Source organism: Mucilaginibacter conchicola (assembly GCF_003432115.1).
Classification (GTDB): Bacteria; Bacteroidota; Bacteroidia; order Sphingobacteriales; family Sphingobacteriaceae; genus Mucilaginibacter; species Mucilaginibacter conchicola.
The window spans coordinates 692058-807400 of the sequence record NZ_QWDC01000002.1 but is presented as its reverse complement, the minus strand read 5'-3'; the positions used below and the strand labels follow the sequence as shown (position 1 = coordinate 807400).

Annotated in this window: 100 protein-coding genes and 1 tRNA gene (2 of these 101 cut by a window edge); 37 read left to right on the top strand and 64 right to left on the bottom strand. The window is 45.0% G+C overall.

Going from position 1 to position 115343, the window contains the following annotated elements; all coding sequences use genetic code 11:
• The 5 genes from D0C36_RS13250 to D0C36_RS13230 all read right to left on the bottom strand — a co-directional run.
• Positions 1-1028: the beginning of a Tex family protein gene (locus tag D0C36_RS13250; RefSeq protein ID WP_117392751.1), read on the bottom strand. It extends 1243 nt beyond the left edge of the window; only the first 1028 of its 2271 coding nucleotides appear in the window; the start codon lies at positions 1026-1028; the stop codon falls past the left edge of the window.
• A 349-nt stretch (positions 1029-1377) separates the two neighbouring features.
• The gene (gene polA / locus D0C36_RS13245) at positions 1378-4188 is read right to left on the bottom strand and encodes a DNA polymerase I (protein ID WP_117392101.1); all 2811 of its coding nucleotides are present in this window, start codon (positions 4186-4188) and stop codon (positions 1378-1380) included.
• 233 nt (positions 4189-4421) lie between these two features.
• Positions 4422-4994 carry a DNA-3-methyladenine glycosylase I gene (locus tag D0C36_RS13240; protein WP_117392100.1) on the bottom strand — a complete coding sequence of 191 codons (573 nt, stop codon included), beginning with the start codon at positions 4992-4994 and terminating at the stop codon, positions 4422-4424.
• A 1-nt stretch (position 4995) separates the two neighbouring features.
• Positions 4996-5358: a four helix bundle protein gene (locus tag D0C36_RS13235; RefSeq protein WP_117392099.1), complete on the bottom strand. Its 363-nt coding sequence runs from the start codon at positions 5356-5358 to the stop codon at positions 4996-4998.
• A 55-nt stretch (positions 5359-5413) separates the two neighbouring features.
• Positions 5414-5767, bottom strand: a complete 354-nt coding sequence (locus tag D0C36_RS13230; protein WP_117392098.1) for a carboxymuconolactone decarboxylase family protein — start codon at positions 5765-5767, stop codon at positions 5414-5416.
• Between the two features lie 134 nt (positions 5768-5901).
• Between D0C36_RS13230 and D0C36_RS13225 the strand changes: the two genes are divergently transcribed.
• The 3 genes from D0C36_RS13225 to D0C36_RS13215 are packed head-to-tail and all read left to right on the top strand — an operon-like array spanning position 5902 to position 7070.
• Positions 5902-6282, top strand: coding sequence for a VOC family protein (locus D0C36_RS13225; protein ID WP_117392097.1), 381 nt, complete (start codon positions 5902-5904; stop codon positions 6280-6282).
• The gene (locus tag D0C36_RS13220; RefSeq protein ID WP_117392096.1) at positions 6282-6644 is read left to right on the top strand and encodes a VOC family protein; all 363 of its coding nucleotides are present in this window, start codon (positions 6282-6284) and stop codon (positions 6642-6644) included. The genes D0C36_RS13225 and D0C36_RS13220 overlap by 1 nt, the downstream gene beginning before the upstream one ends.
• A gap of 54 nt (positions 6645-6698) precedes the next feature.
• Positions 6699-7070, top strand: a complete 372-nt coding sequence (locus D0C36_RS13215) for a hypothetical protein (protein WP_117392095.1) — start codon at positions 6699-6701, stop codon at positions 7068-7070.
• Here the strand turns inward: D0C36_RS13215 and D0C36_RS13210 are convergent.
• The 9 genes from D0C36_RS13210 to D0C36_RS13170 all read right to left on the bottom strand — a co-directional run bounded on the left by D0C36_RS13210 (position 7051) and on the right by D0C36_RS13170 (position 12997).
• Positions 7051-7386: an MGMT family protein gene (locus D0C36_RS13210; RefSeq protein WP_117392094.1), complete on the bottom strand. Its 336-nt coding sequence runs from the start codon at positions 7384-7386 to the stop codon at positions 7051-7053. The two genes, D0C36_RS13215 and D0C36_RS13210, sit on opposite strands and share 20 nt — an antisense overlap.
• Before the next feature lie 2 nt (positions 7387-7388).
• Positions 7389-8036: a tRNA (guanosine(46)-N7)-methyltransferase TrmB gene (gene trmB, locus D0C36_RS13205; protein WP_117392093.1), complete on the bottom strand. Its 648-nt coding sequence runs from the start codon at positions 8034-8036 to the stop codon at positions 7389-7391.
• Positions 8037-8273: 237 nt separating this feature from the next.
• Positions 8274-8732, bottom strand: a complete 459-nt coding sequence (locus D0C36_RS13200; protein ID WP_117392092.1) for a hypothetical protein — start codon at positions 8730-8732, stop codon at positions 8274-8276.
• A 4-nt stretch (positions 8733-8736) separates the two neighbouring features.
• Positions 8737-9090, bottom strand: coding sequence for a phage holin family protein (locus D0C36_RS13195; protein WP_117392091.1), 354 nt, complete (start codon positions 9088-9090; stop codon positions 8737-8739).
• 41 nt (positions 9091-9131) lie between these two features.
• Positions 9132-9398 (bottom strand): YtxH domain-containing protein, encoded by a 267-nt coding sequence (locus D0C36_RS13190; RefSeq protein ID WP_117392090.1) that lies wholly within the window; start codon positions 9396-9398, stop codon positions 9132-9134.
• Between the two features lie 70 nt (positions 9399-9468).
• Positions 9469-10515, bottom strand: coding sequence for an AI-2E family transporter (locus D0C36_RS13185; protein ID WP_117392089.1), 1047 nt, complete (start codon positions 10513-10515; stop codon positions 9469-9471).
• Positions 10516-10593: 78 nt separating this feature from the next.
• Entirely contained in the window at positions 10594-10803 is a 210-nt protein-coding gene (locus tag D0C36_RS13180; RefSeq protein ID WP_117392088.1) for a histidine kinase, read from the bottom strand.
• A 2-nt stretch (positions 10804-10805) separates the two neighbouring features.
• Positions 10806-12239, bottom strand: coding sequence for a sigma-54-dependent transcriptional regulator (locus D0C36_RS13175; RefSeq protein ID WP_117392087.1), 1434 nt, complete (start codon positions 12237-12239; stop codon positions 10806-10808).
• Positions 12240-12418: 179 nt separating this feature from the next.
• Positions 12419-12997 carry a hypothetical protein gene (locus tag D0C36_RS13170; RefSeq protein WP_117392750.1) on the bottom strand — a complete coding sequence of 193 codons (579 nt, stop codon included), beginning with the start codon at positions 12995-12997 and terminating at the stop codon, positions 12419-12421.
• A 338-nt stretch (positions 12998-13335) separates the two neighbouring features.
• Here D0C36_RS13170 and D0C36_RS13165 point away from each other — a divergent pair, with 338 nt between their 5' ends.
• Complete coding sequence (locus tag D0C36_RS13165; protein WP_117392086.1) at positions 13336-13878, top strand: hypothetical protein; 543 nt, start codon at positions 13336-13338, stop codon at positions 13876-13878.
• 92 nt (positions 13879-13970) lie between these two features.
• Here the strand turns inward: D0C36_RS13165 and D0C36_RS13160 are convergent, their stop codons facing one another.
• Together D0C36_RS13160 and D0C36_RS13155 are read right to left on the bottom strand one after the other, a co-directional pair.
• Positions 13971-14753, bottom strand: coding sequence for an enoyl-CoA hydratase/isomerase family protein (locus D0C36_RS13160; protein ID WP_117392085.1), 783 nt, complete (start codon positions 14751-14753; stop codon positions 13971-13973).
• A 17-nt stretch (positions 14754-14770) separates the two neighbouring features.
• Complete coding sequence (locus D0C36_RS13155; RefSeq protein ID WP_117392084.1) at positions 14771-15187, bottom strand: cobalamin B12-binding domain-containing protein; 417 nt, start codon at positions 15185-15187, stop codon at positions 14771-14773.
• Positions 15188-15503: 316 nt separating this feature from the next.
• On the opposite strand from D0C36_RS13155, the gene D0C36_RS13150 reads away from it, so the two are divergent.
• Positions 15504-17162 (top strand): glutamine--tRNA ligase/YqeY domain fusion protein, encoded by a 1659-nt coding sequence (locus D0C36_RS13150; protein ID WP_199502017.1) that lies wholly within the window; start codon positions 15504-15506, stop codon positions 17160-17162.
• Between the two features lie 195 nt (positions 17163-17357).
• Here D0C36_RS13150 and D0C36_RS13145 read toward each other — a convergent pair whose 3' ends face one another.
• Together D0C36_RS13145 and D0C36_RS13140 are read right to left on the bottom strand one after the other, a co-directional pair.
• Entirely contained in the window at positions 17358-18554 is a 1197-nt protein-coding gene (locus D0C36_RS13145; RefSeq protein ID WP_117392083.1) for a DUF1501 domain-containing protein, read from the bottom strand.
• A 2-nt stretch (positions 18555-18556) separates the two neighbouring features.
• Positions 18557-19945 carry a DUF1800 domain-containing protein gene (locus tag D0C36_RS13140; RefSeq protein ID WP_117392082.1) on the bottom strand — a complete coding sequence of 463 codons (1389 nt, stop codon included), beginning with the start codon at positions 19943-19945 and terminating at the stop codon, positions 18557-18559.
• Positions 19946-20011: 66 nt separating this feature from the next.
• On the opposite strand from D0C36_RS13140, the gene aat reads away from it, so the two are divergent.
• Together aat and ruvC are read left to right on the top strand one after the other, a co-directional pair.
• Positions 20012-20656 (top strand): leucyl/phenylalanyl-tRNA--protein transferase, encoded by a 645-nt coding sequence (aat, locus tag D0C36_RS13135; RefSeq protein ID WP_117392081.1) that lies wholly within the window; start codon positions 20012-20014, stop codon positions 20654-20656.
• Positions 20657-20668: 12 nt separating this feature from the next.
• Entirely contained in the window at positions 20669-21274 is a 606-nt protein-coding gene (gene ruvC, locus D0C36_RS13130) for a crossover junction endodeoxyribonuclease RuvC (protein ID WP_117392080.1), read from the top strand.
• Here the strand turns inward: ruvC and D0C36_RS13125 are convergent, their stop codons facing one another.
• Positions 21275-21799 carry a 5' nucleotidase, NT5C type gene (locus D0C36_RS13125; RefSeq protein ID WP_117392079.1) on the bottom strand — a complete coding sequence of 175 codons (525 nt, stop codon included), beginning with the start codon at positions 21797-21799 and terminating at the stop codon, positions 21275-21277. It abuts the gene before it with no gap.
• Positions 21800-22082: 283 nt separating this feature from the next.
• Here D0C36_RS13125 and D0C36_RS13120 point away from each other — a divergent pair, with 283 nt between their 5' ends.
• Positions 22083-23264, top strand: coding sequence for a PepSY-associated TM helix domain-containing protein (locus D0C36_RS13120; RefSeq protein WP_117392078.1), 1182 nt, complete (start codon positions 22083-22085; stop codon positions 23262-23264).
• A 198-nt stretch (positions 23265-23462) separates the two neighbouring features.
• Here the strand turns inward: D0C36_RS13120 and D0C36_RS13115 are convergent, their stop codons facing one another.
• The 3 genes from D0C36_RS13115 to D0C36_RS13105 all read right to left on the bottom strand — a co-directional run bounded on the left by D0C36_RS13115 (position 23463) and on the right by D0C36_RS13105 (position 26455).
• Positions 23463-23933 carry an FKBP-type peptidyl-prolyl cis-trans isomerase gene (locus D0C36_RS13115; protein WP_117392077.1) on the bottom strand — a complete coding sequence of 157 codons (471 nt, stop codon included), beginning with the start codon at positions 23931-23933 and terminating at the stop codon, positions 23463-23465.
• Positions 23934-23953: 20 nt separating this feature from the next.
• Positions 23954-25708: an aspartate--tRNA ligase gene (aspS, locus tag D0C36_RS13110; RefSeq protein WP_117392076.1), complete on the bottom strand. Its 1755-nt coding sequence runs from the start codon at positions 25706-25708 to the stop codon at positions 23954-23956.
• 87 nt (positions 25709-25795) lie between these two features.
• On the bottom strand, positions 25796-26455 hold the full coding sequence (locus D0C36_RS13105) for a hypothetical protein (protein WP_117392075.1): 660 nt from the start codon (positions 26453-26455) through the stop codon (positions 25796-25798).
• Between the two features lie 100 nt (positions 26456-26555).
• Between D0C36_RS13105 and ffh the strand changes: the two genes are divergently transcribed.
• Positions 26556-27884, top strand: coding sequence for a signal recognition particle protein (gene ffh / locus D0C36_RS13100; RefSeq protein ID WP_117392074.1), 1329 nt, complete (start codon positions 26556-26558; stop codon positions 27882-27884).
• Between the two features lie 218 nt (positions 27885-28102).
• Here ffh and gltX read toward each other — a convergent pair whose 3' ends face one another.
• The 8 genes from gltX to D0C36_RS13060 all read right to left on the bottom strand — a co-directional run bounded on the left by gltX (position 28103) and on the right by D0C36_RS13060 (position 37221).
• Positions 28103-29623 carry a glutamate--tRNA ligase gene (gltX, locus tag D0C36_RS13095; RefSeq protein WP_117392073.1) on the bottom strand — a complete coding sequence of 507 codons (1521 nt, stop codon included), beginning with the start codon at positions 29621-29623 and terminating at the stop codon, positions 28103-28105.
• A gap of 74 nt (positions 29624-29697) precedes the next feature.
• Complete coding sequence (locus tag D0C36_RS13090) at positions 29698-30546, bottom strand: transglutaminase-like domain-containing protein (protein ID WP_117392072.1); 849 nt, start codon at positions 30544-30546, stop codon at positions 29698-29700.
• On the bottom strand, positions 30536-31273 hold the full coding sequence (locus D0C36_RS13085) for a peptidase (RefSeq protein WP_117392071.1): 738 nt from the start codon (positions 31271-31273) through the stop codon (positions 30536-30538). Before D0C36_RS13085 ends, D0C36_RS13090 begins: the two co-directional genes overlap by 11 nt.
• Before the next feature lie 94 nt (positions 31274-31367).
• The gene (locus tag D0C36_RS13080) at positions 31368-32339 is read right to left on the bottom strand and encodes a transglutaminase family protein (protein WP_117392070.1); all 972 of its coding nucleotides are present in this window, start codon (positions 32337-32339) and stop codon (positions 31368-31370) included.
• Between the two features lie 99 nt (positions 32340-32438).
• The gene (locus D0C36_RS13075; RefSeq protein ID WP_117392069.1) at positions 32439-33374 is read right to left on the bottom strand and encodes an alpha-E domain-containing protein; all 936 of its coding nucleotides are present in this window, start codon (positions 33372-33374) and stop codon (positions 32439-32441) included.
• A 110-nt stretch (positions 33375-33484) separates the two neighbouring features.
• Positions 33485-34939: a circularly permuted type 2 ATP-grasp protein gene (locus D0C36_RS13070; RefSeq protein ID WP_117392068.1), complete on the bottom strand. Its 1455-nt coding sequence runs from the start codon at positions 34937-34939 to the stop codon at positions 33485-33487.
• Positions 34940-35193: 254 nt separating this feature from the next.
• Positions 35194-36387 carry a glycosyltransferase family 87 protein gene (locus tag D0C36_RS13065; protein ID WP_158557112.1) on the bottom strand — a complete coding sequence of 398 codons (1194 nt, stop codon included), beginning with the start codon at positions 36385-36387 and terminating at the stop codon, positions 35194-35196.
• A 93-nt stretch (positions 36388-36480) separates the two neighbouring features.
• Positions 36481-37221, bottom strand: coding sequence for a hypothetical protein (locus D0C36_RS13060; protein WP_117392066.1), 741 nt, complete (start codon positions 37219-37221; stop codon positions 36481-36483).
• Positions 37222-37348: 127 nt separating this feature from the next.
• Between D0C36_RS13060 and D0C36_RS13055 the strand changes: the two genes are divergently transcribed.
• Both D0C36_RS13055 and D0C36_RS13050 read left to right on the top strand, forming a co-directional pair.
• Positions 37349-38047, top strand: coding sequence for an SGNH/GDSL hydrolase family protein (locus D0C36_RS13055; protein ID WP_117392748.1), 699 nt, complete (start codon positions 37349-37351; stop codon positions 38045-38047).
• Between the two features lies 1 nt (position 38048).
• Positions 38049-38429 carry a nuclear transport factor 2 family protein gene (locus tag D0C36_RS13050; RefSeq protein WP_117392065.1) on the top strand — a complete coding sequence of 127 codons (381 nt, stop codon included), beginning with the start codon at positions 38049-38051 and terminating at the stop codon, positions 38427-38429.
• 3 nt (positions 38430-38432) lie between these two features.
• On the opposite strand, the gene hisS is transcribed toward D0C36_RS13050, so the two are convergent.
• The 11 genes from hisS to D0C36_RS12995 form a co-directional block, all read right to left on the bottom strand.
• Positions 38433-39878 (bottom strand): histidine--tRNA ligase, encoded by a 1446-nt coding sequence (hisS, locus tag D0C36_RS13045; RefSeq protein WP_117392064.1) that lies wholly within the window; start codon positions 39876-39878, stop codon positions 38433-38435.
• 210 nt (positions 39879-40088) lie between these two features.
• A complete protein-coding gene (locus tag D0C36_RS13040) occupies positions 40089-40772 on the bottom strand; it encodes an OmpA family protein (protein WP_117392063.1) in 684 nt (227 codons plus the stop codon).
• A gap of 212 nt (positions 40773-40984) precedes the next feature.
• Complete coding sequence (locus D0C36_RS13035) at positions 40985-42319, bottom strand: sensor histidine kinase (protein ID WP_117392062.1); 1335 nt, start codon at positions 42317-42319, stop codon at positions 40985-40987.
• Positions 42320-42322: 3 nt separating this feature from the next.
• Positions 42323-43006 (bottom strand): response regulator transcription factor, encoded by a 684-nt coding sequence (locus D0C36_RS13030; RefSeq protein ID WP_117392061.1) that lies wholly within the window; start codon positions 43004-43006, stop codon positions 42323-42325.
• Positions 43007-43879 (bottom strand): hypothetical protein, encoded by an 873-nt coding sequence (locus tag D0C36_RS13025; protein ID WP_117392060.1) that lies wholly within the window; start codon positions 43877-43879, stop codon positions 43007-43009.
• Between the two features lie 14 nt (positions 43880-43893).
• On the bottom strand, positions 43894-44235 hold the full coding sequence (locus D0C36_RS13020; protein ID WP_117392059.1) for a hypothetical protein: 342 nt from the start codon (positions 44233-44235) through the stop codon (positions 43894-43896).
• A gap of 164 nt (positions 44236-44399) precedes the next feature.
• Positions 44400-45320, bottom strand: coding sequence for an FAD:protein FMN transferase (locus D0C36_RS13015; RefSeq protein ID WP_117392058.1), 921 nt, complete (start codon positions 45318-45320; stop codon positions 44400-44402).
• A 178-nt stretch (positions 45321-45498) separates the two neighbouring features.
• A complete protein-coding gene (prfA, locus tag D0C36_RS13010; protein WP_117392057.1) occupies positions 45499-46572 on the bottom strand; it encodes a peptide chain release factor 1 in 1074 nt (357 codons plus the stop codon).
• Positions 46573-46958: 386 nt separating this feature from the next.
• Positions 46959-47714, bottom strand: a complete 756-nt coding sequence (locus tag D0C36_RS13005; protein WP_117392056.1) for a UDP-2,3-diacylglucosamine diphosphatase — start codon at positions 47712-47714, stop codon at positions 46959-46961.
• Positions 47715-47809: 95 nt separating this feature from the next.
• A complete protein-coding gene (locus D0C36_RS13000; protein WP_117392055.1) occupies positions 47810-48367 on the bottom strand; it encodes a DUF922 domain-containing protein in 558 nt (185 codons plus the stop codon).
• A gap of 26 nt (positions 48368-48393) precedes the next feature.
• Positions 48394-49335: an SPFH domain-containing protein gene (locus D0C36_RS12995; protein ID WP_117392747.1), complete on the bottom strand. Its 942-nt coding sequence runs from the start codon at positions 49333-49335 to the stop codon at positions 48394-48396.
• Positions 49336-49393: 58 nt separating this feature from the next.
• Here D0C36_RS12995 and D0C36_RS12990 point away from each other — a divergent pair, with 58 nt between their 5' ends.
• On the top strand, positions 49394-50233 hold the full coding sequence (locus tag D0C36_RS12990; RefSeq protein ID WP_117392054.1) for a DUF4262 domain-containing protein: 840 nt from the start codon (positions 49394-49396) through the stop codon (positions 50231-50233).
• Here the strand turns inward: D0C36_RS12990 and egtD are convergent.
• Genes egtD through D0C36_RS12955 form a run of 7 tightly spaced genes read right to left on the bottom strand, consistent with a single transcriptional unit; the run spans position 50156 to position 56984 of the window.
• Positions 50156-51148, bottom strand: coding sequence for an L-histidine N(alpha)-methyltransferase (gene egtD, locus D0C36_RS12985; RefSeq protein WP_117392053.1), 993 nt, complete (start codon positions 51146-51148; stop codon positions 50156-50158). The two genes, D0C36_RS12990 and egtD, sit on opposite strands and share 78 nt — an antisense overlap.
• 31 nt (positions 51149-51179) lie before the next feature.
• Positions 51180-52331 carry an ergothioneine biosynthesis protein EgtB gene (egtB, locus tag D0C36_RS12980; RefSeq protein WP_117392052.1) on the bottom strand — a complete coding sequence of 384 codons (1152 nt, stop codon included), beginning with the start codon at positions 52329-52331 and terminating at the stop codon, positions 51180-51182.
• A gap of 5 nt (positions 52332-52336) precedes the next feature.
• The gene (locus D0C36_RS12975) at positions 52337-53908 is read right to left on the bottom strand and encodes an ABC transporter permease/substrate-binding protein (RefSeq protein WP_117392051.1); all 1572 of its coding nucleotides are present in this window, start codon (positions 53906-53908) and stop codon (positions 52337-52339) included.
• On the bottom strand, positions 53901-54347 hold the full coding sequence (locus D0C36_RS12970) for a hypothetical protein (RefSeq protein ID WP_117392050.1): 447 nt from the start codon (positions 54345-54347) through the stop codon (positions 53901-53903). Before D0C36_RS12970 ends, D0C36_RS12975 begins: the two co-directional genes overlap by 8 nt.
• Positions 54328-55302, bottom strand: coding sequence for an ABC transporter ATP-binding protein (locus tag D0C36_RS12965; RefSeq protein WP_117392049.1), 975 nt, complete (start codon positions 55300-55302; stop codon positions 54328-54330). Before D0C36_RS12965 ends, D0C36_RS12970 begins: the two co-directional genes overlap by 20 nt.
• 9 nt (positions 55303-55311) lie before the next feature.
• The gene (gene lpdA, locus D0C36_RS12960) at positions 55312-56700 is read right to left on the bottom strand and encodes a dihydrolipoyl dehydrogenase (RefSeq protein ID WP_117392048.1); all 1389 of its coding nucleotides are present in this window, start codon (positions 56698-56700) and stop codon (positions 55312-55314) included.
• A 2-nt stretch (positions 56701-56702) separates the two neighbouring features.
• Positions 56703-56984, bottom strand: a complete 282-nt coding sequence (locus D0C36_RS12955; RefSeq protein WP_117392047.1) for a DUF427 domain-containing protein — start codon at positions 56982-56984, stop codon at positions 56703-56705.
• Positions 56985-57192: 208 nt separating this feature from the next.
• On the opposite strand from D0C36_RS12955, the gene D0C36_RS12950 reads away from it, so the two are divergent.
• From D0C36_RS12950 to D0C36_RS12920, 7 genes are all read left to right on the top strand, one after another.
• Positions 57193-57264 (top strand) — tRNA-Glu (locus tag D0C36_RS12950).
• Between the two features lie 556 nt (positions 57265-57820).
• On the top strand, positions 57821-58420 hold the full coding sequence (locus tag D0C36_RS12945) for an RNA polymerase sigma factor (protein WP_158557111.1): 600 nt from the start codon (positions 57821-57823) through the stop codon (positions 58418-58420).
• A 140-nt stretch (positions 58421-58560) separates the two neighbouring features.
• Positions 58561-59724, top strand: a complete 1164-nt coding sequence (locus D0C36_RS12940) for a FecR family protein (RefSeq protein WP_117392045.1) — start codon at positions 58561-58563, stop codon at positions 59722-59724.
• Positions 59725-60002: 278 nt separating this feature from the next.
• The gene (locus tag D0C36_RS12935; RefSeq protein ID WP_117392044.1) at positions 60003-63200 is read left to right on the top strand and encodes a TonB-dependent receptor; all 3198 of its coding nucleotides are present in this window, start codon (positions 60003-60005) and stop codon (positions 63198-63200) included.
• A gap of 21 nt (positions 63201-63221) precedes the next feature.
• The gene (locus D0C36_RS12930) at positions 63222-64715 is read left to right on the top strand and encodes a RagB/SusD family nutrient uptake outer membrane protein (protein WP_117392043.1); all 1494 of its coding nucleotides are present in this window, start codon (positions 63222-63224) and stop codon (positions 64713-64715) included.
• Between the two features lie 40 nt (positions 64716-64755).
• On the top strand, positions 64756-65760 hold the full coding sequence (locus D0C36_RS12925) for a TolB family protein (RefSeq protein WP_199502016.1): 1005 nt from the start codon (positions 64756-64758) through the stop codon (positions 65758-65760).
• A gap of 57 nt (positions 65761-65817) precedes the next feature.
• The gene (locus tag D0C36_RS12920; protein WP_117392042.1) at positions 65818-66822 is read left to right on the top strand and encodes a TolB family protein; all 1005 of its coding nucleotides are present in this window, start codon (positions 65818-65820) and stop codon (positions 66820-66822) included.
• A gap of 220 nt (positions 66823-67042) precedes the next feature.
• On the opposite strand, the gene D0C36_RS12915 is transcribed toward D0C36_RS12920, so the two are convergent.
• The 3 genes from D0C36_RS12915 to D0C36_RS12905 all read right to left on the bottom strand — a co-directional run bounded on the left by D0C36_RS12915 (position 67043) and on the right by D0C36_RS12905 (position 73420).
• Complete coding sequence (locus tag D0C36_RS12915; RefSeq protein ID WP_158557110.1) at positions 67043-68896, bottom strand: RagB/SusD family nutrient uptake outer membrane protein; 1854 nt, start codon at positions 68894-68896, stop codon at positions 67043-67045.
• Positions 68897-68900: 4 nt separating this feature from the next.
• Positions 68901-72047 (bottom strand): SusC/RagA family TonB-linked outer membrane protein, encoded by a 3147-nt coding sequence (locus D0C36_RS12910; protein ID WP_117392040.1) that lies wholly within the window; start codon positions 72045-72047, stop codon positions 68901-68903.
• A gap of 266 nt (positions 72048-72313) precedes the next feature.
• Complete coding sequence (locus D0C36_RS12905) at positions 72314-73420, bottom strand: glycoside hydrolase family 43 protein (RefSeq protein WP_117392039.1); 1107 nt, start codon at positions 73418-73420, stop codon at positions 72314-72316.
• A 435-nt stretch (positions 73421-73855) separates the two neighbouring features.
• Here D0C36_RS12905 and D0C36_RS12900 point away from each other — a divergent pair, with 435 nt between their 5' ends.
• Positions 73856-75463, top strand: a complete 1608-nt coding sequence (locus D0C36_RS12900; RefSeq protein ID WP_117392038.1) for a DUF6377 domain-containing protein — start codon at positions 73856-73858, stop codon at positions 75461-75463.
• Positions 75464-75653: 190 nt separating this feature from the next.
• Here D0C36_RS12900 and D0C36_RS12895 read toward each other — a convergent pair whose 3' ends face one another.
• Positions 75654-76253, bottom strand: a complete 600-nt coding sequence (locus D0C36_RS12895; RefSeq protein WP_117392037.1) for an RNA polymerase sigma factor — start codon at positions 76251-76253, stop codon at positions 75654-75656.
• 125 nt (positions 76254-76378) lie between these two features.
• Here D0C36_RS12895 and D0C36_RS12890 point away from each other — a divergent pair, with 125 nt between their 5' ends.
• The 7 genes from D0C36_RS12890 (at position 76379) to D0C36_RS12860 (ending at position 86934) form a co-directional block, all read left to right on the top strand.
• A complete protein-coding gene (locus tag D0C36_RS12890; RefSeq protein ID WP_117392036.1) occupies positions 76379-77431 on the top strand; it encodes a FecR family protein in 1053 nt (350 codons plus the stop codon).
• A 38-nt stretch (positions 77432-77469) separates the two neighbouring features.
• Positions 77470-80964, top strand: coding sequence for a SusC/RagA family TonB-linked outer membrane protein (locus tag D0C36_RS12885; protein WP_117392035.1), 3495 nt, complete (start codon positions 77470-77472; stop codon positions 80962-80964).
• Between the two features lie 28 nt (positions 80965-80992).
• Complete coding sequence (locus D0C36_RS12880) at positions 80993-82597, top strand: SusD/RagB family nutrient-binding outer membrane lipoprotein (RefSeq protein ID WP_117392034.1); 1605 nt, start codon at positions 80993-80995, stop codon at positions 82595-82597.
• A gap of 11 nt (positions 82598-82608) precedes the next feature.
• On the top strand, positions 82609-83616 hold the full coding sequence (locus D0C36_RS12875) for a glycosyl hydrolase family 18 protein (RefSeq protein WP_117392033.1): 1008 nt from the start codon (positions 82609-82611) through the stop codon (positions 83614-83616).
• A gap of 31 nt (positions 83617-83647) precedes the next feature.
• Positions 83648-84991: a glycosyl hydrolase family 18 protein gene (locus D0C36_RS12870; protein WP_117392032.1), complete on the top strand. Its 1344-nt coding sequence runs from the start codon at positions 83648-83650 to the stop codon at positions 84989-84991.
• Positions 84992-85004: 13 nt separating this feature from the next.
• Entirely contained in the window at positions 85005-85754 is a 750-nt protein-coding gene (locus D0C36_RS12865) for a glycoside hydrolase family 16 protein (RefSeq protein ID WP_147321990.1), read from the top strand.
• A 382-nt stretch (positions 85755-86136) separates the two neighbouring features.
• Positions 86137-86934, top strand: a complete 798-nt coding sequence (locus D0C36_RS12860) for a lipoprotein (RefSeq protein ID WP_117392030.1) — start codon at positions 86137-86139, stop codon at positions 86932-86934.
• Positions 86935-87113: 179 nt separating this feature from the next.
• Here D0C36_RS12860 and D0C36_RS12855 read toward each other — a convergent pair whose 3' ends face one another.
• Genes D0C36_RS12855 through D0C36_RS12840 form a run of 5 tightly spaced genes read right to left on the bottom strand, consistent with a single transcriptional unit; the run spans position 87114 to position 93087 of the window.
• Positions 87114-88079 (bottom strand): sterol desaturase family protein, encoded by a 966-nt coding sequence (locus tag D0C36_RS12855; protein WP_117392029.1) that lies wholly within the window; start codon positions 88077-88079, stop codon positions 87114-87116.
• Entirely contained in the window at positions 88063-88269 is a 207-nt protein-coding gene (locus D0C36_RS12850) for a hypothetical protein (RefSeq protein WP_117392028.1), read from the bottom strand. Before D0C36_RS12850 ends, D0C36_RS12855 begins: the two co-directional genes overlap by 17 nt.
• A gap of 3 nt (positions 88270-88272) precedes the next feature.
• Positions 88273-88443 carry a hypothetical protein gene (locus D0C36_RS24530; RefSeq protein ID WP_158557109.1) on the bottom strand — a complete coding sequence of 57 codons (171 nt, stop codon included), beginning with the start codon at positions 88441-88443 and terminating at the stop codon, positions 88273-88275.
• A 24-nt stretch (positions 88444-88467) separates the two neighbouring features.
• The gene (locus D0C36_RS12845) at positions 88468-89946 is read right to left on the bottom strand and encodes a RagB/SusD family nutrient uptake outer membrane protein (protein WP_117392027.1); all 1479 of its coding nucleotides are present in this window, start codon (positions 89944-89946) and stop codon (positions 88468-88470) included.
• A 9-nt stretch (positions 89947-89955) separates the two neighbouring features.
• Positions 89956-93087 carry a SusC/RagA family TonB-linked outer membrane protein gene (locus D0C36_RS12840; RefSeq protein ID WP_117392026.1) on the bottom strand — a complete coding sequence of 1044 codons (3132 nt, stop codon included), beginning with the start codon at positions 93085-93087 and terminating at the stop codon, positions 89956-89958.
• 174 nt (positions 93088-93261) lie between these two features.
• Here D0C36_RS12840 and D0C36_RS24525 point away from each other — a divergent pair, with 174 nt between their 5' ends.
• From D0C36_RS24525 to D0C36_RS12820, 5 genes are all read left to right on the top strand, one after another.
• A complete protein-coding gene (locus D0C36_RS24525; RefSeq protein WP_158557108.1) occupies positions 93262-93402 on the top strand; it encodes a hypothetical protein in 141 nt (46 codons plus the stop codon).
• A 318-nt stretch (positions 93403-93720) separates the two neighbouring features.
• The gene (kaiC, locus tag D0C36_RS12835; RefSeq protein ID WP_117392025.1) at positions 93721-95454 is read left to right on the top strand and encodes a circadian clock protein KaiC; all 1734 of its coding nucleotides are present in this window, start codon (positions 93721-93723) and stop codon (positions 95452-95454) included.
• A complete protein-coding gene (gene kaiB / locus D0C36_RS12830; RefSeq protein ID WP_199502015.1) occupies positions 95454-95738 on the top strand; it encodes a circadian clock protein KaiB in 285 nt (94 codons plus the stop codon). Before kaiC ends, kaiB begins: the two co-directional genes overlap by 1 nt.
• 23 nt (positions 95739-95761) lie before the next feature.
• Positions 95762-96079 carry a circadian clock KaiB family protein gene (locus tag D0C36_RS12825; protein ID WP_233524481.1) on the top strand — a complete coding sequence of 106 codons (318 nt, stop codon included), beginning with the start codon at positions 95762-95764 and terminating at the stop codon, positions 96077-96079.
• 5 nt (positions 96080-96084) lie between these two features.
• Positions 96085-97821, top strand: coding sequence for an ATP-binding protein (locus D0C36_RS12820; RefSeq protein ID WP_117392023.1), 1737 nt, complete (start codon positions 96085-96087; stop codon positions 97819-97821).
• Positions 97822-97941: 120 nt separating this feature from the next.
• Here D0C36_RS12820 and D0C36_RS12815 read toward each other — a convergent pair whose 3' ends face one another.
• Positions 97942-98706: a LytR/AlgR family response regulator transcription factor gene (locus D0C36_RS12815; RefSeq protein ID WP_117392022.1), complete on the bottom strand. Its 765-nt coding sequence runs from the start codon at positions 98704-98706 to the stop codon at positions 97942-97944.
• Positions 98703-99719 carry a sensor histidine kinase gene (locus D0C36_RS12810; RefSeq protein ID WP_117392021.1) on the bottom strand — a complete coding sequence of 339 codons (1017 nt, stop codon included), beginning with the start codon at positions 99717-99719 and terminating at the stop codon, positions 98703-98705. The genes D0C36_RS12815 and D0C36_RS12810 overlap by 4 nt, the downstream gene beginning before the upstream one ends.
• Positions 99720-99998: 279 nt before the next feature.
• On the opposite strand from D0C36_RS12810, the gene D0C36_RS12805 reads away from it, so the two are divergent.
• The 4 genes from D0C36_RS12805 to D0C36_RS12790 all read left to right on the top strand — a co-directional run bounded on the left by D0C36_RS12805 (position 99999) and on the right by D0C36_RS12790 (position 106631).
• Positions 99999-101339, top strand: coding sequence for a TolC family protein (locus D0C36_RS12805; protein WP_117392744.1), 1341 nt, complete (start codon positions 99999-100001; stop codon positions 101337-101339).
• Positions 101340-101341: 2 nt separating this feature from the next.
• Complete coding sequence (locus D0C36_RS12800; RefSeq protein ID WP_117392020.1) at positions 101342-102400, top strand: efflux RND transporter periplasmic adaptor subunit; 1059 nt, start codon at positions 101342-101344, stop codon at positions 102398-102400.
• Between the two features lie 12 nt (positions 102401-102412).
• Positions 102413-105532 carry an efflux RND transporter permease subunit gene (locus tag D0C36_RS12795; protein ID WP_117392019.1) on the top strand — a complete coding sequence of 1040 codons (3120 nt, stop codon included), beginning with the start codon at positions 102413-102415 and terminating at the stop codon, positions 105530-105532.
• A gap of 88 nt (positions 105533-105620) precedes the next feature.
• Complete coding sequence (locus D0C36_RS12790; protein WP_117392018.1) at positions 105621-106631, top strand: DUF6268 family outer membrane beta-barrel protein; 1011 nt, start codon at positions 105621-105623, stop codon at positions 106629-106631.
• A 182-nt stretch (positions 106632-106813) separates the two neighbouring features.
• Here D0C36_RS12790 and D0C36_RS12785 read toward each other — a convergent pair whose 3' ends face one another.
• The 5 genes from D0C36_RS12785 to D0C36_RS12765 form a co-directional block, all read right to left on the bottom strand.
• Positions 106814-108247: a TolC family protein gene (locus D0C36_RS12785; RefSeq protein ID WP_117392017.1), complete on the bottom strand. Its 1434-nt coding sequence runs from the start codon at positions 108245-108247 to the stop codon at positions 106814-106816.
• A complete protein-coding gene (locus D0C36_RS12780) occupies positions 108240-111410 on the bottom strand; it encodes an efflux RND transporter permease subunit (RefSeq protein WP_117392016.1) in 3171 nt (1056 codons plus the stop codon). The genes D0C36_RS12785 and D0C36_RS12780 overlap by 8 nt, the downstream gene beginning before the upstream one ends.
• Before the next feature lie 26 nt (positions 111411-111436).
• A complete protein-coding gene (locus D0C36_RS12775) occupies positions 111437-112525 on the bottom strand; it encodes an efflux RND transporter periplasmic adaptor subunit (RefSeq protein ID WP_117392015.1) in 1089 nt (362 codons plus the stop codon).
• Between the two features lie 168 nt (positions 112526-112693).
• Positions 112694-113068 (bottom strand): hypothetical protein, encoded by a 375-nt coding sequence (locus D0C36_RS12770; RefSeq protein WP_117392014.1) that lies wholly within the window; start codon positions 113066-113068, stop codon positions 112694-112696.
• Positions 113069-113218: 150 nt separating this feature from the next.
• Positions 113219-114853, bottom strand: a complete 1635-nt coding sequence (locus D0C36_RS12765; protein ID WP_117392013.1) for an ABC-F family ATP-binding cassette domain-containing protein — start codon at positions 114851-114853, stop codon at positions 113219-113221.
• Positions 114854-115068: 215 nt separating this feature from the next.
• Here D0C36_RS12765 and D0C36_RS12760 point away from each other — a divergent pair, with 215 nt between their 5' ends.
• A protein-coding gene (locus tag D0C36_RS12760) for a CVNH domain-containing protein (protein WP_117392012.1) crosses the window boundary here: on the top strand, positions 115069-115343 show its beginning. Its footprint extends 868 nt past the window's final position; the window shows 275 of its 1143 coding nt (coding positions 1-275); the start codon lies at positions 115069-115071; its stop codon lies off the right edge, out of view.

Here is a 115343-nt window from a genome sequence, read left to right as displayed (position 1 = left end):
GCGGTATACTCTAATAGTTTACCCTGCTCATCCAGGCAAACCACCTTACAGCCTGTACGGAAGCCGGGGTCAATGGCCATCATACGTTTTTGGCCAAGCGGTGCACTTAGCAATAGCTGGCGGGCATTCTCTGCAAATACACGGATAGCTTCCTCGTCTGCATTTTTCTTGGTCAGCAGGCGTATCTCGGTTTCCATTGATGGTTTCAGCAGGCGCTTGTAACCATCGGCAATAGCCAGTTTCATTTGGGCTGAAGCCGCGTTATTAGAGTTAATAAACTCGCGTTCTAACAGCTCAATGGCATCCTCTTCGGTTGGTTTAATATCCAGCCAAAGGATCTCTTCTTTTTCACCGCGGCGCATGGCCAGCACACGGTGTGATGGTGCCGATTTAACCGGCTCCGTCCACTCAAAATAATCTTTGTATTTAATGCCCGCCTCTTCTTTGCCGGGAACAACTTTTGATTCAAACACACCTTTTTCTGTAAACAGCTGGCGCATCATGGCGCGGGTCTCGGCATGCTCACTGATGTATTCGGCGATGATATCACGTGCACCCGCCAAAGCTTCAGCGCCGTCTTTAACACCTTTTTCTTCATCGATGTATTTGGCTGCTTCGTCCTCTACGTCGAATGTTTTTTGTGCAAGGATAGCATCTGCTAACGGCTGCAGACCTTTTTCGCGGGCTGCCGTTGCGCGGGTTTTGCGTTTTGGGCGGTACGGCAGGTAGATATCCTCTAACAGCACCATGGTTTCGGCAGCGTTGATCTGCTGTTCCAGTTCGGGCGTTAGCTTGCCAAGGTCTGCCAGTGATTTAAGGATGGCTTCGCGGCGTTTATCCAGATCGCGCAGTTGTTGCACGCGGTCGCGGATGGCAGCTACCTGCACCTCATCCAAACTGCCGGTAAGCTCTTTACGGTAACGTGATATAAAAGGAACGGTTGCGCCTTCATCAAGCAGGGCAATAGTTGCCGCCACCTGTTTGCTGCCAACAGAAAGTTCCTGTGCTATTTTAATGTTGTATTCCATTTTGGTTGTGATTGCACCGATGTTTTTGACTGATTGCACAGATGCAATTTTCAAAATACCGGGACTGCGAAGTTGGGGGTAATTGGGAAGAAATGCAATTGAAAAATTATTGTCTAATGCATTTCATTGGTTGTGGGTAGCCTCTACGAGGCAAAAGCTGCTGTATTTGTTTTTGCTACAAAGCGGTAACCTCTACGAGGTATGCTAAGGTGCTTATCAGGATTGAACCATCCTAAATTTATACTCATTAGATAAATCTGTCCCGTAGGGACTGCCGCTTTGTAGAAAATATACAAAAAAGAGATTGTGCTCCGTTAGGAGCAACCCCTTATCACTTTGCTCAAAATAATTAATGTGCTTCCAGCCAGTTCAACCCGGTACCTATCTCCACCATTATTGGCACTTCGGTTTTGATGGCGTTCTTCATGTTTTCGGTGATGATGGGTTTCATGATCTCCAGTTCGCTTTTCAGCACATCGAAAACCAACTCATCATGCACCTGCATGGTCATTTTCGATTGCAGGTTTTTCTCCTTCATTTCGCGGTGGATGTTGATCATGGCTATCTTGATCATATCTGCAGCCGAACCCTGTATCGGGGCGTTGATGGCATTTCGTTCAGCAAAACCACGTACGGTAGCATTGGCAGAATTAATATCCCTCAGGTAGCGGCGGCGACCCATCAGCGTGGTTACGTAGCCGTTCTCGCGGGCCGAGTTCATGGTATCGCTCATGTACTGTTTAATGCCGGGGTACTGTGCAAAATATTGTTCGATGATATCGGCGGCCTCTTTACGCGGAATGCCCAGGTTTTGTGATAAACCAAATGCCGACTGCCCGTAAATAATACCAAAGTTGACGGCCTTGGCGTTGCGGCGCTGGGTGCTATCCACCTCGTTTAAAGCTACACCGTAAACTTTGGCAGCAGTAGCGGTATGGATATCTACATTATCAATAAAAGCCTGACACATGTTTGGGTCCTTGCTTATCTCGGCAATAATGCGCAACTCTATCTGCGAATAATCTGCCGATACGATAATATGGTTCTCATCCCTCGGGATAAATGCCTTGCGCACCTCGCGGCCACGCTCGGTACGGATAGGGATGTTCTGCAGGTTAGGATTGGTTGAACTTAACCTGCCGGTTGCTGCCACCGCCTGGTTGTATGAAGTATGCACACGACCGGTTTTTGAATTTACCATGGTAGGCAAGGCATCTACGTAGGTTGATTTCAGCTTTTGTAACTGGCGGAAATCCAATATATCTCTTACGATATCACTTTTGGCAGCTAACGCCAACAACACATCCTCGCCGGTTTGGTACTGGCCGGTCTTGGTTTTTTTGGCTTTAGGGTCGAGCATTAATTTCTCAAACAGCACCTCGCCCAGTTGCTTTGGCGATGCAATGTTAAAGCGTACGCCTGCTTTTTCGTAAACGGTTTTCTCCAGTTTGGCAATATCGGTTTCCAGATCTTTTGAAAACTCGCGCAGCGTATCGTTATCAATGCGTACACCTTCGTGCTCAATATCGGCCAATACGTATATAAGCGGGTTCTCTATCTCGTGCAGTAATTTCTCTGCTTCTACTTCTTTTATCTTTGGCTCAAAAACGGTGCGGAGCTGCAGGGTTACATCGGCATCTTCTGCGGCGTAATCCTTTATTTTCTCTATCTCTACATCGCGCATGTTGCCTTGGTTCTTGCCTTTGGGGCCAATGAGCTCTGTGATGGATACCGGTTTGTAGCTCAAGTAATTTTCTGACAGGATATCCATGTTGTGGCGGGTATCCGGGTCGATAACGTAATGCGCCATCATGGTATCAAACAGGTCGCCTTTCATTTCCACATCATACCATTTCAGCATCAAGATGTCGAACTTCAGGTTTTGGCCGGTTTTGCCGATGTTGGCATCTTCAAACACAGGCTTAAACTCGGCTACTATCTTTTTGGTCTCAACCTCATCAGCAGGTACAGGTACATACCATGCCTGGTGATGTTTTACCGCGAAGGATAAGCCTACCAGCTCACAGAAGTTAGCATCGGTACCGGTAGTTTCGGTATCAAAGCAAATATGCTTTTGCGCTTTTAATATATTGATGAGTTCGGCACGTTTCTCAAACGTGTCGGCTAAAATATATTCGTGTTCAATGGTGTTGATGTTCCTGATCTCTATCGGTGCAGGTGGTTCGTAAATATCTTCTACTTCAACGGTAAGGGTAGTACGGCCGCCGGCAACAGGGTTGCCAAACAGATCAGTTTGTACAGCCACGGCGCGGGTTTCGGTAATGCTGAAATCATCGCCAAACACGCGGCGACCCAGCGTACGGAACTCCAGTTCGGCGAACAAAGGCTCCAGCAGATCTTTGCTTGGTGCCGTCATGGCAAGGCCTTCTTCATCCAGCTCAACAGGTACGTTCAATAAAATGGTAGCCAGTTTTTTTGATAACAAACCCTGTTCGGCGTAGGTCTCTACGTTCTCTTTCATCTTGCCCTTCAGCTCGTGGCTGTGGGCAATAATGTTTTCCATTGAGCCGTATTGTTTGATGAGAGTCTTAGCGGTTTTCTCGCCGATGCCAGGGATGCCGGGGATGTTATCCACCGCATCGCCCCAAAGGCCCAGGATATCTATCACCTGCTCGACACGCTCTACTTCCCATTTTTTGCAAACCTCTTCAACACCCAGTATCTCCATATCGTTACCCATGCGGGCAGGCTTGTAAATCCTGATGTTTTCTGATACCAGCTGGGCAAAATCCTTATCGGGTGTCATACAATATACCTGGTAGCCTTTTGCTTCGGCTTTTTTGGCAAGAGTGCCTATAATATCGTCGGCCTCGTAACCGTCGGATGTAATTAAGGGAATATTGAAACCCAGCACCACTTTAAATATATAAGGCAGGGCTTTTGCCAGATCTTCGGGCATGGCCTCGCGGTGGGCTTTGTAGGCTTCGTAGTCGGTATGGCGCTCGGTAGGGGCATCGGTATCAAATACCACTGCCATGTGGGTAGGGCGTTCCTTTTTCAGCACATCTAACAGGGTGTTGGTGAACCCCATTACTGCCGATGTATTTAAACCGCCCGATGTAAACCGCGGACTTTTACTTAACGCAAAATGAGCCCGGTATATCAGGGCCATACCATCTAAAAGGAATAGCTTCTTCATTATTATTAGCTGATTGCACCGGTGCTTTCAGGATTGCGCCGATGTATCAAAAGTACAATTTAGGGATGTTAATATCGAACGCCCAACAAGGAATGTTGAACGATGAAGTGCTTGGACTGTGTAGTATTAATATTGAACATCGAACAAGGAATACTGAATGATGAAGTGTTTAATAGTTAATTATTAGCTACTTCGATATTCAAAATCCAACATTCGGTGTTCGATATTAACTTTTACCGAAATGAGCAGTCAGGTATATGGTCATTCACCATACCGGTGGCTTGCATAAAGGCGTAACAGATGGTGGTGCCAAAGAATTTAAAGCCTCGCTTTTTCATGTCTTTGGCAATGGCGTCAGACTCGGGCGTGCTTACGTGCGGGCCGGTGTAACTGGTTATGGGTTTGCCATGGGGCATAAAGCTGTACAGGTATTTATCAAACGAGCCAAACTCCTTCTGGATCTCTATAAACAACTGCGCATTGCGGATGGCTGAGCTGATCTTTAAGCGGTTACGGATAATGCCCTCGTCGTTCAACAGGCGTTCTTTATCTGCATCGTTAAAAGCAGCAACTTTTTTTACATCGAAACCTGCAAAAGCTTTCTTATAGTTTTCGCGGCGGCGCAAAATGGTGATCCAGCTAAGGCCCGCTTGGGCTGCTTCGAGCGTTAAAAACTCAAAAAATACTTTATCGTCATGCACGGTTTTGCCCCATTCTTTATCATGGTATTCCATGTAAAGCGGGTCGGTGCCGCACCAGCTGCAGCGTTTTAAGTCGGAAGTCTTAAGTCTTGAGTCTGAAGTCATTTTATTGGAATTTTTCTGGGTTATTGATCATGTAGATAAGCAGATAGCTTACTTCATGGCTTTGTTTGTTCAAGTCTTCGTATTTTTCCTTTGTGATGTATTGACAAGCAAGAGCTGCATCTAACCAGGCTTGCGTTTCGCCATTTTCCATATCTGCGTCAGTCAATTTGCTAACGAAATGATTGGGGTAACGGCGCTTTTTATAGGCTTCGGCCACAGATGCAAAAACCGAGCGCGAAGATCTTCTGATTTGATCTATCAAGCTATAGGTTTCTTCTTTAGGGAACGTCTTTGTCGTCCAGAAAATATCCATCGCAAGTGCGAACGCCATTTTATACACTTTCAAGTCACGAAACGAGCTCATCGTAATAAGTTTAGATTTCCTAAATATAAAAAATGCTGACTTATTACTATCGACTTCAGACTTTGGACTCAAGACTTAGCTCATCCCAATACTCAACCGCCCTGCGATAATGCGGTATCACGATAGAGCCGCCAACCAGGTTAGCTATCATAAATACCTCGTTCATTTCATCGTGCTTTACGCCGGCCTCGTGGCATTTGCCAAGGTGGTATTTGATACAATCGTCGCAACGGAGAACCATCGAGGCCACAAGCCCCAGCATCTCTTTGGTCTTCACGTCCAGTGCACCATCAGCATAGGTGGTGGTATCCAGCGCAAAAAAGCGTTTGATGTTGGTGTTGGCGGTTTCCATTATCCTGTCGTTCATTTTGGTACGATAGGCTTCAAAATCGTTTATCAGTTGTCCCATGTTTTGTAATGAGTTGATGTTAGAATTAGTGAGTTAGTGAATGTGCTCATCTCTCAAATAAGCTTACGAAATTATAAATGTTTATTTGGTAGCGGTTGGGTAAATCATAAATTTACTGCACAATTAAAAACGCCATGGAATCATTATCTCCCAACATCTTTGTCAACGATATTACTGCTACTGTTGAGTTCTATAAAATTTTAGGCTTTAATGCGGTGATGACTGTGCCAGAAGATGGCGATAACCTGGTTTGGGCTATGATGACCAACGGCAGTGTTACCATCATGTTCCAGACCTTTGAAAGCCTGGCCGAAGAACTGCCGCAGATCAATCGTGCCGATGGCGGCTCACTGTTACTCTATATCAATCTAAAAGATATACAAGGATTTTTTGATGCCGTAAAGGATAAGGTGACCGTATTGAAAGGCCTGGAGAAAACCTTTTACGGCGCTACCGAATTTTCTATCCTGGATAACAATAACTACGTATTAACCTTTGCCGAACACGAAGCATAATGGTCACGTTTAAACGCCTTGATCATTTCCACGTTTGTGTACCGCCCGAAAGGCTGGAAGAAGCAAAAGCATTTTATGCCGATGTTTTAGGGCTCGAGTTGATAGATCGCCCTGATCATTTGTTTTCATCTGCCGGTTACTGGTTTAATATAGGTAATGTGCAGCTGCATATAGGCGTTGAACCCGCCTTGCCACGTACCATAAGGCATACGGCTTTTGAGGTTGCCGATGTGGATGCCGCCCGCCGTCACCTGGAAAATAATGGTGTTGAGATAGTTGAAGAGCCGGTTATCCCCGGGCGCAGGCGCTTTGCCTTTATAGACCCGTTTGGCAACCGTATGGAGTTATTACAACTTGTGTGAATAAGCAGAACTGCTTGGCCTGATTTATGCGCATATCTTCGCAAAACTCACGCTATGAAGCTTATTTCTCCAAAACTGCACGGTATTATTGATTATATGCTTGTAATTTTCCTGTTCCTGTCGCCGGTTGTCTTCAGCATGACGAGCGAGACGAGTTCACAGGTGTATACTATAGCCGTTGTGCAAATGCTGCTTACTATAATTACCAATTATAGTTATGGCATGTTTAGGGCAATACCTTTAAAATTGCATGGTGTTATTGAGTTAGCCCTTAGTGTGGGTATGGTGGTTGCGGCATTTACCGTTTTGCAATATGATGAACGCGCTAAAGGTTATTATACAGGCCTTGGAATATTCTGGTTTATTATTGTGGTTTTTTCTGATTACAATAAAGACCGCGATGGCATTAAAGCGCCAATTCTATAGCAGGATCCCAGAAGATCTCTTTGAAGTTTTGCACCTGGTTTTCTTCAACCTGTACCCCTTCATTTTCCAGAAGCTGCTGCATGGTGTTGCCGCCAAAATGAAATTTGCCGGTTAGCAAACCCTGCCTGTTCACTACCCTGTGCGCCGGTACCGGTGGATTGGCCGTACCCGCCACCTGCATAGCATAACCCACAACCCTTGACGAACGTTTTGCGCCCAAATAGGCAGCAATGGCCCCATAAGAAGTTACCCGCCCCGCAGGCACCTGGCGGACCACATCATATACGTTATCGAAAAAGTTGTAGTCCTGCGCCATGGTTAAAATGAGAATTTGAGATAGTTGATGTTTTTGCTGTGCGCCAGGTATTTCTTTTCGTAATAGGTTTTGATAGAAAGTACCTCATCAGCATACGGCGAATGATAAAGGTCTTCGGTACGCACAGCCAGCTTCAGGCCCAGCTCTTCTATCTTTTCTGCAGTGTAGGCATGCAGGCCGTCATTATCTGTTTTAAGGTTAACAAAGCCGCCCGGTTTCAGCAGTTCTTTGTATTTATCCAGGAAACGGGGCGAGGTTAAACGTTTCTTCTCGCGGCTCAGTTGCGGCTGCGGGTCTGGGAAGGTGATCCAGATCTCGTCTACTTCACCGGGAGCAAAATAGTCAAGCAGGTTCTCTATTTGTATCCGCAGGAAACCCACATTTGGCACGCCATCCTCAATCGCAGTTTTAGCACCGCGCCATATACGGTTACCTTTGTAATCTATCCCTATAAAATTCTTCTCGGGGAACATGCGGGCAAGGTTAACGGTGTATTCGCCTTTGCCGCAGGCCAGCTCAAGCACTACAGGGTTTTGGTTCTTAAAAAAGTCCGGTGCCCACTTGCCTTTATATGGCTGCCCGGCCTCAAGCTGTATTACGTTATCAAACGTTTCAATTTCGGCAAAGCGCCTTAACTTATCTTTTCCCATGAGGATGCAAAAATAAGGAATTTTGGGAAAACGGATTAATCTTGATCTCTGCGCGTCATTGCGAGGTACGAAGCAATCTCTTTAGGACAGTTAACGACATGCATTTTTGATTTGCTCAAAGAGATTGCTTCGTACCTCGCAATGACGTGGGGGATAAAAAGCGAAAAGGATAAACGCAATGCGCCTATCCCTCTCAGGTCGTGTTTCGCAACAGTGACCATGGTTTTAGATATCGTTCTATGATGCCTGGATGTTGCCCGGCACCGGTTTTACCTCGGCAACTACAGTTACTTCGGCTTTGTCTTTCTTCTTTTTATTAAATAACCCGTTGAACAGGTTTTTTGCTTTACCCCAAACGCCGGTTACGGCATCTTCGCTGATGTATTCTGATGCTTTTTGCGATAACAAACCAACGGCAGTTTTCACTAAAAAGTTAGAATGCTTAAACACGGTTTTGTTTAGCGTAAATGGTAATACAAAACGCGACAGCAACCCAAGAAAATCCTGTTTAAAGAACCCTGCATTTTTTATGCCATCCACAGTTGATGAGCCGGGGAAGATGGATAATACGGTTGAGAAAATAGCCGAAGGGCCTGCAAAGCGGGCCTTTAACGCTACCGACTGGTGTGTTTCCAGGTTTTTTAAACGGGCTATCTCAACCTGTAATTCGTGTATATTTCTAACTGGTGTTTCCATGCGCTTATTTAAATAGCTTCCTTATCATGATGTTAATAAGCGGACGCTGAAATGTGCGCTTGGCCGCTAAAATTACAAATGCTAACAGGGCGTAAAACGCGGTTACGCAACCAAAGCCTTTCCAGTAGGAATGGAGTAATTCTCCCAGCCATAATGCAAGGGTAAAACTAAAGAATAAGAAGGCAAGCACCCATAAAGTAATAACTACTATATCGGTAATAATATCGGCCACCACAGATGTGCTGCGCTCTATTACTTCGTATTTAATGAGTTTTAAACGGGTTTCGGCATACTCCTTTAATTGGTCAATTATAGGGCGTACCGGTTCTTGTTGTTCTTTTTCTTTTTCTGGTTCCATGGTTGATGTTTAGCTCCTGTTGGCAAGGCCAAAGGGGTTAATTATGCGTGTTCCAGGTCGTCCTGATATTCTTCTTCAGCGCCGCGTACTTTAGTTTTAATGTTATCAACTACTTTGTCTTTTAAACCAACAAGTTTGTCAATTTCAGCAGCAGCAGTTTCCTTAATAGAGTCGCCAAGGTTGGCTAATGATTCCGACAGTTTATCGCGGGTTTCAGAACCTTTATCTGGGGCAAATAAAATTCCTAATGCAGCACCCGCCGCTAATCCGGCAAGCAGGGCAATAGCCACTTTTGTGTTATCGTTCATAATTGTATAAATTTTTAAGTTGAATATTTGTTTTATTAATTATTAAATAAATGCCTTTATGGGGCAATTTTTAAGGTATATCGGGCCCGGTACGTATGCGCTCCAGTCTGTCGGCTGCAAGGCGGTTAGTTTCATATATCTCTAACAATAATAGGAAATATGATAATAATACAGGCCCAAAAACCAACCCAAGTATACCAAATAAGGGCAAGCCTATAAATACCCCGATAACGGTAATAATAGGGTGCGTATTGCCTATACGCCTGTTGATGATCAATCGCAACACATTATCTACATTGCCGATAAACAATATGCCGTACAGCAGTAAAGCTACGCCCTGCCACTTATCGCCATTGGCATATAAGATGATAGACGCAGGTATACATAACGTGGGAGCACCAACTACCGGTAAAAACGAAATAAAGGCGCCTATAATACCCCAGAAAATGGGATCGGGGATCTTGGCAAGCCAGAATCCGTTGGCCAGCAACGCGCCTTGCACAAGGGCTATAATGCCTTGCCCCAAAACGTTTGAGTAGGTTGAGTTGCGCAGCTCGGTAGCAAATTTTAAGGCATGCTGTTCGCGGAACGGTGCGTATTTAAGCAAACCTATTTCAAACTCGCGCATTTGTACAAACATAAAGTACAGCAAAAAGTACATCACCAATAAGGTAAGTACAATGTTGGCTGCACTGCTTAGTAACGATGGGAAAAGATCGGCTGCGTAGGCACCAAGTTTTTGCAGGGTGTTCTCTGCAAAATTAGGCTGGCCGATATTGGCAGCGGTAAAGGCATCTATTTTTTGTGTCCACTTATCAATGGGGATGGTATCGCGGTTTATGCTGGCTATTTTACCAATAACCATGATACTGATGGACAGGAAAGGAATAACGATAACCACCAGCGATAGTACAATGATAATTGTTGCTGCCAGTGCGCGGTTAAACTTGCGCCGCTCCACCATCCACAAAAAAAACGGGCGGAAGATGGTGAATAGCACAATAGCGCCAAGGATAGAACTAAATAGCTCGCTAAGCGCATATAGCAGGAAGCAACCAAGCACAATTATGCTTACCAGTATAATATTGTTACGCTGTTTATAGTTAAAAATGGACATGCCCCCGTATCCCCGTAAAGCTTTATGTGTTTGCTATAAAACAAAAAAGCGCCAAAAAGTTTAGCGCTTTGTGGTAATTTATTTGTACTCGCCCAGCAGCTTATCTATCTTCTTTGCAGACTCGGCTATGCTGCTGATGTAAAGTGCCAGATCTTCTTCGGCGCTGCTGCATTCAAACTCCAGGCCGGCCAATGCCAGTTGTATGTTTGATAGCTGGTTGCGGATATCATGCCTTAGCCTTAAAAACTCTTCATCCTGCTCCGGATCCTGTCGCTCTTGGCCTGCCATAATTATTTCAGGTTAATGGCCTTCATCTTATTGTAAAGCGTTTTGCGGTCGATGTTTAAGATCTCGGCAGCTTTGGTCTTGTTAAAATTCACCTCGCGCAGCACACGTAAAATGGTTTCGTGCTCGGCGCCAAGGGCGGCATTTTTAAGGTCGTGTTTAGTGTCCTTTGTTTCGGCTGCGCCGGATGTTGATGATGCCGATGCCGATGAGCTTGCTTCCAACCCCGACACACGGTAGTTAGAGATCTCCAGCGGAAGGGTTTTCATGGCTATCTCGTTACCCTCGGTAAGCAAGGTAGCACGGCGTACCACGTTCTTCAACTCGCGGATGTTACCCTGCCAGCGGTAGTTCATAAAACACTCCACCACATCGGGCGAGAAACTGCTCACGTTACGGTCAAGCTCCTGGTTGGCTACTTTCAAAAAGTGCTCGGCCAGCATCATGATATCGTTACCCCTATCGCGCAATGGCGGCATAAATATGCTGAACTCATTAAAGCGATGGTAAAGATCCTCGCGGAAACGGCCTTTGTTGATGCCTTCCTGCAGGTTCTCGTTGGTAGCAATGATGATGCGCACATCCAGATCAATCTCTTTGGTGCTGCCTATACGTTTCACCTTGCGCTCCTGTACGGTACGCAGCAAAGCGGCCTGTATCTCGTACGACAGGTTACCCACCTCATCAAGGAAAAGGGTGCCACCGTTAGCCATTTCAAAATGGCCTATCTTGGTGTATAACGCACCGGTGAACGAGCCTTTCTCATGCCCGAAAAACTCACTTGCAGCCAGCTCTTTGGTTAACGATCCGCAGTCCATAGCCACAAAGGGCTGGTTGGCGCGGTGGCTGTTCATGTGTATGCTTTTAGCAACCGATTCTTTACCGGTGCCGCTTTCGCCTAATATGATAACGCTGTAATTAGTTGGTGCTACCAGCTCAATTTGCCTGTAAAGGTCTTTTGACGCCTTGCTGGTACCCACCACAAATTCGCCGGTTAAAACCTGCTTCTTAATTTCTTTAGGGGTAGCCGGCTTGGCCTGATTGGTATAATCTGCAGGTGCACTTTCCTGTAAGGCATACTGGGTTTCAATGGCCTTAGTAATGGTGATCAGGATCTCATCAGGATAAAGGGGCTTGGTGATATAATCATACGCGCCCATCTTTATCAGTTCAACGGCCATCTTAATATCAGAGTAGCCGGTTATAATAATTACACCGGTTTTTGGGTAAAGCGATTTAATGCTCTTCAGCATTTCGCGCCCATCGGTATCCTCAAGCCTGAAATCGCACAACACCAGGTCGTACTCTTCTTTTTTAAGGCATTCCATCCCCGCGCTGCCATTGGCGGCGGTACTTACTTCGAAGCCGTTACGGGTTAAAAATTTTGAGAGTAATAACCCTACGTTCACTTCATCGTCTATGATGAGTATTTTCTTCATATAGTACTAACTGGACCGGTAAATGTGATTGCTTGCATTAAGATACAAACATTGGCTAAGTTATTAGAATTATTCTTAATTAGTTAATTATAGGGAAAATTTGACGTTAAACAAAAAAAGGGAGACTGTTAAAGTCTCCCTTTTTCAATTGTTGTTGTTTTTATAGGATTATACTTTGCTTAGAAACCGTAAGCTAAACGCAGGCCCAGGAATTGAGCTTTGCTGTTTACGTTGCTTACAAAGTTGCTGGTTGATTCGTAACGGATACCTGCATCAATGAAGTTACCGCTTGCGCTAACCGGGAATTGAACACCAACTTGAGGAGCCCATACAAACGCAGTTGATTTATCATTGTAAACATCTTTGTTTAACAAGAACGCTGCACCAGCTTCACCTTGTACATAGAAGTTTTGTACAGGGAAGAATTTAAGACCAGCTTTAACCGGGATCAATTGAATGTTTGGAACATCAACACCTGCAATGGTTTTACCAAAGAAGTTGTTGAAACCAGCATTAACTGTTACGAACAATTGCTGAGCAACAGGAATGTCTGCCTGTACCGAACCACCAAGGTTCCATTTGTGGAAATCTTTGAAATCACCGATAGGGATACCTGTTTCAACACCAATGCTGTAGCGTATACCGCTGTTTGTAGTTGTAGTAGTAGAAGTAGTGGTTGGGGTTGTTTGAGCTTTAGCAGAGTATGATAAACCTGCGAATGCTAAAACTAATGCTGCGATTTTTAATGTACTTTTCATGATCATATTAAATTTAAGTATGTGCTGTTTCTCTTAAGCACGGGGCAAAGTAAAGCACCAAATAGTATTCGATTTTTCATCCTATTGTCACGATTATTCAATCGTTTGATTAACAACATTTTAATTTTGACTTTCAATGTTAATTAGTCAAACCAGTGTCAGAAAACGGTGAAATTGAGATGAAAAAGCAGGTTTCGGCAAGTTTATGGCTTAAAGTGTGGTTGACGCAAAAGCGATCGAATTAACATTTATCTAACACGAGTTAATATTATCTTAATGCATTTTTAAGCAGGCCTGATAAAGGTTCTTTTCCGGAAAATTCTGATTAATTTTAGATCATGGAATCTTATCACGTCCTTATCAGCTTTATAAATGATCTTTTTATAAGGGGGCTATTCATAAGCATCCTATCTGTGATTATTGCCGGTAAGCTTTTCAAAACTGATATACGCAATACTCTGGAAATTATGAGATGGGTAATGATTTCGTATGCAGTGTTAAACATTGGCAGATACGTATCAGACTTATTTGATCCTAAAGGTATATCTGATCTTTTTGATGAGGTCAATGGCCCGGATGTATATATGTTTTATCTGACAATAATACCTAATACGATATTTCCGCTGTCATTGCTGTTCAAAAAGGCCGGTCGCAATAAATATATGTTGCTGGCTATGTCGGTTCTCATGCATATTGGTTGGTTTGTTGAGTTTTGCGTTGTTTACAATTATGGGATCAAGACAGAAGAGCTTGTAGATCAACTTTACACCTACTTGTGGTTTTTGCTGCTGAAAGGCTTGTTAGTTGGCGGTATCATTAACGCCATAGGTAATGCAATAACAGCCTTCCAACGGCGGAGACTTAATGCGGGGCATTATTAGGATTTCTTTAAACTGCGTGATTACGAAGTGTGGAGACACATATAAAGCAAAAAAGACGCGAAGTATCGCGTCTCTACAATAATTGGTATCTCTTATTTCCCTGTAAAATTTGGCGGGCGTTTTTCTAAGAACGCTGATACACCCTCAACAAAATCGGGCGTGCCGAAGCATTTGCCAAACTCTTCTATCTCGGTAGTGTAACCGGTGGTGCTATCTGCAAGGCCGGCATTTACGGCGCGTATTGCTGCTGCTACAGCCAGCGGCGAGCGGGTGAGGATCTTGTTCATGATCTCTTCGGCTTTTAGCAGCAGGTCATCCAGAGAAACAACATGGTTCACCAAGCCTATCTGTAAAGCATCGGCTGCAGTAAGCATATCTGCCGTCATGATCATTTCAAGGGCTTTGCCACGGCCAACCAGTTGGGTAAGGCGCTGGGTGCCACCGTATCCGGGTATTAAACCCAGAGTAACTTCTGGCAGGCCCATTTTGGCATTATCAGACGCTACGCGGATGTGGCAGGCCATGGCCAGTTCCAGTCCGCCGCCTAAAGCAAAACCATTAACAGCCGCAATAACCGGCTTAGGCCCGTTGGCTATCAAATCAAAAACGGTGGTTTGCCCGCGTTGGGCAATCTCTTTACCGCCTTCGTAACCAAGGCCTTCAAACTCTACAATATCGGCACCGGCCACAAAGGCTTTTACACCTTTACCGGTAAGTATAATACCGCCAACGGCAGGGTCGGCAAAGGCTTTAGTAAATGCATCGTACAGTTCGGCAAGGGTAAAACGGTTTAAAGCGTTCAGCTTCTTTTCACGGTCTATAGTAATATAACGGATGCGACCGGTGGTTTCAACGGTAATGTGCTCAAATTCCATGGTATTAGTATTCGTTTTTAGAAATTACGGTGGGTGTGCACCCAATCGGTAATGTATTTTACAATATCCTGGGTGCTGGTACCCGGCGGGAAGAGTTCGCCCACACCCATTTGTTTCAGTTCGGCCATATCATCAGCCGGGATGATGCCCCCGCCTGTAAGCAAAACGTCGTCCATCTGTTTTTCTTTTATTAGGGCCAAAACTTTTGGAAAAACCGTCATGTGCGCGCCTGATAGTATGCTGATACCGATAGCATCAACATCCTCTTGCAAGGCCGTATTCACCACCATTTCGGGCGTTTGGCGCAGGCCGGTGTATATTACTTCCATACCGGCATCGCGCAGCGATGTAGCAATAATGCGCGCGCCACGGTCATGCCCGTCAAGGCCAACCTTGGCAACTAACACACGTATGGGTCGGTTAAACTGGCTCATAGCGATGATTGGTTTTGGTAAATGTAGGAAATTTTCTCTATGGCGTCATTGCGAGGAGCGACAGCGACGTGGCAATCCCCGATATGCAGAACCGCTCTGTAAGTCGGGGATTGCCACGCTAACGCTCGCAATGACGATTTCGTGAGAACGGTGTTGCCGCGTAGATTTTGCGAATAATTATTCGCAAAATTATTCGCAAAATTTTTCGCCGAACAGATAATCAATTGGTATTCAAGTGAAAGATTTTTCCATTCCACCGCAATTTTTTGCGATAACAGCTCATATATACGTACTTTTGCACCCTGTTACCAACATCATGAGCGAAGAAAGATCACTTAACTTTATAGAGGAAATTGTTGAAGAGGATTTGGCAGCCGGTAAAAACGGCGGCCGTGTTTTAACGCGTTTCCCGCCCGAGCCTAATGGCTATTTGCATATCGGGCACGCAAAATCTATCTGCCTTAACTTTGGCTTAGCCAAAAAATATAACGGACAAACCAACCTGCGTTTTGACGATACCAACCCTGTTAAAGAGGATGTGGAATACGTTGACAGCATTAAGGAAGATGTGAAATGGCTGGGCTTTGAATGGGCTAACGAGCTTTACGCATCAGACTATTTTGATAACCTGTATGATTTCGCTGTTCTGCTGATCCAAAAAGGTTTAGCTTATGTTGACGACAGCACAGCCGAAGAAATTGCCGCCCAAAAAGGTACACCAACCGAGCCGGGCAAAGGCAACCAATACCGCAACCGCAGCGTGGAAGAAAACCTGCAACTGTTTGCCGATATGAAGGATGGTAAGTATCCTGATGGCGCAAAGGTACTGCGTGCAAAGATTGATCTGGCATCGCCTAATATGCTGTTGCGCGACCCATTGATGTATCGCATTAAACACGCGCACCACCACCGCACAGGCGATAAATGGTGCATTTACCCAATGTATGATTTTGCCCACGGCCAAAGCGATGCTATTGAGGAGATAACCCACAGTATTTGTACGCTGGAGTTTGTGCCGCACCGTGCGCTGTATGATCTGTTTATAAAAGAACTTGAGATCTTCCCGAGCAAGCAGTACGAATTTGCACGCCTTAATTTGAACTATACCGTGATGAGCAAGCGCAAGCTGCTGCAACTGGTTGAGGATGGTTTTGTTGATGGTTGGGACGACCCGCGTATGCCGACTATCAGTGGTTTGCGCCGCCGTGGTTATACACCGGCCAGTATCCGCGAGTTTTGTGAGCGTATTGGTGTAGCCAAACGCGAGAATATGATAGATGTTGGTTTGCTGGAGTTTTGTATCCGCGAGGATCTGAACAAAACTGCATGGCGCCGTATGGCAGTGCTTGATCCGGTTAAACTGGTGATTGACAACTATGCTGAAGGCCAAACCGAGATACTACATGGAGAGAACAACCCCGAAGTTGAAGGTGGTGATGGCAGCCGTGAGATACCATTTGGTAAAGAGCTTTGGATAGAGCGCGAAGACTTTATGGAAGTTCCGCCTAAGAAATACTTCCGCCTGGGTATTGGCACCATGGTGCGTTTAAAAAATGCCTACATCATAAAAGGCGAAAGCGTTGTGAAAGATGCTGATGGCAACATCACCGAGATACACTGTACCTACATCCCCGAATCAAAAAGCGGCAGCGATACCAGCGGCATCAACGTGAAAGGTACCATCCACTGGATAAGCACCGAACACGCCAAAGAAGCCGAAGTGCGCATGTATGATCGCCTGTTCCAGGTAGAAGACCCAAGCAACGAGGACGGTGACTTTAAGGATTACATTAACCCTAACAGCCTGCAGATATTAGATAAGGTTTATATAGAGCCCGATCTGGCTAATGCGGTTGCCGGCAAACCTGTGCAGTTTATCCGCAAGGGTTACTTTACACTCGATAAAAACTCAACTGCCGGTAAGCTGGTGTTTAACCGCACCGTTACGCTTAAAGATGGCTGGGTGAAGAAATAATTCAGTTGATAAATGAAAGCCCCGATTGATATTCAATCGGGGCTTTTTTATATTCCACCCTGTCATTTCGAACAAGCGGCAGCGAGGAGAAATCTTCTACGCGCAGCACTTACGTAGCCAATCACACGTAGAAGATTTCTCGTCGCTCCCACGCTTTTGGGCCTACCCTCTGCTCACTCGAAATGACAGCTTTTTTTACACAAAATCCAACCCCTTAAACCCACTATTCAATACGCTGCTGTTATTTACATTAAGCCATTTATCCAATAATGTGGCGTACACATTCCTGAAATCGATCTCATATTTCAGGTCGCCGTTATCCAGTTGGGCCAGATTGGGGGCATTGTTGTAGATGCCTTGTTTTTTAAGCTTGCCGCCAAACAGCATTACATTGTTGGCTGTGCCGTGGTCGGTGCCGTTGCTGGCGTTTTGCTCAACGCGACGGCCGAATTCTGAGAAGGTCATCACCAGGGTATCATCAAGCTTGCCGGTTTGTTTCAGGTCTTTAACAAACGCTGCCACGGCATCGCCATAAATTTTCAACTGGCGGCCCTGTTGGTTTAACTGTGTAGTATGCGTATCAAAACCGCTTAGCGATACATAGTAAACTCTCGTTTTTAAACCCGAGTTGATGAACTTCGCCACACTTTTCAACTGACCGGCAAAAGCTGTTTGCGGGTACTGTGCAGTGGTGTTGTATGTTTTCGAGGTTTGCTGTATATAATTGGCCGATGAGTAGGTCTCTATCATGGTTTTGTACAAATAGCCCAGGTTATCCTCATTCAAATGCGCGTCGTGTTCATCTACCAGTTCTTTAAAGAATGGCTCGCGGGTGTTTTTATAAAGCTTGGCCGGATTTTGTACAGCAATACCTTTCATTTTGGCACCCTTCATGGCTAATGACAGGGTATCATCAACCTCAACGGCAGTGTATGGGTCTTTGTTAACGGCGCAGTTGGCATCAAGGTAACGGCCAATCCAACCAGTGGTTAAAAACTGGTCTGATGAGCTGCCCGTTTGCCAAATATCCATAGAACGGAAATGCGACCTATCGGGATTGGGGTAGCCTACCGAATTGATAATGCTCATCCAACCCTGGTCATAAAGTTCTTTTAGTGCCGAGAGATTGGGGTTAAGTGCCTGCATATCATTCAGCTTAACCAGTTCGGTGGGTTGTATGGCAATGGTATTACGTTTTTGGTAATAGATATCGTTGCCGTAAGGCACAATGGTATTCAAGCCGTCGTTACCGCCAGATAGCTGAATGATCACCAGGTTTTTAAACCCGCTCAGCTCGTTTGAAGCCATGGCCTCAAAGGGTTTCAGGAAAGATGGTATAAGAAACGCACCGGATGCCAGCGCACTGTTCTTTAAAAAATCGCGTCTTTTCATGGTTAGCACAATTGATATTCGGGGGTTGATACCAGTTCAACCACCATCGATTTAACATCAGCCGATTGTGTGATAACAGCTTTTAAACTATTGGTAATGGCGGGGGAAAGCAGCATATCAGCTATCTGTTCTTTCGTGGTCCCTTTAGGAATACCGGCAAGGAACTTATCCCAATCGGCAATGGTTTGGGCCTGCGTTTTAGCCTGCGGCTTGCGGTTAGGCATGGCCGCTAAAAACGCTTCGTCCTCTGGGTCGGCTTTGCCGTGGAAATCTATTACGCCATCGTTCAGCACAGTTGAAGGTATCTTCAGCCTCACCATCAGCGATGAGCTGTCTATCCAGTTTTTGCCCCCCGGCCAGCCGGCCACGTTTGGCGGATAAAATAATACCTGCCCCAAAGCGCGTTGAAACTGCATCATCACATCGGGGTTATTGTAGGTAATATAAAACTGGCGGTTAAGGCCTACGATCAGGTCGACCGGCGATTTAATGAGGTTGCCGGTATTGGCAGGCGCGTAAAACCAATCAGCAGTAAACACAAATTTTAATAACGGACTTATCTCGTAATTGCCTTTGTACAATACATCGGCCATGGCAGCAACGTGCGTTTTATCGGGCACATCATTTACCAGGTAGCGGTATAGTTTGGTGCAAAGGAAGGTAGCGGTCTGCTTTTTCTGCAGGAGTATATTGATGATGTCCTCGCCCTTAAAATTGCCGGTTTGGCCCATAAAGGTTTTACTGCCATCGTCATGCTGTTGGGCGCGGGTAACAAACTCGCCACGGTTATTAAAGCCCCAACCGGTAAAGCTGCGGGCCGATTCTTTGATATCCTGCTCGGTATAATTTCCACGGCCAATGGTAAAAAGCTCCATCAGCTCGCGGGCAAAATTCTCATTTGGGTGGCCTTTCTTGTTTTGTTGGTTGTTCAAAAACTGCAACATGGCCGGCGACTGCGAAACCTGCATCAGTAGGGTCTTAAAATTGCCCAAGGCATTATCGCGTTGTATATTGTTAAGCTGTTGAGCATACCATGGGTTTTGCGTGCGGCAGGCAAAATGATTATGCCAAAACAGGGCCATTTTCTCGCGCAACTGCGACTCAGTACTGCTCATCTGGTTGATCCAGGCAATGTTCAGGTCGCGCTCTAACTGGCGCTGCTGCTTCATAAACATTTTACGCGTAAGCGTATCTGCCTTGTCGGCTTTATCAGCCATCTTATAGTTAACATTCTCTGTGACCAGGGCAAGCGACTGCGACGTGGCCGATGACCGAAATAACTCATCCACTGCCTGTTTAACCGACAGCCTTTGGTAAACGGCCAGTTTATCTGCATTTAAGCCAAAGCCTGCCCTGGCATATAAATGCTTTATTTTCTCTAACTCGCTCATTGTTAAATAAGACAAAGCTGATGTTAATTGGTTTAACCGATAAGAAAATGCAATACCTTTGCCCTGATGATTTTCAGGCTTGATGAACGTTTGCTTTTTCCTGATCCGGCACTGGCCGAAGAGGATGGCCTGCTTGCTGTAGGCGGCGACCTCTCGGCAGAGCGTTTGTTGCTGGCCTACAGTAACGGCATCTTCCCTTGGTTTAGCGATGATGATCCTATATTGTGGTACTCGCCGCATGAGCGTTTTGTGCTTTTCCCCGGGGAGTTGCAGGTATCAAAATCAATGCGCAAGGTATTACGTTCAGATACTTTTAAAGTAACCTTTGATGAAGCTTTTGAACAGGTGATAGAACATTGCTCTGCCGCGCCCCGCGAAGGCCAAAATGGCACATGGATAACCACAGATATGAAAGCAGCTTACACCGGGCTGCATAAACTGGGCTTTGCACATTCTGTTGAAGTTTGGCAGGGAGATGCGTTGGTTGGCGGCCTCTACGGTGTACACGCCGGCAACGTATTTTGCGGCGAGAGCATGTTCAGCAAGGTAAGCAATGCCTCAAAGACTGCCCTGATATGGCTTTGTACGAATACCAATTACGGCTTAATAGATTGCCAGGTTTATACCGAGCATTTAGAGAGCCTTGGCGCACGTATGATTCCGCGCGAGGATTATATAAGCATACTGCATAATAACGCTTCTAAAGCTTAGCTTTGTACACAGATGGAGCAGGCTAACGTAAAAGAACGTGTGATATTGGGCATTGACCCCGGCACCGCCGTAATGGGCTACGGGTTGATACTGGAAAAGGGTAACAAGATGGAACTGATAAGCATGGGTGTAATAAAGCTTGATAAGCTTGATGACCACATGCTTAAATTGCAACGCATCTTTGAAAAAACGGTTGCCCTTATAGATAATTATAAACCCGATTGCCTTGCCATTGAAGCCCCGTTCTACGGCAAAAACATACAAGTGATGCTGAAGCTTGGGCGTGCACAGGGTATATGCATGGCTGCGGCGCTATCGCGCAGTATGGATGTAACTGAGTACTCTCCGCGTAAGATAAAGCAATCCATCACCGGTAATGGCAGCGCCACCAAAGAGCAGGTATCTGCCATGTTGCAAAACCTGCTTAAGTTTACCGAAACGCCCGACTTTCTGGATGCTACCGACGGCCTTGCCGTAGCGGTATGCCACTCTTTCCAAAAAATAATCACCAAGGCACCAAAAGGCGCAGCCAAGAGTAAAAGCAAAAAGAGCTACTCGGGCTGGGATACTTTTATAAAAGACAATGCCGACCGCGTAGTAAAAGGTGCTGCCAAATAATTACAGCAACATTGCGCGTACTTCCTGCCAGTTGTTTACACGTGTATCCCACTCGGTTTTGTGGTTGTGTGCCGCGGTAAACAATATACCTTTACCAATAAAGCCATTAAAATTGCGTACGTTATCATCGATCATGTAATCGGCGTTGATGATGCTTTTATCGCCACAGAAAACAATATTTTTCCAGGTGATGTATGGGAAATGTTCACCCAGCCAGGCCAGTTTTGGCAGCAGTGAGTTAGGGAACTCCATAGCAGCGGTAGTAAAGAAGATCTCGTACTGTTTGTGCAGATCGGCAATTACTTCTTTTGCTCCGGCTATAACGGGCAGGTCTTTAAAAAAATCATCATGAAAAACGTACTCGCGGATGCAGCCGTTGTGCTCGGGCTTAATCAGGTCTTCGATACGGGCAGAGTACAGTTGTTCGGGTGTAAATTCGATGGCGTAATCGCGGATGTACCATTCGCCAAACCGGGCCTGGGCATCCGCCACCACATCGTCCATGTCAATAGCTATTCGTTTCATGTTTCAAATATATCCTAATGTGGTTAGGAAATTATTAAGCGGGGGTAATTTTGAGGCAGATTCTTAAACCTTGCCCTCCGTGCTTCATTGCGAGGAAGCCGAAGGCGACGTGGCAATCCCCGATAGGCAGAGCCGCCCTGTAAGTAGGGGATTGCCACGCTACGCTCGCAATGACGAGGTTTAGATCGAAGCTCCTTCGTATCCCTAATCCATTAATAATTTGGATATAACAGCTATCCAATGTATTTTTGACGTTATTTATAATTAGTCTTAATATATCTGAATGACGCCTTTTAAAAAAGTTATCCTGTTTTGTCACCGCTGGCTGGGCTTTATCAGCGGGATAATTGTTTTTATAGTGAGCATTACGGGATGTATCTACTGCTTTCAAGACGAGATTCAGGATGCCATACACGCGCACCGCAAAGTTGAGGTACAGGATAAGCCTTACATACAGCCGTCGCAGCTGGTAACTATCGTAAAAAATAAATACCCTAAGGCCGATGCCAGTTTTATATACTATTACGGTAAAGACAGGCCCGCCATGGCCCTCACCACCATGGGTAACGATGGCTTCCACAGCATTTACATGAACCCTTACAGCGGGCAGATAACCTATGAGGAAGACCTGCAGAGCAACTTTTTTGTGGTGGTTGAGTACATACACCTGTACCTGCTGCTGCCGCCTGCTATTGGCCAGTGGGTAGTAGGCATATCGGTTATTATTTTTATGGTGATCATGGTAACCGGCCTGGTGTTGTGGTGGCCAAAACGCAAAAGCGACCGCAAACGCAGCTTCACCGTTAAGTGGGGTGGTCGCTGGCGCCGTGTTAACTATGACCTGCATAATGTGCTTGGTTTTTACGCCACTTCCATCGCCTTGATACTGAGCATCACAGGGCTTGCTATTGCTTTTGAACCGGTAAGCAAAGGCATTTATAATATTGCCAACGTAGGCCGCAACATTAAATATGAGGATGAAGTGAGCGAACCCAAATCAGACTCGCTTAAGCGCAGCGGCCTGGCTAAACAACCGGTTATTGATATAGCTCTTGCGCATGCCAGGCAGCAATCGCCAAATGCGCAGATGTTTTTGATCCATAACGATCCGGCAGTATCCGGTGCTATAGGTGTGGGTGCCTACCCTAAAACTCTGCGTTATGCAGGTGCCAGCGGATACGAGTTTGATAAGTACAATGGCAAGCTTTTAAAAACCTATGCTATTGAAAAGAAAAGCCCCGGCCTTAAACTCAACGAGATGAATTACGATATCCATGTTGGGCAGATAGGCGGCCTCACTACAAAGATCATCGCTTTTTTGGCCAGTTTAATATGCGCAAGTTTGCCTGTTACAGGCTTTATCATCTGGCTGGGTAAACGCAATAAATCAAAATCTAAAGGCAGTAAAACCCGCAAAGCAGTGCATCATAAAACCCATAAGAGGCAATTGCAGGCCGGGGTGTAGTAGCCCAAAACACGCGTCATTGCGAGGAGCGCCAGCGACGTGGCAATCCACTACTTACAGGGGATGATGATGCTCGCTCTAAATGACAATCTTATAAATTACTTTAAGCCTCTCGCCCTTGGAGAGGGGTTTGGAGAGAGGCCCACAAAAAAGCCGGTAGCTATTCAACTACCGGCTTTTGTATTATCTCAAAGCTTTTTATCTCACGTCCGTAACATCAACCGTAAATACAAGCACCGAATTGGCCGGAATGCCTGCACCGGGAGACCTGTTGCCATAAGCTAATGCAGATGGGATGATAAGCAATATGCGGCTATCTTCTTTGGCGTGCAGCAAGCCGAGTTTCCAACCAGGTATCACGTTTCCTGACATTGAGAAAGTGAATGCTGCGCCGGTATCAAACTGCGAGCCGTTTAATAGCTTGCCAATATAGTTTACCGTAAGCGTATTAGTGGGCGTAATTGCTGCACCATTGCCCTCTGTTATTACCTGGTAATAAACACCGTTAGCGTCTTTAGTTGCCGTTATGTTCGGGTTTGCCTGCAAGTAAGCTTGTATGGCAGCTTCATCTTTTACCGCCTGCGCAGCAGGATCAAAATTATCTTTGTCTTTAGAGCACGAGGCAAATACAGCCACCAGCAGGGTTAATATCAGTAAGTGTTTTTTCATGTAATGATTAACGCAGCAAACTACGCTGGTGATACAGTAGACTTGATTTTTAATTCGGTCATTTGTGCATCAGCAATGGTTGAAGGTGAATCTATCATGATATCGCGGCCCGAGTTGTTCTTAGGGAACGCAATTACATCGCGGATAGAATCTAAGCCTGCAAAGATCGATGCCAGCCTGTCAAAACCAAATGCGATACCACCATGCGGCGGGGCACCGTACTCAAAAGCATCCATCAAAAAGCCGAATTGCTTTTGCGCTTCTTCCTTAGAGAAACCAAGGTGCTTAAACATCAGCGATTGCAGTTCACGATCATGGATACGGATAGAGCCACCGCCAATTTCGGTACCGTTGATCACAAGGTCATACGCATTAGCACGTACTTCGCCAGGTTTGGTATCCAACAGGGCAATATCCTCTGGTTTTGGCGAAGTGAACGGGTGGTGCATAGCGTGGTAACGCTCACTTTCCTCATCCCACTCTAACAGCGGGAAATCAATAACCCAAAGTGGCGAGAATTTATTTTTATCGCGTAAACCCAAACGGCCGCCCATCTCAAGGCGAAGCTCATTCAATTGCTTACGTACTTTATCAGTAGGGCCGGCAAGTATCAGGATCAGATCGCCTTTTTCTGTTTCAAAAGCAGCAGACCATTTAGCCAGTTCTTCTTCGTTAAAGAATTTATCAACCGATGATTTGATGGTGCCGTCATCATTATGGCGGGCGTATATCAAGCCTGTAGCGCCAATTTGCGGGCGTTTTACAAAGTCGGTAAGTTCATCTAATTGCTTTCGGGTATAAGCAGCGCATCCTTTTGCGTTGATACCTACAACAAGCTCAGCGTTATCAAACACTCCAAAGCCTTTGCCTTTTACAATATCATTCAGTTCAACAAACTGCATCCCAAAGCGGGTATCAGGTTTATCAGAACCGTATAAACGGGCTGCATCAGCATATTGCATGCGAGGGAAACTATCCAGCTCAACACCTTTTACCGTGCGGAACAAATGGCGGGTAAGGCCTTCAAATATGTTCAGGATATCTTCTTGGGTTACAAATGATAGCTCACAATCTATCTGGGTAAACTCAGGCTGGCGATCAGCACGTAAGTCTTCATCCCTAAAACATTTTACGATCTGGAAATAACGGTCAAAGCCGCTTACCATCAGTAATTGCTTAAAGGTTTGCGGCGATTGTGGCAGGGCGTAAAACTCGCCGGGGTTTGTGCGGCTTGGTACCACAAAGTCGCGTGCACCCTCAGGTGTCGATTTGATCAGCACCGGGGTTTCTACCTCAATGAAATCAAGATCTGAAAGGTACTTGCGTACTTCCTGCGCCATTTTACTGCGCATAACCAGGTTGTTACGGATAGGGTTACGGCGTAAGTCGAGGTAACGGTATTTGGCACGTAGCTCTTCGCCGCCGTCGGTCTCATCTTCTATCAGGAAAGGCGGAATTTTAGCCGCGTTTAAAACCTCAAGCTCGGTAACAGCTATCTCAATTTCGCCGGTAGGTATTTTAAGGTTCTTGTTAGAGCGCTCTAAAACCTTACCGGTAACTTTTATCACAAACTCGCGACCAAGATCACGGCCTGCCTCACGCAGTTTCTCGTCTGTTTCGGTGTTAAAAACCAGCTGGGTTAAACCATAACGGTCGCGCACGTCAATAAACGTGGTGCCGCCCAGGTCACGTGATTTTTGCACCCATCCGCAAAGCGTAACGGTTTCGCCCAAGTTGGCAATATGTAATTGTCCGCAAGTGTGTGTTCTTAGCATAGCGTTATTTGTAAATCCCGCAAAAGTACTGTTTTGAGGTTAAAGGTTAAAGCATTAAGGTAAAAGCTTGCCGATAATTATTAATGCTTATTTATGCAGGGTCTGTGCGGCACCCGGCATAGCGGACATCCCGATAAAAATAGCAACGCTGACAAAAAGCAGAAAGAACATAAAAAAGCGCAGGTCCTTAGCATCGCGCCCAGGCTTTAACACCAATATTTGAAACGGCTCTACAAACAGCATTAACAGTGCAAACACAGCAGCAAAGCCCAGTGCAGAACGTGTGCCAATGCCGCCGATAACTATACCGCCGCCGCTGAGCAGCCCCCGCTGGTCATACAAAAAGAATAAATTCCAGATAACCACAAAGGCAATGGCTGCAGATGTTTTAATGGCAAAACCGGTGCTTTGGCGCGCTATCTCCACTTCGGCTTTAAGCTGGGGGCTTGCAGCTTCCATATTATTTAAAAATCCGGTGGAAGCTATCTGCGCAATAACATCTGAACCTAATGAGCGGAATATGATCTCTTTGTTGTATTGGCCTACCGTATGGTTAATACGCACCCCGCCGCCTATACCGGCAGGCGTTACAGAGATAACATCTGAAGGCAGAAATACATATCTCCCCATTATGGAAGCCCTTAGCTCCAGTTTATCTTTACTTACTATGAGCTTCATGAACGGGCCCGACATTCTTACGTTGCCTATGTTACCGCCGCCTGTTATACTTATTTCGGGATTATTCATTTAGATAAGATCGGTTTGTTAAACATAATAAATAGCAATCAAATTAACCCGAATTGCCTTAAAATCTTACCTTTGTATCCTCAAAAATTAGGAATATATAATGTTTGAAAATCTTTCGGATAAACTGGACAGGGCCTTTAAGGTACTGAAGGGCCAGGGATCAATAACAGAAATTAACGTGGCCGAAACCATGAAGGAGATACGCAAAGCCCTTCTGGATGCCGACGTAAACTATAAAACTGCCAAAACATTTACAGATGATGTAAGGCAAAAAGCAATGGGCGAGAATGTATTAACTACTATTTCGCCGGGCCAGTTGCTTACCAAGCTGATGAACGATGAGCTCACCGCTTTAATGGGTGGCACCACATCTGAGCTTGATTTGAAAGCATCGCCAACCATTATCCTGATAGCAGGTTTGAACGGTGCGGGTAAAACTACTTTTACCGGTAAACTGGCCCACTTCCTTAAAACGCAAAAAAGCAAAAAGCCTTTACTGGTTGCCGATGACGTTTACCGCCCTGCGGCGATAGACCAGCTGGAAGTATTGGGCCAGCAGATAGGTATCCCGGTTTATGCCAACCGAGAAAGCAACGACCCTGTGGCTATTGCCAAAGAAGGTATTGCGCAGGCCAAACAGAATGGTAACAACGTAGTCATCATTGATACCGCCGGCCGTTTAGCTATTGACGAGGCCATGATGGTGGAGATTGAGAACGTTAAGGCTGCTACCAACCCGCACGAGATCTTATTCGTGGTGGATTCAATGACCGGCCAGGATGCCGTGAATACTGCTAAGGTATTCAACGATCGTTTGGACTTTACCGGTGTTGTATTAACCAAGCTGGATGGTGATACCCGCGGTGGTGCTGCGTTATCAATCAAATCTGTTGTTAACAAGCCTATCAAATTCATAGGTACAGGCGAGAAGATGGAAGCATTGGATGTTTTCCACCCTGATCGTATGGCATCACGTATCCTGGGTATGGGCGATGTGGTATCATTGGTAGAGCGCGCGCAACAACAATTTGATGAGAAACAGGCTGCTGAGCTTCAGAAAAAGATCCGCAAGAATAAATTCGACTTTAACGATTTCTACGGGCAGATACAACAGATCAAGAAAATGGGTAACATGAAAGATCTTGTTGGTATGATACCGGGTGTTGGTAAAATGATGAAAGATGTTGAGGTGGGCGATGATGCGTTTAAAGGCATAGAAGCTATCATCCAATCCATGACGGCTAAAGAGAAGGAAAACCCTGACCTGATAAACCAGAGCCGCCGCCAGCGTATTGCAAAAGGCTCGGGCACGGATATCAACGAGGTTAACCGCCTGATGAAGCAGTTTGACGATATGCGCAAAGTGATGAAACAAATGAGCAACCCTGCAGCCATGGCACAAATGATGCGCAGGATGCCGAAAATGTAAAGCGAAGCCCCCTAACCCCCTGAAGGGGGAATAGAAGATACAATTAAAAAGCCCGGACAGTTGTTCGGGCTTTCTTGTTAAATCTTATTGCCGTCGCGAGATTAGCGCAGCGCATCTCGTGACACGGCATGCGGGAAGTTTTCAACTTCCGTCAGCTGAAAGCTGACACCATGCTTAGGCACGAGCTGGAAGCTCGCGCCGGCAACATACAATATATTTTATGCATTAAACGCTTCGAGCGCTTTCTCTATTCTGATGATGGTTTCGCTTTCGCCGAGCAGTTTGGCTATATCAAAAACGTGCGGGCCAAATTTGCCGCCGACAAGCATTATGCGGAATGGCAGCATTACATCGCCTGCTTTTAAACCTTTTTCTTCCGCAAGGGCTTTAAATTTAGCCTCAAGCTCTGCAGAATCAAAAGTCTCAGGTGAACTTAGTATGCTGATAAACGCGTTAAAGAAATCGGCTTTAGCATCCGTCCATTTTGGTTTAACCGCGTTTAGATCGTACTCTGCCGGTTGCTGGAAGAAATAGGCTGATTGCTGATAGAAATCCTCAAGCAATACACAACGCTCTTTTACCAGGTCTATCACTTTAAGCAGGTAAGCTTCGTCTTTTATCACGATACCTTTAGCTTTCAGTATCTCCCAAACTTTTAATTTCAGGCTCTCAGCATCCGACTTTTTGATCCACTCGGCGTTATACCATTTGGCTTTTTCAAAATCGAACTTTGCGCCGGCCTTGCTGATACGCTCGATAGAGAATTTCTCTATTAGTTCATCCAATGAGAAGATCTCCTGGTCGGTACCATCGTTCCAGCCTAACATAGCCAGTAAGTTCAGGAATGCCTCAGGCAGGAAACCTAACTCGCGGAAACCCGGGGTTAGTTCGCCGGTTTTATTATCCTGCCAGTTCATGGCATATACAGGGAAGCCCAGGCGTGCGCCATCGCGTTTGCTTAGCTTGCCGTGGCCATCCGGTTTTAGTATCAGTGGTAGGTGCGCCCATGCAGGCATATCGGCTTCCCAACCCAGTACTTTCCAAAGCAAGATGTGAACGGGTGCGCTCGGCAACCATTCTTCGCCACGGAAAGCGTGTGTTATCTTCATCAGGTAATCGTCAACCACCACGGCAAGGTGATAGGTTGGCATACCATCGGCTTTTAGCAATACTTTATCATCAACCAGGTTGCTATCAAAAGTCACGTGGCCGCGTATCAGGTCATCGAAACCAATGGTCTCGTTCTCCGGCATTTTTATGCGGATCACATGCGGTGTGCCGTCATGCAATAGTTTCTCCACCTCGTGTAATGGCAGGCTCAAAGAGTTGCGCATTTCCCGGCGGTAGGCATGGCCATATTGGAAGTTAGGGATGTCCTTGCGTTTCTGCTCCAGCTCTTCTGATGTATCAAAAGCATAATAAGCATGGCCGTTCTCAACCAGGCGCTCGGCGTATTCGCGGTAAAGCGGTTTGCGCTCGCTTTGGCGGTATGGCGCAAAAGGGCCGCCTACAACAGGGCTTTCATCGGGGATAAGGCCGCACCATTTAAGGCAATCCATAATGTATTGCTCGGCGCCTTCAACGTAGCGGGTTTGGTCGGTATCTTCAATACGTAACACAAAATCGCCGCCGTGCTTTTTGGCAAACAGGTAATTGAATAAAACGGTACGCACGCCGCCAAGGTGTAAACCACCTGTAGGGCTCGGTGCAAAACGGACTCTGACTTTTTTATCTGACATTGCGTGGCAAAGATACTCCTATTTGCCCTAAGCCAAAACTTTGATGTTAAATGTGATAGTAAATTGATGTCGGCCTAACGGTACGCCACGCCATCATAAACTGATGGGTAGTGATACCGGGGTTCAAAATCAATATCCTCTGCCAGCTGGCAGCTTATTTCAATGTCGGTATTATTGATATCGCCAAACATGCTGGCTATCGATGCATCGGCGGCATCGCGGCCGGTGGCTATTTTTACAAAGCCGTTCAATGGTGATAACCGTGTAGCATCAAACAACAGCCACTCACCGGCAATATAGGCTTCAAAACAGGCGTGAAAATCCTGCGGGATAAGCATATAAGAGTAACCGGTAAAGTACCGGGCAGGGATAGAAAGTGACCTGCAAAGCGCAATGCCCAAATGCGCAAAATCGCGGCAAACTCCGGCCTGCTGGGCTACGGTATCATACGCTGAGGTTTCTGATGTGCTGCTGCCGCTCAGGTATTCCACATGGTTATGGATCCATTTGGTAATGGCAACGGCCTTGTTGTAATTGTTGGCAAGGGTGCCAAACTCGTTCTCGGCAAGGCGGTATAACCTGTCCGACTGGCAATAACGGCTGGGGCTAAGGTATGTCAGTACAGCAGGATCGAGCTGACTGATACTGATATCTTTGTACTTGTTGTACTTACCCAGTTCAAAATGATTGTCGACTATGGCTTCGTAAGTAACGGTGTAATCGCCGGGTTCTTTTATGTCAACACGCATAAAGCGATTGTCGGTACCCGGGGTGATCAGTTCCTCGGCATCAGCTTGCGGGCTGATGGTGAACGTTTCCTCAAGTACCGTTTGCTTTTCGGTCTTTAGTGCATGAATATTTAAAATAATGGTACCCGCCGATTTTGCCTGATATCCTAACCTGGCTGATACCTTAAACTTCATCGTGTTCTCCCGGTAATTTGGCAAAGGCCTTTTCCATCCACTCGCCTGATATATTTTGCAGGGCAGCTCTCAGCTCATCATCCCATTGTGCCGAGATGCTGGCCAGATCTTTCTGCGTATAGCGCTGTTCTACCAGCTCAAAGGTTCCTTTTTTATACAGCGCAATATCTATCGGGAAATCGACATTGTTGCTGCTCACACGGGTAGAGTCAAAAGACAGAAATGCTGCCTTCAACGCCTCGTGCATGCTTGAGTCTTCATCGATGGTACGGTTCAGGATCGCCTTGCCGTGGCCCGAGTTACCGATAGCCACAAAAGGAGCGCCTTCGCCCAGTTCAACCCAGTTACCTTCGGGATAAAGCAGGAAAAGTTTATGGTCTTCATCATCCTTTAGCTGGCCGCCGATGATGGTATTGAGGTCAAACCTGAAGCCCGCTTTCTCAAGGGTCTGGCGGTCTTCTTCGGCCACGCGACGGATCTGTTCGCCAAAGGCGTTAACTGCCTGGAAAAGCTTATCAAAGGTTTGGGTTTTGTTTATCTCGTTAAAGTAAACCACCGCCTTATCGCGTACCGAACGCAGCCCGCTGGTCATGATGAACATGGAGCCGCCGTCCTTTTGTACAACTGTAAGTTTCTTTTTATTGGTGGTTTCCGTACCCGAAGTGATCCGCGTATCTGCCAGTGCTACCAACCCGTCTTTTACCTTAATTCCTAAACAGTAAGTCATGATTTTTGAAGAGAGTCAAGAGTTAAGAGCCAAGAATCAAGACTATTTTTAAAATTTGATCTTGATTCTTGACTCTTGGTTCTTGTATCTAAAATTATTGTTGTTGCTGCTGTATCATCTCCATATACTTTGCATAGCTGTTTCTTGGCATGCTTTGCGCGGGTTTTGGAGCGTTTGAATTTGAAACGGTAAAGATATCTTTTTCTTCGTGAACCTGGCCATCCTGGTAACCTACTGATACGGATACTTCCAACGTATGGCCTGATGTGCCTTTGTAAACGCCCTTGACCGGCGAACAATCGCTAAAGTTACGGCCAACAGCAAGGCGCACGTGGTTCTCATTAGCTACACAGTTATTGGTAGGGTCGATACCTAACCAGCCATAACCAGGCAAATAAGCCTCGGCCCAGGCGTGGGTTGCGCCTTCGCCACGCATGCCATCTTTGTTGGGGCAAATGTAGCCGCTCACATAACGGGCAGGGATGCCTACGTAGCGCAGCATCACCATCAATAAATGGGCAAAATCCTGGCAAACGCCGGCGCGGAGTTTCCAGATCTCATCCAGAGTGGTCTCTACAGTGGTTACGCCTTTTATGTACTCGAAATTCTTGTAAACGTATTTAGAAAAGTTAAGCGCTGTATGGTATGGCGTATCTTCAATTTTGCGCTCGGCCTGTACAATGGGGCGCAATTCGCTAAGCCCTTCAAAATATTCCTGTTTCAGGAAATCGATATAAGGCACCACGTTGCGCAGGTTATACAACTCGTTCCACTGCTCTGCAGAAAACATATCATCCATAGGCAGCGCCCGCGGGTGCGTGATAACCGATAACTGCGAATTAATAGCCAGCGAATTGTGCGGCTCTATATAAGTAAAGCTACCTATCTGGTTGCCATAATAATCAATATAAGTATCAACCTGCGGGTGCCCGGTTATGATGAGGTCATGCTTCAGCACTTCCTGGTAAATATCATTTATAGGGTACAGGATGATCTTATTGGCACTATCGCGCACAAAATTATCATAAGTGTATTTGGTGATATGCTGTATCTTAAACTCGGGCATGGTGTTGATGGGTTAATTTGAGGATTTGAAGATTTGAAGATGTCGCCTTTTCAGATGGCAATTTTCAAATTTTCAAATCAACTCATCTTCAAATTAAAATTATGAGTTTGCAAAGTAGTACTCGTTCATGGAGTTACCTATTTTGTACAGGTCGTCGCGCAGGCTGGTGAGGTATTGGTGCAGCCCCACCTGGCTAATGCTTTTTACCGAACTATACTTGATATTGCTTTGCAGCTTACCTATCTGGAACGAGATCTCTCGATAATCGTTCACGTTGCTGTTGTTCTTTAACCTGTCGAAATAGCGCTGGATGTTATTTACAGAGTAGATAACCGAGCGTGGGAAATCGTTATTCAAAATAACCTGCTCTATCACGTTATGCGCCTCAAGGCCGTCGCGGTAGGTTTTCTGGTAAAGCTCATAGCCGCCGATGGATTGCAGTAAGTGCTTCCAATAGGTAATATCCAGCAACAGATCGGGGTTGGTATTTATCGGCCCGAATTTAACGTCGAGGATATCGATAGACTGGATAGCCCGTTCCAGGTATTTGCCGATATTCATGAAACTGCGGGCTTGCCCGCGCTCCATAGTAATTTCGGCGGTGCCGTAATAAAGCATTACCTCTTTTATCAGCACATCAAGGATGCCGATAGGGTCATCCTTCCTGAGGCCGGTGGCAATGCGCGGTTCTTTAACCGTGTGGTAGTACTCGTTGATGCACTGCCAAAGGTCGGTAGGGATATGTTCCTGTACACTGCGGGCGTTTTCGCGGGCAAGGGTAATGAGGTTTACAATGGAGTTTGGGTTATCGCGCTCCATCACCATGAACTTCAACACCGCGCGGCTCTCATTACCCAGCGACTTTACCATATCATCATCCGCACCCGAAAAAATGCGCATAATAGGTTCCCAGCTAAAACCCGCAACAGAATCCTGCGACGAGGCATAGTTGGTCTTCAGCATCCTGAGCAAACCATCGCTCCGCTCAATATAGCGGCTTAACCAATAAAAACTTGCTGCGACTCTACTTAACATAAGTAGCCCCCCAGCCCCCTGAAGGGGGAGTTTTTGATTTGTATATTTTTAGTTCTTGCTAATAGCATTATTGTCTGTTTGAATTAAACTTCGGTTCCCCCTTTAGGGGGTTAGGGGGCTGCCAGCACCCACGTATCCTTGCTTCCGCCGCCTTGCGAGCTGTTCACTACCAACGAGCCTTCTGTAAGGGCCACACGGGTTAAACCGCCGGGCACTATCTCAATGCCATCGGGGCCGCAAAGGGCATAAGGCCTCAGGTCGATGCGGCGTGGCTGTAACGTGCCGTTGATGTAACATGGTGCCGCCGAAAGACTGATAGTTGGCTGCGCGATAAAATTGCGCGGATCTTTCATGATCTCCAGCTTGTATTTCTCTATCTCTTCCTCGCTGGCTGCGTGTCCCATCAGCATACCGTAGCCACCACTCTCGTTGGTTTTTTTAACTACCATTTTGTTGATGTTGGCAAACACGTGCTCGCGTTCATCGGGGTTTGAGAGGCGGTGCGTGGGTACGTTCTTGAGCAAAGGTTCCTCGTTAAGGTAATAGCGGATCATGTCAGGCACGTAAATGTAAGTGGCCTTATCATCGGCAACGCCGTTACCTAAAGCATTTACAATGGCTACGTTTCCTTTACGGTAAGCGCCCATTAAGCCGGCTACGCCCAGCACGCTGTTAGGGTTAAACACCAGCGGGTCAAGGAAGTCATCATCCACACGTCGGTAGATCACATCTACCTGCTGTAAGCCGGTGGTGGTTTTCATGTACACGCGGTGGTTGTTCACCACCAGGTCGCGGCCCTCAACCAGTTCTACGCCCATTAAACGGGCAAGCGTGGTGTGCTCAAAATATGCTGAGTTGTATATCCCCGGACTAAGCAACACTATCGTAGGGTTACTTACCTGCCTTGGCGACAGCGTTTGCAGGTTTTTGTACAGGATTGACGGATATTCTGTTACACTGCGTACACCGCAATTCGGCAACAGGTCAGGGAATAAACGTTTGGTTATCTCGCGGTTCTCCAGCATATAGCTCACGCCCGATGGGGTACGCAGGTTATCTTCCAATACGTAGAAGGTGCCATCGTAATCACGTATCAGGTCAATGCCTGCTATGTGTACATATACATCATAAGGTACGTTGAGCTGGTACATCTCGCGCAGAAAATGCGGGCAAGAGTACACAATATCAATAGGCACCACACCATCTTTTATGATAAACTGGTTGTGGTAAATATCTTTAAGGAAATGATTAAGCGCGGTAAGGCGCTGTTTGATGCCTTTTTCTACAAACTCCCACTCGGCGGCGGTAATAACGCGGGGAATAATATCAAACGGGAAAATCTTCTCTATCCCCTCGCCGCTGTTGTAAACGGTGAAGGTAATGCCCTGCGTCATGAACAGGCGTTTGGCCAGTTCTTCCTTTTTATTCAGGTCATCGGCAGATTCCTGCGACAAATAATCGATAACCTTCTTATAATGACCACGAACGATGTGATTTTCGCTATACATTTCGTCCCACGTGCCATTTATTAAGCCATATTTCTCAAAATATTGTGAGCCTTGCATATAATTATATTACAAAATGTATAAATGTTCAATAAAAACTTACTCAAGTTACAATAATTATCATCTTAAAGCCTAATTATTTATCAAAAATTTAAATGGTTGTCCATTTGTATTGATAAATATTCAATTTTTATAAAAAATAATTGCTGATTTTTATTGTTGAATAGATTGAACAGTTGGGATAACGGGAAAGTTTCACGGAGAAGGTATAATATTCAATTGTCATTTAGAACGAGGAGAAATGACAAAGCCGTTTAAGCCACCTCTCCCTTCAAAACCGGGATAACCTGCCCCCTGAAATCGTTAAATAATAATTCCCAGGCAATTTTAAACCACATAATGGATGGGATATATGCTTTTATTGCATGGTTCTGCATCCAGATACGAGCGGGCTTAGGGAAAGCATCAGAAGGGCCAAGGCCGGTAACCACAAGTAGCAATACCAGCATTATTATATTGAAGGTAGTGAAAGGTTTGGGTTGCATCATTATGTAAATAACAACGCCTGCGGTAGCTATAATAAATGTTGGGTGCTCTGATGCGGTACTAAACACCACCACCATTATCAGTAATGAGCACATTAACTGCAGCCGAAATTTTAATGAATTGTACTGTTTAACCCTGGCCAATGCGCCAATTACCGATGCTGCACCTATTAGCAGGAATGGCCAGTTTGGTATAGAACTATCCTGGAACGCGCGGCGCACTGCCCCCATCATACACCAGTCGAACCCGGTAGTGAGACTTTGGTTGGTGAGGTTTTTTGAAGTAAGTGCGGCAAACCAGTCTTTGTAGGTTTGCATCAAAAATTCGGGGCCTGATATGATCGCAGGCAGTATCAGGAACAAGATAAGCCAAAACGCCGACCATAAAATATACCTCACTTTATGCTTTGAGAAAAAAAAGAAGGCCAGCCCAACAATAGGATAGATCTTCATGAGGGTGCCTGCTACGGTAAGCAGGGTGGCATACTTTAATTTTTCATGCTGCATTAGCATAAAACTACCAATAATGATAGCGGCAATAATGGGGTTAAACTGCATGTAATGGCTTGAGTTAGCAAACTCTATAGCGCAAAGCAACAGAATAGCAGTTTTTGCCCTGTTATTAAAGGGGAGCAAGTGTATAGCCCATAAAAAGGCAGCTGCGTTACCCACTTCCCAAAAAAAGAAGCCCCAGCTCTCGGGCATTAGCGATAGCGGTGCAATAAAAACCGTAAAAAGCGGGCCGTAGATGTAAACATCATAATACTCCTTAGGATAAAGCAGGTACAGGTTTACATGATCTTTAAAATGATAGTACGAGGTGCGGAATATGATGTAATTATTATCAATATGCCTAAAGTATTTTAGCTGCCAGCAAAAAACGGCAACAGCAATATACAGGATGCAGGTCCACTGGTAACCGGTTAACCCCCAGAATTTTTTAGCCGAAATTTGCGCATCCATATCAGGAGATAAAATAAAGCAAAATTGTTTACGCCCCGAAATAAAAAAGGCCACCCGCAAATTTACGAATGGCCTCATTATAAGAATCAGTTGTTAGTTGCTCCCTCTTCTGTGATGCTCAAACTCGTGAGCCTCGAACGCCAAACGCACATTGGCAATAACCTGATTATATATAGTTGCATTACTGCTGCTGCTCACCACAATTGTGCCACTGGTGCGGGTTGCCTGGTCAATTGTCCGGGCAGGGATACCCATCAACAACCTGTTCAAATGCAGGCTTATTTTTGATGTAACATCAGTAGTAGCGTCAACGGCTACATTTTTAACTTCGGCTTTAATGATGGCATCGTCGTTGTAATCAAATTCGATTGGTACGGTTGCACCGCCCGATGTGGTGAAAGTACCTTTAGCCGTAAGCGGGATATCGTTGCCTGATGATTTGGTAAGGAATATTTTCACCTCTATCTCACTGTAATGCCCCGTATCAACCAGTGCCGTAATTGGCGCAGAAGCAAGATTCAGCAGATCAAGATTAGCCACATTTTTAGTGGTCACCTCGGTTTCTTTACCGTTCTTTTTTGCCTCGAGCTTAAAACGGGTAATGTTGGCAATTACCGATGTCCATTTAATGGCAGCCTGTGAGGCATCGTTTACTGCCAGGCCGCCTGTAACAGCATTTGTGCCAACGGCAGATTGCGAATTATCGGCAGTTAACTGGAAACCCATTTCTGCCTGGGCTGCAGTTGGCGATGCGCCTTTATCTTTTGAGCATGATGTTAAAAGTGAGGCAAATAGTATACCTGCAGCACTTAGAGTAAGGAGACTTTTTTTCATGTGTTATTAGTTTCGGGGTTTTGAAGTTATTACGTTTAAACACATGGCTATGGTTGCCTCAATTAGCTATTTTAATAGAAATTTAATGTACGGTATTGTACATTTGAAATACCATCAACCCATAATTATGAAAAAAGCCTTTCTTTTCCTGTCCCTGTTCGTCTCAGCCACGGCATTTGCCCAGCAGCAACCCGAAGATTTTAAAGACGACTGGGCTGATCTGCGCCATTATGAAGCCGAAAACAAAGCATTACCTGCACTTGCAGCCGGCGAGAAACGCGTGGTGTTTTTAGGTAGCTCTATTTTTGAGTTTTGGAAACAAAAAGTACCGCAATATTTTGCTGAACATAAAGGTTATTTAGATCGCGGCATTAGCGGGCAGATCTCGCCGCAACTACTTGTCCGTTTCCGGCAGGATGTTGTCGCGTTAAAAGCTAAAGCTGTTATCATCCTTGCAGGGAGCAATGATATTGCCGGCACCACAGGTCATGTAACCACGGCACGCATTATGGATAATATTAAATCAATGGTGCAGCTGGCAAAGGCCAATAACATCAAAGTGATATTGTGCGAATACCTGCCGGTGTATGAATACCCGTGGCGCAAAGGTTTCGCTGCCGCGGATAGGATCATCGAACTTAACAAAGCCATTAAAGCTTACGCAACTGAACAGAATTTAACCATATTGGATTATTTTTCGCCGCTGGCTGATGAGCGTAACGGGCAAAAAGCAGAGCTGACCACCGATGGCGTTCACCCTAACGTAGCAGGCTATGCGGTAATGGCCAAAGTAACCGATGAAGCCATAGCTAAAGCACTTAAGTAATATGAAAGACAGGGAAGCAATCATCAGGAATTATATCAATGCCTACAATAAATTTGATGTTGAGGGCATGCTGGCCGATATGGCTGAGGATATAGTGTTTCAGAATATCTCGGGCAACGAAGTGAACATGACGCTTAATGGCATCGATGCTTTTCGTGAACAGGCCGAGCAAACTAAGGCGTATTTCAGCACCCGCCACCAGGCCATCAGCAATATAGAGCATCGTGGCGACGAAACTGAGGTGGCTATCAGCTACGTAGCGATTTTAGCTATCAACCTGCCTAACGGGATGAAAGCCGGCGACGAGATTAAACTCAGCGGCCGTTCGGTATTTAAGTTTGTCCACGATAAAATAATCACCGCGTTAACGGATCTTAGCTAAGCTTTACTGAAATTTGGCAATGATTTGCCCGGCGGTAAGTTTCTCCTGCTCGCCGCTTTGCATGTTTTTGAATGATAGCTCGCCGCTTTGCATTTCTTCGGTACCTATCAATACCACATAAGGGATTTGCTTGTTGTTAGCATAATCCATCTGTTTTTTGATCTTGGTACCAGCTGGGTAAAGCTCGGCATTGATGTTATTTGCACGCAGGTCTTGCAGTAAAGGCAGTGCGTATCCTTCTGCATCAGCATCAAAGCAGCAGATGAGTACCTGGGTGCTTTGGTCGGTTGAGGCAGGGAAAAGGTTAAGCTCTTCCAACACATCATAGATCCGGTCGGCACCAAAAGAGATACCAGCACCTGTCAAACCTTTTAAACCGAACATGCCGGTCAAATCATCATAACGGCCACCGCCGCCAATGCTGCCTATGGCTACACCGTTTGCTTTTACCTCAAAGATGGCTCCGGTGTAATAATTTAAGCCGCGGGCAAGGGTAATATCCAGTTCCAACTTAGCAGTAAGTGGTTTGCAGGCACTCAGGTAGGTAAATACTTTCTCTATCTCATCGCAACCCAACAGGCCAATTTCTGAATCGGCAAGTGCTTTGCGCAGGCTTGCCAGTTTCTCTTCGTTGCTGCCTTCCAGCAGGATGATAGGTTTAATTTTCTCTATATCAGTTTCGGTAAAGCCGCGCTCAAGCAGTTCTTTGATCACGCCATCCAGGCCTATTTTGTCCAGCTTATCAATGGCAACGGTCATATCTACAATGCTATCGTGTTTGTTAACAACTTGCGCAATACCCGATAATATCTTACGGTTATTAATCTTGATGCTGAAATCGGTTAAACCCAGTTTGCTTAGGGCTTCGTCGTATATCAATACAAACTCTGCCTCGTTTAGTAATGAGGGAGAGCCTACCACGTCGGCATCGCACTGGTAAAACTCGCGGTAGCGGCCTTTTTGCGGCCTATCGGCCCGCCATACCGGCTGCACCTGAAAACGTTTGAACGGAAAGGTTATCTCGTTTTGGTGTTGCACTACGTAACGCGCAAATGGCACGGTAAGGTCGTAGCGAAGGGCTTTTTCTTTACCAACTAAATCTCTAATTCGAGACCTTAAATCAAGTGCAGTATTTAATATATCATTTGAAATACTCGGTTGATTGTGAGGTTGTTTTGGTAGGTTATCAAGCTCATGTACGAGCTTATCATACTCTTTGGCGTTGATGAAATCTCCGCTATCCAAAATCTTAAATATCAGTTTATCACCCTCATCACCATATTTGCCGGTAAGGGTGCTCAGGTTTTCCATCGATGGGGTTTCTATCTGTTGGTAACCATATTTCCTGAATACGCTTTTAATAGTATCGAAAATAAAGTTACGTTTTGCCATTTCGGCCGGAGAGAAATCGCGCGTACCTTTTGGTACAGATGGTTTGATGGATGCCATGCGGCAAAGGTACAAAAAAGCGCAAACTAACTCATGCCGTCATTGCGAGCGATAGCGTGGCAATCCTCGACTTGCAGAGTCGCTCTGTACGCAGGGGATTGCCACGTCGCTGTTGCTCCTCGCAATGACGCGCGGGTAAACAAAAAAATCCCCGCGGCACGCCGCAGGGATCGATTAACTATTAAACTAACTGATTATTAAAATTCTTTATTATTGACCTGATTGTTGTTTAGCCTGGTTTTTCATGGTATCGTTAGCAACAATAACAATCTCTACACGGCGGTTTTGTGCGCGGCCATCAGCAGTAGTATTATCAGCAATTGGTTCGCTTTCGCCCTTGCCTTGTACGCTTAAACGTGATGATGCTACGTTATTAGCCGAGATGAATGATTTTACAGACTCTGCACGGCGAACAGATAATCCCTGGTTGTAAGTATCGCTACCGGTATCATCTGTGTGGCCAACAATAAGGATGTTGGTTTGCGGGTTGTTTTGCAATGAGGTAGCCAGGTTAGCCAGGTTGGTACGGGCTGCTGATTTCAAATCTGATTTATCGGTATCAAACAAAATACCTGAATCGAATTTTACCAGGATACCTTCACCCTCGCGGGTTACGGTTGCGCCCGGTACGGTTTGTTTAATTTCGGCAGCTTGCCTATCCATGTTACGGCCAATAAAAGCACCGGCAGTACCACCTACAGCACCACCAATAATAGCGCCCAATGCTGTATTACCTGCAGCCTTACCAATTACGGCACCAATAGTACCACCGGCACCTGCGCCAATGGCAGCACCTTTTTGTGTTTTGGTCATCGAGTCGCAACCTGTTCCTAATATGCCTAATGAGGCTAACGCTATACTGTAAGTAGCAATCTTTACTTTTAATGTTTTCATCTTTGGAAATTGTGTGTGTTTGTTGGGTAATTACAAAGGCAGTGCCAAAGCCGCAAAGCTATATTTTATACCCAGCCTGCAGTTATTTTTAATACATAAACACACTGCAACAACATATTTTTAATATTCAGGAAAATTGTGGTCGGTATAAATAAACAGCGTGGTTTTGCTGTAGCAAAAGTGATGCATTAAATTTAGTACAACCCCTGTTTTTAAAGGGCGGCATTAATAGTACCCGGCGGCAAGCTAAGGGTAAATGTACTGCCCTCGCCCTGTACCGATATTACGCTGATATCGATATGATGAAAATCGGCAATAGATTTAACAATGGGCAGCCCCAGCCCAAAACTATCTTGCGAAAGCGCCTTTTTCATCTTCTTGAAGCGGTTGAAGATATGCGGCAATTCTTCTTCGGCTATGCCTATGCCGGTATCTGCAATACTTACCTGGTAACGCCCATTATGCCAGCGGGCAGAAACGGTTATCTCACCATCAGTACGGTTATATTTGATGGCATTGTTCACCAGGTTAAACAGTAAGTTAAACAGCAGAAATTTATTGATGTTGATAAGCTCAACGTTATCGGTTACCAGTAAAACCAAACTAATGTTTTTATCCTGCAGGCGTATGGATATCTCATCATAAAGTTCCTGAAGCAATTCAGCCGTAGTGGTTTTATCTTCACGTAAAAACTGCTCGTTCTCAATCTGCGATATCAGCAGCAGGGTTTTGGTGATGCTTTTTAAGCGATACAGTATCTTCTGCATCTCAAGCAAGCGTAGTTTGGTCTCGTCGGCCACGTCATCCTGCTCAAACATGTTCTCTATTTTTGATTGCATGATAGATATGGGTGTCATCAACTCATGCGATGCATTGGAGATAAATTCGCGTTCTTTTTGAAAAGCTTTTTCAATGGCCTCAACCATTTTATGGATGCTGATATCCAGGTGCTGAAAATCTGATGTAGTGGTGCGTACCTGCTTGTAAGCCGTAAAACTCGGGAACTTTTTGCTTACCAGTTTGGTGCGGATAATGATGTTTAAAGGGCGCAGGATATAGCTTGAGAAGGCCTGATCTGCCAGAATGGTGAGTAACACCATCCCTATCAGTATCTGGAATGCAATATTCTGTAAAGGCTTGGTGGTTTCACCAATACTCTCGGTACTCTTGCCTATCTCTAACAGGTAATTTTTTTTTCCTACTTTAAACGTATGGCTCAGGATGCGGTAATCTATGGTATCCTGCTCAACCATACGTTTCTCGTTCTGTATGGTATCAAGGTGGTATTTGGGTGGCGCTACATCCAGGCTGATGTACTCTTCTTTAAGCGGAAGGTAACTGCCATAACTTTCATCGCCATCAATATAGGTTTTGATACCCTGTTGCTGTACTATTTCTAACAGCTTGTCTTTTTGTTTAATAAGGCGGTCATCGGTGTAGCTTTTGTTGATATTTTCGATAACGCCGGGTAGCAGCAAAACAAACAGGGTTACAATAACCAGCTTTGATATAGCATTGAAAAACGTAAGTTTTGTTTGAAGCTTCAAATCTTAAGCGTTTGTTTTTATGCGGTAACCCAGGCCGCGCACGGTCTCCAGCCACTCGGCAGGGGCAAACGCACTTAGCTTTTTACGGATATTTTTAATGTGTGCATCAATAAAGTTAGAGTCGTAATCGTCATTTATCACACTGCCCCAGATATGTTCGCCCAATTGTGCACGGGTAAGTGTGCGGTTTTTATGCAGTAGCAGGTAGGCCAGCAGGTCAAACTCTTTTTTGGTGATGGTATTTACCGGGTTTACGTGGTACATAATGGTACGGTCGGTAAGGTTTACCAGGAAACCATCCAGGTCAACAACGTTTTGCGGTACGCCAAACTTACGCCGAATGATGGCTTGCATGCGGCTTTGCAACTCTAACAACGAGAATGGCTTGGCCAGGTAATCATCGGCACCCAGGTCAAGGCCTATTACGCGGTCGTTCACCTCGGCGCGTGCCGTTAGGATAATGCAGGCGGCCTCGGGATTGGTTTGGCGGGCTTCTTTCAATAGGTCCAGGCCCTCATAATCGGGTAGGCCAAGGTCAAGCAGGATAAAATCGTAGAGGTTAACCGCAATTTTTTCTGATGCCGAGCTGCCGTTATAACATACCTCGCATACGTAATTATTTTTTGTTAAAAATAACTCCAGCTCCTGCGCAAGCGCCTTTTCGTCTTCAATGATCAGTATGTTCATCTAATAAAAAACGTAATAAAACGTGAAATTAAAAAACGATTCTTTACGGTTTTGCAACATGCCTTCAACGTTAACCGGGATAGAATATTTCCACGAAGCCTCTAAAGTATAATGTGGTGTGTTATAGGCCAGCGGCAATTTAAAGCTGTAGTTGAGCGCGTTAAACCTTGAATTATCACGGGCGCGGGCAAGTTTATCAATAATGTTATAAAACTCAAGCTTACGGTTATGATCGTCAGCATAACGCTGCACAAAGTTCTGGGTACCCAGTATCATGCTAATAGCCGGATTTATAGACAGGAAATCCTGATCGTTAAAAATACTGAACTTGCTCTCGTAATACTTTGAGGCGGTAACAGTGGTAAATATATCATCTGATTTACCAAAAAGATAATCAGCAGTAAAGCTGGTTTTAAAGAGCTTCCAATCGAAAGTATTCTTCCAGTTGATATCATTTGAAGATGCCGACTTGATGATATTGGCCTCTTTATTAAAAATGAAACGCGTATAACTGATGGTACCTGTGTATGTTTTTGATGCACGGTAATAATAACCACCGCCCACATCTATCTCATCAACCAATGGTTTATAACCCAGCACTTTTAATGCCGAGCCATACACAAAGAAACCCGGCTTGCTGTTTATTACCACATCTGTTGACATAAATGGGTATTTGATAGGCCCGGTACGGCCAAAGAACAGTGCATCGGTACCGTAAGTAACACCAACAGAGGCAGAACTTTTGCGGATAGGTTTTACAGTATCAGTATCGGCTACGGCATGGTAATCCCTGTACATCATCAATAATGGCTTTGCCTTTGCTGATAATGAGGTATAGGTAATTAACAATATGAGGGTTCCAAAATATTTCATCAATATAAATTGGGTTACTCGTTTCTTCTTGGAATTTCCGGTGGCCTTTCAACCCCCTCAGGCCTGCGCTGGCGTGGTGGTTTAGGTTTCTCGGTTTTAACTTCTTCTACTTTCTCGGGCTTAGGCATTTTTTTAGCCTTGGCCACCTCTTTAATTTTCTTCTTTTCTTCTTCTGATTGTTTTTGCTTGCCTTTTGTTACAGTGGTATCCCGTTGTTGAAACGAAAAATTTGCGCTAAATGATATAGGCGATGTTGCTGTAACCTTAGATGAAGCAGTTGCGTTGCCAGCCCTCGGGTATGACGAAAGTGGTGCTAACAGCATCAGGAGTACAATATACAAAAACCACTTCGTCATTTATTGGAATAGCGAAAAGCAAAAATTACGCAAAGATAATGGTGTACACCTTTTTTGCGCTATGTGTTATTACGTAAAAAATGCGCCAGGCATTAGGTGTAAAAATTCCTATTGCCTGGCGCAAACTTTAATCAGGTTTATATATAACGGCCGGGCCGCTAAAATTACAGTATAATATGTTTTGAGGTGTAAACACGCTCTTGGTCATCAACCGCAATACAAGCTATCTGGTTAAGTTTGTTTATTAAATACAAACCGGTGTTTATACCCATGCCAAACATAGGGCCGGTCATGGCGCCTGATAGTTCTGCCGTTGGGCTGATGATGCTAATGCTTTTTGTAGCACTAACCGGGAAACCGCTTTCAGCATTTATTACCGCACGATTAGCAACCAGTTCTGTATTTATTGATGTAGCTACAGCCATGTTGCTTATCTCTACATCAGCGTAAATCTCGTTTGCTTTTGAACTATCGGCAGTGCCTATGGTCCACGCTGTATTATCTGGTTGTAAACCCCAGGTAAGCAGGTCGCCATCCATATTGATCACACCACTGTTAACGCCTTCCATTTGTAATACCACTTTTGCCCTGTCTGCAGCGTAACCGCGTGCAATAGCACTAAGGCTTATACGCATACCCGCATTTTTCAGGAAAACGGTTTGTTTTGCGTGATTAAGCTCAACGTTGATATAGTTGGTAAGGCTAACTTTCTTTTTTAAAGTACGGGTTTTAACCGCTACTGTTTGGCTTTCATTCTCATTAACAGGCACACCATAAGCAATATCAAATGTACCGTGGGTTAAAGCTGAGATCTGCAAAGCGCGATCAACCAGTTTAAAGGTTTCAACATCAACACGTACAGGTGCAATGCCTGCGTTGCGGTTGATGAGGTTGATAGAGCTATCCTCGTTAAAAGTGCTTAACAGTTTTTCAATACGGGTAATTTCGTTAACAGCGCTTTCAATACGCTGTAATGCCCAGGCGGCATTATCAGTTACCAGGTTAAAATCAAACTCAGTGCCCATTAACCGTGTAGTGCGGTTAAAGATGATGGTGTTATCTGTTAAATTTTTTAATGCCAGCATAGGGGTAGCGTTTTTAAAACTTTATTGTTTAATGATAAAGCCAGTACGTAAAGCCACAGTAAAACGCAACTTTACAAACGCTAAATTAGTTGGGCTTTATGAAATTGACATGAAAAGGCCTTGCTGCCAATAAAAAAAGCACCTTTTGGGTGCTTTGGTTTTTATAATGATAATGTGATTATGCTACTGTACCTTCTTTTAGTTTCTCGGCATTTTCTGCAAACTGAAGGGCTTCCATTATCTCCTGCAAATCGCCGTTCATAACGCCGGGCAGGTTGTAAATGGTTAAACCAATGCGGTGCTCGGTTAAGCGGCCTTGCGGGTAGTTGTAGGTACGTACTTTAGCACTCCTATCGCCGGTGGCCACCATGGTTTTACGTTTCTTAGATGTTTCTTCCAGGTGTTTTTGTAACTCCATCTCGTAAACACGTGAGCGTAGTACCTGCAGGGCTTTATCGTAGTTTTTTAACTGCGATTTCTGGTCCTGGCATTGTGCTACCACTCCTGTTGGAATGTGCGTTAAACGTACCGCCGAGTAAGTGGTGTTAACCGACTGACCGCCCGGGCCCGATGCACAGAAAAGGTCTTTACGGATATCAGATACGTTCAGCTCGATATCAAATTCGTCAACCTCTGGTAATACCACGATTGATGCAGCTGATGTATGCACGCGGCCCTGTGTTTCGGTATCAGGCACGCGTTGTACGCGGTGCACGCCCGATTCGTATTTGAAGTTGCCATAAGCATCCTCGGCGTTAACGTTAAAGATGATCTCTTTGTAACCGCCTGCAGTACCTTCGGTGTAATCTACCAGTTCGGTACGCCAGCCGCGCTTTTCGCAATAGCGCATGTACATGCGGTAAAGGTCGCCGGCAAAAAGGGCTGCCTCGTCACCACCTGTACCACCACGGATCTCGATAATAGCATTTTTAGAATCTTCAGGATCTTTAGGGATCAGCATCAAGCGGATGGTCTCTTCCATCTCATCCTGCTGCTCAAGTAAGCCATCCAATTCGCCTTTGGCCATCTCGCGGAACTCTTCGTCCTTCTCGGTAGCCAGTATTTCTTTGTTTGCATCGATGTTGCTGATCACATTTTTGTAGATGTGGTATTGATCAACGATCTTGGCAAGGTCTTTATATTCCTTGTTCAGCTGGGCAAAACGCTTCATATCAGCCATTGCTTCGGGGCTGCTCAATTCGCCTTCAACAGTTTTCCAGCGCTGGTATATTAACTCTAATTTATCTAACATTTTATTTCAGGGATTTTGCGGCGGGTAACAAATGCCAAGCAAAAAACATGCAAAAATACGCATTTGTGCTGATATAATAATTCAGGCTTTTGTAAGATTGCGGCAATGAGTAGGTTGCGTACCTACGGCACGCGAGAAAGGCGCTTGTATTTTTCTACCGACCTTTTGCTCCTATGGAGCATTTAATTGCAAATTTTAGTAATGTTAGTAGAGGAGCGTACCTATGGCACGCAAACAACGAACCTGTTTAGTTTTACAAAGCGATAGCTCCTACGGAGCATTTTAAAGAAGTTGTTTCTGAAATTGCAATCCAACCCCATCGGGGTTAAAGGTCGGTAGAACACATGTCCAAGCGGAAGCTTCGTGCCGTAGGTACGAAACAACAACTATGCCTCGCGCTCAAAATATTTAAGATGCAGTTCGGTACCATCAAACACCGCGTAGGTATTATAATTTACCCACTCGCCTAAATTTACATAGCGCGAATTATCCGGCAGGGCAATATCCAACGGCAAATGGCGGTGCCCGAAAACGAAGTAATCAAAATGACGGGTCTTTAGCATATCGCGGGAGAAGGTTTCTAACCACTCTTGCTGATGCTGTATTTTATGAACATTCTTTGAACCTGCAATGCGGCTTCTGCGCGACCACGCATTAGCAATACCTACGCCCAAATTAGGGTGCAACCTTGCAAACAGCCACTGGCATGCCCCGCTCCTGAAAAACTTTTTGAGGAATTTATAGAAATTATCGCCGGGGCCGAGGCCGTCGCCGTGATGTAAATAGAAAGTTTTGCCGTTGCGTTCTTTCTCCAGCTCGTTGGTAATGATGGTTGCGCCAAGTTCCTGCGTAAAATAATCGAACATCCACATATCGTGGTTGCCTTTAAACAGGTAAAGCTTTACGCCGCTATCGGTGAGTTGGGCCAGCTTGCCCAGGAAACGGATGTAACCTTTAGGCACTACGGTTTTATACTCGAACCAGAAATCAAAAACATCGCCCATTAAAAACAATTCGGCAACATCATCTTTGATCATATCCAGCCAGCGTATAATACGGTCTTCACGCTCGCGCGATGAGGCATAGCTAACAGCACCAAAATGAAAATCAGAAGCGAAGTATAAATTTTTACCGGCCGGCATACGGTTTCAAAAGTACGGGAATAATTGAGAGATGACAAATTGACCAATACGATCCATAACCTATTCATTCACTAATTCCATCCTTCACTCATTAATTACAGGCTCGCGTTCTCGGGCGGCATGTTTTGCAGGCGCTTGTTGAAATAAATATCCCAGCTGCGCTGCTGCTGGCGGTTAACCATGTGCTCGGTATCCTCGTCGTAATCCTGGTTAAGCTGCTTGTATTTGGCGTCAATACGATCAAAAATGTTCATGGCTTCTTGCCTGTAGTTTGAGGTAAAACGGGTGCGGCTCATGGTGCGCAATACCTCCTGCTGCTCCAGGTAGGCAATATTGTAGTGGCCTTGTTCATGTTTCAGGATCTCGGCCAGTTGGTCGCGGGTTGTAACGCGCGAACGGTCTAACCAGGACTTGTAATTGTTCATCAACAACCGCACGTTAAAGTGCAGTATGTAGTCGCCGTTTGTGCGGTTGGCCTGGTAGCTAAAATCAATAGTGCAGTTGGTGTAAGCAACAACGCCGCGACCATTCGGTCGCGGCGTGCCTAAAAAATCTGCTTCGGTAAGGGTGCGGAACGATTGCGCCTTAACCGGTTTTGCTGCAAAGCATATTGTTGTAATAGCGCATAAAGCGCACAGTTTTATCAGTCTCATCTAATGCCGTCGGGGGTAAAGTAAATTTACTTTTTGACGGCATCAGTATGTAAATGGTTTAAAGCCATCATTTCTTTCATGGTGCGCTGCATGGCATCGCTTGAGCCGTCAAGGAAAATTACGTTGCCTTTTGAGTTTTCTGAGAAGTGTTTGATGGATTCTGTCCACATGGTAAACATGATAACCGAGGTGTCCATGTTGGCTTCCTGCATCTCTTTGGCGGCAACTGTCATACCCTTGGCAACTTCCTCGCGGAATAAGGCTATACCCTGGCCGCGTAACTGGGCTGCCTGGCGCTCGGCCTCGGCCGAAATTTTGATGGCGTTACCTTCAGCCTCGGCAGCTTTGGTTTTGGTGATCAATAGTGCCTGGCCTTCGTTCTCGGCAGCAGCTTTGAGGTTGTTTGATGCCACTACCTGGCTCATCGATTTCATGATCACATCATCGAAAGTGATATCATTCAGTTGAAGGTCCTGCAGGTGATAACCCCAGCTTTCCAGGATATTGTCCAGTTGTTCCTTCACGTGCTCCACAATATCGCGGCGAAGAATCAGTACCTCGCTCTGGCGTTTGGTGGCCACAAAGGCACGGATCGAGCCTTCAACAGTGCGGATCAAAGCCTGCATCAGGTTGCGCTCGTCAACAAATTTGAAAGCTACGTTTTTTATGGTCTCTTCTTCCTGGTTTAGCACCGAGTAAAGCAGCATGGCCTTGAAGTATACATTAGCCTGGTCGAAAGTTACGGCCTGGAATTCCAGCTCAACCGAACGGTTCTGGATTGATATTTTTGAGTAGATATTCTCTATCAGCGGGATCTTGAAATTTAAACCCGGCGTTAATATGCGGCGGTATTTGCCAAATACGGTAATCACCACAATTGTACCCTGTTTAACAGTTACAAATGATGAGAAAATAACAACTACGATAAAGAATAGAAAGATGTAAAATAAGACAGATGAGGCTTCCATTAGGTTGTATTTTTTATAAATGTAAGGTAATTTGCAGAACATCCAATAAGAAAAGTTTATGCCCGAACAGGACGATTACGAGCAAATAGTAATTGATAACATTGCAAAATATGGCTGTCACCTTACGCTGATAGAAAGCAATGGCTATACGCCTGCTTTTATATATTCGATAGGCTTGTATCAGAACTATGGGCACCCTGAGATAATTTGCGTTGGCCTGGATATTAATGTTATGGCCGCGATAATAAACGGTGCAAAAGATATGGCGGCTGCAGGCGAAACCATCGTTACAGGAAAGTTATATCAGGGTTTTTTGCAGGACTACGACGTGCAATTTTTAGAGGTGCAGGAACTCAATTATTTCGATTATCTGGGATTCGGTTCTAAATTTTATCAGGGCATTGATTATCCTGTGCTGCAAATGGTGTGGCCGGATAAGCAAAATAAATTCCCGTGGGAAGATGGCTTTAATGAAGACTGGAAATATAAGCAACCCTTGTTGGACAGGAATGCAAATTTCAGATTTTATGAAAGTGAAACCCTTGGGGTTTATACTACCAGCGATGCCTTAGCAGGAGCCCCGGTTTTATATGTTTATCATAACGAAAACGGCGACTGGCAGTTTCATACAAGTTTAGAACCTGATATTAATGATGGTAAACTTGTTTGCCTTAAGCACCTTGTTGAAGCCGACCCTTCATTAAACTCTATTTATTTTTTGCAATACGGATGGGCTGCATCACGGGCTGACCGGGACGCAGAGTGGGAAGTTGAAGAATCTCCTGATGAAGATGAAGACACAGATGAGGCCGGCGATGAATTAATCAGCCAGCCAGATAGCGTCAACAAACCACCTTCTGCCATCAAAAAAATGATTAATTGGCTTAAAGGCGGTTGACGCAGCCATTTTATCCGTTTGCTCAACGGAGTATTTCTGCGATATCTCCATGTAAATATATTCGTCTTTAGCAAAGCTGATGGTCTCCTCACCGATCTTTACATCCTGCGCTGCCTCACTAACCAGGTAGCTTTTGCAGGCACCACTCTCAGGATCGTACATGGCGTAATGATCAAACTGGTTTACGTTGAAGTTGGCACCCAGTTCGCGGTTCATACGCTCCAATAAATTAAGGTTAAAGCGTTTGGTAATTCCTTCTTTATCGTTATAAGCAGCCAAAACAGTTGCCGGATTTTTCTTCAAGTCTACGCCTATCAGCAACATATCGCCGGGCGAAAGGTGTTTGCGCAGTTCATTGCAAAAGCCTTCTGCATCAGCCACCGGCATATTCCCGATGTTTGAGCCGAGGAACATTACCACCTTGCGTTTGTCAGATATAGATGCAGCCTTTTTCAACATATCAAAATACTCGCCGTTGAGGCCGGTAATTTCAATGCCCGGCAGAGTAACCGGTAAGGTCACGTTGAGGTAAGAGATCACATTCTCTGATATATCGATAGGCAGATAGGTAAAATCAGCCTTATTATCTATCAGATACTTCAACAGCTTGGTTGATTTGGTAGCATCGCCGGCACCCAGCTCTATCAGGTCGAACGCATCACCATTACCTATCAAAGCTTTGCAGATATCTGCAGTTTGGTTGGTAAATATCTCCATCTCGCAATTGGTTGGATAATACTCGTCGCAGTTCATCAGGTCCTGGAAAAGTTTATCACCATGAGCATCATAGAAGTATTTTGAATCGAGGTGCTTTGGCTTGGCCGTGAGGCCAGCAATTGAATCTTTATAGAATTGACAATCGGTAATATCCATATTTTGATTGCTTGCAGAGCATGTTAAAACTTGTGGTGCCATAGGTGAGATGTGGTGGATGTTTTTAGTTTTTCTATTTAGCCAAACGTATGCCGGTGAATTGCCAGCGCAGCTCCGGCTGGAAAAAATTGCGGTAGGTAATGCGACTATGATTTGGCGAGGTAACTTCTGATGCCCCGCGCAGTACCTGCTGCCCTACCATAAATTTGCCGTTATATTCGCCGATGGCGCCGGGTGCTTTTGCGAAGCCAGGGTACGGCAGGTATGCACTTTCTGTCCATTCCCAGCGCTGGCCCCAGTTAAATTGGGTTGCCGCAACTTCCCACTCAAACTCGGTAGGCAGGCGCAGGCCTTTCCATGATGCATAGGCATAAGCCTCATAAAAGCTGATATGGTTTAAAGCCTCATGCCGGTTTACAGGCTGCAAACCGTGGAAGGTGTAGTTTTGCCATTTGCCATCTACCTGGTGCCAGTACATCGGCGCTTCAACATGGTTGGTATTCACCCAATCCCAGCCCGCGGCATGCCAGTGGCGGAAATCGTGGTAACCGCCTGCTTCAATAAACTCCAGGTATTCGGCATTGGTAACCAGGTTGGGGCTTATCTCAAAATTGTTCAGATATACCTTGTGGCGGTTCAGTTCATTATCAAAGCTGAAACCCTCGCCGTTAAAACCTACTTCGTAAATGCCTTCGTTTATTTTGATGAAACCGCCATCAACCGGAAGCGCTTTTGGTACATGCCAATCATGTGAATAGGCAGGGAATAATGGGTTATGGCCAAGGATATATTTAATATCTGTTAGCAGAAGCTCCTGATGCTGCTCTTCGTGATTAAAGCCGAGGATAAGGAGTTCGCGTACGTCATCGCTTACATCGCCGCAAGCCAGAAAGTTATACATGGCGTCATCTACATACTTGCGGTAACGTTTGATATCAATTACCGTTGGTCGGCTTAAATTACCCCTATCTGTACGGATAACGCGGGTGCCCACACTCTCGTAGTAACTGTTAAAAACGAAATTATAATTGGGGTCAAATTCCTGGTATTCGGCAAAATAGGGCTTCAGGATAAAGGTTTCAAAAAACCATGTAGTATGCCCAATGTGCCACTTAGGCGGACTAACATCCACCACGGGTTGCACAACGTAATCTTCGGTTTGCAGCGGTTCGCAAATTGCATCCGTTCGCTGGCGTACTTTTTTGTAACAGTCCGCTAAGTCCATAGGTATTATTTAGTATCCAAAAAGCGTTTGAGATCAGAAATTGTTTTAATGTGCAGTTCATTTGCCTGCTGGCGGCGCATCATTAAAGCATAGGCATTGTTAAACCCTATTGGCTTTAGCCATTTGATCTGATAACGTTTCTCAAACTCGTTCTTTACATAAATGTAAGTACTATCCTTGCTGCTTTGCAAAGTTTCTATAACTTTTGTTGGGGCCTGTAAAATAGCCAATAAGCCGGTGCCTGTGTATTCGGGATAAACATCTATCTGGTTATTGGTCATGGCATCAAACACTATTTTGGTGCCGCCAAGGCCTGTTTTTGTTTCCACACCATAGTTGGTATAACCTTTTATGAGCATGCTGTAGATATTGGTGAGGATGTATTGCTCGCCAAATATCTTGGACCCCAAACTTACAACCTGCCCGCCGCTTTGCTGCGGATCTTTATACAAGCCTTTAGCCTGCAGAAAATCTTTAGCAACCCGCTCGGGCGTTTGGTGAAGATAGTCGGTGCGGTAGTTTAATTCCGTCATCACCGAATCATTTATTAAGCCCGAAAGTTTGTTCAATGTCTTTTCTAATTCGGGGAGTTTCTGCAAGGCTTCTTCACGCACTATGGGTGCGGCGTAATACGGCGGGAAAATCTTTTTATCGTCATCCAATACAATGAGGTCGTAAGCTTTTAAGCGGCCATCGGTAGAGTACCCGCTGATGACGTCCAGTTCCTTTTCCTGTGCGGCTTTGTACATTACGGCATCGCTAATCACGATGGTGTGGATCTTTAATCCGTACTTACTTACCAGGCCGAGGTTACCATCCTGCCGGCCCATAAACTCTGGCGTAAAACCTGCGGTGAGTTTGCCGCCATAAGCTGATGGGATAAAGTAAAAGCAGGATAATATCACCAGTAAAACGGGCGCTATTTTTACCGCGCCTTTTACTTTTTTAAAGTTGAGTTTTTGCACCAGCGATAAAAGGAAATCGAACAAAATTGCCAAACACGCCGCCGGGATTGCTCCTGCCAATATCATGTTGGTGTTGTTTAAGGATATGCCCCCGAAGATAAACTCGCCCAAGCCGCCCGCTGCAATGTATGATGCCAGCGTAGCCACACCCACGTTGATCACCGTAGCCGTACGTATGCCTGCTAATATCACCGGCATAGCCAACGGAAGCTCCACTTTAAAAAGCACCTGCCACTTGTTCATCCCCATGGCTACTGCGGCTTCTTTTACGGTGCCATCCACGCCTGTAATACCGGTGTAAGTATTCCTGACGATGGGGAGCAATGCATAAAGTAGTAAAGCCACTATTGCAGGTTTTGCGCCGATACCCAATAAAGGGATCATAAAACCCAATAAAGCGATACTCGGGATAGTTTGCAGGATGCCTGCGATGCCTAATACAGTACCCGATAATTTGCGAACGCGCGATATATAGATACCCAATGGCAGACCAATAAGCACGGCAATAAACAGCGAGATAAACGTTAAGCCGATATGCTGCATGGTTTGCACCAGCAATTTATCGCTTTGCTGCTGCATAAATTCCCATAAGGTTTGCTGATGCTCATTCATGGGATCTAAGCGTATCTAAGTAAGCAGGGTGTTTAGAATATATATTATCGGCAATGGCTATCAACAATTTTTTGTTGTAATAGAATTCGCCGTTTCTGTAAAACTTTCCGAATACATCGAAACAGTATTTTTCATTGGTTTTTCCGAAATGGTAAGTGATTTTTCCCCGAACATCTATCGAGTTACTTTTTGTTTTTTTGAAGTTCCCGCGTTGAGCGTTAAATAATGACAAGTTTGCTTTGTCGCGAATGCGTTTAACTTTTTTGCTATCTCTGAATGAATAATCAAACGCATCGCAGCTAACATCTGTAAACGATTCCGTATCAAACCCCTCACATTCAATTTTTACAGAATCGGGTTTATGAACCTGTCCAAAGCTCAGGCTATAACTCAACAAAAATATCTGCGTAATTAATGCGCTATAAAGAACTCTTGTCATAAGTCATTATTTTATGTTGATTATAAGCAGACAACAATTGATCGAACGTAACCGAGCGTACTTCTTTACTTTGCTGATTTAAGATATTAATGTTTTCACGCGGATAAAATTTAAAAGTATCCAAAGCTTCCCAGATGCCGGCTGTGGCAGCCAGTTGCGAGGTGTTGATGCGAGGGCCATCTGAAGGCAGATATTGCCACACATCGATTAATTTGATGGTTTTTAGCTCCAGTTGCAGGTGTTGTTCTTTCAGGAAATCTTTAACAAAATCATTAACAGGGTTAAATAGCAATTCATTAGCCGTACCTATCTGTACTATCTTGCCTTTGTCCATCAAAGCAATACGGTCAGCTAACTCAAAAGCTTCCTGTACGTCATGAGTTACCATAATGATGGTTTTGCGTTTCAACTCGTCCAGCACCTTAAACTCCGCGTGTATCTTTGAGCGGGTAACATTATCCAGCGCGCCGAATGGTTCATCCATCAACAATACCGGTGCATCGGCAACCAAAGCCCTGGCCAGGCCTACGCGTTGCTGCTGCCCGCCGCTTAGTTCGTTAGGGTAAGCGTTGAGGTGATCTTTAGAAAGGTGCAGTTTTTCCAATAGCTCAACGGTACGCTTTTCAGTTTTGGCTTTATCCCATTTTAGCAGATTGGGTACTACCGCGATATTTTCTGCAACCGTATAATGAGGGAACAGCCCGTTGTTTTGCAAAACGTAGCCCATGTTGCGTCGCAGTATTTCAGCAGGTTCGTTAAAAATATCCTTGCCATTAATTTCGATAGTGCCGCTATCCGGTTCTATCAAACGGTTGAGCATTTTTAGCGTGGTGGTTTTGCCGCAGCCGCTGGTACCCAACAGTGCCAAGGTTTCGCCTTCGGTTACCTCGAAAGAAATATCGTTTACCGCTTTTGTAGCCCCGAAGGTTTTTACCAGGTTGTTAACTTTTATCATCAGGGCCGCTTAATCCTCTAAGGTCATAAATAAATTATTAAGCGACTCTGAATAGGTTGGGTGCGCAAATACGCAGTAACGGATACGGTCGTAAGTTATGCCGCCTTCCATAGCCATTTGCAGCACGCTCATGATCTCGCCGCCTTCAGTGCCTACAATGGCTACGCCCAGTATCTTTTTAGTTTTAGCATCAACAACGGCTTTCATCATGCCGCGGGTATCGCCGGTCTCTATCGCCCTTGCTACATGCGACATTTGAAGTTTGGCCACTTTGTAATTCAGCCCTTTTTCCTTCGCCTCGGTCTCGCTGATGCCCACGCGACCCAGTTCAGGATCGGTAAACATACAGTAAGGCACAGGCCTGTTGCGGGTACTCAGATTTTGACCTTCTATCAGGTTGCGGTAAACAATCGTGTAGTCGTTATAAGAAATATGCGTAAACGCCGGGCCGCCTTTAACATCGCCAAGAGCATAAATGCCTTTAACATTGGTCTCCAGTTTGGTATTAACTGGGATGTAGCCTTTCTCGTCAGTCTTAACGCCGGTTTTTGCCAACGCTAAAGTGTCCGTTTGCGGCGCACGGCCAATGGCAATCAACACATGGCTGCATTTTATCTTTTCCTCGTTATTGCCAACTTTTACTGTGGCGGTGATCTTGCCACTACCCTTCTGTTTAAAGCGGGCCACTTTGGCGTTGGTATGTATGGTAATGTTTTCCTCTTGAAGGATGCGGGTTAGCTCCAATGATATATCGTCATCTTCATGAGATAATATTCTATCTGATTTTTCGATAATAGTGACCTTGCTGCCGAATCTGGCAAACATCTGCCCAAACTCCAGCCCTATGTAATTACCGCCCAGTATTACCAGATGTTCAGGTACTTTCTCCAGATCAAGGATGGTGGTCGAGGTCAGGAAATCTATTTCATCTATCCCCTCAATATCATGCGGGATAACAGGCTTGCCACCGGTATTGATAAAAATCTTATCGGCCTTAAATTCTTTTACGCCGTCTTTTTTGGTACGTACGCTGATGGTTTTCTCGTCAATAAACGTGGCATCACCAAAAAGCACATCAAGGTTCTTAGTATTCTCTGCCGCTTTCAGACTTCCATTGCGCGATTTTAGCAATATCTCGTCCTTATGCTTTTTAATCTGGCGCATATCTACCTTGTAACCTTTTATGGTAACGCCCATATCGTTGCACTTGCTGGCCAGGTAAGCCACGCGTGCACTGGCCACCATGGTTTTGGTAGGTGTACAGCCGTCATTTATACAGGTGCCGCCGTAGAAGCGTTTCTCCACGATTAACGTTTTCATGCCCGCTTCAGCAAGTTTTTTAGCAAGCGGCGAACCCGCCTGCCCCGATCCGATCACTATTGCATCGTATTGTTTCATAATTAGTCGGTTATTTTTACCCCTTTCCAGAAAGCAATATAGCCGGCAATGTTTGATGCTGCTTCTTTTGGCTCGGGATAGTACCACGCCGCACCGCGGTTTTGCTGGCCATCAACTTCCAGGTCATAATAAGAAGCAAGGCCTTTCCACGGGCAGGTAGATTGTGTGCTGCACTCGCGCAGAAACTCGGGCTTTACAGAATCTTTGGGAAAATAATGGTTGTTTTCAACTACGATAGTGTCATTACTTTCGGCAATGACCTGGTTGTTCCAGATAGCTTTCATTGGTAGATGGATTTTATGATAAATATAGCTTATCAATTAGCTGTTATAATTCACTATTGTGAAATTTTGTTTGTGTAGAGGAAAATTTATCATTGAAAATCAGTCGATTAAAATTTTTGTAAAAAATAATTTGAATTTTAATTGCGTTCGTTTATCTTTGCAGTCCCAAAATAAGGGAAACGAAATTAAACGTTAAACTTAAAAGGACGGCCCGTTCGTCTAGGGGTTAGGACAGGAGATTTTCATTCTTCAAACAGGGGTTCGATTCCCCTACGGGCTACTTAAAACGCCGGTTTCTTACAAGAGACCGGCGTTTTTTCATTTACGGGGCGCGTGATGGATAAATTTTTTTTGAGGTTCAATACCTCGGAATGAAGCTCAAATATGGCTTAAGCAAAAGTCAGAATTTCATCTTTTAAAAAAAGGAAGATGATAAAGCGTGGCGATCACCAGGCGAACTAAGGGAAGGGTGTAACATATCTCCGAAATTCTGAACCTCAGAATATTTCAAAAATAAGCTGTGAACGATACGTTAGCTTACAAGTATGATACTTTACTGGCTTACAGAATAAGCCGCGCGCTAAGTATTCTGTCTGATTTTTATTGTTTATCCCATTCACTCACAAATTGATACACTGTATTCGCTTCATTCCTTGAATATTATAATAACTAATAACTGCACTTTAAGAGTGTAAGAGGATCTACAACAACAGCAATAAGGACAAGGCTGTAATCTATAGTCTGCCTTTAGTTACCGGGCATGCGAGTTCTTAGGAATGCACGGGAAGCTAATAAGTTGCGGTTTTTCATTAGATTAGCTTTAAATAATTATAACCTTGGCAATAAGCAGCGTACATAATGAAAGAGAACTATTAATAAAGGTTGGTGAAGGAGACGAAAAAGCCTTCGCCTCTCTTTTTTACGCCTATCACAACCAAATTGCAGAGTATGTGATGTTACTTACAGCCTCAACGGAAATGGCCGAAGAAATTGTCCAGGACGTGTTTGTTAAGATTTGGCAGAATAAGCGTAAACTGCACGAGGTGGAAAAATTTACTTCGTATCTGTTTATCCTCACCCGTAATTACACATTAAACAGCATCCGCAAAAATGTTAGCGACCAAAAGAAACAGGATGCGTACACCTTATCGGTAGTTAGTGATGAAACATCAGAGGTAATTGACGACCCGCTTTCAAATCCCGAATATCAAAATTTAGTTGAAAGGGCCATTGCCCAGTTACCACCCAGCCAGCACCGTGTTTTTGTGTTGAAACAAGAAGGTCGTAAAACGGCCGATATAGCCAAAGAGCTTGGGCTATCTGCCGAATCTGTAAAAAAATACCAGCAATGGGCAATAAAATCGGTAGCCGAGTTTGTGCGGACGCACAAAGAACTTTCCGCAATTTTTATCGCCATCACGCTTATCGGTAAGTAGCGGATAGGCTTATGGTAGTTATCAGTAAATAAAAATTTTACATTTTTTTTATTTTCTATATCCCCTTTTCGCAGATCCTGTGTCTTTAGTGCAAATAGCGCCTTGCTACACCTTTGGGCGCTGCTTGTAAACCAGTAAAAATGCCAAATTCAAGACTGAATGATTTGTTTGATCTGTTAAACTCAAACAACATATCTGCAGAACAACATACCGAGCTGTTATCATTAATGGCAGACCCTGCCAATGAACAGCAGGTAACAGAATTACTGAAAGAAAAATGGGAACTTTTTAAACCTAATAAAGCGCCGTTTACCGCAAAAGAAAGCGAAGTGCTTTTAAACCGTATTAATGCAATAGCGAGGGTTGAGCTGCCGCGTCCACAGTTCAGGATATGGCCACGTATTGCGGCAGCAGCCTCTATATTGGTGATGATATGTATAGGCGGATATTTTCTTTATCAAAAAACGCCGGCAACAAAACTTGCAACAGATTTACAACACACAACGCCAAAGCAGCAAGGTATAGAATTGACTTTGGCCAATGGTAAAAAAATAGCAATAGACCCCTCAAAGCAGTCTAATACATATAGTTCTGATGGTATACAGATAGGCCAGCAAAAAGGAGAGCTTGTTTACGGGCCTCAAAGCAAAGCCGACACCGGGATGTTGATGCACACGCTGGCTAACAATAGCGGTAACAAATACAAACTCATCTTATCTGACGGGACTGAAGTTTACCTGGATGCGCAATCATCCGTTACTTACCCTGTACAATTTACCGGCAAACAGCGAAAAGTAAGCATTACCGGGCAGGCTTATTTCAAAGTAAAACATGATGCCCAGAAGCCATTTATAGTAAACGCTAAAGATCAAACCGTAGAAGATATAGGTACGGAGTTTAATATACGCGCTTATGATAACGTAGCCACAACAACGCTGTTAGAAGGCTCGGTGCGTGTACATGCTAACGGGATAAAAAAAGGATTGCTGCTTATTCCGGGTGAGCAGGCTACTGTTGTGGGGGGTAACCTGAGTGCTAAACTTGCCGATGCAGAAGAAGTGACAGCCTGGTTGGATGGCAAATTGATATTCAATCATGAATCGTTAGAGAGCATTTTGGCAGAGGTTGTAAGGGTGTACGATGTGAAATTTACCTGGGAAAGCAATGATCTGAAGGCTATCAAGTTTACGGGTGCAGTAAGCCGCACAAGACCGATAAATACCATCATTAACTACTTCCGCGCTACAGAGCAGGTTGATTTCAAGAGTGAGGGTGCATCAATTAAAGTAACTAAACATAAATAATTTATACAGACTAACTTTTAACCTAATTAACAATATGAAAAGAATTTTACGCAGGTAGCTATATGCAGAGGTAACTGAACAAAAAACGTACCCCGACTTGGACCTCGGGATACGTAAGCAGTTCGGGTTACCCTTTCTTTTTGCGGCAAGGCCACATAAGAAAATCAATTAGTGTGTGAGAACAAATTATTAAACCCGAACAATTCAAACTTATGAATTTTAATGCACTATGCATAAACGCGCACCGTTTATATCCTCCGCGCATAATTTTTTTAGTCATGAAGATGACCACTCTCCTGCTGCTGATCACGGTAATGACAGTTAGCGCAGCCAGCTACGCACAAAAAATAACACTAAAAGAGGATAAGGCCAGCCTGGATATTATCCTGAGAAAAATACGCATACAAAGCGGCTACGATTTTGTTTATAGCGATGATATATTACGTGTAACCACTCCCGTTTCTTTAGAAGTAAATAACGTTTCAGTTGAAGAAGCTTTAAAGCAATCTTTAAAAAACCAACCGCTTATCTACCATATCGAGGACAGATCTGTGATCATTAAGGTAGATGAGCAGAAGGTGGAAACGATCACAAGGCTCATCAATAGCAACATCGATCTCCGTGGTAGAGTAACCGATGAAGATGGCAACCCCCTGCTTGGCGCTACGGTAACTTTGAAAGGGAACCCGGCCAAAACCACGCTTACCAATATGCAGGGAGAGTTTGTGCTGCCGGATATTGACCCGGCTAACGAGATCATCATCTCATACATTGGTAAGATCTCACAAACCATTACAGCGGGCACCAGGCAAAATATCGTGATCGTGTTGCATGCCGAAGCAATGGGGTTAAACGAGGTAGTGGTAGTAGGTTATGGCGCGCAACGTAAGAAAGACCTTACCGGTGCTGTTAGCATTGTAACATCAAAAGACCTGGAAGACCGCCCGGCCACCAACTTTGGCTATTCATTAGAAGGAAAAGCAGCGGGCGTTGAAGTACAAAGGCCATCGGGTAAACCTCAGGCGGGTGTTTCCATCAGGGTGCGCGGTACAACATCTATCACGGCCAACAGTGAGCCGATATACATAGTTGATGGTGTGCAAAGTGCTACAACTTATGATATTAACCCAACCGATATAGAATCTATCACCATCCTAAAAGATGCTTCTTCATCGGCAATTTATGGTGCAGCCGGTGCTAATGGTGTAGTTTTGATCACCACCAAAAGAGGGAAAAACCAAAAACCCGTTTTAACGCTCTCGGCTTACGGTGGCGTATCTAACGTTCTAAAAAAGCTGGACGTTTTGGACAGGGGCCAATACATTGACCTGATGACCGAATTGAATGAGGTGGCAGACTGGACCAAGTATAAAGCCAACACCAACTGGCAGGACGTGATCTTCAGAGATGCTTATGCACAAAACTACCAGCTTTCTTTAAACGGCGGGAGCGATAATACACAGTACTACATATCGGGCGGATGGATAAAGGAAGATGGTGTGGTGAGGAACAACTCTGTTAACCGTTACAACTTTAAAGTAAACCTTGACCAAAAGGTTGGCAAGATAGTAAAAGTGGGTACAAGCGTACTTTTCTCAAGATGGTTTGATAGAAATATCGACGACAACAAAGGCTCTGGCAGAGGCGGTGTGATCATGAACCTTTTAACATCCTCACCGGTCATCGATATATTTAATCCCGATGGTTCATTTACAGCCAACCCTTTACGTTTATCATTTAACAACCCGGCAGCCTATACCGATGGTGCAGTTAACGGTTACAACAATTCAAGATTTTTTGGCAACCTGTATGCCGAGGTTAATATCCTTAGCTCGCTTAAGGCAAAATCGCTTTTCGGTTATGATTATGCTACCGACCGTTACAATTATTTTCTTGATCCTTTTAAAACAGATTTCGGCAGGGTAAACAACGGGCTGGCCAATTTGAACATGAACCAAAATGCTTACTGGCTTAACGAAAATACGTTAACCTATAAAAAGTTTATAGGCAAACATTCTATCGAAGCATTTGGCGGGTTTTCTATGTCAAGGTCTTCTTATGAAGGTTCGGCAATAGAAACCAAAAACTTCTCATCATCAACAGTAACAACCGTTAACGGTGGGTCGATCATCAATTCTGCAACAGGTTCAAGAACAGCCAGAACAAACCAGGCGATCATTGGCCGGGTTAACTACGCCTTTGATGACAAATACCTTTTTACCGGAAATTTCAGGGCTGATGCCTCATCCGTTTTCGGGCCGGATAACAGATGGGGATACTTCCCTTCATTCTCCGTTGGATGGAGGCTTTCGCAGGAAAACTTCCTTAAAGATGTATCCTTTTTAAGCGACCTGAAGATAAGGTACGGCTGGGGTAAAGTGGGTAATGATCGTATTGCACCTTATTCCTATTTTGGGCAGGTTGGCGTTGGCTATAATTACGTGTTAGGCGGTAACCTTAGCTCGGGAACGGGCCCCAATACACCCGAAAACAGAGACTTGAAATGGGAAACAACCATTCAAAACAACCTGGGTATTGATATTTCGCTATTCAACTCAAGGGTAAATTTGTCTGTAGATGCCTATAAAAAGCAAACCCGCGATCTGTTGTTTGATAAGCCGGTGGCCTTGTCAAGCGGTTTTAGCGGCGCTTTGCAGAATGTGGGTAACCTGCAAAATAAGGGTATTGAGTTTGCATTGAACACAAAAAACCTGGTTAATGATCTTAAATGGGAAACCAGTTTAAACCTGTCGATCAATCGCAACAAGGTTGGTTACATTGCAGACCAGGTATTGCCTGTCGGCGCCATCTATCAGCGCGAAGAAGCTGCAATTATAAAAGAGGGCTATCCTTTGGGGACTTTCTTTGGCTATGTGGCAAAGGGTGTCGACCCGCAAACAGGCATGGAGCAATATGAAGATTTTGACAACAATGGCATATTAAATAACGATGATAAGCGGGTGATAGGTAACGCCAATCCAAAATTCACTTACGGTATCACAAACTTCCTTTCTTACAAAAACTTCAACATCAATATCTTCTTCCAGGGGGTGCAGGGTAACCAGATCTTCAATGCAACCCGGATTGAAACGGAGGGCCTTAACGATTTCAGGAATCAATCCTCAGCTGTTTTAAACCGCTGGACCACCCCGGGGCAGATCACCAATATACCCAAGGCTGTAGCCGATGACGTAAGCAATACCCGCATCTCATCGCGGTTTATCGAAAATGGCTCGTACCTGCGCCTTAAATCACTCACGCTGGGTTACTCATTCTCGCCAACCATTGTCAAAAAACTGGGTATCCAGAAACTGGGCTTATATGTAACCGGAGAGAATGTCTTCACATCATCTAAATACAGCGGTTTTGACCCTGAGGTAAGTGCATTTGCAGGGCAGAATGGCGTATCCGGAATTGACTACGGTACCTACCCACAGGTAAGAGCATTTATTGTGGGCTTAAACGTCTCGTTATAACATCATTTAAATTTTCAAGAAATGAAAAGAATCAGACAATACTTTATATATATGATGTGTATCGCGCTATTCGCATCATGCAAGAAATTTCTGGATGTGGCACCGGAATCCAGCGCTACCACTGGCAACGCCTACAAAACTGCAAAGGATATGGAGGCAGCACTTACAGGCGTGTACAATACTTTATACCAGGAATATTTTATCTGGGACAGGGTACTTCTTGGGGATGCCCGGTCAGATAACGCCTACTCTGGTGGAGACGATCAGGAGATCAATCAGTATGATGCGTTAAATATATCCTCTTCAAACAGCCGCGCAACGTTTGACTACCGCCAGCTTTTTAACGGGGTAGCACGTGCAAACCTGGTAATTGATAAGATCAAAGGTGTGAATGACCCGCAGTTAACAGCGGAAAGGAAAGCTCAAATTACAGGGGAAGCAAAGTTCTTAAGAGCTTATTATTATTTTGAACTGCTTAAGTTGTACAGGAATATACCGCTTGTTACCGATTTTGGCTCTGTCGATCCGGCAAGTGTGAATGTTCCTGCAGCATCACCTGATGCAATTTATCAGCAAATTATCGCCGATTTAAATGATGCGCTGGTTTTGCCTTATGACTACGGGCAGGGCGCTTCGTTAAATAAATCGAGGGCAACAAAAGGCGCTGTAAACTCCCTTTTGGCACAAGTGTATGCTCAAATGCCCAACCCTGATTATAACAAAGTTGTAACCTATTGTAATGCCGTTATCAACAGCCCGGCCGGTTACGATCTGCATCCCATTTATAATCAATTGTTCGATGGTACGCATTACATTAATTCTGAGGCTATTTTCGAGATCCAGTTCATCGCCAATACCGCACAGGCTAACTGGGGGCCGCAGTTGTTTTTACCGCCATCACTTACCGGAGACGAATGGAGAAAATACTGTACGCCATCTGTAGATCTGGTTAATGCATACAACAGTGAGGGCGATACGGAACGTAAGAATACAAACATCCTTATGGCAGATGCCGGTTGGGCCGATGAGTACTGGAAGCCATGCGCCTCTTCGGGACAAATACCTTTCGTTTTTAAGTGGGAGCATGCAAATGGTTATGCAAGCGGCGATTACACCTACCTGATACGCCTGGCCGATATCATCTTGTTGAAAGCCGAGGCGCAGAATGAATTGGGCAATATGTCAGGAACCGATGGCGCCATCGCACTTTTAAATAAAGTACGCGGGCGAGTGCATTTAACCGGTAAACCGGTAAGTGATAAGGAAACTGTTAAAAATTTCATCCTGAATGAGCGCCGCTTAGAACTTGCTTTTGAAGGCACAAGATTTAATGACCTTGTGAGGACAGGGAAATTTGTAGCCACAATGAATGGTTTGAAAGAATACAAACTAAACTGTGGAAATGCAGACCGCGAACTGGTTAATTATGCGGCCAACAATAACAAAATGTTACTTCCTATTCCGGCAAGCGAACTAAACAGGAACAATAAATTAAAGCAGAACCCCGGCTATTAATTGAACCTTGATGAGCTGTTAACCTTAACAAACTAATAAAATGAAAAGATTTTTAATTATAGCCCTGGTTTTTATAACCGGCATACTTGGCGCTTGCCAAAAGGAATTAAAGAATGCCTTACCGTTTGACACAGATCAGGGAAATGCGGCAATAGATACGCCGTTAACCAGTACCTTGCCTAAGCCCGCCCTTACCGGTAAGCTTGTTTATCATACTTACTCTTGTTACGCTTGTGCCGGCACTAAAATGTATATATACAATTTTAGTACAAATACTTTAAACTGGATAAGCCAAAACTGGAATATTGATTACCCGATGAATGCCCATTTTAACCCCGACGGGACAAAGATCGTATTTATGGGGCAACCAGCCGGCTCCGGCGACTGGGATATCTACCTTTGGCGGGTTGGCGATACAGATGCCCCCACAAATCTTACGGCAGGTAATGGTTTAAGGGATGAAGACCCTAAATTTTCACCAAACGGGTACAGGATAGCGTTTAAGCAAGACGGTGACCTGAAATTGCTTGACCTTGACGCTAACATTACTGATGTTATCACTAATACGCCTTCAATTGAAGAAGGTATGCCTTACTATAACGATGATGCCACAGGCCTGCTTTTTGCACAAGGGGCCGGCAACAATTCAGATATATTCCAGATCAATCTTGATGGGTCGAATAAAATCGCGTTGGCAAACGTGGCAGATGTGCAGGAATATTATCCTATAAAGCGCGATCAAAATACTTTCCTCTACAGCAGGTGGGTTAGCAGCAGTGACCATCATGACCAGGTTTACATGGGGTATTTTGCAAATAACACCCGTACCCGACTGCCTTTTAACAACGCCAATGCAGAATATGCTGACGCATATCCTTGCGGAACTGATTACGTTATCCTTTCAAGTACCCGTGCAGGTACTGCCGGCGGATATGATCTGTATATCGGAGATATCACCAGTAAAAATATATGGTCGTTATCAAGCTATAACGCCGGTATCAATTCATCAGACAATGAATTGGGTGCTGCATATACACCTAATTAATCTGATCTATTTAAAATAACATGCGCCATAGTTAAACCATTTTAAAACTTAAATAACATGAAAAGAATTGCACTTTTAACGCTTGTTTTTTTAGCAGGCATGCTTATCTCATGCCAGAAAGATTCTAAAATTAAAACGGTTGTTGATACAGCACAAAGTACGAAAACGTCACGTTTATCAACTAACGCTGTTCAGGCCAAACCTGCTGTTACCGGCAAACTTGTTTATCATAGTTACTCGTGTTATGCCTGTGCGGGCACTAAAATGTATATATACAATTTCAGCACAAATACCTTAACATGGGTTAGTCAGAACTGGAACATTGATTATCCAATGAATGCACATTTTAGTCCTGATGGAACAAAGATCGTATTCATGGGCCAGCCGGCAGGATCAGGAGACTGGGATATTTACTTATGGACAGTGGGCTCTTCAAGCGCCCCAACAAATCTTACCGCAGGTAATAATTTAAGAGATGAAGACCCTAAATTTTCACCGAATGGCTACAGAATAGCGTTTAAGCAGGCTGGTGATCTGAAAATAATGGAACTTACCGGAAGCGTTACCAATGTTGTAACAAACACACCGTCGATTGAAGAAGGGATGCCTTATTACAATGATGATGCAACCGGATTACTTTACGCACGGGGTGCCGGTAGTGCATCTGACATCTATAAAATTAATCTCGATGGCACAAATAACACAGCATTAGCTAATGTAAGTGGCGTGCAGGAATACTACCCGATTAAACGCGACCAAAATACATTTTTATACAGCAGGTGGTACAGCAGCACTGATCATCATGATCAGGTTTACATGGGTTATTTTGCAAACAGCACACGCACGCGCCTACCGTTTAATAATAACAATGCCGAATATGCAGATGCTTACCCATGCGGAACAGACAATGTGATCTTATCCAGTACCAGGTCCGGAACAGTTGGTGGATATGATCTATATATAGCGAATATCAACACCGGGGCAATTTATTCCCTATCAACCTATAACTCCGGGATCAATTCTTCAGTAGACGAGTTAGGGTCTGCCTACACACCAAATTGATTTTAAAGAACTTTTTTAGTTGATTAATAAGAGAGCGTATCCAATTCAATGAATTGGTGCGCTTTTTTTATTTTCCGGCAGCTCTCCACTGTATAAACAAAGCTATCAATTGCTTCTTAAGGAAGATTTAGCAGCTTCTAAAGCATCAAAGCCGGAACTCTTTAGAAGAGATTCCGGCTTTGATGCAAAGGTTAAAGTATTAAAAGAGTTACCGATAAGCCTACCAGCCGTAATTCTGTACAAGGTTAGGATCTTTATCTATCTCTGTTTGTGGTATAGGCATCAGGTAATGTTTGTCAACAAATACCCTGTTCTGTAAGGTTACCGTTTTGTAGAACACAGCTACACCCGCGGCCTCACTGCTTTCGTTGAGACCGGTAGCCTGCAGTTCTGCTGCAGAAGGGCGTGCGTTTAAACCCAATGCAGGCACATTATCTACCGTCTTAGCAATTAACCAGCGCCTTACATCCCAAAAACGATGGCTCTCAAAGGCAAGTTCCACCCGGCGCTCGTTTTGTATCCGTTTGCGCATACCTGCTTTGGTCTGATCCTCAGGCAGGATAGGCAGCCCCGGCATAGATACGCGTGCACGCACCAGGTTCAGGTATTGATAAACCGATTGGTCCGGAGCATCAAGGTATTCATTCATGGCCTCGGCATAGCTTAGGTAGATCTCTGCAAGGCGGAAAATAGGGAAGTTTCTTGTGCCCGTTCCTGAGTTTGCATTGCGGTCATAAGTAGGTGATAAAAACTTACGGACGTTATAACCCCAGGGGTTGGTGCCGGGTTTGCCGGTTGCCCATCCATCGGTTATGCCATTGCCCGATCCGAACCAGGCCAGCCTCACCGGGCGCCTGGTAGCATCAAAGCGCCAAACATCATACTGGAAGAATATGCTGGCATAAAAGCGTGGGTCGCGGTCTTTGTACATGTTCGATATATTGCTTACGTCCTGAAATTTCAAACCATCCCAAAGCTGGCCATTCCAAAAGCCATTAGTGGTATAGCCGGAACCTGCGGCAGTGATGGGATAACCATTCTTCATTTCATAGGCATCTATCAGTTGCTGTAGCGGGGTAAGCTTTCCATTACCTTTAAAAGGTGAACCATTTGGCAGGTAATTGCCGTCTATATCTGTCGAGTTACCCATTATCCTTGGCAGGATGGTCTCGGTATAATCGCGGGTATAAAATTGCGCCGCATAATTTTGTACCGGGTTGTTAGGATTAGGGCTATATAAGCTGTATATATTCAAATCGATAACCGCTTTTGCAGCATCGGCAGCTTGTTTCCATTTTTCTTTGTCGTATGCGGGGTTAAAGAGTGCCTTGCCGTCTTTATTCTTGATACCGGCATATAAAGGATTGCCATTAAACAAGGGGCTGGCAGCATATAAAAGCGTCCTCGCCTTTAGCGCCAAAGCAGCACCCTTGGTAATGCGGCCGGTTTGTGCGGCATCCTGGGTGGAAGGTAGTACCGCTGCAATGGCATCGCACTCGGTACTTATAAAGCTTACCACTTCATCTACTGAATTGCGCGCAACCTGAGTATCTTCCAGGTTACCGGGATCTACATCTTTAGCAGTAGTTAACAAAGGCACCGCGCCATAACGTTTGAACAATTCAAAGTAGAATTGCGCACGCATAAAACGAGCCTCGGCTTTATAACGCGGTTTCCAGGTGGCATAGTAGCTTTCACGGTCGAGCGGGATAGGCACACCATCAATCCGTTCAATAAAAATATTAGCTCTCCTGATATCCTGGTACTTGCCAGACCAGTTGCCCAAAGGGTTATCATTGGTGCTCCAGCTACCCAAATTGTACTTGTAAGCGTTAACCGCCTCGCCATTGTCAAACCAGTGGTGGTAAGTTTCATCTGTTGCAGCAGTATAATAAGCCGTCAGTTCGTTTGGCAATGCATTGTAAAGGCGGGAAAGTGCCTGCTCTGCAAGGTTGATGTTATTAAAAACATCGTTTTCGCTCGAATATTCGGCAGGTACAACATCTAGGTATTTTTTGCAGGATGTGCTGCCTATTAATAGTGCTGCTAAAAGCAGCGTGGATATCTTTTTCATGGTGTTACATTGAAGCATTTAATCCTAAGTTTATGACACGCATTTGAGGGTAGTCGCCAAAGTTGTTACGCTCCGGATCGAAAATTTTCATTTTGGACCAGGTGTAGATGTTTGAGCCGTTCGCAAAAATGCGGATGTTTGACAGGCCAATGCGTTTAACCCAGATTTTTGGGAACGTGTAACCGATCTCGGCATTTTTAAGGCGCAGGTAGTTTGATGACCTTAGCCAAAAGGTTGAGTTTTGGTTATTATTAACATTATTTGACGAGGATAGCCTTGGCCATTGCGCATTTGGATCGGGGTTATCGGTGGTCCAACGGCCTGTAAGGTAATCGGCCAGTACCGAGCTGTTGCTGGAAAATGCCCATGCCGAGGTGCCGGTCAACCATAGCTTACCACCCGTGGCTCCTTGAAATAACACATTGAAATCCACGTTTTTATAGGTGTATGACAGTGTGAAACCCATGATGGATTTTGGGGTGGTAACCTGGCCCAGGTAACCCTCATCCTGACTGTTTATCACGCCATCGCCGTTACGGTCAAGATACTTTATATCTCCGGGGCGTACTGTGCCAAACTGTTGAGTAGGGCTGGCTGCGATGTCCGCATCATCTTTAAATAAGCCCAATGCAGTAAGACCATAAGCCTCGTTGATCTGGGTGCCTTTTAATCCGCGGTAGGCTAAAGCGTATACAGGCTCTGCTGCGTATTGTATGCGATTGGTTGCGTAAGAGTAAGATCCTCTTATCATCAGGTTATGGTTACCGAAGCGTTTGCGCCAGGTAAGTTCGCCCTCAAAACCTTTGTTATCTACAATACCTGCGTTAATGGCCGGCAGGTTTTGTACGCCGCTTACATCGGGGATAATAGTAGCCGTGGTGAGGATCTGTGAGCGCCTTTCTTTGAACACATCGCCAGTAAATGATAGCTCACCTTTAAATAATTCCAGATCTACACCAATATTGGTTTTTTTTGATTTCTCCCAGGTAAGGAAAGAATTACCGGTAGCACTTTCCTGTGCGCCCGGAAAAAAGTCGCCGTCAGCAGCAGATCCAAATCGGTAACCCAAATCGTTATTGCCCGTTTGCCAGGTACTTAAGTAAGCAAAGCGGCCAACGCTATTATCAACACCTACAATACCGTATGATCCCCTGAATTTTAACAGACTGACTATTTTTGAATCTTTCAGGAATTTCTCGTTTGATGCGATCCATCCTAATGATGCCGCCGGGAAGAAACCCATGCGGCGGCCTTTCATAAAATTTTCTGAACCATTGTAACCGGCGTCGAACTCGGCTACATAACGCCTGTCATAAGCGTAATTGGCCCGGCCCACTAAACCAAGTTGCTTATACGGCAGCGCTGCAATGGCACCGTCGGCAGTATTGGTTGCCTGGAAACTTTCTGATTGATTGTAACGCAACATACCCGATACAGCATGTTTCTGCGCAAATGTTCTGTCGTAATTTAAATAAGCCTCTAAGGTTGACTTTCGGCTGCCATTGGCGTTGATATTAAAGCCCAGCAATCCATCACCGGTTGTTAATTCTTCATACCTGCCTTTGCTAAGGTCTGTCTCATTCTCATCTATGATGAAACGATAGGTAGAATAATTACGCTGGCGGAAGATATTGCGGTAGTTCTGTGCATCGTACGCAAAACGCGTCCTGAAGCTCAAACCCTCGGTCACGAATGGCATTTTCAACGTAAAGCCCACAATAGAACTTAATGTATTTTCAAAAAAACGACCATAACCATATTGCGTTAGCCTGCCATAAGGGTTGGGCGGCGAATCTTTTTGCCCCGGTACCGAGCCATTGGGATTCGTTAAAGGATAAAGATAAGATGGCGTGGTACGTAGCTGGTTCCAGATACCGCCGGCTGTTTCGTTAGGATAGTTCCTGTCACGTACGATGTCAGACAGGTTCAGCTCCAGTTTAAGTAACGGGGTAATATCCACATCTATATTGCTGCGGAAATTGTACTTATTGGTTACCGCATTAATATTGTAGGCGTTAAGGTTATCATACTTATATAAACCATCCTGCTTTAAATAGCCCAGTGATACGAAATAACGGGCTGTTGATGAACCACCATTTACGTTAAGGTTACCCTGCGTCATCATTGATGAAGGTTTGATCAATTCTTTGGTCCAGTCTACATTTGGGTATAGATACTGATAAGTAGGATTGCTGCGGTCGCGGAATTTATTGATGTATTCGTCTGTGTAAAGGTTAGCATTCAAGCCATCATTGTTCAGCGCTTCTCGAAACAGCGTTAATGCATTGTACGAATCGAGATATTTAGGCATGTTAAATGGCTGCTGAGCCGCCGTTTGCGCGGTAAGCGAAATAACTGGCTTTCCGGTCTTACCTCTTTTAGTCGTTACCAGCACAACGCCATTAGCGCCCTTCATACCGTAAACGGCAGTAGCGGCTGCGTCTTTCAATACGCTAACCGTTTCCACATCATTGGCATCTATACCGTCAATGCTGTTTTCAATGCCATCTACCAATATAAGCGGGCTTTTGCCCTGATAGGTACCAAAGCCACGGATGTACAGGGCCGAGCCATCTGCACCGGGCTCACCACTACTTTGTATGGTGACCAAACCCGGCAGGCGGCCCGCAAGGCTGTTGGTAAGGCTGGCAGTAGGCGTACGTAACAACTCTTTTGAGGTGACCGATGTAAGCGCACCGGTAACATTGTTTTTTTGCTGTGTGCCATAGCCCACCACCACCACATCTTCCAGCATGGCGATGTTTTGTTTTAGTCTTACAGCAATGAACTCGCGTGAGCGCACCGGTATTTCCTGTTTCAGGAAGCCCATCATGGTGTATACCAGTGTAGCATCTTCGGGTACTTTGATCATGTAGCCGCCATTCACATCGGTAATAGCACCGTAGCCGCTACGGCCTTTAACCGTAACCGCCACACCGGGCAAGCCCACGCCGCTGGTATCGGTAACTGTACCGCGTACTTCAATGTCCTTAAACATTTTATAGCTATTAGCTGCCGAATGGTTGTTTACAGCATGTTTTATTTCAGCCTTTGCAGGCGAGCAAACAACTGCTATAATGCTGATGAGTAAAGCAAATAAACCGCCGAGCGGGTAAGTGCTTTCTCTTTTTTTATATAAAAGTTTTTTCATAATTGGTTTGTATGGTTTTTTGATAGGAATACTTTTTTAAGAGTATTGGCTGGCACTTAAGCAGACTATCCGCTATCCGTTCCGGTTGATGCATCGCTCTATATCATATCGTTCAAATATTTATGGATTGATCATTATGTGCTTTCTGTTGCCACTACCATCATTAAGCCCCGAAAGCAGGGCATGAGGCGGGCTACTTGCTCTTTTTTAAGAGCACAGTAGTGTTATTAATAGCGCCTTAAAGGCTATTGAAGAAAGTGTTTTTGTTAGTCGCCTATAGGGCAGGCAATGTCAACCCCGGTAGCGATTGGGGTACCGAAATTTGGCGAACCGTCTGTATTCCAGGTGAGTTTTTGCATACGCGCCGTTCGCGGCTGGTCGGGTTTATTAGGGAGTGCACGGGCGTGGTAGATGAACCAGTTCTCAGTTTCAACCGTGCCCTTATCGTTGGTGCGGCGGCTGGTGAAAAAGCCATTGTGGCCTGGCCCGTAAACGCTGGTTTTGTCGCTTTTTTCAAAAACCGTTTTTTTGTTTATCCAGTTACCGGCTACCAACGGGTCGCTGCCTGTTTTGAGTTGAACTTGGGCGAGGCAATAGTTATCGCTGCTATAGCGGCTGGCCGAGAAGATAATAAACAGCGGGCTTTTTGCATCGCGTTGCAGAGCTATTGGCCCTTCGTTAACACCTGCACCTAAAAAAGTTGGTTCCCATCTTTCCCAATCGTTAGTTGGCGATGATATTTTTACCCTTGGGCCGCTCAATGTCCATGGGTTGGACATTGGTGCAATAAAAATGTACTGCTTATACTTTTCATCAGCGTTTTCCCAGCCAGACCAGGTAAAGTAGTTTTTATCACCTATCGTTACAACGGAGCCATCAATCGCCCATTGATCGTTAGCCTGATCAAATATTTTGCCTTTAAAATTCCAGGTGCCCTGGGTGGGATCGGGATTATCATTTTCCAGCACAAACATGCGGTTGCTGTCGTTAACTCCTCCTTGCGCAGCAGCGAAATAGATATACCATTTGCCCGAAAGAAAATGTAGTTCCGGTGCCCAAAGGTCGGCCGAGTGGTCTGTATTCTGCGGTGGTGTCCAAACGGTTGTTTCAGCAGCAGCAACCAATTGCGACATGGCTTTGGTTTTTGCTATAGCAATGCGGTTACCCTTTGTAGAAAGGAAATAGTAATTACCATCCTTTTGCGCTACAAACGGATCGGCATGGTCGCCGTCAATAACCGGGTTTTTAAAGTATTTGACTTTAATGCCGGTAGGGTTTACTTTAATCGAATCGCCGCCCGTTTGACTCTTTTGGCAAGCCTGGGTCAGCATAGGCAGGCAGGCAATTAATAGTAAAAGTGATCTGCTTCTCATAAGATTGTAAATAGGTTTCAGAAAAATTGGTTAGCCTTAAAACAAACAGGCAATTAGCTTAGCCCGCAGATGTCTGTTTCAATTCATTTAATTGGTTAACCAAATGTAGGGACGAAAATTGCCGATAGTGCCGATACAGGAGAAGTCAAAAGTAAAATCAAAACTGTTTATTTGACATTTAACTGATAGTCAAATATTTAACTATGATAAATCTTGTAAAAATCAAGGTTAAAATCTTAAATAACACCGGTTTAACAAAGCGTTTGAAGCGTTTCTGAAAGGGGGGCTTCGTCGCAATCTGTTTTTATATTTATTTTTAGGCTGACCGTTCAAAGCTATCGCCGGGATGAAGAGGTAAAGTATTTAATTACACGTACAAGTTGCCCATTTCGGTCGTGTTAGTCCGGTTCAATCCTTCTTCTTTTGTAATTACTGATGAAAAAAAGAACTTCCATTCTTGCAGCATTTTTGCTCACCATGGTTTCGGCTTACGCTTCCAACCCCCGAACAGACAGTCTTTGGAAAGTATTAAAAACCGAACTGAGTAAAGAGCCCCGGTACATCGACCGTAAAGAGCAAAAAATACTTTTATTAAGGCAGCGCCTGTCATCCATACCGGATACTCAGTTTTCTCCACGTTTTACACTTTTGTCGCAGTTGTTTGACGAGTACAGTTCTTTCAAATTTGATTCTGCCGTTACCAGCGTAAACAGGATGATCGACCTTTCAAAGCGCTTCCACAAACAAGATGAATTGATCAAAAGCCGAATGGCGATGGTGACCGTGTTACTCAAATCCGGGTTTTATAAAGAGGCATTTGAGGCGGTTGCACTAATAGATACCGCTGTGCTGTCTAAGCAAACCCGGCACGAGTTTTTAAATCTGAGGGCGATGCTTTACGCCGAAGTGAGTGCCTATGATAATGATGCTTTTTTTGCCAAAAGCTATAAACAGGCCTCGCAGCGCGACTATAGGAGCGCAGCCAGTATCATTACACCTGACGAACTGGAACAGATGACCAGCCGGGCTTTCTTGCCCGAGACAGATCGGAACCGAAAACCGACCGCTGAATTTTATTACAGGTATTTTTTAGATAATCACTTAACCGAACATCAGGTAGCAATGGCTGCTACGCTGGTTAGCCATGCCTACCAGGGTGACGATAAACTTTTACTACTCATGCTTGCCTCTATAAGTGACATCCGCTCGGCTACTAAAGAAACCTTCGCCATCTTTTTACTGGGCCAGGAGTTTTTTAAACTGAACCGGAACGGTGATGCTTATATCTGTATAAAAGAGGCCCTTGGCAACGCCGCTTTTTATGGCACGCGCAATAGGGCCGCCCAGATAGAATCTGTTCTTCCGCTTATTGCCAGTCGTTTACTTGAAGAGAAGCAGCACGAAAAAGATATGGTATGGATAGGCTTGGGTATTGTGATGCTGGTTGCAGTGGTGCTGGTTTTCCAATTAGTGCTTTTTCGTAAACAGGTGATCCGCATTAAAGTGAACGAGCAGGTCATCAAAGAAAAAAATGCCGAATTACAAGATGTCAACGGCATGCTTTGGCAATCTTCTAAAATTAAAGAAGAGTTGATCGGGCTGTTCTTCAAAACCTGTTCCTCTTACATAGAAACACTCGAAAAAGTAAAGCGTAAGACCCAGCACAACATAAAGTTAGGCAAATATCAGGATGCAACAACTGTGCTTGGTAATGTGCAGATACAGCAGGAAAAGACGCAACTCTATAGCACACTTGACAGCGTACTCCTTACCCTGTTCCCCAATTTTGTTGCCTCTTTTAATTCCCTGCTGAATAAAGAAGACCAGATCTGGTTAAAGAAAGGGGAGATGCTGACCCCTACGATAAGGATCTTCGCACTCATCAGATTAGGCGTGACCGACATTGAAACTATTGCCAAAATTTTAGATTACACCGTTAATACGGTTTACACCTACCGGGCCCGTGTGAAGGCTAAAGCAATTGTAGAGCCGGAAGTTTTTGAACAGAAGATCATGGAAATTAAATTCACAGATGAGTTTTGACCCGATAGATTGATGCCTATACGCTGAGCGTGGATTGTTGGCGCAAGGGCGATTTTTGCACTTATTTGTTAAATACGCAACCTGTGCCTTTGATCGTCTTTTTATCGATATTGTAACTATCAATTTCTTTGGATTGTTTGTTTTTCAATCCCTTTCATATAATGATAAGACTTTTGAAGAGCCCGATACCTCAGCCGGCATCCCAGATTTGTGAACCAAATACGATAGTCAATATAAAAATATCCCTTAATATCTTAATAGCGTTGTGAAGTGTGTTGTAAACCGTTCTCTCGGTGAGCCCTGTACGTTCGCTTATCTCGCAAAAACTTACCTGGTCAAAGTATCTCAGTTTTACGATTTCTATTTGCCTTGGCGATAAACGGTTCAGGGCTTTTTGCAGGCGTTTTTTTGTGATCTCGTCTTGCTGGCTGGCTATTAATATATTCTCATAAGGCTGCTCAGCTGCGGCAGCTTCAATTTCCGCCTCTTCCAGTGTTGTGGTAAAAGTATCGCGGCTGTATTGCTGATAGGTTTTGTATAAAATGCGCTTATAGATGGTGAGCACATATTGCTGCACATTTTGTACGCCCGATAGTTTTTCCTGTATTCGCCAAAGCTCCAGGAAAAGGTTGTTGATGCTTTCCTTAACCAACTCGGGGTTCTTATACATACTCACGCCAAAGCGGTACAAATCATCATAAAAAATATTAAAACAAGCGTACAGCCCTTGTTCGTCGCCTTGTACGAGCAAGCCCCAATTCTTTTTAACCTGTACTGAATTAATACCCATCTGTAATAGCCACAACAGTGGTGTTTTCTATCGGCAGATGAATGTAGCAAAATGTTTGTAAAATATTTTAAAAAGTATTGGTAAAAAGGAATAATCTTTTGCACTTGTGTATAAATACCAATTAAATGGATTATTCTAATTACAATACCGATGATTTTTTGCTGGATGAGAGCTTTATAAACTATTGTTATGATAGTAATGACGCAGATAAAGCGCACTGGGAAAACATCATTCGTACGCAGCCGCTCCTTAAAAATAAAATCAACACCGCCCGCGATCTGTGCCTGATGCTCAACATCAGGGTGAGTGCTGATGAAAAGAACAAAGCCCTTCAAAAATTAAAAGCTTCATTAGCTGCAGAAGCAAATTTGCCAAAGCCCCCTGATGTTACCAATGTGCGTAAGTTGTGGATATCCCGCTTTGCCATTGCGGCTACATTGCTGGTACTGCTTATCGGCTATGGTTTCTACCGTTATCATGTTACGGTGCCCGGTTCTGTTTTATATAGTCAGATAACAAGCGCTAATTATCGGATGGTTGCTCAAACAGATAACAGATCGCGCAAAACGTTGGTATTGCCTGATGGTACCAAAGTACTGCTTAACGGAGCCAGCACGCTAAAGATCGCTAATGATTATAACAAGGATAACCGCCACGTGCTTTTAACGGGCGAGGCCTTTTTTGAAGTAGTTAAAGATAAGAGCCGTCCTTTTGTTGTACTTACCAGCAAAACCGCAACCACTGCTTTGGGTACATCATTTAAAGTAAGTAATTACATGAGCGCAAAAACCGCAAGTGTAATGCTATCTACCGGAAAGGTTAAAGTTGAAGCCACGCAGGCCGGATCAGCGATAAAAGAAGAAATACTGGTGCCGGGCCAGCAGGTTGTATTGACTGACGGTGATAAAAGCTTTACCCGCGGTGATTTCAACCAACTGGAGATACAAAACTGGAAGGATAGCCGCCTGGTGTTCAACAATGCTGATTTTACGGAAATAGCCACCAGGATAGAAAGCACATACGGTGTGAAACTCAAAACAAATGCAGCGCCGACAGATAAGATCCGTTTTACCGGCCAGTTCAGCAACAAGTCGCTTTCAGAGGTGCTTGACGCCATTGGCTACGTTAACAACTTTACTTATAAATACAATGCCGATAACGTAACACTCGTATTCTGACAGAATGCAAAATGATCAACTAACCTAACTTTTAAACTATGCAAAAAAAACTACCCAAAAAGCGTTTGCTCTCAACAACGTTATGCAGGTTATTTGGAGCCGTGATGCTGGTTGTATGCGTTAGCGCATACGCGCAATCATCTCCAAAAGCGGCCCGCTACTCATTTAACTGGCAGGACAAGCCGGTGGAAAGTGTGTTTAGGCAGATAGAGGATGTTACCAAGATACATTTCTCTTACAACCCTGCCGATGTGGATTTTAAACGCCGCATCAACCTCAGGATCGTTGATAAGCAGTTGGATGATGTTATCGAAGCGCTGGCCGCTCAGATCAACGTAAGGTACAAGATAGCCGGAGAAACGGTGATGATACAAGCCTTAAAAGCCGCGCCGTTCACTTTAAAAGGTAAAGTGCTTGATGGCGATAAACTGGCTTTACCCGGCGTAACCATCACCAATACTAAAACTGATAAGTCTACGGTAAGTAATACCAACGGCGAGTTCTCCATTGAAACCAATAACGGCGATGTTGTTACCTTCAGGATGCTGGGTTTTGAGCCATCATCAGTTATAGCGAGTGAGAACTCAAAATATGTCACCATCAACCTTAAACAAAGCAGCACAGAGCTTAAAACAGTGGTGGTTACTGCCCTGGGTATCAAACGCGAACAACGTGCACTGGGTTATGCTTTCGCTGAAATAGATGGTAACGATCTGAAAAAAGCCCGCGAAACTAACGTGATGAACTCGCTGGCCGGTAAGGTGCCGGGTTTGGTGATCAACAGCACAGCGGGTGGCCCGGCCGGTTCATCAAGGGTTATCATACGCGGTAATACAACCATTACCGGTAATAACCAGCCATTGTATGTGGTAGATGGTGTGCCGATAGATAACTCAAACTATGGCCAGGTAGGGGGTGGTAAATATTCCGGCGGCCAGGATTTTGGCGATGCCATATCTGCCATTAACCCTGATGATGTAGACAAGATCAGTATCCTTAAAGGGCCCTCTGCGTCTGCCTTGTATGGCAGCCGTGCAGGTAATGGCGTTATTCTTATCACCACAAAAAGAGGAAGCCAGCGTAAGGAACTGGGTATCGAGTTTAACAGCACTTCATCATTTGAAAAACAGCTTACCACGTTAGATGGTAACCAGTTCATCTACGGCCAGGGCTCCTCAGAGCAATTGGTAATTGACGCCGCCCAGGCAAAAAATACGCTCTTCAATAACTTCGGGCCAAGGCTCGATCCTAATTTGCAGGTCATTGGCTTCGATGGTGTTTACAGGCCATTTGCTTTGGTGAAGAACAATATTCAGGACTTTTTCCGTACGGGTTCTACGTTTACCAATACCATTGCGCTGGCAAACTCAAGTGATAAAGGCAGCTTTCGCTTGTCTGTATCAGACCTTCGCAATAACGATATCGTTCCGGGCAGTAACATGCGCCGCAACACCTTCAACTTTACGGGTAACTCCAAATTTGGCAAGAACCTGACGGTTGAGGCCAGGGTGATGTACATGAACGAGAACGTGAAGAACCGCCCATCATTAGCTGATGATCCCGGCAATATTGGTAACAACTTTATTGGTTTGGCTAATAACGTTGACCAGGCTTCGTTTAAAACCGGCTATAAAGATGCCGAAGGCAACTATTTAGAGTGGGGTGGCGGCCAGTACAGGCTCAATCCTTACTGGGTTATAAACGAGATGAACAACCGCACCAAAAAGAACCGGATGATAGGCGGTTTGCAGGCCAATTATGCTTTCACCAGCTGGTTAAACCTGCAGGGCCGTGCGTCTACAGATTTTACTTATTTCGATTACGAAAAATTCAGTCCGCGCTCTACCCCGGGCTCATTAACCGGCAGGTTGGAAACTACTAACCAAAAAGTGCAGACTACCGAGGCGGATATGTTGCTGAGCGCCCAAAGGCAGATAACGCCATCAGTTAACCTGTCAGCAAGGCTGGGGGGCAGTTTATCGCGCAGCCAGGCTCCGGGTTACTCGGGTAACTACATCGATATGGTTGCAACAGATGTGATCAGCTCAAACAGTTTTTCTGATAAAACCATTACGCAGCTTTCTCCGCGTGAGATGCAAACCCGCTCACTTTATGCTTTACTAACAGCGGGTTACAAAAGCTTTTTATACTTAGATGCTACAGTTCGCCGCGACGCGGTATCAACATTGCCGGCTGGTAAAAATGCTTACACCTATCCATCAGCATCAGCAAGCTTTGTGTTTACCGATGCCTTTAAGATCCCTAAGTCCGTACTTTCATTGGGCAAGATCAGGGTTTCTGCAGCAGAGGTAGCAAGCAGTACCGATCCGTATATGCTTAACCTGGTTTACGCCCTTAACCCGCAAAACTTTAACGGGCAGGCATTGGGCGGTATAGGTACCACCATAAAACCACCGGGTGATGATTTGAAACCAACCCGTACCCGTTCATTTGAGGTAGGTACCGATCTGAAGTTCTTTAATGACAGGATAGGTTTAGATGTTACTTACTACACCTCAAAATCAAGAGACCAGATCAATATCGTTAACATACCGCTAAGCTCGGGTTTCCAGCAAAGTTTGGTTAATGCCGGTGTTATTGGTAATAAAGGTATCGAGGTAGCATTAAATACCAGGCCTGTAGTAACCAAAGATTTTAGCTGGGACCTGAACGTGAACTTTGCACGCAATATCAACAATGTTGAGTCTTTAGCTGATGGTATACCCTACCTTACATTGTCAGACGCACGCTGGCTGGGTACCTCAGTGGTGGCCAGGCCAAACACCGCCTATGGCGCCATTTTAGGTTACGGTGGGCAGAAAGACGACCAGGGTAATGCCATTCTTGATCCGGTTACGCTTGCACCATTACAGAGCGTTGATCGCGAAGTGCTGGGCAAAGGAACCTGGAGCTGGACAGGCGGTTTAAGCAGCTCGTTCTACTACAAAAACTTTGGTTTAAGTTTCGTGATGGACATTAAACAAGGAGCAAGCCTGTTTTCAATGACCAATTTGTTCAACGTTATCCGTGGTGCAAGTTTAACAACACTACCGGGCCGTGCCGAATGGATAAAATCTGAAGAGGCGCGCCAAACCGCAGGTATGAGCATTGAGCAATGGACTGCCGCTGGTAATGTAAGAGGGTATGTGCCGCAAGGTGTAGTACAAACCGGCACCGACGGTTCAGGCAAGCCTATCTATTCAAAAAACACCAAAGCTGTAGATCCTTCAGTTTACTGGGCAAATTATTACAGCGATGGCAATGGTGTAGCTACGCCATTTATTTATGATGCCAGCTACATTAAGATGCGCGAGATAACCGTGAGTTATACCATACCAAGTGCTATATCCTCAAAATGGGGTATCAAGAACATGGCCGTGGCACTGGTAAGCCGTAACCCGTTCATCATCCACAAGAATGTACCTAATGTTGACCCCGACTCAAACTACAATAATGGGAATGGGCAAGGCTTGGAGTATGGTTCATTGCCATCAAGAAAAAGCTGGGGCTTTAACTTAAATGTGAAATTCTGATATACGGATAGCATTGATTATTACAGTTATGAAAAAATATATAAACAAAATAGCCATCCTGATCTTAACGTGCGCCACCATGCTGTCGTCATGTAAGAAATTTGAGGACTTTGGGCATATAAATACCGACCCAACAAAGTCAAGTAATCTCGACCCTACCAATCAATTGGTATTAACACAGCTGCGCTTTTCGGGCGAGTTAACCATTAACGAGCGTACGGGCATTATTATGACCATGCCAATGGTGCAGCAAATAGGCGGCGCTTATTATAATCGCTATGGTTTTGAGTATGTGAAGAACAGGCAATACATGTCTGAGCTTTGGGAACTGGGTTACCCTAACGACGTACTAAACATTGTTGACGCTACGGAACGCTCTGCAAAAGATCCACAAAAAAATAACCTCAATGCCATGTGCCGCATCATGAAGGTATACATATTTGCAAGGATGACCGACCTGTACGGCGATATTCCATATACGCAAGCAGGCAAGGCGTACAGCGCGGGTATTGTACGCCCCGAGTTTGATGCACAGCAGGATATCTATAACGATTTCTTTAAGGAACTGACCGAGGCATCTGCCCAGTTAGATGCCTCTAAGGATAACGTAGCCGCAGATATTTTTTACCAGGGTAATGTGGCCAAATGGAAAAGGTTTGCCAACTCGCTGCACCTGCGTTTAGCCATGAGATTGAGTAAGATAAATCCTGATAAAGCAAAAGCTGAAGTACAGGCGGCCTTTGCCGCAGGCGTGTTTGAAAGTGCCGATGATAACTGCATCACCCGCCATGCAGATGTGCAGAACAGTTATGCCGATATCCGTGGCAATGGTGTATCCGTGGGGATCAATCAGTATCCTGACGAAGGCAGGCCGCGCATTTGTACAACCTTATTGAAGGCCATGAGCGATGCTAACGATCCGCGTTTACAGTACATCGCCCGGAATTACTGGGTAAACCCCGATAAACCATCGGAGCGCATTGATGTTACCGAGCAGGTTAAAGCCCAGGTAGGAATTATTGGTGTAGGGCCGGGCAAATACAATTATGATGATTTTTTGGGTGCGATAAACGTTGACCTTGGTGGTGGCAGGATTGTTCAGGTACCTAATAACGGGCAAAAAGTGCAGCTGGCCAACTGGCTCATCACTAATGACGCGCCATTTTTCCATCTGACTTATGCCGAGACGGAACTTTTGCTGGCCGAAGCAAACCAACGCTGGGGACTGAACTTAGGTGGTTCTGCTACTGCGCATTTTGGTAACGGAGTTGGCGCAGCCATGAAACAATTGGCTCTGTTTAAAGGTGGCCCGGCAATCACAGATGCACAGGTGCAGAATTTTAAGACAGACAATCCGCTATCACCGGGTAATGAGCTTAAGGCTATAGACACCCAACTTTGGGTGGCCTTATTGCTAAATGGTCCCGAGGCCTACGCCAACTGGCGTCGCACAGGTTTCCCGGTTTTAGCGTCGGCATCTAATGCTGAATCAACTTCACTGACCACACCGCGCAGGTTTGAGTACCCGCTTACCGAAACCGAGCAGAACGCCACCAATATCAATAAAGCCATTGCCAGGTTAACCGGCGGCATAGATGATTGGACAGCAAGAGTTTGGTGGGATAAACAATAATTGGACAAGAGATGATGAAAAGAAATATAGGATACGCTTTGTTACTGTTGGCATTTTTATGCAGTTGTAAAAAAACTGCCCATTCTGAGGTAAAACCAGGTGATGATAAAACGCCTGCGAAAGCTAATTCGTTCCGGATAGTGGGGTATTTGCGCGAATATAATGTTGAAGATGGCAGAGCTGCAGAAGTTGATCTGACAAGGGTAACGCACCTCAATATCGCTTTCCTTAACCCTGATGCCAATGGTGCTTTTAAAGCATACCCCGGCTTAAAAGAAGTAAGCGCCACTGCACACGGTAAGGATGTTAAGGTACTCGCGTCAATAGGCGGGGGGCTTGCACCGGAGTATTATACCACGTTGATTGCCGATAAAAGCACCCGTGCCAAACTGGTAAGCAGTTTAGCATTGCTAACTGATACCTACAATCTTGACGGCATAGACGTTGATCTTGAGGGCCATTTTGTAGACGGTAATTACGAAGTTTTTGTAACCGAACTTAAAGCTGCTTTAAAGCCAAAAAGTAAGTTGCTTACTACAGCCATTGCCACGGTTTATGCAACGCAATACACTGACAAGGCACTTGCCCAGTTCGATTTCATCAACATCATGTCGTACGATAAAACCGGGCCGTGGAAACCAGAGAAGCCGGGGCAGCATTCACCATACGCAATGGCAGTAGACGATCTTGATTACTGGGGCGGCAACCGCGGTATAGCAAAGGAGAAGCTAAGCCTCGGCCTGCCTTTTTATGGTTATGGTTTTGGCAAAGGCGTTCCTGAGGACATGGCCTTCGCAGATATTCTTAAAACATATCCCGGTTCAATAGATAAGGACGAGGTGACCGTTGCCGAAGGCGGTACCATGTACTATAACGGCATGCCAACCATAAAAAGTAAAACTACGCTGGCATTGCAAAAAGCTGGCGGTGTTATGGTTTGGCAGTTGTTGCAGGACGGCACCGGTTCAAACTCATTATTAAACACCATCGTAGCCGAAGTAAAGGCTGCAAACAAATAAGTTTTATAGCCTATCAAATCAATAAAAGAAAATGAAAAAGATCTGTTATAAATTAATAATACCCATAGCGATGCTGGTAGCGGTTAGCACCGGATGCAAGAAAGACATCGTTGCAGAACAGGAAAGTGCCAACCCTTTACAGCCACGGATATTTGATCTCTTGAGAGAGTTTTCAGGCGCGCAGATCATTGAAGAGGGCGATACAGCCAAATTCAGCAATATTGAGATAACCCCAGCCGGTAAAGCTGATATTAGCTGGATGGTTGATGGTAAGGAAGTATCAAAGGATAAAAAATTTGCCTTTGCCCCTGATAAAGGTGGCGAGTTTACTATCAAACTAAAAGTATCTTACAATGGCGACTCGAGCGTAAGAAGTACAAAGGTGTTGGTAAACCCTGCAACTTACACGTTTAAATCGTACAACAAAGTGAGCATGACCTACCTAACGCAGGATGCTACAGCAGCAAATGTCAATTTTGCTAATGTAACGCATGTGGCCTATAAAGTAGGCCTGGTATCACCAGAAGGCGATCTGGATACTTCACCGGGCGAAGCCGGACAAAAGGCTAAGGAAATTGTGGCCAGGGCGCATATTGCAGGAGTGCCGGTTATACTGGGTATCAGCGGCAGGCTATCAGGCATTGATGGCTGGGCTATTTATGAGACCAATGATTTTGGTACAGCCATACGCGATGCCGCCAAACGCACCAAACTGGTAGGTTTGGTAAAAGCTTACGTAGCCGCCAAACACATGGATGGCGTAGATATTATGATGACTGATATTAACTCTGGCAACGCGCCGGATAATATCCATGCAATAGGCCCGTTCCTTACCGAACTGAAGGCAGCATTGCCCGCGTCAGCTATTGTAACCGTTACGGCTACGGTAAATTACCAGCATTGGGAGTATCCCGATCTTTCTGCGGCTTCATGGGTTAATCTGCACGCATTTGAAGACAATATACACATCGGGCCTGATGCGCCTGTAGGCCAGTCATCAAGCCTGCAGTTTATGAAGGATGGTGCCGCTATCTGGACAAACTTCCACCTGCCGGCCAGTAAGCTAGTTATCGGGATCCCTGCGTTCGGCCTGCGTTACAATGCGCTTAATGCAGCCGGTAATAACGAAAGCTGGGGTTCTTATGATTACATGACTTATAAGGCTATTCTTACTGCCGATCCAACGGCATACAGTAAAGAGTTTAGCGATAAGTCAGGCGCGGGCGGCGTGTATTTCAACGGCCTGCCATTGGTAACAGAAAAGGCTTTATATATAAAGAATAATCCATTTAAAGGTGCCTATCTGTGGGCGGGCGATTTTGATACGCAGGATGCCAATTCATTAATGATGGCCATATTTAATACCCAGAAATAAAATGGAATTAAAGATGAAGCATATTAAAATCTTACAGTTACTATCTCTGATGTTTTTGCTCCCCGCATTGCAACGCGAAGCTAAATGTCAGGATAAGACCATTCAATGGAGCGGTTATACCTGGACGGTAAAAGATCATAATGAGCCCATAGGGCCTGGCCCTAATTATTGGAGCCCGAAGAACGTATGGGTTGATAAAAGTGGCTGGTTGCATTTGAGAGTGAGTAAGAATGCTGCAACCGGGAAATGGGAGTGTGCCGAGGTTGCCAGTAACGAGAAATTTGGTTTAGGCACTTACCAATGGCAGATAGATGCAGATGTTGACAAATTTGATGACAATCTGGTGCTGGGCCTGTTCGACTATTCAGGAGTTGATGCCCGTGATGAGATAGATATTGAGCTGGCACGCTGGGGCAACTCCGGCTATCCCAATCTCAACTACACGGTTTATCCCAAACAGGATGACCCGCCGAGGCATACTGCTTACGCAACAGAATTTACATCGCCCAACGGTACTTATACAACGCATAAGTTTATTCGCACAGCAAACAGTGTAACTTTTAAAACCCTTTACGGGCACTTGAATGATGAACCACGGGATAACCTTTTTATGGAAAAAGTATTTAAAAGCCCTTCCGTATCTGTGAGTACGATTGATATGCCCGTGCTAATGAATTTATGGCTTTTCAAAGGCGAGGGCCTTAAAGAAGGTAACTCATTTGAAGTTGTGATACACAGTTTTAAGTTTCAACCTGGTAAATAATATTAACAGCCGTTCACTGGTTGTATGCTGAACTGGTCAGTAAAAAATTAAGGTATCCAGTTACATGTTGATAGAGAGGAAATGCCGGCTTGAGAAATTGAGCCGGCTTTCTTTTTTATCCGGACATGCCAGCTGAGGACCACTTGTAAATGAGCTGGTAAAAGATGTGTTTATCCTTAAGTTCAATCTCTTCTTATACGCCAACGGAATATTTTCTTTAGGGAAATATTTTCCTATGATTTATTTGGTAAAAATTCTGAATTACAGGCACTTGTATTCAAAAGAAAGGAGGTGGCTATATGTGATTTAAATTTTCAGTTAAATCTTGCCCATAAAGCATGATGTCAGTTTTACCAATTGAGAACCTTCTAAACATTAAATTATGAAAAAGACCTTTATTTTTTTATTTCTGGTTTTAGTCTTATCGGCATGTCAGAAAGAAAAGCAATCGCTAACTGCTAAATCCAAAGCCCAAAGCGCCGAAGCAGAGCCGGCCGCTGCTGCGCCGAGAATAAAAACAAATGCGACGATTTATTGGAGCGGGTACACCTGGAATGTTAAAGCACCTGCGGGTACTGCCGGCCCAGGACCGAATTACTGGAACCCGAACTATGTTTGGGTTGACGGCAATGGCTGGTTGCATCTCAAAGTGGCCTATAACACCGCTACCGGCCGCTGGGAATGTGCAGAAATATCCAGTACTACCAATTTCGGGTTTGGAACCTACCAGTGGAAGATCGACGGCCCTATCGCTAATCTGAACAAAAACATCGTGTTGGGACTGTTCGATTATTCGGGGATAGATGGCCGCGACGAGATTGATATCGAATTTGCCCGTTGGGGAAATGATGCCTGGCCCAACTTAAACTATACCATATTTCCCAAAGTAGGCGACCCTGCTACGCCTGCAAGCTACTCACAGAATTTCACCACCCCTGGCGGTACCTATACGACCCATCGCTTCAAACGTACAGCCAGCAGCGTGGTGTTCAAAAGTTTATATGGTTTTCAGGATGGTGATACCAATCTTTTCCTGACCAAAACATTTACCAGTCCGGCAACTTCCATCAGCAGTAAAAGTATGCCGGTATTGCTGAATCTTTGGTGTTACAACGGCCTGGCACCATCGAACGGGCAGCCTGTAGAGATCGTCATTCACGAATTCAAATTCACTCCGTGAGAATCAGACAGAAAAAAGATACAGAGGCTGGGCATCTTAGATGTCTTACCTCTTGCCAATCAAGAACCGGGCGCTTAAGCAGTTAACTCAATACCGGTAAATCTACCGGACTCTACCCGGCTTAAAAGGTGAGCGACAAAAGCCCTCATAAATGGCTATGAGGGCTTTGTTTTAACTACTTAGTGACTAACCAATTCAGGAGCAGGATTTATATTTCCTGGTAACTTCTGGTCAATTGTTGTTTTATTGTATGATGGTTCGCTTCCAAAATCATCTAACCTTACAACGGGGCCATCTTTGGCAAGCTCACTACCCTCTACTTTTGATTTAAAGATAGGCCAAAGTAGCTGCGCATACCATTGGTCGCCCTCGTAATGCGATATACCATAGGCTTTTGGATACTGGCGCGAGATAAGTGCCGTACCGAAAATGATATCCCATATAAAGAACATATTACCAAAGTTGCCTTTGTAGTAACCCACACCATCATCTGTGGTAGCGGCATGGTGCGCATGGTGGGTTGCGGGGGTAGATATTACCCTTTCTAACACCCAGGCTATAGGGTGCAGCACTTTGTATTTATAGAATGGTTTATCCCATGGTATGCTGGAGTGGGCCAGGGTAGTAATGGTACCTTTTATGCCGCGTACAACAACCGCAGGTATTCCTAAACCCAGATAAACCAGTGCGGTGGTTAAGTAGGTTTGCGAGAAGAACAGGGTATAAATTGCATTTTGCCTGCTGGCCATAGCCATACCCATGTACGATGCCGAGTGGTGCGTACGGTGAAAACGCCACAACCATGGTACTTCGTGATGAAGGCGGTGATACCAGTACTGGGTAAGGTCGTCAGCTACGGCTATAATGGCAGCTCCCCACCAGAACGGAACCCAGCTAAATTCGTTCTTCAATCCGGGTAAAACCTTTGGCAAGAGTTCCAAACCGAAATATGCTACTGCCGGCCTGATGATCAGTCGTGGCAGGGTAAAACAGGCAATATCAACCCAGCGCTCGTTCTTTGGCCATTTACCGCGGTAAAGGCCGAAGGAAAATTCCGCCACGCCTATAAAAAATACCAGGAACGGAAACCCGAAACCATTCAGGTTATCTATCACTTTTTTAAAAAACTCAATCGTTGCTTCCATCTTGTTTATTGTTTTTGGTGTTTATTGAGGTGTCAGTTTCGTTTTTGGGCTGCTGTTTCTTTGTTTCCCAGGGGCGCTCGCCGGTAAAGTAAAATGTGGCGAACATGGCCGCTATGGGCAGCAGGAAAATAAACAGGCTTAAGAACACATTGCGCACAATGCGATCTTTGGTGGCTTTCTCCATTTTCATAGTTTATGGCTTTGGTGTTTGTTTGGTAATGGTATCGGGTTGCTTGGGTTTGTGGCTGCTGAGCAGTTTGGGCGTAAACCACAATCCTGTGAAAATAATGGCAAAGGGCACTACGGTAACAATGATGCCTACCAGTATCTTCTTTACTAAAATGTTTACATCTGATAATGTCATAGCGTTAGTTTTTATGGTGATGAATTAATATCCGGGGTTTTGAGTAAGCTTTGGATTTTGCTGCAACTCTATCAGCGGTATAGGGTACAGTTTATTTTTATCACTCGCTGCCGATTTTGCAGGCAGTGTGTGCAAGGCATCAACCAGGTAAGTACCGCCGCGCCTTACCAGATCGAACCAGCGGTGGCCTTCCTGTATAAACTCTTTGCGGCGCTCCAGAAAAACCGAATCGCGGAAAGCAGCCTGGCTTAAGCCCTTGGTTAAGCCGCCTATCTGCGCACGGTTACGCACCTGGTCAATAGCATTGTATGCCTCTGTTAATGGCGCGCCATCTATCTCGTTACGTACTTCGGCATAAAGCAGCAGGATATCGGCATAGCGTATCACCGGATAATTGATACCGCTTTGGCTTTGCGTGGTTAGCGGCGTAAGGCTGTAATCAACAAACTTGTTAAAGTAAGGCGTGTAAGCATTGCTGTAAACCACCGTTTTGCCGGTTGCTGCATTGTACACTTCGCTGTAAAAAGTAACGGCACGGCGGGTATCACTTGTGCTGAACAGTTTAACCAGGTTCTGATCTGCCGGAATATCTATCGGCAACGTACCGGGGTTAAACGAGCTAAAACTTTGGCTCAGGTTCTGCACGCTGTTGGCGGCACCAAGATTACTCTCAAATTGAGCTGAGAAAATATGCTCCACACCATTCTTTGTCGGCTTTTGAAACACATCGCGGTAGTTGGTGAATAACGAATAACCATAACCACCGTTTATTACCTGGTTAAGCTCGGTTAATGCCGGTTGCCATTGCTGGCGGGTTACGTAAACTTTTGCAAGCAGCGCATGTGCCGCACCCGATGTTGCCCTGCCCTTGTCAGACCCGCTATAGGTTTTTGGCAGAGACGTCGCATCTTTCAAATCGGCTACTATTTGTAGGTAAACACTATCTACAGGTGTGCGCGGTTGTTGCAGGTCTTTCAGTTGGATAGATGTAGGATCATGCAGGATAAGCGGTACCGCGCCGTACAGCCTTACCAGGTTAAAGTAAAGTAAGCCACGCAGGAATTTAGCCTCGCGCACCAGCCTGTTCAACACTACCGTATCGGCCTGTATAGCCGGTATTTTATCTATAGCGATGTTTGCACGGTTGATACCATAATAAAGCTGTTGCCATACTTTTTGTACGCGGCTGTTGGCTGATATATAGGTTTCGGTACCTAAAGCCCTTACATCGGGGTTGGTGTTGCTGGGGCTGTAGATCTGGTTATCGCTGCCGTTCTCTGTCAACAAATTTAACTGGCGGCCATACAGCGGAAAGTCTCCTGCAGGGTCGCTATTCAAACTGCTGTAGGCTGCATTAACGGCAGATACAGCATCCGACTGTGTTTTATAAAATTGATCGGCAATGATCACCGAACTTGGGTTCTCCGTCAGTTTATTGCACGATGCAAACAGCAATGCAGCGCCGGCAATAATTAGTGTTATATATGGTATTTTCTGTTTCATGGTGATGCTTTAAAAGGTGACATTTAAACCCAACAGGAAGGTGCGCACAGCAGGATAGCTGCCATAATCGATACCTTGCTTGGTATTGTCGTTGTCATAAAAATTCACTTCGGGATCAAGGCCGGTGTATTTGGTTATAGTGGCCAGGTTTTGTGCCGATGCATAAATGCGCAGTTGTTTGGCATGTACTTTAGCCAGCAGATCGCTGCTGAAGTTGTAACCAAAGGACAGGTTCTTTAAACGCAGGTATGATCCGTTCTCCACATACCTGTCGGTTATTTGTGGTACCGGTGCGTTGGTTGCACGGGCTACGGTACCGTTAGGGTTGCTTTCGCTCCAGCGGTTTAGCAAGGTTGCCGATGCATTGAGTGACAGCGTAGGGCGCTCAAGCGTTTGCTGCAACAGGTTAAAGATCTTGTTGCCATAAGAGCCAGTAAAGTAAACCGACAGGTCAAAATGGCCCAGCGTAAAGGTGTTGGTAATACTGCCTGTAAACTTAGGCTGTGCACTGCCCAGGCTGTGGCGGTCATCGGTGGTTACTACGCCGTCGCCATTGGTATCAACATATTTAGTATCGCCTACTTGTTGCGGCACGCCGGTAAGCACAGGCACGTGGTTAGCTATATCGGCAGCGGTTAGCAAACCGTTGGTTTTATATCCCCAGAAAGTTCCTACCGGCTCACCCACCTTCACAATAACCGGCGATTGGCGGCCTGTTGGTGCCAGCGGGAAGTAACTGTTTACACCCGGCCCAAGGCTAAGCACCTTGTTACGGTTAATGGCAAATACCAGGTTGGTTTTCCAGCTAAACGAGTTTGATTTGATGTTCTCCGTATTTATACCCAGCTCAATACCCTTGTTCTCCACGCTGCCTACGTTTTCCAGCGCGCTGGCATAACCGGTATAAAGCGGAAGCGGAACGTTCAGCAACAGATCGGTAGTTTTCTTATAGTAGGCATCAAACACCAGGTTTACGCGGTCGTTAAACAAACCGAGATCGAAACCGGCATCATATTGCGTTGTGGTTTCCCATTTCAAGTCGGGGTTGGCTAATTGCAGCGGGGCAATGCCCGTAACCAGCGTGCTGTTGAAATAATAATTGGTTGGTGCCAACGTAACCAGCGAACTGTAGGCTGGTACCTCAGAGTTACCTGTTTGGCCGGCACTCAAGCGCAGCTTAAGGTTGTTAACGGTTTTGTTGTTCTCCAGGAAAGCTTCCTTATTCACGTTCCATGAAAGGCCTACCGACGGGAACGAACCCCATTTGTGGTTAGCCCCAAGCTTCGACGAACCATCCAGCCTTTCAGATAAAGTAACATTGTATTTATGCTGATAAGAGTAATTCACCCTCGCCAGGTACGAGTTTAGCGAAGCACTACGACCTGTAGATTGCGGCAGGTTGGCCACACCGGCATAAGATAAATTGTTGAATGTCGTCAGATCATTAGGAAACTTTTGCGCACTGGCTACTGATGATGCAGCCTGCTCGTGCTGGGTGGTATAGCCGCCCAATACGGTAACAAAATGATCTTTGTTAAAAGTATGGCTCCAGGTAAGCGTGTTCTCGTTAAGCCAGCTGTTGGCGTATCCCGAACCTATTGAAGCGTACCCCTGCGCCGCATAGCCGTTAGAGCTGCCCGCCGGTGAGCCGGTGTATGATGGCGCGTAATAATTTTGCGTGGTATTCAGCAGGTCGGCACCTACGGTTACTTTCAGCACCAGTTCATCCAGCAATTTGTACTCGCCGGCAATGTTGCCCAGCGTGCGGGTAAGCAGCGATGTATTGGTGGTTGAGGCAATATCCTGCAGCGGGTTGGTTGGCGTTGCATTGAACGGGTTAGCCGTGTTGTAACCGCCATTTGCATTATATATCGGCGCAATTGGCGAGGTATTTATTAGGTTGGCAAAAGCACTGTTAAAGTTGATGCTGTTGTAGCCGCTGCCATAAAGCTTATTTTGTTTTGAACGACTGGAGAAGATATTGGCCGATACCGTGAATTTATCGTTAATGTTACGCTCTATGTTTACCCTGCCGCTGTAGCGCTCAAAGCCGGTGTTCAGCAGTGTACCATCCTGTTTAAAGTAATTGCCTGATATCAAATAGCGTGAGCGCTCGTCTCCGCCTGATACCGATAGCTCGCCATTGTATTGCGGTGCATTGCGGATGGCTGCACTCTGCCAGTCGGATCCGTTACCAAAGGCCGCTACCTGCGCATCGGTGTAGGTTTTGGCTACGTTATCGCTTACGTTCACATCGTTTATCAATGATGCCCATTGCGAGCCGTTCAGCAGATCTAACTTTTTAGATACCCTTTGCTGGCCCGCGTAGGTACTAAAGCTTACGTTGTTGGTGCCTTTTTTACCGCGGCGGGTAGTAATAATCACCACACCGTTTGCACCACGTGACCCGTAGATGGCCGTAGCGGATGCATCTTTCAGCACCTCAATAGATTCGATATCGCTCGGGTTAATGGTTGATAATGCGTTTACACTTGGCCCGTTTGAGCCGATGTTTACGTTATCGTTATTGTTGTAGATGATAAATCCATCGATAACATAGAGCGGTGCGTTACCGAACGAGATGGAGTTGCCACCCCTGATGCGGATAGTTGCCGAACCGCCCGGCTGCCCCGAGTTTTGGGTAACCGCCACGCCTGATACCGATCCCTGTAAAAGGTTATCAAAAGATGCAGCCGGTTGTTTTAAAAGATTTTTTGATACCGATGCTACAGAGCCGGTAATATCGGTACGTTTTTGGGTGCCGTAACCTACTACAACAACATCGTTTAGCTGATTAACATTCTCTATCAGTTTAATAGTTACCGGGCTGCCTTTGGCTACCAGTTCTTTAGTTTTATAACCTATAAATGATACCGCAAGGGTATACGGAAAACTCTGGCCCGTAACCAGTTGAAAGCGGCCGTTAACATCTGATGTAGCCGCGTTGGTAGTACCTTTTATACGGATAACCGCGCCCGGTACGGGCTGGCTGGTCAATGAATCGAGTACAGTACCTTCTAAGCGTGAATTGATGGTGGGCCTGGGCTCATTTTGGCCGAATGCCACTACCGGAGCTAAGACCAGCAGGAGTATTCTGAGAAACTTTATGGGTAGATTTTTTCCATGGATATAATATTCCATATCTTTAAAAAATGTTTATGTGATGATTGGGTTCATTAGTAAACAGAGGATGAAGATCAGTGAGTGATTGCCGTTACAGAGCTGATCCTGACATCCGCACACCGGCAAGGCTACCTTGCCGGTTTTTTTATTTCCGGGTTAGTTGTTCATGGTATTAAAAACAGTATAATGTGAATGGTGCCGCAGGTAGTACCCACAGTGCTGTATCAGATAAATGCCGAAGGGGAGATCAGCAACAGCAACAACAGGTACACGCACACACAGGCATCAGCGCCATGCTTTGCAGAAAATTTGATCCTTTGGGTGGATAGGTAATATTCATTTTGCGTGTTGTGTTACAGTGCAAATATAAAAATTATTATAATATCTACAAATTCCATAGATTTAATATAATTAATTAAAATTTACACAGCACGAGTGAAAGATCTGAATAACGCTGATGAAATGTATGCTTTAAACACATTCCCATTATGTTTTAGCTATTGTGATTTTCTTATTAGGATTTTAAATAAACTCCGCTATCTTTAAAAAAGATTCATTTCCCAAACTACTTGTCGCAGTTAGCGTATTTGTTTTGTTTGATACGCCGATCCCTGTACTACAAATTATTAAAAAATCGACTACACGCTTTAAATGACTAATCAAAATCAAAAGCATGTTAAGACTTTAGTGAAAACGCCAACCGGCATTCTTGGTCTTGACGAGGTAACTTTAGGGGGATTGCCCCAAGGGCGCCCTACACTTATTTGCGGTGGCGCAGGCTGTGGCAAAACACTATTCTCTCTTGAATTTATTGTACGTGGTGCCCAGGAATTTGGTGAGCCCGGCGTGTTTATCGCTTTTGAAGAAAAGGCAGAAGAGCTCGCTACCAATGTAGCCTCTTTGGGTTTTGACCTTTATGAACTGCAGGAGCAAAAGAAGATTAAGATCGATTATATCCACATTGATAAAAGTGAAATAGAAGAGACCGGTGAGTATGACCTGGAAGGGTTATTCATTAGGCTTGGCTATGCAATTGACAGTATTGGCGCTAAACGGGTGGTGTTAGATACCATTGAAAACCTTTTTGCAGGCCTATCTAATCAGGCCATATTACGTGCTGAGTTGCGCAGATTGTTCCAATTTTTAAAAGACAAAGGGGTAACGGCAATTATAACCGGTGAGCGCGGCGAAAGCAGCCTTACCCGTCAGGGGCTGGAAGAATACGTGTCTGATTGTGTAATATTGTTAGATCATCGTATTATCAACCAAATCTCAACCCGCCGCCTGCGTATTGTAAAATATCGGGGCTCGGTGCATGGCACAAATGAATATCCATTCCTTATCGACGAAGAAGGTATATCTGTATTGCCCGTAACCTCGTTGCAATTAGATAAAGAAGTTTCAACAGAGCGTGTGCCATCAGGTATCCCAGCTTTAGATACCATGCTAAGCGGGGATGGGTTTTATCGCGGTAGCAGTATTCTAACATCGGGCACTGCAGGTACCGGCAAAACCAGTATTGCGGCAAGCTTTATTAACGCTGCCTGTGAACGGAATGAGAGATGTTTGTATTTCGCATTTGAAGAATCGCCACAACAGATCGTTCGTAATATGCGTTCTATCGGTATAGATCTGCAAAGGCATATAGATTCAGGTTCTTTACAGTTCCAGGCATCGCGCCCAACACTTTATGGGTTGGAAATGCACCTGGTAGCTATTCATAAAGCTATACGCAAGTTTAAACCAACCATAGTTGTATTAGACCCTATAACCAACCTTATAACAGTTGGTACCATGAGCGAGGTTAAATCCATGCTTGTACGTTTGATAGACTTTTTACAGGTAGAACAAATTACGGTGATGTTTACGGCGCTGGCGTTGAATACCATTACTAACGAGCAAACAGATGAAGGCATATCATCATTAGTTGATGCCTGGATTCAGATTAAAGATATTGAGTTAAACGGAGAACGCAACCGCGGGCTTTATGTAATGAAATCAAGAGGTATGGAACACTCTAACCAGGTTAGAGAATTTGTGTTCACTAAAACCGGCTTAGACCTGATAGATGTTTACATTGGGCCAGAAGGGGTGTTAACCGGCTCGGCACGTGCTACGCAAATTATGCTTGAAGAAACCGGTGAACTGATACATAGCCAGGCGCTTAACAGAAAAGACAGGGAGTTGGATCGCAGGCGTAAAATGCTTGAAGGGAAAATAGATGGCCTGCGTACCGAGTTCGAGTCGACAGAAGAAGAGCTAAATAAGGTTTATATAGAGGAGCAAATAAAAAAGGAAAGGATACAAGAAGCCCGCCGCAATATGGAAGATATACGCAAAGGCAATCCAACCTCAAATAATCCTGATAATAAAGAAAGCAAATAGTGGAGCAAGAACATTACGAATTACGCCTGTATGTTGCAGGCAAAACACAAAAATCTACTACAGCCTTAAATAATTTAAGGAAATATTGTGAAGAGCATTTGATGGGGAAATATACACTTGAGGTGATAGACCTTTTGGTAAACCCCCAATTAGCAGAAGGCGACCAGATCCTGGCTATCCCTACCCTGGTAAAAAAAGTACCAGATCCTGTCCGTAAAATTATCGGTGACCTATCTAATAAAGAGAAAGTATTAGTTGGTTTGGATATTCGGCCTAAAGTTTGAGCGAAATAGCGATATGATAAACCATGGATGACATTAACCTAATGAGTGATTGGGAACAACAGGCAGAAGATGAAACTTTTGATCTTCGGCTTTTTGTTGCCGGAACATCACCCGTGTCTATCCGCGCCATTAATAATTTGAAGAGCATTCTTGACGAATATTCTTCAGGACAATACAATCTCGAGATCATCGACGCGCACCAGCAACCAACGCTTGCGCGCGACGAAAATATAACAGCCCTGCCAATGCTTATCAAAAAGGCACCTAACCCTAAACGCCTTTTAGTAGGTGATATGTCTGACAGATCCAAGGTCCTGCGTGGGCTGGGTATCAATCAATAAGCCCAATGGATCAGTCACTACTAATCAATCAACTGCGTGCGGAGATAGCAAACTTGCAGCAAAATTTAGCTTTATCCACCCAGGAGCTCGGCAATACAAAAGCCGAATTACAAGAGTCTTCATATCGACTGGAAGAGGCAAATGATATGATAGAAGCCATCAGAAGTGGCGAACTTGATGCACTTGTTTTTAAGAACAATGATAAGCACGAGGTTTACACACTCAGCAGCTCTGATCAGGCTTATCGCATTTTTATTGAACAGATGACCGCGGGCGCCGTTACGCTTAACCGTAACGGAGCAATTTTGTACAGTAACTCGCGGTTTGCTACCTTAATGGGCCTACCATTAGAGCAGGTGACAGGGAAACCATTCTGTAATTTTTCGGCACCGCAACATGCCGGGTATTGCCGCAATATGATAGAAAAGGCTTGGCTGGAAGGTGCTAAACATGAATTTGTATTGATCACAGCAGACCAGAGAGAGGTACCTGTTCTTTTATCAATGCAAACATTGGATTTAGTGGAAGGTCTATCGATGAGTATCATCATTACCGACCTTAGCGAACAGAAGCACCATCAGCAATTGTTGGAAGAAAAAAATGCAGCACTGGAAGATGCTCAGCGCAAAGCTGATGAGCTGAATAACAACCTTGAGCAAACTGTTAGAGAACGTACCATTGAGCTTTATTCTAATCAGGAGCGATTGGGCAGGATATTAGAAACCATGGCCGAGGGGGTGGGTATAACAGATATTAATGGGCAGCTAACTTATGCTAACCCAATGGCACAAAAAATACTCGGCCTTACCCATGAAGAAATCAAGGAGCGTACTTTTTACGATACCCAATGGCGTAATCTGAAATTAGATGGTTCGCCCCTGCCTGCCGAGGAACATCCTATGGCTGTTATGATGAGAACCGAGCAACCGCTTTACGACCAGGAAATTGCTGTGCAACCGCCGCAGGGTGAACGTTTTTATATCTCTATAAATGCAGCCCCCATACGAGACGAGGACGGTAAACTGGTAGGCGGTATAGGTACATTTATGGATGTAACACACCGAAGGAGAGCTATACAACAAAAAGATGAATTTATTAGCGTAGCAAGCCACGAGCTGCGTACACCAATAACCAGCTTAAAAGCATCGTTGCAGCTGTTGGATAGGATGAAAGAAAAACCTAATGCGGCAATGTTACCTAAGCTTATCTCGCAATCAAACAAAAGCCTTAATAAGGTGAGCGTTTTGATTGATGATCTGTTAAATGCTACTAAAATGACCGAAGGGCAATTAGCCTTAAATAAAAGCGATTTCTTGTTAGCTGCGCTCATTGAAGATTCTTGCCAGCATATCCGTGCAGAAGGTGAGTTTACTATCCGGGCTACCGGCGATGAATCTCTGATGGTAAATGCGGATATGTTTAAAATAGAACAGGTATTGGTAAACCTGGTTAATAATGCTGTTAAATACGCACCGGATTCTAAAACCATCCAAATACAATTCATAAAGGAAGGGCAAACAGCTAAAGTATCTGTTACAGATACCGGCCCCGGAATACCTCAAGAAAAGTTTGTGCATCTGTTTGAGCGCTATTACCGGGTAAGTAGTTTAGGTCACCAGTATTCGGGTTTGGGATTGGGGCTTTACATCTCTTCAGAGATCATTAAAAAACACGGGGGCGAAATTGGGGTTGAAAGCCAACTTGGTAAGGGTGCTACTTTTTGGTTCACTATTCCACTTTAAATAACGGGATAGCCACGGGATAAATTTATACTGTACGGCTAATATTTATGTCGTTTTAATACTAAGTGAAGCGCAAACCTTACTAAATTATTGATTGCAATAGCCGGGCAATTAGCAATTTTAGCCGCTTTGTTCTATCCACCTTAAAAAGTCCTGGGCACGTAAACGGCTAATGATGATCTTTTCGGGTGTGGTGCAATTCAGTTTTACAAAAAGGCGGCGGTTAAAGTAATGTTCGATATTCTCTACCACTTCGCGGTTGATGATAAACTGCCGGTTTGCCCTAAAGAAATTATTGGGTTTAAGCATCTGCTCTAACTGGTCAATAGTATACTGCACAACATAATCGTCGTTGGTGGTGGTGTGGAGTAATACAGCACCGTTTGCAGCATAAACGTATTGTATATCTGCCGTTTTCACCGGGATTATTTTCTCCCTGAAATGTACCAGCAGCGATTGCTTGTAGGCAATATCTAACTGGGCCATGGCTTTATCAAGGTGCGATGCAAAACTATCACCAGCAAGGTGCGCTTTTACGCGGCGGTATTTATTGAGGCTTTTCTCAACCATGCTTTCCTCAAGCGGTTTTAGCAGGTAGTCTATCCCGTTAGAGTCAAAAGCGGCCATGGCGTACTGGTCATACGCGGTGCAGAATACTACAGGTGCCGGGGTTTCAATCTGCTTAAATATCTCAAAGCTTAAGCCATCGCCCAATTGTATATCAGAAAAGATCAGATCGGGCGATTGGTGTTCTTTAAACCATTTTACCGCATTGGTTACCGACGATAGAATGGCCAGCACCTCTATTTTAGCATCAATACCTTCCAGTATTGATTTCAGTTCGCGCGCGGTGCGTGGCTCATCTTCAATAATAACTACCCTCATATACTGTTGGTTAATGGTAATTTAACGGTAAAAGTATCATGCAGTTTATCTATTACAATGCCTTTCCCAAACAATAATTGAAAACGCTCTTTAATGTTTTGCAGGCCCAGGCCGGTGCTTTCAACAGTGCTCTTTTTGGGGCGATAACTGTTGCTTACCACCAGTTGGTGCTGGTTGTTTACGTTGATGGCAACCAGCAGAGGTTCCTCGCGCGAGAATGCGTTGTGTTTAATGGCATTCTCTACCAGCAACTGTAGTGATAAAGGCGGTATCAGGGCATCCATATACTCATCAGGGATGTGTAACGATATATGTAATGCATTATCAAAGCGCTGCTCTTGTATGTACAGGTAAGCCTTCACAAACTCTATCTCGTCTGCAAGCGGTGCAACCTGTCGCTCGGTATTGGTAAGCAGGTATCGGTATACACGTGATAGCTGCATGATAAAGTTCTTGGTATCATGGTCTACCGCTATGGTTTTAAGTGTGCTAAGCGAGTTGAATAAAAAATGAGGGCTTAACTGTTGTTGTAAGGCTATCAGTTGGGCTTCCAGGTGTGCCCGTTTTAGTTGCGCATTTTCTAACCTGGTTTTTTGCAGTATTTGTTGTGTAAACTGGTTGTTGAATATCACATAACATATCATACTCAGGAAGAATGAACCCAGTATCTGTTTAAGCAGATCGGCAGCATCGCGGCGTGGCAGCATGTCTTCAAACAAAAATTGTTTCGGAACAATTACGCCGAACAAATACCTTACGGCCAGTGTGATCACCATCCCTAAAGCTAAACTCATTATTGCCGATGTGGTGGCAGGCCACTTGGCCGGGGCGTTTATTTTAACATATGCCTGAATAAGCCAGCATCCTAAAATAGAGAAGGTAATAAACCCTGTATGTGCTGCGGTAGTGTATAGGTATGATGTCTTCGGGTCGCTCAAGCGCATTAACAATGTGCTTATTACCAGTACCAGGATAAGCATTAAGCATGATCTGAGTTGATAAGACTTGTACATAATTTCAAAATTAGTGATCCACAGGCTAACACTTCATTAAGCCTATTTCATCTGTACAAAACGGGCGTTCAAATGTACCACATTGAGATTGAAATGTAATCTGCCCTCAAATTCAACACTGATGGCATTTCACTTTGGGTATATGTGCATCTCACCCGCCCTATTGTTCCGTTCGCTGTCATATCTCAAAAGGCACCATACACTGCGGATACTTTTGCCCTCGCAATTCGCTGCCTGGCTATTTAAGGTTTTGTGGCGGATGCATTAAACACAACAAAGATGCTAAAGAAAAGTATATTGACCATTTTGACGCTGTTGCCCGTACTGGCGCAGGCACAGTCGGCATGGTCATTAAAAAGCTGTATAGAATACGGCCTTAAGAATAACCGCAGCCAGGCGGTGTATGCCAACGAGAAGAGAGCTGCCGATGCAAAGGCAAAAGAGGCACTGGCCGGTTATCTGCCATCAATAAGTTTAAACGGCGAGGTAGATAATAACATCAAACCCCAAACTACGGTTATCCCGGCGGGCGTTTTTGGGCCCGAGGATGTGCGCGTGGCCTTTACCAAAAAGTATAACACTACGGCAACAGCACAGTTAGACCAAACCATCTACGATCAAAGCCTTATTACCGGCTTAAAGGCTAACCGTTATAATAAAGAACAGGCGGTACTTAACCAGCAGCAGAATGATGAGGCTATCATCTACAATATCTCCAGCGCCTACTACCAGATATTTGTTTACCATGAGCAATTAGATCTGCTGCGCGCCAACCAGGAAACCTACCGCAAGCAAATAGAAATAAGCCGATTGCAGGTTAAAAAAGGAACCACGCTACAGAAGGACCTGGATAAGGTAACGGTTGATTACAACAACTCGCTGTCGCAAACCCGCGTGGCCGAGAGCAACCTTACCCTTGCTGAAAACCAACTGAAGTTTGAAATGGGCTACCCTATAAATAACCCTATACAGATAGACAGCACTTCGGCAAACAATGCTATACACATTAGCAATGCAGTGCTGCCCGATACCTCGGCATTTGCTGTTGGTAACCGAGTTGATTACCGCCTTTCGGTAGTGAACAGCAAGTTGCTGGAGATTGACGAGAAACGCATCAAGAGCGGCATCTTCCCAAAACTGACCGCCTTTGTGCGCTACGGTGGTGTTGGCTTCGCCGATAACCTGGGGCCATCCTTCTCGGGCATGACAGATTATTCGGTTGTGGGCTTAAAGCTGAGCTTCCCGCTGTTTGATTTCTTTAAGCGGGATGCGCAGTACAAGCAGGCCAAATACAAAAGGCTTAACGCTATTGAAAACCTTAAGCTTGATGAAGGCAAGTACCAGTTAGAGTACGAGAACGCCAAAACCAAGCTGCTGAAAGAGCAAAGCAACGTAGAGAACAACCATCATAATATTGACCTGGCGCAATCGGTATTTAAAGTAACCGATCTGCAATACCAGAAAGGTACTACAGACCTTACCGACTGGCTTAATGCCCGCAACTCGGTTAAAGAAGCACAGAACAATTACGTGCAATCGCTTTACAACTTTATACTGGCCCGTATTGATATGGAAAAATCGGCCGGGAGTTTAAAAACCTTTTACTCATCACTGCAATAATCATGAAAAGAAAATATATCATCATCACCGTAGTTGTGGTACTGGTTGGTTTGATCGTTATCAGGCTGGCATCCAACAAAAAGAAACTGAACGAGAAGAACAAACCCGTTCAAACCAAAAATGTAAAGATACCTGTTAAAACTGCCACTGTTGATGAGCAGGTGCAGGAGATCTCTATCAAAAAGACAGGTAGCCTTGCGCCATTTAAAGAGGTAAAAGCGCTTGCTACTGCAGGTGGTACGCTCAGCGCTGTACACTTTAACCTGGGCGACCATGTGGTTGAAGGGCAAGTGCTGGCCATAACCGATACACGCTTGCAAAACCTCGATCTGCAAAAGGCCCAAACCAATGCAGCCCGGCTAAAAAGCGATGTGCAAACCTACACCGATCTGTACCAGGGCCAGGCGGCTACCCGCGAAAAGTTAGACCAGGTACGCCAGAATTATACAGATGCTGTTAACCAGGTTAATCAGGCAAAAAAGAACCTGGGCGATGCGGCTATTAAAGCACCAACCAGCGGTATCATCTCTGCAAAAAATGTTGAGCAGGGTGTGGCAGTGAGCAACGGCAGCGAGATAGCTACCATTGTAAATTTATCAAAGGCCAAAGTGCAGGTTAACCTAACCGAAGCCGAGGTTTACCAGATAGAGCCGGGCCAAAAAGTGATCATTACCACAGATGTTTACCCCGGCAAAAATTTTGATGGCAAGGTGAGTTTTATCAGTCCGCAGGCAGATGCTACACACAATTACCTGGTAGAGATCCATATTGATAATACCCAGCAATCGCTTCTTAGATCAGGAACATTTGTTTATGCCGATTTCTCGAGGAAAACCCGCCAGCAGATATTGACCATTCCACGCGAGGCACTTACCGAGAGCCAGAAAACAACATCTGTTTTTATAGCGCAGGATGGTGTAGCACGCCTGCGCCCCGTTAAAACAGGACTGGAGCAAGCCGGCCGTATTCAAATTATCAGCGGGCTGCAAAAGGGCGAGCAGATCATCACATCGGGCCAGATCAATTTGAAGGATGGCAGCCCTATTAATGTTTCAAAATAAAATTATCACACTATGTCAATAGCAGAAGTTGCCGTAAAACGGCCTTTACTTATCTTGGTAATTTTCACGATACTCATATTATTCGGTGCACAATCGTACTTTAAGCTTAACTATAATCTGCTGCCTAAAATAGAGGTGCCAACTGTTACTGTTAACACGGTTTACGCAGGTGCATCGGCGCCAGAGGTGCAAACGGCAGTAACCAAAAAACTGGAAGACGCCTTTGCCGCAATAGAAGGTTTGGATAAGATCAACTCCAATTCACAGCAAGGTCTTTCGCAGATCATTATCCAGTTTAAGGCAGGTACCAATATCGATGAAGCCGAAGCCAATGTACAGCGCAAGGCAGACCAGTCGCAAAGCGATTTGCCAAAGAACATCGATAAACCCATTATTAACAAAGTAAACCTTGAGGAAGCGCCGGTTATCCGCGCGGGTGTTACCTCTACGCTTGCCTCAAAAGGCTTGTATGATTTTGTTGACCAGCAACTAAAGCCTGTACTGCAAAATGTATCGGGCGTTGGCCAGGTAAACATTATTGGTGGTGATGAGCGCGAGATACAGGTTAACGTTAACCAAAGTAAACTGCGCTCTTACGGGCTAAGTATAGCCTCGGTGACGGATGCGGTGAGCAATGCCAATCAGTCGTTCCCGGCAGGTAGTATCGAGACTGAAGACGAGCAGTTAACTATTCAGTATGACGCCAACGTAACCTCGGTTGAGCAGATCAGCAATATCATCGTAAAACAGCAGCCCGGTGGTGGCAGCATTTACATGAAAGATGTTGCCGAGGTGATAGATGGCACCAAAAAACCAACCGCCATTAACCATATTAACGGTTTGCCGTCTATCGGTATCCAGATCATTAAGCAATCTGATGCCAATGCGGTAAACGTGAGCAAGGCCGTAAAAGAAAGTTTCATCAATATAGAAAAACAGTACCCTAACAATAACCTCAAGTTTACGGTATCGTCTGATCAGTCTATCTACACCCTCAAATCAGCCGATGGCGTGATGGAAGATCTTGGGCTGGCCGTGGTAATTGTGGGTATAGTGATGCTGGCATTTTTGCACAGCGTACGTAGCTCTATGTTTGTACTGGTGGCGCTGCCATCATCCATCATCCCTACGTTTATTGCCATGCTGCTGGCCGGCTTCTCGCTCAATTTAATGACGCTGATGGCCATGTCGCTGGTAGTGGGTATCCTGGTAGATGACTCCATTGTGGTATTAGAGAACATATATCGCCACTTAGAAATGGGTTCAGATAAAGAAACTGCGGCTATTGAAGGCCGCAGCGAGATCGGTTTTACCGCCCTGGCCATCACCCTGGTAGATGTTGTTGTGTTCCTTCCTCTGGCGATGTCGGGCGGTATCATCGGCTCTCTTTTGCGCGAGTTCTCGCTGGTAGTAGTATTCTCCACGCTCATGAGTTTGTTTGTATCATTTACAGTTACACCTATGCTGGCCAGCAAGTTTGGCCGCGTGGAGCATCTTACAAAAGATACCCTTTGGGGCAGGCTTAACCTGGGTTTTGAGCATTTTATTGATGTAATAAAAGAAACTTATGGCCGTATACTGCATAAGGCTTTGCACAAAAAGCGCTGGGTGCTGTCGGGTGTTATTGTGCTTATCATCGGCAGCATTGCGCTTATACCTGCAGGTTTTGTTGGTGGCGCGTTCATCCCCAGTGCCGACCAGGGCGAGTTGATGATCAACGTTGAAATGGCCCCGGCATCGTCCATCTACCAAACCAATATGGTAACGCAACGGATAGAAGCGATGATCATGAAACGGCCCGAGGTAAAGAACGTATTCTCGAGCATCGGTTTCGTATCGGGTGGTGTGCAGGGGGCTGGCAACAACGCCAACCTTTCAGAGCTCACCGTATCATTAGTAGATAAAAACGACCGCAAGCTAACCGCCGAAGAGTTTGGTATAGATATGCAAAAACAACTGAGTGCGGAGATACCCGGCGTGAAGATAACAGCATCGCCTACATCAGTATCGGGCGGTGGTAACCAGGCGCCTATCCAGATAGCAGTAAAAGGTGTTGACCTGAAAGCGGTGCGCGATATTGCAGAGCAGTACATGAAGGTTGTGAGCAGCGTGCCGGGTACGCAATTTGTAAAACTATCGGTTAAAGATCCCAAACCACAAATTGAGATAAAACTCGATCGTGATAAGATGACCCAACTGGGCCTCAATGCCACACAGGTAGGTATGGCATTGCAAAATGCCTTTAGCGGTAACGACGATAGCAAATTTAAACAGGCCGGTAAAGAGTATGATATCCTTGTGGGCTTCGGTAAAGGCGACCGCAGGGACATCAGCAACGTGCGTAACCTGCCCTTCATCAATAACAACGGGCAAACCTTTGTGCTTAGCCAGTTTGCAGAAGTAAAAGAGGGCCTTGGTGAATCGGTACTGGAGCGCAGCGACAGACTTAACTCCATCACCGTTAATGCCAACGTAGCGGGCCGCCCAACGGGTACTATTGCTAATGAGATAAAAGAGAAAGCCAAAAGTATTAAACCACCACAAGGCGTTTCGATAGAATACCTGGGCGATGTTAAAAATCAGGGCGACGCATTTGCCAGCCTGGGCTTAGCACTTATAACAGCCATTGTACTGGTGTACCTGATAATGGTGGCTTTGTACGAGAGTGTTATTTACCCTTTTGTAGTATTGTTCTCTATCCCGGTGGCTTTGATAGGTGCCCTGTTAGCACTGGCCTTAACCATGGAAACGCTGAACATATTCTCTATCATCGGGGTAATTATGCTGCTGGGGCTGGTATCTAAGAATGCCATCCTGATAGTAGACTTTACCAACCAGTTGAAAGAAGAGGGCCGCTCTGTTGAGGAAGCTTTAGTTGAGGCAGGCCGCGAACGCCTTCGCCCTATATTGATGACCACCCTGGCCATGATATTAGGTATGCTGCCCATAGCTATAGCAAGCGGTGCCGGGTCTGAAATTAAAAACGGCATGGCGTGGGTTATCATAGGCGGGCTTACCAGTTCAATGATCCTTACCCTGTTTGTGGTACCATCAATGTATCTCATTATAGAAAAGCTAAAGAACCGTTTTCAAAAAAAGAAAGCGCCTGAGATGAAACTGGCCGCACCGTAATGTTCCACTAATCAACTCCTATATATCCAAAATGAGGTGGCGGGTCTCCTATACCGCCGCCTCTTATTTCTCTCCATTCTTTAACATCATGAAAAACTTACCCCTTACTTTAGCGGCGCTGCTTGGCTCCGCCCTCATAACTCATGTACATGCACAAAGCCCTGCAGAACGCCGCCAGCAAATGGCCGACTCTATACGCAAAGTTTATTTAACCGAAGCCGCTGTTGCTAACCCGCTGCTGCGCCAGGCAACTTTTAGTATGGATATCATCCCCAAAACTGACGTAACCACCATTATGAATGGCAATAAACTGTATGACGGGAAGATACGCCAGGAACGTATCTCTGCGCTTTTTAACATCCCGCTAAAAAAATGGGGCAAAAACTCATTAAATGCTACGGTAAGTTATTTGCAACAGAACGTTCACCTTAGCGACCTGACACTGACTTCTCCTGATATGTCTTTCCTTGAAGGGCGAAGCGTTACCAGGCAAAGTGTTGGCTTCACAGCCTCATTCATCAGTGCCGATTCATTATTTGGCCACCAGGTTATCTACACGGCCAGCATCAGCGGCCTCACCGCAAAAGCACAATCTATACAAAGGATAAGTTATTTGGGTGGAGTGATATTTACAATTAAGCAAACCAAAGATGTAAGGAGCGCGGTTGGTATATTGGTTAACATTGATCCTTTTCTTAAGGTGCCCGTAGCGCCGGTGTACAGCTATTGGCGCAGATACCAGAATGGAGTAGAACTTAACCTTAACCTGCCGCAACAGGTAATGCTGAGAAAGCCTTTAAGCCAAAAGTTTTACGGTAGCTTTGGCGCAAGCCTTGCCGGTACCATGGCCTTTGCCAGTTACAATAATCCATCATTACCTGCCGATGTGGGCTACAGCAACGTAGATATTAAAACCGGGCCGGGACTGGAATACCGTATAGCCAAAAAGTTTATGATAGGCGTAAATGCCGGGTTGCTTACCCCGCTGCAATCGCGTGGGTTTGATATCAGAAAAGATGCCAGCGATTACTTCCTGAAAAACGACCGCGCCAATTCTTTCTACTTCAACTTTACGCTGTCGTTGCTGCCGGTTTTTTAACGTGATGTTTTACGGCGCCGGATGCTTATTTTATCGCAACAATACTAATATTAAAATTACTGTTATACGCGGCAAATGATACAGGCTTGAGGTTGGTTTTTAAGCCTCATCCTGCCGGGGGGCATGAAAAAGGCTGCCGGTTATCTGCCGGCAGCCTTTTGTTTTTAATCCTTGGGTATTGTTTATCGCCAGCCACCGCCCAGGTTGCGGTAAATGGTATTTACAGCAGTAAGCTGGGCTTTTTTGGTCTCAACCAATTCAAGCCTTGTGGCCAGGGCATCTCTTTGGGTCATTAATACCTCAAAGTAATCGGCACGGGCCGCTTTGAATAATTTGTTGGAGATGTCTACCGACTTAATTAACGCATCGGCCTGTTGTGATTTAAGGCTGTAGCGTTTCTCCAGGTTATCAATAGCATACATTTGTGTATTCACTTCCATGTAGGCGTTTAGTATTACTTTTTGATAGTTATACAAAGCCTGTAACTGGCGTGCGTTGGCACTGTTAAACTCGGCCCTGATGCCTGCCCTGTTGATCAGCGGCGCTGCAATTTCACCCGCTACCGAGTAGATCAACGAGCCCGGATACTTAAACAAATAGCTTGGCTTAAACGCCTGGAAGCCCAACGCCGCAGAAATATTGAAGGACGGGTAAAACTCCGCACGGGCAACTTTCACATCCAGCTTGGCAGCAACAAGGTCAAGTTCGGCCTTTTTTACATCGGGCCTGTTGGCCAGTAGCTGCGAAGGGATACCGGTATGTACCGCTGCAGGGGTAAGGGTTAAGAAATCATTTTTACTACGAACGATCTCCTGCGGATATCGACCCAGCAATAAGTTAAGATCATTTTCAGTCTCCCTTATTTTTTGCAACGTTTCGTACTCCAACTCCTGCGAGTCCAATATTTCTGCCTGGAATTTTTGTACGGCCAGTTCCGTTACACGTGCTGCTTCTTTCTGTACCTTCACTATTGCAAGGGCATTCTTTTGTACCTCTATACTTTGGCGCACAATGGCCAGCTGTGTATCTAATGATTGCAACTCGTAGTAAGCGTTGGCAATTTCGCTTATCAAGTTGGTCACCACAAAATTTCTGCCTTCTACTGATGACAGGTAGCGGGCAACTGCCGCTTTTTTAGCATTATGAAGTTTTTTCCAGATGTCTACTTCCCAATCTGCGTAGGCGGCTATCCTATAATCGGCCAGTGGGTCTGGCACTTCACGGCCCGGTGTAATATCGGTTGACGCATCGCCCGCACCCTGGCTGGTGTAACGGCCGGCTTTTTCAAGGCCTGCCCCGCCTCTCAAACCAACAGTCGGCGATAAAGCGCCTTGCCTTATACCGATATCGCTTTTGGCAACTTCTATCTCCTGCAGGGTGCTCATTAGCTCCTGGTTATTTTTAAGCGCAGTATCAATCAGGTTTACCAGGTTGGCATCCGTAAAAAAATCGCGCCATTGCAGGGTGGCTATATTGGTGGTATCGGCATTGTTGTTATATACGCCAGGCATAGGCTTATTTTCGCCCAGCTTAGTTATAGCAGGTACTTTACAACCCGCTACAGCCAGGCAAACTGCCAGTATACCAATACCTTTATATTTATTAAAATTATACATGGTTATTGTCAATTTCTTCGGTGAACGGATTCTCAACTTCGTGTTTGGCCAGTTTGCGTTTTTCTGCTATGGTACCGAATATGAAATACAAACCCGGGATAACAAACACACCACAAATGGTACCTAAAAGCATACCGCCGGCGGCGGCAGTACCAATAGTACGGTTGCCAACTTTACCCGGCCCTGAAGCAATTACCAGCGGTATTAAACCCGCAATAAATGCGAACGAGGTCATCAAAATTGGGCGAAACCTTGCTTTTGAACCTTCCATGGCGGCTTCTAAAACAGACTTGCCCGCAGCATGGCGCTGCACAGCAAACTCCACAATAAGCACGGCGTTTTTACCTAACAAGCCTATGAGCATTACCATGGCTACCTGTGCATAGATGTTGTTCTCCAGCCCGGTTAGCTTCAATAACAGGAAGGCACCAAAGATACCCGCCGGTAACGACAGGATAACCGATAGCGGAAGGATAAAGCTCTCATACTGTGCCGCAAGGATGAGGTAAACAAAGCCTAAACAAATAAGGAAGGTGTAGAAGGCCTGGTTACCCTGGGCCACCTCATCGGCAGAGATACCTGCCCAGCCTATACCAAAACCACGTGGCAGCGTTTTTTCGGCTACTTCTTGTATCACCTTAATAGCAGTACCACTACTGTAACCCGGCGCTGCAGAACCGCTGATCTCTGATGAGTTGTACATGTTATGCCTTGTGATCTCTGACAGGCCGTATACTTTCTCCAGCTTCATAAAGTCGGAGTATGGCACCATCTCGTCGCGGTTGTTTTTCACATACAGCTTCAGGATATCATCCGGTTGTGCACGGTACTCGGGGCTCGATTGTACAATAACCTTGTAGTTGATACCAAACTTGATGAAACTGATCTCGTAGTTACTACCCACCATGGTTGATAGGGTATTCATGGCGTTATCAACTGTAACCCCTTTTTGCAGGGCCAGGTCGTTATCAACCCTCAGCATATACTGTGGATAACTGGCACTATAGAAACTGAACACCGAAGCCAGTTCTTTACGTTTGCTCAGTTCTTTTACAAAATCATTACTTACACTTTCCATCAGCTTGTAATCGCCCGAGCCACCCTTATCAAGCAGGCGCAGTTCGAAACCACCGGCAGCACCGTAACCAGGCACCGCAGGCGGCTGAAAGAATTCGATGTTAGCACCAGGGATCTCTTTTGATTTCTCTTCCAGCTCGTTAATGATCTGCTGTACCGAGTGCTTGCGTTCGCTCCAATCTTTAAGGTTTACCAGGCAGGAGCCTGAGTTAGAAGCCGTACCCTCAGTAAGGATCTCATAACCAGCCAGTGCTGATACAGACTGTACACCATCAACCGTTTCGGCAATTTTTTGCAGCTTTAAAGCAACATCATTGGTACGCTCAAGCGAAGAGCCCGGCGGCGTTTGGATAACGGCATAGAACATCCCCTGGTCTTCATTAGGGATAAAGCCCGTAGGCACCGTATTGTTAAACAAGTAGATACCCGCACAAAAGGCAAGTAAGGTGATCAACGTAACCGATCTGCGGGTAACAATACGCCCCAGGGTGTTTTGGTATTTATCCTGGGTTTTGTTGAACTTGTTGTTGAAGCCGTCAAGGAAACGGTTTACAAAAGTTTTCTTTCTGGCCTTGCCATGATTATTCTTCAGGATCATAGCACACAAGGCAGGCGTAAGCGTTAAAGCAACAATACCCGATAGTACAATAGCTGTTGCCATGGTAATGGAGAATTGCCGGTAAAAAATACCCACCGGGCCCGACATGAATGCTACCGGCACAAACACTGCCGCCATCAGGAAGGTGATAGCGATGATAGCACCGGCAATTTCATGCATGGCCTGTTGTGTAGCTTTTAATGGAGAAAGATGATCTTCTTCCATCTTAGCGTGCACGGCTTCAATTACCACAATGGCATCATCTACCACCACACCAATAGCCAGTACCAGTGCAAAAAGGGTAATTAGGTTCAGCGTAATGCCAAAGAATTGCATGAACACAAACGTACCGATAAGCGATACAGGCACCGCCATGGCCGGGATAATGGTAGAACGCCAGTCGCCCAGGAACAGGAATACCACAATGCCCACCAATATAAATGCCTCAACCAGGGTGTGCACTACTTTCTCGATAGAGGCATCCAGGAATTTAGATACGTCGTAACTGATCTCGTAATCCACCCCTTTAGGGAACGATGTTTTCTTGATCTCGGCCATCTTTGCCTTCACATCCTTAATAACCTGGCTGGCGTTACTGCCGTACGATTGCTTTAACACAATAGCCGCAGAAGACCTGCCATTAAGGTTAGAGTAGATATCATACATCGAGCTACCAAATTCTACCGTGGCCACGTCTTTCAGTCGTAGTATCTCTCCGTTAGCATTAGCCCTTAGGCCTACATTTTCATATTGTTCTTTGGTAGTAAACCTGCCCGAGTATTTCAGTACATACTCAAAGGTCTGCGATCTTTTACCAGAGCTTTCGCCGGTTTTGCCGGGCGATGCCTCTAAACTTTGGGCAGCCAAGGCTTCCATTACTTCATCGGCAGATATTTTGTAGGCCAGCATACGGTCGGGCTTCAGCCATATACGCATGGCATAGTCGCGGTTACCCAAAATATCGGCAAAGCCCACGCCGTTAACCCTTTTTAACTCTGACAGGATATTGATCTCGGCAAAGTTGTACAGGAACTTCTGGTCCATGGATTTATCCTTGCTGTAAAGGTTAACATACATCAGCATGTTGGGCTCCTCACGGCTTATCTTAACACCCTCGCGCACTACAAGCGGCGGCAGTTTATTTACTACCGATGCTACACGGTTTTGCACACTTAGCGCGGCCTGGTTAGGATCGGTACCGAGGTTAAATACTAACTGTACAGATGCTTCACCATCGTTACCCGCGTCTGATGTCATGTACTTTAAGCCCGGCACACCGTTAAGTGCCCTCTCAAGCGGAATTACAACGGCTTTGATCATCAGCTCGCCGTTAGCGCCCGGATAATCGGCTGTTACGTTCACCTTTGGGGGAGAGATGGACGGGAACTGGGTTACCGGCAAAGACGTGATGGCCAGCACCCCTAAAAAGACGATCATGAGCGATATCACTATCGACAAAACCGGCCTTTGAATAAATTTATTAAACATTTAATTCTTTATTTAGGATGGAATAATTATTCCGCTTTTAACTTCAATTGAGAAAGAACCTCTTCCGGCTTCTGGAATTTGTACTTGATCTTATCATTATCACGTACTTTTTGAACACCTTCTAACAAGATCTTATCATTAGCCGAAAGGCCGCTTTGCACCACGTACAGATCGGGCATGGTAGCGCTTATCTGGATATTGGTTGACCGTACCTCATTGTTATTACCTATCACAAAAACATAGATCTTATCCTGCACTTCGTAAGTGGCTTTTTGAGGAATCACCAGTGCATTTTTGAAAGGCATGGTCATTAACACCTTACCTGTCTCACCGTTCCTCAGCAATTTATCGGGGTTGTTAAACCTTGCTCTAAAGGCAATATTTCCTGTTTCGCTGTCAAATTCGCTCTCAACGGTTTCAACATCACCTTTATATTTAAAAGGCTGGCCGTTAGCCAACTGTAACTCAACATGGCGTTCGCCCCTGGTTTTTACATCCATTTGGTAGTTAAGGTACTCGGGTTCTGATACGTTGAAATACGCAAACATCTGGCTATTGTCTGATAAGCTTGTGAGCAGAGCACCTTCATCAACCAGCGCACCCAGTTTAAGCGGAATGCGATCAATTATACCACTGAACGGCGCCTTAATCTCTGTGAACGAAAGGTGCATTTTGGCAAGGTTACGTTCTGCCTTAGCTTGGTCGAGCTTGGCTTTGCCCAGCAGGTACTCGCTTTTTGAAACGATGTTTTGGTCAGACAGTGTTTTGGTATTTTGCAGTTCCAATTCTGCAGAACGGGTCTCGGCTTCGGCTTTTTGCAGCTCGGCCTCAAAGGCCTGCGGCATTATCCTGAAAAGCGGTTGGCCGGCTTTTACAAACTGGCCTTCGTCTACATATATTTTTTGCAGATAGCCTTTTTCTTGTGCCCGAACTTCGATGTTGCGTACGGATTTTATTTGAGATACATACTCTTTAGTGTAAGAGGTATCAATTTTTAACGGGCTTGTTGCAGCATAAGTGGCAACTTCTTCTTCCGTTTTTTCTTCTTTGTTCGAGGTACAGCCGGTGTTGTATAACAGCACACACAGCGCAACGAACAGTACATTCCTGGTCATGGTATATTTAAAAAAATTAGATTTCGAGAGCGGGCAATAAACCGGGTTAAGTTTTAAGAAAGCATCGGGTACTTAAATTGTAGCAGCAACAGAGAGCCGGTTTAAATGATGTTGCTTACACGCAAAGAATGATCACACCTTGTGCGCAAATTGATGCACAGGTGCTTATCAGATACGTAAAGCCCGTTGGCTGATGTACCTATTTGTGGAGGTAATTAACTGTTGTGGGCAGCTGAGTGGGTTTTTGGATGTGTTTTGGTAAAAACCGGGGAAAAGCTGCAGGTAGAATTGAATTATTGCCGTTTTAACCAGCAATGTGTATTTACGGGCCGATATAAGGTCGTTGTCATCATCATCGATATCAATAACCAACTCATCCTGGCCGTTTATGTCTGCGGTAGCGTGAATAAAGGTGTTGTCTTTGCTTTTGCCATCAAAATGCATAAAGCTGACCATCCGGCTGCCTTTAGCATCGAAGTTAGGGTCATGGGCCTTTGTAATAAGGTGGCACAGTGAAAAGAAAAGTATGATAATGAACCTCATGTATCGCGCGCAAAAATAAGAACGAATTTTTAGTCTTAATAGTTCAGCAGACTAAATATTTATGAAATTCTCATTTATTTAACATTACTAAGCAAACCGGTGGGGTTTGCTTAGTAATATACTGTTATGTTAAGGATGAAGAGAAATTTTTTAGCGTTGCTCTATCTGCCTTAAGTTGTCCATTTTTTTGTAGGCCAGGAACCCTTTAATGTCTTCAAAATGTTCGCGTACGCGTTTGTTACCAAACTCAAATACTTTTTTCACCAATCCATCAAGAAAGTCACGATCGTGCGATACCAGGATCAATGTGCCATCGAAATCTCTTAAGGCATCTTTAATAATGTCTTTGGTTTTCATATCCAGGTGGTTGGTAGGCTCATCCAGTATCAATACGTTCACGGGCTCTAACAGTAATTTGATCATCGCCAAACGTGTTTTTTCACCGCCTGATAGTACTTTCACTTTCTTTGTAGTGTCATCACCACTAAACATAAACGCGCCTAACAGGTCTTTGATCTTTACAGTACCATCGCTAAGCGGGATCTGGTCAATGGTTTCAAATACAGTAAGATTCTCATCTAACAAAGCCGCCTGGTTTTGGGCAAAGTAACCTATTTTGGCGTTGTGGCCCACTTTTAAGCTGCCTTCAAAATCAATTTCGCCCATTATGGCTTTTATCATGGTTGATTTACCTTCACCGTTTTTACCAACAAAGGCAACCTTCTCACCACGCTCAATTACCATAGCTGCATTCTGGAATACGGTATGATCGCCGTACTTCTTTGTAAGGTCCTCAACCATTACGGGGTACTGGCCAGATCGTGGTGACGGCGGGAACTTTAATCGTAATGCCGAAGTATCTACCTCATCAATTTCTATAACTTCCAGTTTCTCCAGCATTTTTACGCGCGATTGCACCTGCAGCGTTTTAGAATATGTGCCTCTGAAACGGTCTATAAACTCCTGGTTATCGGCAATAAAGCGTTGCTGCTCTTCGTAGGCTTTTAACTGGTGTACGCGGCGCTCGGCACGTAGTTGCAGGTAGTGGGTATATTTGGCCTTATAGTCATATATGCGGCCCATGGTAACCTCAATAGTACGGTTGGTAATGTTATCAACAAACGTACGGTCGTGCGAGATCACCATTACCGCTTTTGCTGAGTTAACCAGGAAATCTTCCAGCCATTGGATACTTTCAATATCCATGTGGTTGGTAGGCTCATCCAATAGTATCAGGTCGGGTTTTTTCAGCAGTATCTTGGCCAGCTCAATGCGCATGCGCCATCCACCCGAAAATTCTGAAGTTTGACGGTTAAAGTCTTTACGTTCAAAGCCCAAACCTTTCAATACTTTTTCTATCTCTTCGTCGTAGTTTACCTCTTCAACCGAGTAAACCTTCTCGCTCAGTTCAGATACGCGCTCAATCAGCTTCATGTAGTCGTCACTTTCGTAATCGGTGCGGGTATTAAGCTGCTCGTTTACCTCATCAAGCTCTTTCTGCATTTTATTGGCCTCGTCAAAAGCCTTCATGGTTTCCTCAAAAACAGTAACGTTATCCTGAGTGAGTAAATGCTGTGGCAGGTATGCAATTACAGCCTCTTTTGGGCCGGTTACGTTGCCCGTAGTTGGTTTGGCTGCACCTGCAATTATTTTAAGGATGGTTGACTTGCCCGCACCGTTCTTGCCCATGAGGGCTATTTTGTCGTTCTCGTTGATAGAGAAGGTTACATCGCTAAATAAAGTTGTTCCGCCAAATGAAACGGAGATGTTGTTAACATTGATCACTGTATGGAGATATTGAATTTTGCGCAAAGATACGCTAAAGACGCAGAATTACAGTTGCAGGTATGAAATGACGTCAATATGGTTTTCTTATAGGCGTAGAAAAATAAAGGCCTGGCTTTCTTATCCTTAGGTTAAAATTTAAAATGAGGGTTAACTAATGTTATTGCCGCGCGTATAAGCAATCAATTAATAACAACTTAAAACCTTATTGCTAAATGGAAATTACTCCACTAAACCCTGAAAGCATTCAGAATGCTTTAAACCAACTTCGTGACTGGTTCCCCGAGCAGGCCGCTACACTTAAAAAGCACAATGACGAGCTTGTACAAAATATCCTTAAAGATACCGAGCCCGACCCCAATTCGCCGTTAGGTAAATTGGCCGAGCAACCTGCTAATGTTGTTGTGATACCAACGCCATCTGCAGCCAACGCCAAAACAGCGCAGTTGGTGCAAAGTATGGTAATACCGGGGGCAAAAATTACTGAGTT

Coding starts and splice junctions, on each gene's coding strand:
- D0C36_RS12805 (WP_117392744.1), top strand. CDS start 99,999: ATGCTAAAGAAAAGTATATTGACCATTTTGACGCTGTTGCCCGTACTG.
- D0C36_RS12915 (WP_158557110.1), bottom strand. CDS start 68,896: ATGAAAAAGATATCCACGCTGCTTTTAGCAGCACTATTAATAGGCAGC.
- D0C36_RS13165 (WP_117392086.1), top strand. CDS start 13,336: ATGGAATCTTATCACGTCCTTATCAGCTTTATAAATGATCTTTTTATA.
- D0C36_RS13115 (WP_117392077.1), bottom strand. CDS start 23,933: ATGAAAAAACACTTACTGATATTAACCCTGCTGGTGGCTGTATTTGCC.
- D0C36_RS13070 (WP_117392068.1), bottom strand. CDS start 34,939: ATGCAAGGCTCACAATATTTTGAGAAATATGGCTTAATAAATGGCACG.
- trmB (WP_117392093.1), bottom strand. CDS start 8,036: ATGGGAAAAGATAAGTTAAGGCGCTTTGCCGAAATTGAAACGTTTGAT.
- kaiC (WP_117392025.1), top strand. CDS start 93,721: ATGACTAATCAAAATCAAAAGCATGTTAAGACTTTAGTGAAAACGCCA.
- D0C36_RS12775 (WP_117392015.1), bottom strand. CDS start 112,525: ATGACCAGGAATGTACTGTTCGTTGCGCTGTGTGTGCTGTTATACAAC.
- D0C36_RS13200 (WP_117392092.1), bottom strand. CDS start 8,732: ATGGAAACACCAGTTAGAAATATACACGAATTACAGGTTGAGATAGCC.
- D0C36_RS13230 (WP_117392098.1), bottom strand. CDS start 5,767: ATGGGACAACTGATAAACGATTTTGAAGCCTATCGTACCAAAATGAAC.
- D0C36_RS13000 (WP_117392055.1), bottom strand. CDS start 48,367: ATGAGACTGATAAAACTGTGCGCTTTATGCGCTATTACAACAATATGC.
- D0C36_RS13040 (WP_117392063.1), bottom strand. CDS start 40,772: ATGAAAACATTAAAAGTAAAGATTGCTACTTACAGTATAGCGTTAGCC.
- D0C36_RS13175 (WP_117392087.1), bottom strand. CDS start 12,239: ATGAAGAAAATACTCATCATAGACGATGAAGTGAACGTAGGGTTATTA.
- D0C36_RS12935 (WP_117392044.1), top strand. CDS start 60,003: ATGAAGATGACCACTCTCCTGCTGCTGATCACGGTAATGACAGTTAGC.
- D0C36_RS12910 (WP_117392040.1), bottom strand. CDS start 72,047: ATGAAAAAACTTTTATATAAAAAAAGAGAAAGCACTTACCCGCTCGGC.
- D0C36_RS13185 (WP_117392089.1), bottom strand. CDS start 10,515: ATGTCCATTTTTAACTATAAACAGCGTAACAATATTATACTGGTAAGC.
- D0C36_RS13195 (WP_117392091.1), bottom strand. CDS start 9,090: ATGGAACCAGAAAAAGAAAAAGAACAACAAGAACCGGTACGCCCTATA.
- D0C36_RS12940 (WP_117392045.1), top strand. CDS start 58,561: ATGCCAAATTCAAGACTGAATGATTTGTTTGATCTGTTAAACTCAAAC.
- D0C36_RS13085 (WP_117392071.1), bottom strand. CDS start 31,273: ATGACTTACTGTTTAGGAATTAAGGTAAAAGACGGGTTGGTAGCACTG.
- aat (WP_117392081.1), top strand. CDS start 20,012: ATGATTTTCAGGCTTGATGAACGTTTGCTTTTTCCTGATCCGGCACTG.
- D0C36_RS13180 (WP_117392088.1), bottom strand. CDS start 10,803: ATGGCAGGCCAAGAGCGACAGGATCCGGAGCAGGATGAAGAGTTTTTA.
- D0C36_RS13020 (WP_117392059.1), bottom strand. CDS start 44,235: ATGACGAAGTGGTTTTTGTATATTGTACTCCTGATGCTGTTAGCACCA.
- D0C36_RS12815 (WP_117392022.1), bottom strand. CDS start 98,706: ATGAGGGTAGTTATTATTGAAGATGAGCCACGCACCGCGCGCGAACTG.
- D0C36_RS13055 (WP_117392748.1), top strand. CDS start 37,349: ATGAAAAAAGCCTTTCTTTTCCTGTCCCTGTTCGTCTCAGCCACGGCA.
- ruvC (WP_117392080.1), top strand. CDS start 20,669: ATGGAGCAGGCTAACGTAAAAGAACGTGTGATATTGGGCATTGACCCC.
- D0C36_RS12865 (WP_147321990.1), top strand. CDS start 85,005: ATGAAGCATATTAAAATCTTACAGTTACTATCTCTGATGTTTTTGCTC.
- D0C36_RS13160 (WP_117392085.1), bottom strand. CDS start 14,753: ATGGAATTTGAGCACATTACCGTTGAAACCACCGGTCGCATCCGTTAT.
- D0C36_RS24525 (WP_158557108.1), top strand. CDS start 93,262: ATGGTGCCGCAGGTAGTACCCACAGTGCTGTATCAGATAAATGCCGAA.
- D0C36_RS12880 (WP_117392034.1), top strand. CDS start 80,993: ATGAAAAAATATATAAACAAAATAGCCATCCTGATCTTAACGTGCGCC.
- D0C36_RS13225 (WP_117392097.1), top strand. CDS start 5,902: ATGGAATCATTATCTCCCAACATCTTTGTCAACGATATTACTGCTACT.
- D0C36_RS12870 (WP_117392032.1), top strand. CDS start 83,648: ATGAAAAAGATCTGTTATAAATTAATAATACCCATAGCGATGCTGGTA.
- D0C36_RS12885 (WP_117392035.1), top strand. CDS start 77,470: ATGCAAAAAAAACTACCCAAAAAGCGTTTGCTCTCAACAACGTTATGC.
- lpdA (WP_117392048.1), bottom strand. CDS start 56,700: ATGAAACAATACGATGCAATAGTGATCGGATCGGGGCAGGCGGGTTCG.
- D0C36_RS12925 (WP_199502016.1), top strand. CDS start 64,756: ATGAAAAGATTTTTAATTATAGCCCTGGTTTTTATAACCGGCATACTT.
- D0C36_RS13140 (WP_117392082.1), bottom strand. CDS start 19,945: ATGAGCGAGTTAGAGAAAATAAAGCATTTATATGCCAGGGCAGGCTTT.
- D0C36_RS12900 (WP_117392038.1), top strand. CDS start 73,856: ATGAAAAAAAGAACTTCCATTCTTGCAGCATTTTTGCTCACCATGGTT.
- D0C36_RS24530 (WP_158557109.1), bottom strand. CDS start 88,443: ATGACATTATCAGATGTAAACATTTTAGTAAAGAAGATACTGGTAGGC.
- D0C36_RS13075 (WP_117392069.1), bottom strand. CDS start 33,374: ATGTTAAGTAGAGTCGCAGCAAGTTTTTATTGGTTAAGCCGCTATATT.
- D0C36_RS12995 (WP_117392747.1), bottom strand. CDS start 49,335: ATGGAAGCCTCATCTGTCTTATTTTACATCTTTCTATTCTTTATCGTA.
- D0C36_RS12975 (WP_117392051.1), bottom strand. CDS start 53,908: ATGAATGAGCATCAGCAAACCTTATGGGAATTTATGCAGCAGCAAAGC.
- D0C36_RS12895 (WP_117392037.1), bottom strand. CDS start 76,253: ATGGGTATTAATTCAGTACAGGTTAAAAAGAATTGGGGCTTGCTCGTA.
- hisS (WP_117392064.1), bottom strand. CDS start 39,878: ATGGCATCCATCAAACCATCTGTACCAAAAGGTACGCGCGATTTCTCT.
- D0C36_RS12890 (WP_117392036.1), top strand. CDS start 76,379: ATGGATTATTCTAATTACAATACCGATGATTTTTTGCTGGATGAGAGC.
- D0C36_RS13235 (WP_117392099.1), bottom strand. CDS start 5,358: ATGAGCTCGTTTCGTGACTTGAAAGTGTATAAAATGGCGTTCGCACTT.
- egtB (WP_117392052.1), bottom strand. CDS start 52,331: ATGGACTTAGCGGACTGTTACAAAAAAGTACGCCAGCGAACGGATGCA.
- D0C36_RS13210 (WP_117392094.1), bottom strand. CDS start 7,386: ATGGCGCAGGACTACAACTTTTTCGATAACGTATATGATGTGGTCCGC.
- D0C36_RS13190 (WP_117392090.1), bottom strand. CDS start 9,398: ATGAACGATAACACAAAAGTGGCTATTGCCCTGCTTGCCGGATTAGCG.
- D0C36_RS12795 (WP_117392019.1), top strand. CDS start 102,413: ATGTCAATAGCAGAAGTTGCCGTAAAACGGCCTTTACTTATCTTGGTA.
- egtD (WP_117392053.1), bottom strand. CDS start 51,148: ATGGCACCACAAGTTTTAACATGCTCTGCAAGCAATCAAAATATGGAT.
- D0C36_RS12785 (WP_117392017.1), bottom strand. CDS start 108,247: ATGTATAATTTTAATAAATATAAAGGTATTGGTATACTGGCAGTTTGC.
- D0C36_RS13150 (WP_199502017.1), top strand. CDS start 15,504: ATGAGCGAAGAAAGATCACTTAACTTTATAGAGGAAATTGTTGAAGAG.
- D0C36_RS12845 (WP_117392027.1), bottom strand. CDS start 89,946: ATGAAACAGAAAATACCATATATAACACTAATTATTGCCGGCGCTGCA.
- D0C36_RS13125 (WP_117392079.1), bottom strand. CDS start 21,799: ATGAAACGAATAGCTATTGACATGGACGATGTGGTGGCGGATGCCCAG.
- D0C36_RS12850 (WP_117392028.1), bottom strand. CDS start 88,269: ATGAAAATGGAGAAAGCCACCAAAGATCGCATTGTGCGCAATGTGTTC.
- D0C36_RS13215 (WP_117392095.1), top strand. CDS start 6,699: ATGAAGCTTATTTCTCCAAAACTGCACGGTATTATTGATTATATGCTT.
- D0C36_RS13080 (WP_117392070.1), bottom strand. CDS start 32,339: ATGCCCGAGTTTAAGATACAGCATATCACCAAATACACTTATGATAAT.
- D0C36_RS13240 (WP_117392100.1), bottom strand. CDS start 4,994: ATGACTTCAGACTCAAGACTTAAGACTTCCGACTTAAAACGCTGCAGC.
- D0C36_RS13005 (WP_117392056.1), bottom strand. CDS start 47,714: ATGCCGGCCGGTAAAAATTTATACTTCGCTTCTGATTTTCATTTTGGT.
- D0C36_RS13170 (WP_117392750.1), bottom strand. CDS start 12,997: ATGAAAAGTACATTAAAAATCGCAGCATTAGTTTTAGCATTCGCAGGT.
- D0C36_RS12790 (WP_117392018.1), top strand. CDS start 105,621: ATGAAAAACTTACCCCTTACTTTAGCGGCGCTGCTTGGCTCCGCCCTC.
- D0C36_RS12930 (WP_117392043.1), top strand. CDS start 63,222: ATGAAAAGAATCAGACAATACTTTATATATATGATGTGTATCGCGCTA.
- D0C36_RS12800 (WP_117392020.1), top strand. CDS start 101,342: ATGAAAAGAAAATATATCATCATCACCGTAGTTGTGGTACTGGTTGGT.
- D0C36_RS12875 (WP_117392033.1), top strand. CDS start 82,609: ATGATGAAAAGAAATATAGGATACGCTTTGTTACTGTTGGCATTTTTA.
- D0C36_RS12780 (WP_117392016.1), bottom strand. CDS start 111,410: ATGTTTAATAAATTTATTCAAAGGCCGGTTTTGTCGATAGTGATATCG.
- D0C36_RS12955 (WP_117392047.1), bottom strand. CDS start 56,984: ATGAAAGCTATCTGGAACAACCAGGTCATTGCCGAAAGTAATGACACT.
- D0C36_RS12905 (WP_117392039.1), bottom strand. CDS start 73,420: ATGAGAAGCAGATCACTTTTACTATTAATTGCCTGCCTGCCTATGCTG.
- D0C36_RS12855 (WP_117392029.1), bottom strand. CDS start 88,079: ATGGAAGCAACGATTGAGTTTTTTAAAAAAGTGATAGATAACCTGAAT.
- D0C36_RS13220 (WP_117392096.1), top strand. CDS start 6,282: ATGGTCACGTTTAAACGCCTTGATCATTTCCACGTTTGTGTACCGCCC.
- D0C36_RS13065 (WP_158557112.1), bottom strand. CDS start 36,387: ATGGATGCGCAAATTTCGGCTAAAAAATTCTGGGGGTTAACCGGTTAC.
- ffh (WP_117392074.1), top strand. CDS start 26,556: ATGTTTGAAAATCTTTCGGATAAACTGGACAGGGCCTTTAAGGTACTG.
- D0C36_RS12770 (WP_117392014.1), bottom strand. CDS start 113,068: ATGAGGTTCATTATCATACTTTTCTTTTCACTGTGCCACCTTATTACA.
- D0C36_RS12970 (WP_117392050.1), bottom strand. CDS start 54,347: ATGACAAGAGTTCTTTATAGCGCATTAATTACGCAGATATTTTTGTTG.
- D0C36_RS13155 (WP_117392084.1), bottom strand. CDS start 15,187: ATGAGCCAGTTTAACCGACCCATACGTGTGTTAGTTGCCAAGGTTGGC.
- D0C36_RS13050 (WP_117392065.1), top strand. CDS start 38,049: ATGAAAGACAGGGAAGCAATCATCAGGAATTATATCAATGCCTACAAT.
- D0C36_RS13145 (WP_117392083.1), bottom strand. CDS start 18,554: ATGAAAAGACGCGATTTTTTAAAGAACAGTGCGCTGGCATCCGGTGCG.
- D0C36_RS13105 (WP_117392075.1), bottom strand. CDS start 26,455: ATGAATAATCCCGAAATAAGTATAACAGGCGGCGGTAACATAGGCAAC.
- D0C36_RS13030 (WP_117392061.1), bottom strand. CDS start 43,006: ATGAACATACTGATCATTGAAGACGAAAAGGCGCTTGCGCAGGAGCTG.
- D0C36_RS12840 (WP_117392026.1), bottom strand. CDS start 93,087: ATGGAATATTATATCCATGGAAAAAATCTACCCATAAAGTTTCTCAGA.
- aspS (WP_117392076.1), bottom strand. CDS start 25,708: ATGCTAAGAACACACACTTGCGGACAATTACATATTGCCAACTTGGGC.
- D0C36_RS13090 (WP_117392072.1), bottom strand. CDS start 30,546: ATGAAGTTTAAGGTATCAGCCAGGTTAGGATATCAGGCAAAATCGGCG.
- D0C36_RS12820 (WP_117392023.1), top strand. CDS start 96,085: ATGGATCAGTCACTACTAATCAATCAACTGCGTGCGGAGATAGCAAAC.
- D0C36_RS13060 (WP_117392066.1), bottom strand. CDS start 37,221: ATGAAAAAAAGTCTCCTTACTCTAAGTGCTGCAGGTATACTATTTGCC.
- D0C36_RS12860 (WP_117392030.1), top strand. CDS start 86,137: ATGAAAAAGACCTTTATTTTTTTATTTCTGGTTTTAGTCTTATCGGCA.
- D0C36_RS13015 (WP_117392058.1), bottom strand. CDS start 45,320: ATGCTGGCATTAAAAAATTTAACAGATAACACCATCATCTTTAACCGC.
- D0C36_RS12920 (WP_117392042.1), top strand. CDS start 65,818: ATGAAAAGAATTGCACTTTTAACGCTTGTTTTTTTAGCAGGCATGCTT.
- D0C36_RS12810 (WP_117392021.1), bottom strand. CDS start 99,719: ATGTACAAGTCTTATCAACTCAGATCATGCTTAATGCTTATCCTGGTA.
- gltX (WP_117392073.1), bottom strand. CDS start 29,623: ATGTCAGATAAAAAAGTCAGAGTCCGTTTTGCACCGAGCCCTACAGGT.
- D0C36_RS13120 (WP_117392078.1), top strand. CDS start 22,083: ATGACGCCTTTTAAAAAAGTTATCCTGTTTTGTCACCGCTGGCTGGGC.
- D0C36_RS12825 (WP_233524481.1), top strand. CDS start 95,762: ATGGATGACATTAACCTAATGAGTGATTGGGAACAACAGGCAGAAGAT.
- D0C36_RS12990 (WP_117392054.1), top strand. CDS start 49,394: ATGCCCGAACAGGACGATTACGAGCAAATAGTAATTGATAACATTGCA.
- D0C36_RS13025 (WP_117392060.1), bottom strand. CDS start 43,879: ATGAAATATTTTGGAACCCTCATATTGTTAATTACCTATACCTCATTA.
- polA (WP_117392101.1), bottom strand. CDS start 4,188: ATGAAGAAGCTATTCCTTTTAGATGGTATGGCCCTGATATACCGGGCT.
- D0C36_RS12965 (WP_117392049.1), bottom strand. CDS start 55,302: ATGATAAAAGTTAACAACCTGGTAAAAACCTTCGGGGCTACAAAAGCG.
- prfA (WP_117392057.1), bottom strand. CDS start 46,572: ATGTTAGATAAATTAGAGTTAATATACCAGCGCTGGAAAACTGTTGAA.